109 protein-coding genes and 13 pseudogenes (2 of these 122 only partly in view) are annotated in these 115343 nt (G+C 34.4%); 25 read left to right on the top strand and 97 right to left on the bottom strand.

Going from position 1 to position 115343, the window contains the following annotated elements; translation table 11 throughout:
- The 5 genes and pseudogenes from I7822_RS05960 to I7822_RS05980 form a co-directional block, all read right to left on the bottom strand.
- On the bottom strand, nucleotides 1-948 hold the 5' portion of the coding sequence (locus I7822_RS05960) for an FAD-binding oxidoreductase (RefSeq protein ID WP_207976023.1). 522 nt of this gene lie to the left of the window's left edge; only the first 948 of its 1470 coding nucleotides appear in the window; its start codon is at nucleotides 946-948; its stop codon lies beyond the left edge, outside the window.
- Nucleotides 949-1639: 691 nt separating this feature from the next.
- Nucleotides 1640-1732 (bottom strand): annotated as a pseudogene (locus I7822_RS05965) (DUF817 domain-containing protein); the annotation flags it as partial.
- 45 nt (nucleotides 1733-1777) lie between these two features.
- Nucleotides 1778-1996 carry a helix-turn-helix domain-containing protein gene (locus I7822_RS05970; protein ID WP_207976025.1) on the bottom strand — a complete coding sequence of 73 codons (219 nt, stop codon included), beginning with the start codon at nucleotides 1994-1996 and terminating at the stop codon, nucleotides 1778-1780.
- Between the two features lie 10 nt (nucleotides 1997-2006).
- The gene (locus I7822_RS05975; RefSeq protein WP_207976027.1) at nucleotides 2007-2483 is read right to left on the bottom strand and encodes a DUF2975 domain-containing protein; all 477 of its coding nucleotides are present in this window, start codon (nucleotides 2481-2483) and stop codon (nucleotides 2007-2009) included.
- 322 nt (nucleotides 2484-2805) lie between these two features.
- Complete coding sequence (locus I7822_RS05980) at nucleotides 2806-3288, bottom strand: effector binding domain-containing protein (RefSeq protein WP_207976030.1); 483 nt, start codon at nucleotides 3286-3288, stop codon at nucleotides 2806-2808.
- Nucleotides 3289-3999: 711 nt separating this feature from the next.
- Between I7822_RS05980 and I7822_RS05985 the strand changes: the two genes are divergently transcribed.
- Genes I7822_RS05985 through I7822_RS05995 form a run of 3 tightly spaced genes read left to right on the top strand, consistent with a single transcriptional unit; the run spans nucleotide 4000 to nucleotide 7729 of the window.
- Nucleotides 4000-5514 (top strand): spore germination protein, encoded by a 1515-nt coding sequence (locus I7822_RS05985; RefSeq protein ID WP_307847687.1) that lies wholly within the window; start codon nucleotides 4000-4002, stop codon nucleotides 5512-5514.
- Complete coding sequence (locus I7822_RS05990) at nucleotides 5507-6604, top strand: Ger(x)C family spore germination protein (RefSeq protein WP_207976034.1); 1098 nt, start codon at nucleotides 5507-5509, stop codon at nucleotides 6602-6604. The genes I7822_RS05985 and I7822_RS05990 overlap by 8 nt, the downstream gene beginning before the upstream one ends.
- A gap of 18 nt (nucleotides 6605-6622) precedes the next feature.
- On the top strand, nucleotides 6623-7729 hold the full coding sequence (locus tag I7822_RS05995) for a GerAB/ArcD/ProY family transporter (RefSeq protein WP_207976036.1): 1107 nt from the start codon (nucleotides 6623-6625) through the stop codon (nucleotides 7727-7729).
- Nucleotides 7730-7999: 270 nt separating this feature from the next.
- Here I7822_RS05995 and I7822_RS06000 read toward each other — a convergent pair whose 3' ends face one another.
- The 10 genes and pseudogenes from I7822_RS06000 to I7822_RS06045 form a co-directional block, all read right to left on the bottom strand.
- A complete protein-coding gene (locus I7822_RS06000) occupies nucleotides 8000-8473 on the bottom strand; it encodes a hypothetical protein (protein ID WP_207976038.1) in 474 nt (157 codons plus the stop codon).
- Between the two features lie 39 nt (nucleotides 8474-8512).
- Nucleotides 8513-8983, bottom strand: a complete 471-nt coding sequence (locus I7822_RS06005; protein WP_207976039.1) for a CBO0543 family protein — start codon at nucleotides 8981-8983, stop codon at nucleotides 8513-8515.
- Nucleotides 8984-9127: 144 nt separating this feature from the next.
- Nucleotides 9128-9241, bottom strand: a pseudogene (locus I7822_RS06010) (NAD(P)H:quinone oxidoreductase, type IV); the annotation flags it as partial.
- Between the two features lie 526 nt (nucleotides 9242-9767).
- The gene (locus tag I7822_RS06015) at nucleotides 9768-10316 is read right to left on the bottom strand and encodes a histidine phosphatase family protein (RefSeq protein ID WP_207976041.1); all 549 of its coding nucleotides are present in this window, start codon (nucleotides 10314-10316) and stop codon (nucleotides 9768-9770) included.
- 154 nt (nucleotides 10317-10470) lie between these two features.
- A complete protein-coding gene (locus tag I7822_RS06020) occupies nucleotides 10471-11214 on the bottom strand; it encodes a GNAT family N-acetyltransferase (protein WP_207976044.1) in 744 nt (247 codons plus the stop codon).
- 237 nt (nucleotides 11215-11451) lie between these two features.
- Nucleotides 11452-12357 carry a PhzF family phenazine biosynthesis protein gene (locus I7822_RS06025; protein WP_207976046.1) on the bottom strand — a complete coding sequence of 302 codons (906 nt, stop codon included), beginning with the start codon at nucleotides 12355-12357 and terminating at the stop codon, nucleotides 11452-11454.
- Nucleotides 12358-12452: 95 nt separating this feature from the next.
- Nucleotides 12453-12719 carry a hypothetical protein gene (locus I7822_RS06030; protein WP_207976047.1) on the bottom strand — a complete coding sequence of 89 codons (267 nt, stop codon included), beginning with the start codon at nucleotides 12717-12719 and terminating at the stop codon, nucleotides 12453-12455.
- 101 nt (nucleotides 12720-12820) lie between these two features.
- Nucleotides 12821-13165, bottom strand: coding sequence for an NIPSNAP family protein (locus I7822_RS06035; RefSeq protein WP_207976049.1), 345 nt, complete (start codon nucleotides 13163-13165; stop codon nucleotides 12821-12823).
- A gap of 159 nt (nucleotides 13166-13324) precedes the next feature.
- Nucleotides 13325-13819 carry a DUF5662 family protein gene (locus I7822_RS06040; RefSeq protein ID WP_207976051.1) on the bottom strand — a complete coding sequence of 165 codons (495 nt, stop codon included), beginning with the start codon at nucleotides 13817-13819 and terminating at the stop codon, nucleotides 13325-13327.
- A 201-nt stretch (nucleotides 13820-14020) separates the two neighbouring features.
- A complete protein-coding gene (locus tag I7822_RS06045) occupies nucleotides 14021-14872 on the bottom strand; it encodes a helix-turn-helix transcriptional regulator (RefSeq protein ID WP_207976053.1) in 852 nt (283 codons plus the stop codon).
- 122 nt (nucleotides 14873-14994) lie between these two features.
- Here I7822_RS06045 and fabF point away from each other — a divergent pair, with 122 nt between their 5' ends.
- On the top strand, nucleotides 14995-16230 hold the full coding sequence (gene fabF / locus I7822_RS06050; RefSeq protein ID WP_207976055.1) for a beta-ketoacyl-ACP synthase II: 1236 nt from the start codon (nucleotides 14995-14997) through the stop codon (nucleotides 16228-16230).
- Between the two features lie 449 nt (nucleotides 16231-16679).
- Nucleotides 16680-17171, top strand: a complete 492-nt coding sequence (locus I7822_RS06055) for a hypothetical protein (RefSeq protein WP_243459288.1) — start codon at nucleotides 16680-16682, stop codon at nucleotides 17169-17171.
- 724 nt (nucleotides 17172-17895) lie between these two features.
- On the opposite strand, the gene I7822_RS06060 is transcribed toward I7822_RS06055, so the two are convergent.
- On the bottom strand, nucleotides 17896-18366 hold the full coding sequence (locus tag I7822_RS06060; protein ID WP_207976059.1) for a VOC family protein: 471 nt from the start codon (nucleotides 18364-18366) through the stop codon (nucleotides 17896-17898).
- Between the two features lie 467 nt (nucleotides 18367-18833).
- Between I7822_RS06060 and I7822_RS06065 the strand changes: the two genes are divergently transcribed.
- On the top strand, nucleotides 18834-19217 hold the full coding sequence (locus tag I7822_RS06065) for a VOC family protein (RefSeq protein ID WP_243459289.1): 384 nt from the start codon (nucleotides 18834-18836) through the stop codon (nucleotides 19215-19217).
- 507 nt (nucleotides 19218-19724) lie between these two features.
- On the opposite strand, the gene I7822_RS06070 is transcribed toward I7822_RS06065, so the two are convergent.
- The 5 genes from I7822_RS06070 to I7822_RS06090 all read right to left on the bottom strand — a co-directional run bounded on the left by I7822_RS06070 (nucleotide 19725) and on the right by I7822_RS06090 (nucleotide 22431).
- On the bottom strand, nucleotides 19725-20123 hold the full coding sequence (locus tag I7822_RS06070) for a pentapeptide repeat-containing protein (RefSeq protein ID WP_207976061.1): 399 nt from the start codon (nucleotides 20121-20123) through the stop codon (nucleotides 19725-19727).
- Between the two features lie 31 nt (nucleotides 20124-20154).
- On the bottom strand, nucleotides 20155-20547 hold the full coding sequence (locus I7822_RS06075; protein ID WP_207976062.1) for a VOC family protein: 393 nt from the start codon (nucleotides 20545-20547) through the stop codon (nucleotides 20155-20157).
- 24 nt (nucleotides 20548-20571) lie between these two features.
- A complete protein-coding gene (locus I7822_RS06080; protein ID WP_207976065.1) occupies nucleotides 20572-20922 on the bottom strand; it encodes a VOC family protein in 351 nt (116 codons plus the stop codon).
- A 146-nt stretch (nucleotides 20923-21068) separates the two neighbouring features.
- Entirely contained in the window at nucleotides 21069-21458 is a 390-nt protein-coding gene (locus I7822_RS06085) for a VOC family protein (RefSeq protein ID WP_207976067.1), read from the bottom strand.
- A 469-nt stretch (nucleotides 21459-21927) separates the two neighbouring features.
- On the bottom strand, nucleotides 21928-22431 hold the full coding sequence (locus I7822_RS06090) for an 8-oxo-dGTP diphosphatase (RefSeq protein ID WP_207976069.1): 504 nt from the start codon (nucleotides 22429-22431) through the stop codon (nucleotides 21928-21930).
- 273 nt (nucleotides 22432-22704) lie between these two features.
- Between I7822_RS06090 and I7822_RS06095 the strand changes: the two genes are divergently transcribed.
- The gene (locus tag I7822_RS06095; RefSeq protein ID WP_207976070.1) at nucleotides 22705-23148 is read left to right on the top strand and encodes a CHRD domain-containing protein; all 444 of its coding nucleotides are present in this window, start codon (nucleotides 22705-22707) and stop codon (nucleotides 23146-23148) included.
- Nucleotides 23149-23398: 250 nt separating this feature from the next.
- Here the strand turns inward: I7822_RS06095 and I7822_RS06100 are convergent, their stop codons facing one another.
- The 4 genes from I7822_RS06100 to I7822_RS06115 all read right to left on the bottom strand — a co-directional run bounded on the left by I7822_RS06100 (nucleotide 23399) and on the right by I7822_RS06115 (nucleotide 26650).
- Nucleotides 23399-23812, bottom strand: a complete 414-nt coding sequence (locus I7822_RS06100; RefSeq protein ID WP_243459290.1) for a VOC family protein — start codon at nucleotides 23810-23812, stop codon at nucleotides 23399-23401.
- A gap of 446 nt (nucleotides 23813-24258) precedes the next feature.
- Nucleotides 24259-24999, bottom strand: a complete 741-nt coding sequence (locus tag I7822_RS06105; RefSeq protein WP_243459291.1) for an alpha/beta fold hydrolase — start codon at nucleotides 24997-24999, stop codon at nucleotides 24259-24261.
- 159 nt (nucleotides 25000-25158) lie between these two features.
- Nucleotides 25159-25392, bottom strand: coding sequence for a YczI family protein (locus I7822_RS06110; RefSeq protein ID WP_207976073.1), 234 nt, complete (start codon nucleotides 25390-25392; stop codon nucleotides 25159-25161).
- A 604-nt stretch (nucleotides 25393-25996) separates the two neighbouring features.
- Nucleotides 25997-26650: a pyridoxine/pyridoxamine 5'-phosphate oxidase gene (locus I7822_RS06115; protein ID WP_207976075.1), complete on the bottom strand. Its 654-nt coding sequence runs from the start codon at nucleotides 26648-26650 to the stop codon at nucleotides 25997-25999.
- A gap of 513 nt (nucleotides 26651-27163) precedes the next feature.
- On the opposite strand from I7822_RS06115, the gene abnA reads away from it, so the two are divergent.
- The gene (gene abnA, locus I7822_RS06120) at nucleotides 27164-28123 is read left to right on the top strand and encodes an arabinan endo-1,5-alpha-L-arabinosidase AbnA (RefSeq protein WP_207976077.1); all 960 of its coding nucleotides are present in this window, start codon (nucleotides 27164-27166) and stop codon (nucleotides 28121-28123) included.
- 525 nt (nucleotides 28124-28648) lie between these two features.
- Here the strand turns inward: abnA and I7822_RS30610 are convergent.
- From I7822_RS30610 to I7822_RS06150, 6 genes and pseudogenes are all read right to left on the bottom strand, one after another.
- The gene (locus tag I7822_RS30610) at nucleotides 28649-28816 is read right to left on the bottom strand and encodes a GerAB/ArcD/ProY family transporter (RefSeq protein ID WP_207976078.1); all 168 of its coding nucleotides are present in this window, start codon (nucleotides 28814-28816) and stop codon (nucleotides 28649-28651) included.
- Between the two features lie 64 nt (nucleotides 28817-28880).
- Nucleotides 28881-30086, bottom strand: a complete 1206-nt coding sequence (locus I7822_RS06130; protein WP_207976079.1) for a Ger(x)C family spore germination protein — start codon at nucleotides 30084-30086, stop codon at nucleotides 28881-28883.
- An 84-nt stretch (nucleotides 30087-30170) separates the two neighbouring features.
- A complete protein-coding gene (locus tag I7822_RS06135; protein ID WP_207976080.1) occupies nucleotides 30171-30365 on the bottom strand; it encodes a hypothetical protein in 195 nt (64 codons plus the stop codon).
- A 132-nt stretch (nucleotides 30366-30497) separates the two neighbouring features.
- Nucleotides 30498-30932, bottom strand: a pseudogene (locus I7822_RS06140) (spore germination protein); the annotation flags it as partial.
- Nucleotides 30933-31895: 963 nt separating this feature from the next.
- A complete protein-coding gene (locus I7822_RS06145; protein ID WP_207976081.1) occupies nucleotides 31896-32732 on the bottom strand; it encodes a squalene/phytoene synthase family protein in 837 nt (278 codons plus the stop codon).
- 291 nt (nucleotides 32733-33023) lie between these two features.
- Nucleotides 33024-33689 (bottom strand): HAD family hydrolase, encoded by a 666-nt coding sequence (locus I7822_RS06150; protein ID WP_207976082.1) that lies wholly within the window; start codon nucleotides 33687-33689, stop codon nucleotides 33024-33026.
- A 587-nt stretch (nucleotides 33690-34276) separates the two neighbouring features.
- Here I7822_RS06150 and I7822_RS06155 point away from each other — a divergent pair.
- On the top strand, nucleotides 34277-34564 hold the full coding sequence (locus I7822_RS06155) for a hypothetical protein (protein WP_207976083.1): 288 nt from the start codon (nucleotides 34277-34279) through the stop codon (nucleotides 34562-34564).
- A gap of 684 nt (nucleotides 34565-35248) precedes the next feature.
- On the opposite strand, the gene I7822_RS06160 is transcribed toward I7822_RS06155, so the two are convergent.
- From I7822_RS06160 to I7822_RS29785, 6 genes and pseudogenes are all read right to left on the bottom strand, one after another.
- Nucleotides 35249-36070, bottom strand: coding sequence for a GNAT family N-acetyltransferase (locus I7822_RS06160; RefSeq protein ID WP_207976084.1), 822 nt, complete (start codon nucleotides 36068-36070; stop codon nucleotides 35249-35251).
- 182 nt (nucleotides 36071-36252) lie between these two features.
- On the bottom strand, nucleotides 36253-37116 hold the full coding sequence (locus I7822_RS29775) for a serine/threonine-protein kinase (RefSeq protein ID WP_372442116.1): 864 nt from the start codon (nucleotides 37114-37116) through the stop codon (nucleotides 36253-36255).
- Nucleotides 37117-37254: 138 nt separating this feature from the next.
- Nucleotides 37255-37971, bottom strand: a pseudogene (locus tag I7822_RS29780) (aminoglycoside phosphotransferase family protein); the annotation flags it as partial.
- Between the two features lie 411 nt (nucleotides 37972-38382).
- On the bottom strand, nucleotides 38383-38901 hold the full coding sequence (locus tag I7822_RS06170) for a DinB family protein (protein WP_207976087.1): 519 nt from the start codon (nucleotides 38899-38901) through the stop codon (nucleotides 38383-38385).
- 156 nt (nucleotides 38902-39057) lie between these two features.
- Nucleotides 39058-39621 carry a histidine phosphatase family protein gene (locus I7822_RS06175; protein WP_207976089.1) on the bottom strand — a complete coding sequence of 188 codons (564 nt, stop codon included), beginning with the start codon at nucleotides 39619-39621 and terminating at the stop codon, nucleotides 39058-39060.
- Between the two features lie 20 nt (nucleotides 39622-39641).
- Nucleotides 39642-39755, bottom strand: a pseudogene (locus I7822_RS29785) (GNAT family N-acetyltransferase); the annotation flags it as partial.
- Nucleotides 39756-40357: 602 nt separating this feature from the next.
- On the opposite strand from I7822_RS29785, the gene I7822_RS06180 reads away from it, so the two are divergent.
- Nucleotides 40358-40834: a YsnF/AvaK domain-containing protein gene (locus I7822_RS06180; RefSeq protein WP_207976091.1), complete on the top strand. Its 477-nt coding sequence runs from the start codon at nucleotides 40358-40360 to the stop codon at nucleotides 40832-40834.
- Between the two features lie 79 nt (nucleotides 40835-40913).
- Nucleotides 40914-41441, top strand: coding sequence for a YsnF/AvaK domain-containing protein (locus tag I7822_RS06185; protein ID WP_207976093.1), 528 nt, complete (start codon nucleotides 40914-40916; stop codon nucleotides 41439-41441).
- Between the two features lie 367 nt (nucleotides 41442-41808).
- Here the strand turns inward: I7822_RS06185 and I7822_RS06190 are convergent, their stop codons facing one another.
- Together I7822_RS06190 and I7822_RS29790 are read right to left on the bottom strand one after the other, a co-directional pair.
- On the bottom strand, nucleotides 41809-41985 hold the full coding sequence (locus tag I7822_RS06190) for a hypothetical protein (RefSeq protein WP_207976095.1): 177 nt from the start codon (nucleotides 41983-41985) through the stop codon (nucleotides 41809-41811).
- 418 nt (nucleotides 41986-42403) lie between these two features.
- Nucleotides 42404-42856 carry an anti-repressor SinI family protein gene (locus tag I7822_RS29790; protein ID WP_243459292.1) on the bottom strand — a complete coding sequence of 151 codons (453 nt, stop codon included), beginning with the start codon at nucleotides 42854-42856 and terminating at the stop codon, nucleotides 42404-42406.
- A gap of 220 nt (nucleotides 42857-43076) precedes the next feature.
- Here I7822_RS29790 and I7822_RS06200 point away from each other — a divergent pair.
- A pseudogene (locus I7822_RS06200) lies at nucleotides 43077-43257 on the top strand (DUF1657 domain-containing protein).
- Nucleotides 43258-43812: 555 nt separating this feature from the next.
- On the opposite strand, the gene I7822_RS06205 reads toward I7822_RS06200, so the two are convergent.
- Nucleotides 43813-44031: a hypothetical protein gene (locus I7822_RS06205; protein WP_207976097.1), complete on the bottom strand. Its 219-nt coding sequence runs from the start codon at nucleotides 44029-44031 to the stop codon at nucleotides 43813-43815.
- 661 nt (nucleotides 44032-44692) lie between these two features.
- Nucleotides 44693-45772 carry a nitric oxide synthase oxygenase gene (locus I7822_RS06210; protein ID WP_207976099.1) on the bottom strand — a complete coding sequence of 360 codons (1080 nt, stop codon included), beginning with the start codon at nucleotides 45770-45772 and terminating at the stop codon, nucleotides 44693-44695.
- A gap of 832 nt (nucleotides 45773-46604) precedes the next feature.
- On the opposite strand from I7822_RS06210, the gene I7822_RS06215 reads away from it, so the two are divergent.
- Entirely contained in the window at nucleotides 46605-47066 is a 462-nt protein-coding gene (locus I7822_RS06215; RefSeq protein ID WP_207976100.1) for a CBO0543 family protein, read from the top strand.
- 183 nt (nucleotides 47067-47249) lie between these two features.
- Here I7822_RS06215 and I7822_RS06220 read toward each other — a convergent pair whose 3' ends face one another.
- Nucleotides 47250-47699, bottom strand: coding sequence for an HIT family protein (locus I7822_RS06220; protein WP_207976101.1), 450 nt, complete (start codon nucleotides 47697-47699; stop codon nucleotides 47250-47252).
- A gap of 697 nt (nucleotides 47700-48396) precedes the next feature.
- Complete coding sequence (locus tag I7822_RS06225) at nucleotides 48397-48549, bottom strand: hypothetical protein (RefSeq protein ID WP_207976102.1); 153 nt, start codon at nucleotides 48547-48549, stop codon at nucleotides 48397-48399.
- Nucleotides 48550-48891: 342 nt separating this feature from the next.
- Here I7822_RS06225 and I7822_RS06230 point away from each other — a divergent pair, with 342 nt between their 5' ends.
- A complete protein-coding gene (locus I7822_RS06230; protein WP_207976103.1) occupies nucleotides 48892-49038 on the top strand; it encodes a BH0509 family protein in 147 nt (48 codons plus the stop codon).
- Nucleotides 49039-49561: 523 nt separating this feature from the next.
- Here the strand turns inward: I7822_RS06230 and I7822_RS06235 are convergent.
- The 7 genes from I7822_RS06235 to I7822_RS06265 form a co-directional block, all read right to left on the bottom strand.
- Entirely contained in the window at nucleotides 49562-49753 is a 192-nt protein-coding gene (locus I7822_RS06235; RefSeq protein WP_207976104.1) for a hypothetical protein, read from the bottom strand.
- An 841-nt stretch (nucleotides 49754-50594) separates the two neighbouring features.
- Entirely contained in the window at nucleotides 50595-50789 is a 195-nt protein-coding gene (locus I7822_RS06240; protein ID WP_207976105.1) for a hypothetical protein, read from the bottom strand.
- A gap of 121 nt (nucleotides 50790-50910) precedes the next feature.
- The gene (locus I7822_RS06245) at nucleotides 50911-51705 is read right to left on the bottom strand and encodes an XdhC family protein (protein WP_207976107.1); all 795 of its coding nucleotides are present in this window, start codon (nucleotides 51703-51705) and stop codon (nucleotides 50911-50913) included.
- Nucleotides 51706-51730: 25 nt separating this feature from the next.
- On the bottom strand, nucleotides 51731-52600 hold the full coding sequence (locus tag I7822_RS06250; RefSeq protein WP_243459293.1) for an FAD binding domain-containing protein: 870 nt from the start codon (nucleotides 52598-52600) through the stop codon (nucleotides 51731-51733).
- Nucleotides 52585-53061 (bottom strand): (2Fe-2S)-binding protein, encoded by a 477-nt coding sequence (locus I7822_RS06255; RefSeq protein ID WP_207976109.1) that lies wholly within the window; start codon nucleotides 53059-53061, stop codon nucleotides 52585-52587. Before I7822_RS06255 ends, I7822_RS06250 begins: the two co-directional genes overlap by 16 nt.
- Entirely contained in the window at nucleotides 53054-55216 is a 2163-nt protein-coding gene (locus tag I7822_RS06260) for a xanthine dehydrogenase family protein molybdopterin-binding subunit (RefSeq protein WP_207976110.1), read from the bottom strand. Before I7822_RS06260 ends, I7822_RS06255 begins: the two co-directional genes overlap by 8 nt.
- 467 nt (nucleotides 55217-55683) lie before the next feature.
- Nucleotides 55684-56289 (bottom strand): nucleotidyltransferase family protein, encoded by a 606-nt coding sequence (locus I7822_RS06265; protein ID WP_207976111.1) that lies wholly within the window; start codon nucleotides 56287-56289, stop codon nucleotides 55684-55686.
- Nucleotides 56290-56939: 650 nt separating this feature from the next.
- Here I7822_RS06265 and I7822_RS29795 point away from each other — a divergent pair.
- Nucleotides 56940-57023, top strand: a pseudogene (locus I7822_RS29795) (MerR family transcriptional regulator); the annotation flags it as partial.
- A 162-nt stretch (nucleotides 57024-57185) separates the two neighbouring features.
- Here the strand turns inward: I7822_RS29795 and I7822_RS06270 are convergent.
- The 10 genes and pseudogenes from I7822_RS06270 to I7822_RS29800 all read right to left on the bottom strand — a co-directional run.
- Nucleotides 57186-57485: a spore coat protein gene (locus I7822_RS06270; protein ID WP_207976113.1), complete on the bottom strand. Its 300-nt coding sequence runs from the start codon at nucleotides 57483-57485 to the stop codon at nucleotides 57186-57188.
- 13 nt (nucleotides 57486-57498) lie between these two features.
- A complete protein-coding gene (locus I7822_RS06275; protein WP_307847688.1) occupies nucleotides 57499-57696 on the bottom strand; it encodes a spore coat protein in 198 nt (65 codons plus the stop codon).
- A gap of 743 nt (nucleotides 57697-58439) precedes the next feature.
- On the bottom strand, nucleotides 58440-59024 hold the full coding sequence (locus I7822_RS06280) for an AEC family transporter (RefSeq protein ID WP_307847689.1): 585 nt from the start codon (nucleotides 59022-59024) through the stop codon (nucleotides 58440-58442).
- A 517-nt stretch (nucleotides 59025-59541) separates the two neighbouring features.
- Nucleotides 59542-60846, bottom strand: a complete 1305-nt coding sequence (locus I7822_RS06285) for an ABC transporter substrate-binding protein (protein WP_243459294.1) — start codon at nucleotides 60844-60846, stop codon at nucleotides 59542-59544.
- A gap of 262 nt (nucleotides 60847-61108) precedes the next feature.
- Nucleotides 61109-61915 carry an AraC family transcriptional regulator gene (locus I7822_RS06290; RefSeq protein WP_207976115.1) on the bottom strand — a complete coding sequence of 269 codons (807 nt, stop codon included), beginning with the start codon at nucleotides 61913-61915 and terminating at the stop codon, nucleotides 61109-61111.
- A gap of 86 nt (nucleotides 61916-62001) precedes the next feature.
- The gene (locus I7822_RS06295; RefSeq protein WP_207976117.1) at nucleotides 62002-62646 is read right to left on the bottom strand and encodes an IolE/MocC family protein; all 645 of its coding nucleotides are present in this window, start codon (nucleotides 62644-62646) and stop codon (nucleotides 62002-62004) included.
- 235 nt (nucleotides 62647-62881) lie between these two features.
- Entirely contained in the window at nucleotides 62882-63613 is a 732-nt protein-coding gene (locus tag I7822_RS06300; protein ID WP_207976120.1) for a phytanoyl-CoA dioxygenase family protein, read from the bottom strand.
- A gap of 1692 nt (nucleotides 63614-65305) precedes the next feature.
- The gene (locus I7822_RS06305; RefSeq protein ID WP_207976122.1) at nucleotides 65306-65827 is read right to left on the bottom strand and encodes a hypothetical protein; all 522 of its coding nucleotides are present in this window, start codon (nucleotides 65825-65827) and stop codon (nucleotides 65306-65308) included.
- Complete coding sequence (locus I7822_RS06310; protein ID WP_207976124.1) at nucleotides 65820-68606, bottom strand: DUF3289 family protein; 2787 nt, start codon at nucleotides 68604-68606, stop codon at nucleotides 65820-65822. The genes I7822_RS06305 and I7822_RS06310 overlap by 8 nt, the downstream gene beginning before the upstream one ends.
- A gap of 816 nt (nucleotides 68607-69422) precedes the next feature.
- Nucleotides 69423-69635 (bottom strand): annotated as a pseudogene (locus tag I7822_RS29800) (DinB family protein); the annotation flags it as partial.
- Nucleotides 69636-69958: 323 nt separating this feature from the next.
- Here I7822_RS29800 and I7822_RS06320 point away from each other — a divergent pair.
- Nucleotides 69959-70099: a hypothetical protein gene (locus I7822_RS06320; protein ID WP_207976125.1), complete on the top strand. Its 141-nt coding sequence runs from the start codon at nucleotides 69959-69961 to the stop codon at nucleotides 70097-70099.
- A gap of 900 nt (nucleotides 70100-70999) precedes the next feature.
- Here I7822_RS06320 and I7822_RS06325 read toward each other — a convergent pair.
- The 8 genes from I7822_RS06325 to I7822_RS06360 form a co-directional block, all read right to left on the bottom strand.
- Nucleotides 71000-71470, bottom strand: a complete 471-nt coding sequence (locus I7822_RS06325) for a DinB family protein (RefSeq protein WP_207976127.1) — start codon at nucleotides 71468-71470, stop codon at nucleotides 71000-71002.
- Between the two features lie 367 nt (nucleotides 71471-71837).
- Complete coding sequence (locus I7822_RS06330; RefSeq protein ID WP_207976129.1) at nucleotides 71838-73064, bottom strand: FAD-dependent monooxygenase; 1227 nt, start codon at nucleotides 73062-73064, stop codon at nucleotides 71838-71840.
- 241 nt (nucleotides 73065-73305) lie between these two features.
- Nucleotides 73306-73935 carry a DUF1349 domain-containing protein gene (locus I7822_RS06335; RefSeq protein ID WP_207976131.1) on the bottom strand — a complete coding sequence of 210 codons (630 nt, stop codon included), beginning with the start codon at nucleotides 73933-73935 and terminating at the stop codon, nucleotides 73306-73308.
- Between the two features lie 553 nt (nucleotides 73936-74488).
- Nucleotides 74489-74827 (bottom strand): VOC family protein, encoded by a 339-nt coding sequence (locus tag I7822_RS06340; RefSeq protein ID WP_207976133.1) that lies wholly within the window; start codon nucleotides 74825-74827, stop codon nucleotides 74489-74491.
- A gap of 310 nt (nucleotides 74828-75137) precedes the next feature.
- Complete coding sequence (locus tag I7822_RS06345) at nucleotides 75138-75794, bottom strand: 2OG-Fe(II) oxygenase (RefSeq protein ID WP_207976135.1); 657 nt, start codon at nucleotides 75792-75794, stop codon at nucleotides 75138-75140.
- 912 nt (nucleotides 75795-76706) lie between these two features.
- Entirely contained in the window at nucleotides 76707-77558 is an 852-nt protein-coding gene (locus tag I7822_RS06350; RefSeq protein ID WP_207976138.1) for an aldo/keto reductase, read from the bottom strand.
- Nucleotides 77559-77595: 37 nt separating this feature from the next.
- Entirely contained in the window at nucleotides 77596-78588 is a 993-nt protein-coding gene (locus I7822_RS06355; RefSeq protein ID WP_207976140.1) for an aldo/keto reductase, read from the bottom strand.
- Nucleotides 78575-78814 carry a hypothetical protein gene (locus tag I7822_RS06360; RefSeq protein ID WP_207976142.1) on the bottom strand — a complete coding sequence of 80 codons (240 nt, stop codon included), beginning with the start codon at nucleotides 78812-78814 and terminating at the stop codon, nucleotides 78575-78577. The genes I7822_RS06355 and I7822_RS06360 overlap by 14 nt, the downstream gene beginning before the upstream one ends.
- 225 nt (nucleotides 78815-79039) lie before the next feature.
- Here I7822_RS06360 and I7822_RS06365 point away from each other — a divergent pair, with 225 nt between their 5' ends.
- Nucleotides 79040-79942, top strand: coding sequence for an AraC family transcriptional regulator (locus I7822_RS06365; RefSeq protein ID WP_207976144.1), 903 nt, complete (start codon nucleotides 79040-79042; stop codon nucleotides 79940-79942).
- A gap of 38 nt (nucleotides 79943-79980) precedes the next feature.
- Here the strand turns inward: I7822_RS06365 and I7822_RS06370 are convergent, their stop codons facing one another.
- Nucleotides 79981-80217 carry a hypothetical protein gene (locus I7822_RS06370; RefSeq protein WP_207976146.1) on the bottom strand — a complete coding sequence of 79 codons (237 nt, stop codon included), beginning with the start codon at nucleotides 80215-80217 and terminating at the stop codon, nucleotides 79981-79983.
- 415 nt (nucleotides 80218-80632) lie between these two features.
- Here I7822_RS06370 and I7822_RS06375 point away from each other — a divergent pair, with 415 nt between their 5' ends.
- Nucleotides 80633-81502 (top strand): MurR/RpiR family transcriptional regulator, encoded by an 870-nt coding sequence (locus I7822_RS06375; protein ID WP_207976148.1) that lies wholly within the window; start codon nucleotides 80633-80635, stop codon nucleotides 81500-81502.
- Nucleotides 81503-81623: 121 nt separating this feature from the next.
- Here the strand turns inward: I7822_RS06375 and I7822_RS06380 are convergent.
- From I7822_RS06380 to I7822_RS06425, 10 genes and pseudogenes are all read right to left on the bottom strand, one after another.
- A pseudogene (locus I7822_RS06380) lies at nucleotides 81624-81882 on the bottom strand (biotin/lipoyl-containing protein); the annotation flags it as partial.
- Nucleotides 81883-81906: 24 nt separating this feature from the next.
- Nucleotides 81907-82827: a DMT family transporter gene (locus I7822_RS06385; protein ID WP_207976149.1), complete on the bottom strand. Its 921-nt coding sequence runs from the start codon at nucleotides 82825-82827 to the stop codon at nucleotides 81907-81909.
- A gap of 288 nt (nucleotides 82828-83115) precedes the next feature.
- A complete protein-coding gene (locus tag I7822_RS06390) occupies nucleotides 83116-84693 on the bottom strand; it encodes a BCCT family transporter (RefSeq protein WP_207976151.1) in 1578 nt (525 codons plus the stop codon).
- 516 nt (nucleotides 84694-85209) lie between these two features.
- Complete coding sequence (locus tag I7822_RS06395; protein ID WP_207976154.1) at nucleotides 85210-86601, bottom strand: flavin monoamine oxidase family protein; 1392 nt, start codon at nucleotides 86599-86601, stop codon at nucleotides 85210-85212.
- 37 nt (nucleotides 86602-86638) lie between these two features.
- Nucleotides 86639-87541, bottom strand: a complete 903-nt coding sequence (dapA, locus tag I7822_RS06400) for a 4-hydroxy-tetrahydrodipicolinate synthase (protein WP_207976156.1) — start codon at nucleotides 87539-87541, stop codon at nucleotides 86639-86641.
- 137 nt (nucleotides 87542-87678) lie between these two features.
- Nucleotides 87679-89163, bottom strand: coding sequence for an aldehyde dehydrogenase family protein (locus tag I7822_RS06405; protein ID WP_207976336.1), 1485 nt, complete (start codon nucleotides 89161-89163; stop codon nucleotides 87679-87681).
- A 630-nt stretch (nucleotides 89164-89793) separates the two neighbouring features.
- A pseudogene (locus I7822_RS06410) lies at nucleotides 89794-90071 on the bottom strand (SMI1/KNR4 family protein); the annotation flags it as partial.
- Nucleotides 90072-90171: 100 nt separating this feature from the next.
- Nucleotides 90172-92454, bottom strand: a complete 2283-nt coding sequence (locus I7822_RS06415; protein ID WP_207976158.1) for a helicase C-terminal domain-containing protein — start codon at nucleotides 92452-92454, stop codon at nucleotides 90172-90174.
- Between the two features lie 378 nt (nucleotides 92455-92832).
- A complete protein-coding gene (locus I7822_RS06420; protein WP_207976160.1) occupies nucleotides 92833-94107 on the bottom strand; it encodes an MFS transporter in 1275 nt (424 codons plus the stop codon).
- Nucleotides 94108-94387: 280 nt separating this feature from the next.
- Complete coding sequence (locus tag I7822_RS06425) at nucleotides 94388-95170, bottom strand: PhzF family phenazine biosynthesis protein (protein WP_207976162.1); 783 nt, start codon at nucleotides 95168-95170, stop codon at nucleotides 94388-94390.
- A gap of 106 nt (nucleotides 95171-95276) precedes the next feature.
- On the opposite strand from I7822_RS06425, the gene pdxR reads away from it, so the two are divergent.
- Nucleotides 95277-96755 carry a MocR-like pyridoxine biosynthesis transcription factor PdxR gene (pdxR, locus tag I7822_RS06430; protein ID WP_207976164.1) on the top strand — a complete coding sequence of 493 codons (1479 nt, stop codon included), beginning with the start codon at nucleotides 95277-95279 and terminating at the stop codon, nucleotides 96753-96755.
- Nucleotides 96756-97428: 673 nt separating this feature from the next.
- Here pdxR and I7822_RS06435 read toward each other — a convergent pair.
- The 6 genes from I7822_RS06435 to I7822_RS30615 form a co-directional block, all read right to left on the bottom strand.
- Nucleotides 97429-97764: a (2Fe-2S) ferredoxin domain-containing protein gene (locus I7822_RS06435; protein ID WP_207976166.1), complete on the bottom strand. Its 336-nt coding sequence runs from the start codon at nucleotides 97762-97764 to the stop codon at nucleotides 97429-97431.
- Nucleotides 97765-97789: 25 nt separating this feature from the next.
- Nucleotides 97790-98026, bottom strand: coding sequence for a hypothetical protein (locus I7822_RS06440; RefSeq protein ID WP_207976168.1), 237 nt, complete (start codon nucleotides 98024-98026; stop codon nucleotides 97790-97792).
- Between the two features lie 30 nt (nucleotides 98027-98056).
- Entirely contained in the window at nucleotides 98057-100477 is a 2421-nt protein-coding gene (locus I7822_RS06445) for a heavy metal translocating P-type ATPase (protein WP_207976170.1), read from the bottom strand.
- A 423-nt stretch (nucleotides 100478-100900) separates the two neighbouring features.
- Nucleotides 100901-101107, bottom strand: coding sequence for a copper chaperone CopZ (gene copZ, locus I7822_RS06450; protein ID WP_207976172.1), 207 nt, complete (start codon nucleotides 101105-101107; stop codon nucleotides 100901-100903).
- 16 nt (nucleotides 101108-101123) lie between these two features.
- Nucleotides 101124-101471 carry a metal-sensitive transcriptional regulator gene (locus I7822_RS06455; RefSeq protein WP_207976174.1) on the bottom strand — a complete coding sequence of 116 codons (348 nt, stop codon included), beginning with the start codon at nucleotides 101469-101471 and terminating at the stop codon, nucleotides 101124-101126.
- A gap of 365 nt (nucleotides 101472-101836) precedes the next feature.
- Nucleotides 101837-102205: an AbrB/MazE/SpoVT family DNA-binding domain-containing protein gene (locus tag I7822_RS30615; protein WP_207976176.1), complete on the bottom strand. Its 369-nt coding sequence runs from the start codon at nucleotides 102203-102205 to the stop codon at nucleotides 101837-101839.
- 126 nt (nucleotides 102206-102331) lie between these two features.
- Here I7822_RS30615 and I7822_RS06465 point away from each other — a divergent pair, with 126 nt between their 5' ends.
- The 6 genes from I7822_RS06465 to I7822_RS06490 all read left to right on the top strand — a co-directional run bounded on the left by I7822_RS06465 (nucleotide 102332) and on the right by I7822_RS06490 (nucleotide 106723).
- The gene (locus tag I7822_RS06465; protein ID WP_207976338.1) at nucleotides 102332-103702 is read left to right on the top strand and encodes a sensor histidine kinase; all 1371 of its coding nucleotides are present in this window, start codon (nucleotides 102332-102334) and stop codon (nucleotides 103700-103702) included.
- A gap of 1 nt (nucleotide 103703) precedes the next feature.
- The gene (locus tag I7822_RS06470; protein ID WP_207976179.1) at nucleotides 103704-104393 is read left to right on the top strand and encodes a response regulator transcription factor; all 690 of its coding nucleotides are present in this window, start codon (nucleotides 103704-103706) and stop codon (nucleotides 104391-104393) included.
- A 59-nt stretch (nucleotides 104394-104452) separates the two neighbouring features.
- A complete protein-coding gene (locus I7822_RS06475) occupies nucleotides 104453-105391 on the top strand; it encodes a F510_1955 family glycosylhydrolase (protein ID WP_207976181.1) in 939 nt (312 codons plus the stop codon).
- A 204-nt stretch (nucleotides 105392-105595) separates the two neighbouring features.
- Entirely contained in the window at nucleotides 105596-105793 is a 198-nt protein-coding gene (locus I7822_RS06480; RefSeq protein ID WP_207976183.1) for a Sec-independent protein translocase family protein, read from the top strand.
- Nucleotides 105794-105828: 35 nt separating this feature from the next.
- Nucleotides 105829-106326: a DUF2269 domain-containing protein gene (locus I7822_RS06485; protein ID WP_307847695.1), complete on the top strand. Its 498-nt coding sequence runs from the start codon at nucleotides 105829-105831 to the stop codon at nucleotides 106324-106326.
- A gap of 250 nt (nucleotides 106327-106576) precedes the next feature.
- Nucleotides 106577-106723 carry a hypothetical protein gene (locus tag I7822_RS06490; RefSeq protein WP_207976187.1) on the top strand — a complete coding sequence of 49 codons (147 nt, stop codon included), beginning with the start codon at nucleotides 106577-106579 and terminating at the stop codon, nucleotides 106721-106723.
- Between the two features lie 153 nt (nucleotides 106724-106876).
- On the opposite strand, the gene I7822_RS06495 is transcribed toward I7822_RS06490, so the two are convergent.
- From I7822_RS06495 to I7822_RS06550, 12 genes and pseudogenes are all read right to left on the bottom strand, one after another.
- Entirely contained in the window at nucleotides 106877-107461 is a 585-nt protein-coding gene (locus tag I7822_RS06495) for a YdhK family protein (protein ID WP_207976190.1), read from the bottom strand.
- Nucleotides 107462-107774: 313 nt separating this feature from the next.
- Nucleotides 107775-108506 (bottom strand): urease accessory protein UreH domain-containing protein, encoded by a 732-nt coding sequence (locus I7822_RS06500; protein WP_207976192.1) that lies wholly within the window; start codon nucleotides 108504-108506, stop codon nucleotides 107775-107777.
- A gap of 403 nt (nucleotides 108507-108909) precedes the next feature.
- A complete protein-coding gene (locus tag I7822_RS06505) occupies nucleotides 108910-109068 on the bottom strand; it encodes a hypothetical protein (RefSeq protein ID WP_207976194.1) in 159 nt (52 codons plus the stop codon).
- Entirely contained in the window at nucleotides 109061-110293 is a 1233-nt protein-coding gene (gene spoIIP / locus I7822_RS06510; RefSeq protein WP_207976196.1) for a stage II sporulation protein P, read from the bottom strand. The genes I7822_RS06505 and spoIIP (I7822_RS06510) overlap by 8 nt, the downstream gene beginning before the upstream one ends.
- 60 nt (nucleotides 110294-110353) lie before the next feature.
- Nucleotides 110354-111352, bottom strand: a complete 999-nt coding sequence (gene spoIIP, locus I7822_RS06515) for a stage II sporulation protein P (protein ID WP_207976197.1) — start codon at nucleotides 111350-111352, stop codon at nucleotides 110354-110356.
- 295 nt (nucleotides 111353-111647) lie between these two features.
- A pseudogene (locus I7822_RS06520) lies at nucleotides 111648-111818 on the bottom strand (O-methyltransferase); the annotation flags it as partial.
- A 320-nt stretch (nucleotides 111819-112138) separates the two neighbouring features.
- A pseudogene (locus tag I7822_RS06525) lies at nucleotides 112139-112347 on the bottom strand (stage V sporulation protein AD); the annotation flags it as partial.
- Nucleotides 112348-112633: 286 nt separating this feature from the next.
- A complete protein-coding gene (locus I7822_RS06530; protein ID WP_207976201.1) occupies nucleotides 112634-112840 on the bottom strand; it encodes a DUF1657 domain-containing protein in 207 nt (68 codons plus the stop codon).
- A 518-nt stretch (nucleotides 112841-113358) separates the two neighbouring features.
- Nucleotides 113359-113994 (bottom strand): TVP38/TMEM64 family protein, encoded by a 636-nt coding sequence (locus I7822_RS06535; protein WP_207976203.1) that lies wholly within the window; start codon nucleotides 113992-113994, stop codon nucleotides 113359-113361.
- 45 nt (nucleotides 113995-114039) lie between these two features.
- Nucleotides 114040-114183 (bottom strand): hypothetical protein, encoded by a 144-nt coding sequence (locus I7822_RS06540; RefSeq protein WP_207976205.1) that lies wholly within the window; start codon nucleotides 114181-114183, stop codon nucleotides 114040-114042.
- Nucleotides 114184-114332: 149 nt separating this feature from the next.
- Nucleotides 114333-114560: pseudogene (locus tag I7822_RS06545) on the bottom strand (metallophosphoesterase); the annotation flags it as partial.
- 278 nt (nucleotides 114561-114838) lie between these two features.
- Nucleotides 114839-115343, bottom strand: the 3' portion of a protein-coding gene (locus tag I7822_RS06550) for an endonuclease/exonuclease/phosphatase family protein (protein ID WP_243459299.1). The gene runs 230 nt beyond the window's last position; 505 of the gene's 735 nt are visible here — the last part of the coding sequence; its start codon lies beyond the right edge, outside the window — the gene reads right to left on this strand; its stop codon occupies nucleotides 114839-114841.

Consider the following 115343-nt stretch of genomic DNA (forward strand, 5'->3'; position numbering starts at 1 on the left):
TTTTTGAGTTTCCCAAAAAACATTCTCTAAGAATCCACCTTGTCGTCCAAGATCAAGCGCTAGCTTACTTAGACGTACACCTTGTTCTTCTTTGAGTGGAGAATTATGATCCTGTTTTCCTGTATAGTTGTAATCAATCACATACATTTCGTCCAAAAAGGTACTTGGAGCAACACTTACCCTTGCATAGTGCATTGCTGTATTTTTTTGATCTAATAAATGATTAAAATAGGATTCATACTCTTCTGTTTTTAGTTCTTCTGTATGGATGGTGTACACGTCATTTTCCGTTAATTCCAAAGTCACATCTAAAATCACACCGAATAATCCATAGCCACCAAAAACGTACTTCATCCATTCCTCTGAGTTATCTCGGATTACTTTCTTGATTTCTCCTGTAGGGGTTAATAATGTCATTTCCTTTACCGTTCCAGCCATAGGACCAAAACGAATATCTCGCCCGTGAGCGTTTACTGAAAGGGATCCCCCTATCGAAAAAATTGACTGTGATTGGGTCACTTTTAAGGCTAAACCATAAGGTGTTATCGCTTCTTGAACATCATCCCATGTTGCTCCACCTTCTACACGGATTGTTTTCTCCTGCTCATCAATTTCTAACACATCATTGAATGTCCGCATATCAAGAACGACACCATCTTTGTAGTATGTATGACCGCCTTGCGAGTGCTGTAAGCCAGCAACTGAAATTTGCTGACCTTTTTCGTTTGCTTCCATTACAATCTTTTGTAATTCAGTGCGATTTTTAGCTTTAACTACTCGTTCAACACGTTCAGGAAGAAGACCTGAATAGTCTGTTGCTAAATTACTTTGAGAGAGTCCATATTTTCTTTTCTCAATCGGTATGCTCAATAAGACCACGACAATAAAAACAAAAACTAGACTCCCAAGAAACCATGGTTTTTTAGATAATTCCGTAATCGTTTGCATATTAACTCCTGTTTTTATAAGTTGTGTTGTTATGTGAAAATTCCCTTATAATGAACATTAATGTTCTACCTTTATAATTTTACCATTAATTAGGATCATTTCCCCATTCTGCTTCGTTACTTAAAGAAAAAACGTCTAAAAATTTTGAGATTGAATTGATATAATTCTTCCACATACAATAATTGATCCCTCTAAAAATCATCTTTTAAGATATAAATCTAGTTCATTCTTAATTAGTTTAAGGCTCTTTTCATGGTTAGTTCGGTTGCACACACTTATTCCAGCATATGACCCTAACATAGAGAAAGAGCACAATTCTTTCTGCAGAATTGCGCCCAATTGCTAAAAGTCGTAATTTATAAATAATTTAATTTCATCGGGAAATATCAGAAGGTTCTTTTTCATGTCAAGCACAGAAAAGTTTGCGTAATTGGTGTGGCTAAGTCTAAACACGGAATCACATTTCAATCGGAACTATTGGATAAGGAATATGGAATCTTTCGTTCATGACTCTATTTTGATAATCTTTTAATCTACCTTCAAAAATCAATTGGGGCAAGTCACTTGATTCAACCAGAGAAAGATCTTTTTCATAGTCCAGAAAAAATTAAATTCTTTACTACGATAAGCTCCGACTTTTTTTAAGATAGTTCGTAACATAGCGTTGTAGTTCGGGAAGTGGCATGATTTATGTAAAAGCCAAAGAGGCAAAAATAACGACAGGAAACAAACATGATAGTGCCTGCTCCCAACCAAAACGAACGAGTTGTTTTAGTGCTCTCATGATTTGTGCCTCCAATGGTTTTTTCTGAATAAATGTAAGTCCTGTTTAGTTGGTGTCTTCATCACTTCGGTATTCTAAAATATCTCCGGGCTGACAATCTAAAGCCTTACAAATCGCCTCTAAAGTTGATAATCGAATCGCTTTTGCCTTGCCATTTTTCAATATAGAAAGGTTAGCCATTGTTATTCCAACCCTCTCAGAAAGTTCTGTAACGCTCATTTTCCTTTTAGCCAGCATCACATCAATATTGATTATAATTGCCATTGTTATCACCTCAGACTATTAAGTCATTTTCCGATTTTATATCAATCGCTTCTTGTAAAAGCCTTTGAAGAACAGCAGCGAATACTGCGATTACCATTGAAGCAAAGATAGGGACCATTCCGATTATTATGAGACCTGGGGCATCGTCTCGCTCTGCTACGAGATAAACAAATGGCAAAATTACCACATACAAACCACTGATTGTCATTGCACAGAATTTGATAATCTTTAGAGCTTTAACAGACAATTCAGAGAAAGCTTGGTTCTTGTCAATATAGCTTAAAAGTTTAAAAGCCTGATACAATGCAATGTAGAACGGGATCGCTGATACATACATACCTATTAAAATGGGATATAGTATATGGGCATAATCTGGACTTACTGGATTATTAGCTAACCAACACAACCCAAATATACACAAAGCAAGTACTGGAATTCCAATAAGAAAAACAGCTATCTTTAAAAAGAGTGTTGAACCATGTTTCATAAAAAGCACCTCACTTATTTATTTTCAATTTGATTTTATCACACATTTATCGTTTTGCAATAAACTTTTATTTTTTATTATTGTTTTTTTATTGTTATCTTCAGACAAAAAAGCATTCCTCATTACAAAGAAATGCTTATAACTTTAAACTATTTAATTTATAACTTGTCCACAATACGGCCCTAATATGGAAAATGAGCGCTTATCCTTGTTCGAGGATCGCGCCCAATTGAGGAAGATCATTATTAAAAGTAAACACCATTTAGTTGAAGTTGAAGTCCAATTGTTCACAATCCCTTTGGTCACGTTTTTAGTTCAATAATCAAACAATTGGCAACGAATACCGAGCAAATCCTTCACCATCATAACTGTACCTTTCACATACTATGTAATCCCTACCTTCAGAACTTACATTAAAATGGTTTTCTTTGACATATTCATCAACAGCATTACTTGCTGCGTTGAAATCCCCTGTCTCGTTAGCAACTACAACACACTTTTGAGCAGGTACAGTTAATTTCACATACCAATCGGGAATTCCGTCAAATGTGCTTACTTCTACACAAAGAATGTAAACATGCCTTTCGGGATTTTTTTGTATTTCGGAATTAACCCACATCCCGTAATGTATTCGATGATTCAGAACTTGAGGTAAGTATTTAGTTGATAAAAACAAGCTTTCCTTAGCATTATGGTATTTATTACTCATGTTTTTCAATCCAATACAAGGGATTCCTACTAATTTCATATCATTATGCTCTATAATCACTGGGTGCATATTCGGTATTTTTGATTTCGTTTCCATAATATCACTCTCTTTATAAATCTTTTAATAATTAATTAAATACTAATTCTTGATTTAACTAGTGAATAATAAAGTCGTCTAAATTACCTGCAAACTTATTAACTCCTGAGACAAGATAAAACGTTCTTGATTCAGCCGGGTTATAATATTTTCATTTTTTATGTAATTCTTTGAAGTTTTCAACTTCCATGGTAAGGATACACTGCTCGAAACCGCTGATTTCCGTGTAATTTACGTTACCTGGTTCTAATTCTATATTTTTTAAAAATAACCTGCATCTTATAGAATAGAACGTTCGACAAATAAAAGTCTTATATATTTCTTACTCTCTTCTAAAAATTTTTTTGAAAATGAGTTACTCAACATTTAGTAGTTTTTGAGGTAATCATCTTCGGTTCCATAAACGGTCGTTTATAGAACTATCATTATTTACCGAATGGACAAAATAGTCTATAACTACTTAATGCAAGGATATAATACATATCCTCTTTTTATATGCACATAATAACTATAGCCAATTAACTTAGTGCAAGGAATTATATTGCAATGGAACGGTTGATCCTTCTTATTACCTTATGTAGATAACAGTTAAGGCCTATAAGGACCTAGATGATGTTTGTTTGTCCCTGGTATATTAGTGGGAATTTTCAGCAAAAAAATTGGATTAAAAAAGGTTACCTATATGATTCATAAATAAGTGAGGATATGTCTGTGCTATTTTTAAGAGAACTTCTGAATAAAAAGAAGCTTAAGAACCATTCTGAACCAAAACCAATTAGTGTTATCTTTCAACAAGCTAGTAAGTCAAGCGATTTTCATCAATTCTCTCCTATTGAAAATCAGGATAAAATTCTAATCAGTTATTATAAAACCATGGTAGATGCAGAGAAGATCAATCGACTCCTCCTCCCGGCCATTCAAAAGAACGTTGAAATAATTAAACATTTAAATGATATTAAAAATATAATACCATTTGATGATATAAATGTTACAAGTAATACTTCAGATCTTGAAAAAAGGCTTATGAAAGGATATGTCATTATCCAGTTAAAGGAATTAGACAACAACTATCTTACTGTAAATGTTGAAAACGGTAATCTTGGCTACCGCCAGAACAATGATACAGAAAATGAATTTAGTGTTGTCGGGCCAAATATCGGATTTGTAGAAAACATTGATACCAACATACATTTATTGAGAAAGCAAATTGCCATCCCTGAATTAGTTTTTGAAGAGATAACGATGGGGTCTATGTCTAAAACAAAAGTGGTTATCGCTTATTTAGATGGAATTACCAATCCACAACACATTCAAACCTTACGCCAGCGGCTAATGAATATAGATTTCGATGTGATTTTTGATAGCTCTCAAATTGATCAAATGATTTCGGATAATTCTAATACACCTTTTCCCATTTTTTTATCTACAGAACGAATTGACCGTGTTACTTATGCCGTTATAAACGGACAAGTTGCTATTTTGACGAATGGTTCCCCCTATGTCGTTACTGGACCGTCAACGTTAATGGATTTTTTTATTTCACCAGAAGATTATTATCTCCCCTGGATAGTGGGATCTTTCTTTCGAATTATACGAATTATTGGTGTGATTTTCTCAATCTTTGCCACTCCGTTATATGTTGCCGTATTAACATATCATTATGAAGTTATACCAGGAGATTTACTTGGACCTCTTATCAGCTCCAGAGCAAATGTTCCGTTTCCACCCGTATTGGAGGTCATTTTTTTAGAAATTACGATTGAATTACTGCGTGAAGCTGGGGCACGCTTACCAACCAAGATTGGACAGACGTTAGGTATTGTAGGAGGTATTGTTATTGGACAGGCAGCCGTAGAGGCAGCGTTAACAAGTAATATATTGCTGATAATTGTTGCCTTATCGGCACTCGCCTCTTTTACAACACCTATCTTTAAAATGTCTAATACCGTCCGTCTCTTACGTTTTCCATTCATAGTAGTTTCAGCTTTTTGGGGTGGTTTTGGAATCGTTATCGGATTTATTTTTCTTTTAGGTCATCTATTAAGATTAAAATCTTTAGGAACTCCCTACTTGGTTCCTCTTTACCCATTCAGAATAAAGAATTTTCGAGACAGTTTTATTCGTTCGTCAAATCAATATACAACAACTCGAAGCAAGTTTTTAAAACCTCTTTCACTAAGACGATATACACCACATCAGGACAAGGAGGATCTTAATAATGAGTAACCAAATACGTAAAATCATTAGTATATTTTTCAGCCTTGGTTTACTCATATTTGTTTTGACGGGTTGTGATCGTGCGAAAATTGTTGATGATATACAAATGCTTTCAATATTAGGTTTCGATAAAGAAGATCACGAATATATTGGAACAGCTCTTTATTCCGACTATACAGAAGAAAAAAAGGAAGGGAAAATTTTACAAACAAAAGCAGAAAAAACCAAATTGATTCTAAAAGATATGAACAATCAATCGTCAAAGCCTATTGAAATCGGTAAATTACAACTATTAATGTTTAGTGAAAATTTAGCGAAGGATGGTATCTCGGATTTTGTCAAGACGATTTGTAGAGACCCTTTGATTGGAAGTAACATGATCATTACTGTTTCAGAAGAACCAACAGAAAAAATTTTAAACAATCTTACAGAAGAAGGAAATGACTACCTTCCTAAATTGATCGAACAAAATTTTAAATCAGGAAATGTACCCATTTCTAATCTGCAATTATTCTTGTTTGATTACTATGGAAAAGGAAGAGATGTATCAGTTCCTTTTATAAAGCTAAATGAACATGGGAAAGTTGAAGTTAAAGGATATGCTGTTTTTAAAAAAGACAATTTGTCACTCGTCTTAAATCAAAAAGAGATGTTTCTCTATAAAATATTACAAGGAAGATCGATGAATGGGGATATGGCTTTTAAGGTAAGTAAAGGAAAACAGGAGGATCAACCTGTATTAACAAGTCTATACGGAGAGAAGATTGACTCTGTCTCAAAACATGAATCTGAAACAAAGGTAACATATACCATTACATTACATGGAATGGTTAAAGATTATCCAGATTGGTTAGATTTGAGAAAAAAGGAAAACCATAAATTATTAACTAGGGAGTTGGAAAAGCAAATGAATTCCGACCTTTTAAAACTTTTGAGAAAATTCCAAGATCATGACGTTGATCCCTTAGGTGTCGGTGATTTAGTAAGGGCACATAGCAAAAAGTGGGTTGAAGAAGAATTTTATGAAACCGTATATCCAAAGGTAATATACGATATTAATCTTAGCATTCAATTACATCAATCAGGGATTGGAGAGTAGACATTTTGGTGGTTTATCATGAGTAAACAAGTAAAGGAAAGTTTAACTGTTTCTCCCTTTTTTTTATTTTTTCTTATACACGGCACTCAGACTGGTGTAGGCATGCTAAGTTTTCAAAGCAAAATAATAAAAGGTGCTGAACAAGATGCATGGGTTTCCGTATTATTAGTTGGTTTCAGTTTTCATCTCATTATTTGGTTGATGTATTTTTTGTTAAAAAAATCAAACAATGGAGATATTTTTTCCTTACATAAACAGCTGTTTGGAAAATGGATTGGGAACATTTTCAATCTTTGTTTTTATGGATATATCATTGTTACGATTTCAACAATCGTACGTTCGTATGTAGAAATTTTACAGGTTTGGGTTTTTCCATATATCCATCTATGGGAGTTATCACTAATTATTGTGTTGGCTACTACATATATTGTTTCAGGAGGATTTAGAGTGGTTACGGGCATGTGTTTTTGGGGCGTAGTGCTTCCTAGTATTTTATTTATCACCCTTTACTTTCCATTAAAATATGCAAACTGGAATAATTTACTCCCTCTTTTTAACCATAACTTTGTTGACTATATCGTTTCAGCGAAACAAACAATCTTCAATTACTTGGGACCCGAATTATTGTTAATCTATTTTCCTTTTATTAAAAATAATAATAATTCACAGAAATGGGCTCATATTTCAATCGCCTATACTACCATTCTATACTTTATTATTACAATTGTAACGTTTGTCTATTTTAATATTCAACAGTTGGAACATACAGTATGGCCTACCCTGATTTCATCAAAAATAATCCGGTTGCCTTTCATTGAGAGATTTGAATACATTTATATATTTGCATGGCTTTTAGTCATCTTACCTCCTTCTTGTGTCTTTTTGTGGGGTGGATCAAGAATTTTAAGGAAAACAATAAACCTTAAACCTAAAACCTCATTATGGATATCAAGCAGCATAGTCTTTTTTATTGTTATTAATTTAAAAAGTGAAATTAGTATTAAGAACATTAATTCATTCATATCAACTACAGGCTTAGTTTTAGTATACTGTTACATTCCAATATTGTTTTTTTTGTTGAACATCATCAACTTTTTTAAGAGGAGAAAAAGCTTAGAAAATTAAGCTTTTTCTACCGTATTTTAATACAACATTGTAAGGAGAAATTCACTAAAAAAGAGCCAATCAAACATTATCGATTGCTCTCTTGAATTTAATAATGACTTTTATACTTACTCCACAACCGTAACTTTTACACTTTAGCTTGAAGATTAACAAATAAGCCATTTACTCCTTGAATTGTTCTTGATTGTACTTTTCATTTTTTTTATTGGAAGAAAACTAGGTTTAAATGCTACAATGATACCGAACATTGAATCACGAGTAGAACTATCCTCATTGGTTTTTGAACTTTGAAATAGATTTCATCAGCAAATAACGAATAATAAATCCAATTACTAATCCGGGTATTAAAGACAACATTGGTAGCCAAATGGGACCGAATGATATACCGAAAAATAAGTTAGGCGAGTACATAAGACCTATTGTGACAAAATACGCACCAAAAGCAAATGGGAGAAACGATAACTGAGGATTTTCCCCTTCTGCAAACTTATAAGCATCATACATTGCATACATATAAACACATGGATAAAACATAAGCCATTGGTAATCAATCGCCCTACCTGCCTCCGTTATTTTCCCAAGAAAACTAAACATAATAGCTTGGTTAAATGAACTCATAACATTAATCATGAATTCTAATAGAATAAAAATAATTCCTTTTAATAATTGGCCATTTAATAATTGTCCAAAACCGGGTAGGGCAATGCTCCAAAGAACTGCTTCTAACTTCTGTGTCTTTTTCATATTATCAACCTTTATTTAACGGTTTATATTTTGGTTTAGCTACGCATTCTTAAATTTATCCAATCTCCTAATCAATGCAACAAATCCTCTTATTGTAAATAAAGTAAAACTAACACTTCCAAAAGTATGGAATGGAGACCATTTTTTCCATTTGAATAATCTGGTATTTTTTTCGAAATACCATTGGCCGACACTCATAGGGATACTCCATGTCAAACTTTTCAATAGAATTTTTCCTAATTTATCATTATAAGATTGTTTAACCCAAATAACACTTAATAGTGGGAAAAACAACATGTCATAAATAATGTTTGTTTTGAAAATTTTAGTAAAAGGACGGACTGGATATTCAACTCTTTTAGTACCAACAACATATGCATCTACTAGTGTTGCCAAGACTCCTTTTGAAAAGAAGACAACTAGATTTTCTCTCATTTTTGATCCTTTGAATAAAAATGGCAAGGAAACAATGCATAAAGTAATAAGTCCATTTAACATTTTTTTCTCCATAAAAAACATCCTTCCCTAACGATTTATATAAGATTATAATTACCTAATCAAATAACATTATCCTTAAAAGATTAAAGTTATCAATTAGAAGAGGATTATATCTAAAAAGAACTAATCGAATATTTTCGATTAGCTCTTTTTTATTTATTGATTCCCTTTCTTTACCCATTCTGCAACAGTCACTGTACGTTTAGCTTGATGTTTAACCACTGCTTGTACGTCTTCAATCATTTTTCCATCTTGACCTACTGTTACACTTGCCTCCATTGTAAAGACAGATCAATTGGCGTTACCCCTTTCCTAAAAAGTTTGTGTTTCCCCGTTATGTCTACAAACAATTATGTTCATCTATTATTTTTATGATTGTTGTATTTTTGCTTTTGTCTTAAGTGGGTTTTAATATCTAAAAGTTTAGTTTTACCTCTAAATGAAATAACTTAGCCGATATTCTTATAGCTAATAGAATATCGGCTATCTTTATGTTGAAATGTGCCTAGCTTACAAAATTGGCGTTTTTTGCTCTGGACCCCTATCTGTGCTTCACACCCTATGGACTGTCATCCATAACACATGCAGGAGTATTGACGGGATGGTTTCAGGAATCATGGTTCCATCATTCCCATCCTCAGTTGTAAAGTTGAAGTTAAACTAGTAAACTTCCTGTATTTTCACACTGTAAAGTGTTTATTACAGAACTTGTCGCGCGCACCCGATTGCTGAAGATTGAAAATAACTCTAATTTTACTAACACACCGTTTTAAATTAAACTACTTTATCATTTAACTCATATTCTATTAACTTCTTTCAGCTTAAATTTATCAAAGGTTAATTTATATATATCTGGCATATTAAGCTCTTTCCAAAATTCAAACCCGAATTTTCCATTAAAATAATTCATGATTAAAACCATAATATTACAATGAGTTCCTATAACAATGTTTTTACCCTTATACTTCTCTAAAATCTGTAAAGTTACTTTGACGCCTCTTTCCTGGGCAGAGATATTGGACTCTCCGCCTTCCCAAGAAAAGTTGAAATCTTCCCATACTTTTGTAACAGCTAGATAAAAGTCTTCAACTGGTTTTTCAGACAAGTTTCTTTCTCTAAAACCATTCTCAATCAAAGCTTCTTTACCAATAATTTTGGCTACTCCCTCAACTGTTTGAATTGCTCTTTTATAGGGACTAGAAATTACGATATCAATATTTTCTTTTTTAAGTATCTCAGTAATTTTTTCTGCATCATTAAAGCCTTTTTCGGATAAGGGTCTTCCTAATTCATCGGGTGTATATGTAGAATGAGCATGTCGTACAAAATATAAATTTGTTAACAAATTTGTTCTCTCCCAACAAAGTCATCTATTTCTAATTTTAGCTTTTTCTCAGTAATCTCCTTTTTGCTACATAAAGGCCAAAATTTGATTGTGCTAAAAAAGATAATCGTTATTCCATTCTTTCCCCTTTTAATTGAATTATTAAGTATCTCTATTAAACTTTTTCTTTAACTCTATACCAATATTTATAAATTTCGGAATATCCAATTTTTGAATATAATCTTAATGCTGGGGAGTTATTCAAAAGAACTGCTAGATAACTGTATTTAGCTCCATTTTCTTTCCCCCATTTTAATAAATTCAAGATCAACTGTTCGCCGAATCCTTTATTCCTAAAATTAATATCAGTTACAATATCATAAAGTCCTATGTACTCTCTTTCTATGACCCCAAGACCACAGGCAACCACATCCCCCTGATAATATAGCGAAATAAAGCATTTTTGGGTTACAATATTAGACAACATTTGTAACATATTATCCTTGTTATTTTCATTAACATAATTCAGTCTACAAAAATCATTAATCCACTCGACATTAATATTTGCATCTAATTTTACGGAATGGAGAGTTGGTTCTATGATTCCTTCAAGATCAATGACTTGGACACTGGTACTATCAATTAAAGAAAAAGCCTTCTCCTCTAAAATATCATCTAAATTTTCTGGTTTAACAAAGGGGGTTATTTTAAATATGGTGTGTAAATCAATATTCGAGTAGAATTTTTCGCATTCTTCAATTTTTTGGTTCAAATCATAAGTTGAATAATGGATAGGATTTACCGAATTTGCACGTTTTGTATAACCATTTGAAAATCGAAGTACCCACCCATCGTAAAGCAACGTAGATAATGGCTGCCAATTATTCATAGATAATTCCTCAATAATTTTATAATTCATTTTTATCCCACCCAACAGTTATTGAATTATGATACAACTACATGCATAAATATTCAATCATAAAAATATATTTTTAGGGATATGTTCTTTTAAATCACTGCTTACGTTAGTACGATTCTAAACATTCTCAACTGTTTTTAGTGTTCTTCTCAAGTTGTTGTTAAACATATAACACCCTTAAACAATTAAAAAGAGCACAATTCTTATTCAGGAATTGCGCCCTTTAGTTGAATAACTTTATTCAGATTCTAAACAAACAACGAATTCCTTAACATAAACTGCGTTCCCAGTTATTTCAACATCATAAGATTCACTGTTTTTCGAAATATGTACCATAACCCGACCATCTTTTTCAATTTCATGACCTTGCTCTACTATAAGATTCAGAGACTCTTCAAAATTGTTGTTTTTTATGTATTTAGCAAAAAATGCTCCCATTACCCCCGAAGCAGTTCCCGTAACCGCATCTTCAATTGTCCCAGAGAACGGAGAAGAAAAGTGTCTCGCATGCATATCAACAGTAGTATCATACGTTTCCAAACAAAAAGGATGTATAGATGATTTGGGCATTTCTTTCAAAATAGCAGGGAATACCTTATTATTAGGTTTCATTTTTTTAAAAGCTTCAAGTTGTTTTATTGGAATTAATAATGTCCAAGTACCTGTACTTCCATATAATATCGGTAAATCATCTCGAATATCCGATTCTTTTAATCCTATCGAAGTTGCTAAATCTTCCTTTGAACCTTTAAATTCTTCAAATTGAGGTGATGCCTGTTTCATTGTTATAAATATTTCACTATCAGTAGCTGAATTAATTTTTATTGGCAAAATCCCTGCTTTTGTTTCAATTGTAAATTCCGTCTTATCTCCCAATAACCCTTTTGTTTTTAGCGCATAAACAGTAGCCATTGTTGCGTGACCACATAAGTTCATTTCGTGTCCTGGTGTAAAAAAACGTATTCTAAGGTCAGCTACTTCTGATTTAACTGGAAAAGCTGTCTCATTAAACCCTACTTTGAAAGCTATTTCTTGCATTTCTTTATCGGTTAGGTCATCTCCGTTTAAAACTACACCAGCTGGATTCCCTTTATTAGGTTCTTTACTAAACGCATCATAATGATGAACCTTTATGGATTTCAAATTACATTCCCCCATTGGTCAATTTAAAATCCTTCATTATTTTACCATTAATTACTTCGTGCTTGATGGGGTTCCGGTAGCAAAACGCGGAAAACTTACGCTAAACAATATTCAACATAACAAATCTTTATTTTCGTCAAAAAAGCGTATGTCACAGATTTCTCTGTACCAATTAAATAACCAACTAGTGGAAGAATGTAGGCTCCAGCACGAATCAACTGTATTTTTTGAAGTGTTCCATAATGTAAGAAAGAACAACGTAAAGAATAACACATTCTTCCTGTAAAATATGGATTTTTTGCTTTGGAGTAATCATTTGTCCAACCTGTGTTGTCTTTGGTTATCATCAAACCATGTTGCATATTGTTTTCCTACTATACGCTTCCCACTACTGTTTTTATAATGGGGATATTCGGCAAGTTTGTTGAATAAAGAGGACTTGGAATTACTTGCTATTATGTTATTAGTCTCTTTTTACAGTTGACTGTAAAACTTCGTTTCTTACTTCTAATATATATTCCTTATACACGTGCTCTTTCCCACCATTTTTTTCGTACCAGTCTTTAATACGTTTAACGTGAGCCTCATCACTTCTAACTTTGGATTCAATTTCTACGTAATCCTCGTAACTGTCATATTCCCAGATAGCGAAAATTTCTACGGTATTATCATTATTATCCTTCATCCAACGACCTATTAAACGCGAACCGTATTTAAGTTGGTTAGGTAAGTTTGTGTTATTGAAATGGGTATTAAAAATTTCGGCAAACTCGCTTTTTACAATATAAAACTTTCTTCTATAAAACATAAATTCTCACCTTTAATGTTTTCGTGATGCTAAAAACATATTCGTAATTTAGGTAGCTATTATTAAACTAAATTGGCCAAACGGACGCGATTCTTACTACAAGAAAGCGCCTTTTACAGATAATACCTAAGATTCTATATGCTAGTTTAAGCGAAAAACCTATTTATTGTCTGATGACATTGAAGTAGTTTTGTTGAGATGCACTTCACTTTTTTTCATCATAATAATTTCAAGTTCTTTTTTTTTTGTATCAGGATGCAACACTATCTTATCTGTAAGGTCCAAGGTAGAATCTTTTACTTTTCTTCCCCATTTCCTAGAAAACGAACGCCAATCACAAACCATTTCAATGAGATATTTTCTAGGCATTGGTAATGCATGTTTACCATTAGGATCAACAACCCAATATTCCCAATGATGTTTATTTTTATGTTGATGATTAAGCCACGCATACTTCCATTTCATTTCATCATAAGCACTTATTTTTCCGTCTGAAAAAAATTTCTTAGCATACGGAAAAAATTCTTTTGGTGAAAACTTTGATAAATCGTGGGTAATCCCTTGGATATATAAACCCTCTTTCCAACATTCCACAAGAACATTCAGTTTATGGTCAAGGATATAAAGGAAATTTCTCCAACAAGCCTTCAACATAAAAACCCTCCCAATCCAATAATGGTTAGGTTAATATTCTACTTGGATACTTTATATCCCTGCCCAGTTAGACAATAAAGAAGTGCTATCGTTCCAGACATTGATCTTCAACTCTTGCGGCCTATAATGGAATAACGAAAATAGAAAAATTACTTCGTTCAGTAATCAGTATCTTTTCGCTAGTGTAATGAAATTACTTTATTAATTTTCAACGGAAACCCTCTTCATTAATCGCTTTAATTTATTTTCTGTATCTGTTTCCTCTACTGGCGTATAGATACTGCACCGTAAATCCATATCACCTTGAACTTGAAGAGAAGTTAAATTAAACAACATTTTGCCTGCTTTAGCATGTCTGAATTCAATTATCATTTCTGGAGCCTTACTCACTTGACTTTCTTTCCATAGATCTTGGAAATCTGAATGTGAATGACTCATTTCTTTAATAAATTGGCTGTACCATTCATCGCCTAAATAGTGTCCATAATAGGTACGGAAAATAGCAAGAAAACCTTTCGCAAAATGTTCCCAATTGACGGCCAATGCTTTTAATTCTTTTCTAGTAAACACTAAACGAATCAAATTTCTTTGATCATTCGGTATTTGTTCAAAATCTAAAAAAACATGAGCAGCTGCAGGATTCCAGCCCACAATATGGCAATGTCGATCCGTAATGATAGTCGGACAATATGTTAATTCAGCTAGTATTCGTTTTAAAGAAGGGCTAAGCTCTGATTGATCCTTTTTTGGATTTGTAATTTCCGATTTTGCTTCTAATGCCAGGTCATATAAGTAGTCTTTTTCATCATTATTTAATTGCAAAGCTGTAGAAATACAATCAAGTACGCTTGAAGAAACTTTTATATCTCTTCCTTGCTCTAGCCATGTATACCAAGTGGTACTTACACCTGCTAATTGTGCAACCTCTTCTCTTCGTAACCCAGGTGTCCTTCTCCGGATTCCGGCAGGCAAACCAATAGACTCTGGCTTAATTTGGGCACGCTTAGCTTTTAAGAATGTCGACAAAGCTTCAAGCCTAGTTTTATCATTCATTTTTAAAACTCCTCATCATATCAATTTAACCTATTAGTATTTATACCAGGATAAACAATCACTTGTAATAGGATAAAAGGACTGTAAAATACAAGTATATTATTGATTTGGAGGGATGAAAAGTGGAAAGAGTTGTGATTACCGGTATGGGAGTAGTTTCTCCTATAGGAAACAACATCAAAACATTTTGGAACAATCTGATTAACGGGGAATCTGGTATATCCACTATTAATTCATTTGATGTGACTAATCATAAGACAAAAATTGCAGGTATCGTCCAAGATTTTGATGCAGATGAAGTTTTAGGAAAGAAAGAAGCAAGACGTTTAGATCGTTTTTCTCAATTTGCTTTGGCTGCAGCTGAACAAGCATGGGCAGATTCTAAGTTAGACCTCAATCGTATAGATGCAGAAAGGTTAGGCGTATACGTAGGTTCAGGTATAGGAGGAATTGAAACCTTGATTGAAAATATTGATGCGCTTAGGCAGAAGGGGCCAAGAAGAGTCAGCCCAACACTAGTACCTGCCATGATTTCTAATGCTGCTGCAGCACAAATTAGTATCAATTGGAACGCGATGGGACCTTCTATGTCGCCTGTTTCTGCTTGTGCAATTGGAAATACAGCTATCGGAGAAGCCTTTAGACTAATTCGTTCTGGAGAAGTTGACGTTGTGTTTGCGGGTGGAACAGAGGCAGCTATAACAGACTTATCAATAGCAAGCTTTGGTAATGCTACAGCATTATCAACAAGAAACGATGATCCCACTAAAGCTAGTCGTCCATTTGATGAAAATCGAGATGGATTTGTCATGTCAGAAGGAGCAGGAATTCTAATCTTAGAATCTTTACCTCATGCTTTACGTAGAGAGGCAAAAATTTATGCAGAAGTCATTGGATATGGTGCAAGTTCAGACGCACACCATATCGTAGCTACACATCCGGAAGGTAAAGGTGCCTATCTTGCAATGAGATCAGCTTTAAAAAATGCCAATATATCGCCTGAAGAAATTGATGTTATTAGTGCCCATGCAACAAGTACAAAAGTGGGTGACATCTCTGAAACGATGGCTATTAAGCAGCTGTTTGGAAAACAAGCTTATCAGATTCCAGTAACAGCTAATAAATCTATGCTTGGTCATATGTTAGGAGCAGCTGGTGGAGTTGAAGCAATTGCTTTAGCAATGAGCTTAAAGGAAGGGATAGTTCCTCCAACAATTAACTTAGAAAATCCTGATCCATTATGTGATCTAGATTATATACCATCTGTTGCTCGCCAAGTGAAAATAAATACGGGTCTATCTAACTCATTTGGTTTCGGAGGTCATAATGCAGCTATTGTTTTAAAGAAATACGAGTGAGTAAACCTTCTCTCGTCAATCTGGCCGTTTCCTCTCGAGACGGTTAGATTTATTCAATTAAATGGCCCTTTAACGGAACAAAACATATAAACTTTTACTATTTTTAATCCGACTCAAAAACCATGATTTTTAGGGATTATCTATGAATATATATCAAACTGACAAACGTGAATGACATTGTTTGTCTTTTTTGATTGGCTTAAAGCCCTAAAAATTTTTATCAACCATAAGTTACAAATTTAGACAGATATCTTCTTTTAACCTTCAAAATCCTCTATATCCTTATTGGGGAGCAGTGATATATTGTTTTTATGAAGTCCTTCTTTCGAAAAAAAAGTCGACAAATGCAAAACGTTTAAAACAGGAATTTAGAACATTTTGTAGAAATCAATGGTATTAGAAGAACGGTATTACACAACTAGATACAATAAAGAAGGATGGTGATTGGTATGTTCAAATGGATCCGATATCAAGAGCAAGATATTATGTGTGAAAGAAAGCTTAAAAAGATTATGAAGCGTTTAGATATTGAAGAATTCAATTTTAATTGGGATCGAACTAGCTGTTATATTGAATTTCAATATAATGAAAATTCGTACAGGATGGAACACTCAATTCAAAAAGCAAAACGAAAAGGTCTTATCGTATTAAGAAACGGATTGGATTGTTTAATGGAGTTGGTCCAATCCCTTGAAGATCTGTGTCAAATCATTGAAAGAGGAACTTATAAACTCGAGACGTGGGTATCCGGCATGAAACAGTCATCTTCAGCAGAAGAGAAACCTGAATTTGTAGAAGAAGTTCATATAAGATATAAGTCATTAGGGAATCAAAAACATTCCGAATATAATAGGAATGAGGAGTTTATTCATGTTGCGCCTGAATCATCTCTAGAGGATTTTGACCGAAACCAGATCATCCAACGATCTCAAAGTAAATAGAGATTTATTTGAAGAAAGGTATTAACAAGTTTTAAAAACTTTTAGATTACTATGATTTTTATTTTTATTGACACTCTTCACTTACGCTCCCCTATGAAGCAGACATGTTCGATTTATCCCACGGTTACTTTTTCCGGTGGGATAAATCAGGACATGTCGGATAAATTCGTGGATAAAGTCCGGTTCTGACCTTGGATAGTATCACATACTCGCCTTCCCTAATAACCGCAGGATTAAATGTTGGTACATATATTCCCCCATCAATTATTGGTTTACTTGTATGCTAGTCAATGAACAAATAATAGCTCAGTGTCTTTGATGTTCTGACTGTCCAATTGCCCAGAGGTCCTTCACTCTATCATAGGCGTTTAACTTGATAGAAGTGTAATTTCCTTTACACTTAAGAAGGCATACCCTTCCCTCATCGCTACTACGACCTCATGAGCTAGTCCTAAATTATCCTACCATTTTCTATTAGCCTCTTATATGGTAGGTCTTTATTGATTTGTACCTTTCTAACTTGAAGTAGGACCTTCCCGTCGTTATCTCTGAGAATCTTTCCACAGATGCCAGAACCCATACCCTGGCTACTCTTACGGTGCTTTTTCGGCCGCACACGCGCCCGATTGCTGAAGATCACTAAAACTTCTATTAGCTGGTTTAGATGTAGATCAAAAAAGGAGCCCAAGATTAGAAAGGCTCCTAGTTTTTCTATTTAATGTTTTTAGGGCTGCCATATTTCTAACATATTCCCATCTGGATCGCAAAATCTAAAGTTAGGTCCAAAAGGCCTGTTTTCCGGTATTTCGGATACGATGTTTACTCCGTTTTCCTTGAAACGATTGTACATTTCTTGGATACGGGGAGTGATGAAACAAGCTATGGGGTGTCGATCACCGCTGTCAAATGTAAAACCTAAACTCCCGGTTGCTTGCTTTGCTGTAATAAGGAATATAGCCGGCACCGTTTGCCTTAGACCTGGTCCAGAGAAATTTCCATTATGATCAGGAAATCTCAAGATCGATATTTCTATCCCCGGCCTAACAGGATTATTGTTTGTAGGTTCACATCCTAGATTTTTTTGATACCATTTTATGGACTCGTAAACGTCTTTCACAGGAATGTAAATACAAGTTACGCCTGTAATGTCTTCTTCCAGTTTTCCCTCCAATTTGATTTCTTCATTAATTTGCATTTTCTTATTTCTCCCTTCTCATTTCACAATAGTACAAGAAGCATCTATGACATGACTATCTTCTCTTCCAACCAACAATTACCTGCTTTTGTATACGTTATTTTCGAACATTTGACTAATAAAAAAAATTGTCTGCTCACGACTAATAGCTAGTTATGCCTGGTGCTCATGGTGGTTAAGAGTCTTAATCAGTCATATCAGATGTACCCAAAGTTTGACTATTTTTTCTTAATCCTTAAACATGTTTGTTAACAGCCGTGGTAATGAAAGAACAAGCAGAACATCAAGGATCTGCTTGTTGCTTCGTTCTCATTTAAAATGAATAAAACGTATAAGGCCATCCTAGTTTAAAGTTGCAGTTTGATGATGGTGGTTTTAGACAAAACAAAATGTTTAATATGCTCAGGGCAGGATTATTTAATTGTTATGTGGAATTAAATGCTATTATATTTAGGAGGTTCACACACTTGTTTAAACCAATAGAAAATAGAATTGATACGATTTTTATTCATGTATCTGATTTAGAACGTTCAATTAAATGGTACAGTGATTTGCTTGGGTTAGAAGTTAGGGAGGGGAAACATACTGGACCTGTATACACCTTGAATATGGGGGACGGACGCCCTGGGATAACCCTTGATAACCATTGTTTTGAGGAAGATTATAAATTTATTCCATCAAATCAACCGCTCTTTAACCTCAGTGCATCAGACATTAACGAAGCTTTTAAACATGTCACTGAAATGGGTGCTGAGATAACATCTGAAATTATAACACATCCTGATTTGGCAGAGTTCTCTTTTAAAGATCCTGATGGCAATATCATAATGGTGTGCACTTGTTTTAGTTGATTTACAAATAATTTGCTAAATTAATGATACGATAATGGAAACAGCGGGTGCTTCGGTAACCGTTTTCTTTAGCTCCCCCTTAACGGGAAACGATTGGAAGGAGTCAGCCAATACAGCAAATTCTTTTGTTCTGCAGCAAACGAGTTTTAATAGTTCAATATTTACCGCTTATCATGGTGTTTTTTTAAAAAGGCTGTTTTCGCAAACTTTGTTGCTATTTACCAAGTAATGCGGTGTGGTTGAATACAGCGAGAGTTGCTCGCTTTCCGCGGGGCGGGCGGAGAGCCTCCTCGGCGTAAACGCCTGCATGAGTCTCACCTGTCCCGCTGCTCCCGCAGGAGTCTCGCAATCCGTTCCAATCAACCTGAATTAGTTTTTGTTTTAAAAGCAACAATCTCTTAGAAAACAGCCTTTTGAAAACATTTGTTGTTGAGATCGTATGTGGAGTCTTAAGAGGCAATGGGTGGTAAGTAAAAAAATGGGTCCTCTATATTAGGAATATTCTTATTATTTCTGTTCAATCGAAACATACTGTTTTATTAAGTTTTCAATATTAACTCCATTTATCACTAAACCAGAAATATCACAGTTCTCCAACTTTACATTCGTTAAATTGCAATCTCTAAATATCCCTTGATGAATATTGCAATTAGAAAATTGTACTGGTTTATTATTGTGTTCTAAATCTGGCTGGCTTGGGTTTCCATATCCAATGTAAAGAAAATGTGCCCCACCCCACTGGGCCCCATCAATGACGAGTTCACTCAAATTAGCATCGGAGATATTCATCCCTGTCAAATTTACATCGTTCATTTTAATTTCACTAAGATTACAACATTGAAAGCTAGAGTTTGCAAGGTCCGAACAACTTACTGTTAAGGTCTCTTTCTGATTTTCAAATTTCAATTTCAATACACCCCTTAATAAATATTTTGATTTATATTTCAATACTTTTTTTATGCCATTCTATTAGATTTATAGCGTTTCCATCAGGGTCATAAATATCAAAATCAACATGTACATTCATGTTTGATGACCAATTATTTATTTCACCTACTTTAAACCCTTGATTCGTCAGTTTCTTATGCAGATCTAATATATTTTTACAATTCAGGTTGAAGGTAGGATATTCTTGAACCTGTAAATTCTCAACAGTTTCTATTAAAGTAAGTAAAGGTGAATTTTCGCTTATTATATAATTAGCACCTCTGCCATTATCCCATTGTTCAACATCACGCAGCTTAAGACCTAGTACATCAGAATAGAACGACATTGATTTTTCTAAGTCTCTTACTCTTAAAAATACTGCCCCTAAATAGTTTACAGTCATATAATCACCACCAAATAGATTAGATTACTTCCTTTGTATTAAACCAAAACCAATTCCAACAGTATCCACTAAATAGGCAAGATAAAAATCATCAAACTCCATTTTTTCTCGTAGAATCATTGCACCATTTTCTTTAGCTTTTGAAATAGCCGCATCAATTGAATCGACTTCAATTTGAAGACGAGTACCGTGAGGGTAATCATTTGGTCCTTTTCCGATTCCTCCGTTAATCCCAGGTTTTACATCTTTTCCAGTCGAAACAGCCCAATAATCCCATTGAGGTTCGGCAACTTCCCAACCAAAAACTTTAGAATAAAATTCTGCTGCTTTTTCTGGTTCTTGACTACTTAACTCAAATCCAATTACTCGTCCCATTCCAAATTCCTTCTTTCTCATTAAATTAATAATAAATGCTTCTGAACTGAAAACCGACTAACCCTATTTCCTTTTTTCTAAAATCTCCACTTCCAACATTGTCATTCTCTTTCCACCTCTTATGATCTTGTAATCGACTATGTTTTTTAAGACAAATCCTTACAAATCATCAGCAAGTTCCCATCCGGGTCTTTAAATACAAAATAAAATTCATCCTCAATGTCAGTGATCAGTTCAACATTATTTTCCTTTAAAAATTGATAAGAAGCATAAATATCATCTGTCAAAAACTGAATGGAAGGAACTTGGTAAGTTGAAATGTTTCCGTTTTTATCTCTCCACTTTGGCATCGTATCTAAAATCAAGCCTGCCGTACCGTCCATTGGTGCTGTATAGATATGTCCAAAATATATTTCGCCACCCTCTAAACCAAGCATTTTACTATACCAATTTTTTGCTTTCTCTAGATCACGAACTGGAAGAAATACACCTCCAATACGGTTTTTAATGGGTGTTTTTTTTATAGGTGTACTCACTAAACAAACCTCCTCATTACTTAATAAGTGATTGAAAATTCTGAATTTTTTTGAGCTGTTCGATGTTTGATAAGCAAATTTTACCACATCCAAGTTTGCTAGTAAAGAACATATGTTCTTTTTTCTGACAAATAAACTTTATCTTCCCATTAAAGTTTTACTCTAGGATCTTATTTATAGCAATTCAAGTAATTCTCTGATTTTCTACAAATCCCTTGTATAAATTAGAATAATCGTTCGACAATGATTGAATTCCTTTCTCAAACCTGCAACAGTTAATCTCCTCACAATTTCAACTATAATTGAACACATCCAGTTTTCTTTGATAATGTTGTTCAATTATCTGGTCCTTAACATAAAGAAAGAGCACGCTTCCTGCTACAGAATTGCGCCCTGATTAAGGAATAAGATTTATCAGCAAAGGTTGGATACCTTTTAGATACCCAACCTTTTTTCCACGCTACCGATATTATATATTAACAGGATCTTTATATATTTTAATCATTTCTTCTAATGTTTCCTTTTTCTTTTCGTCCCATAAAAAATGCATTTCAAAGGTACCTGGTTCAAAGAAAAATGGGAATCTTCGCTCAAACCAATCCTGCATAGGTAAATTTAGTGCGTCCTTAATATTTACCCACAATAGTTCACCTTCAGGTGGTTCATCCAGTAAATTTCCTTCAAAGGATGTGACCAAGTAGTTAAACACCATATATCTTATATTTGTATTAGGTTCGCAAAATTCGTCTATACCCTTATAAATTATTTCTTTAACAATTAAACCTGTCTCCTCACGTACTTCCCGAATTGCTGCGTCTACGATACTTTCAGGGAATTCAACTTTCCCTCCTGGTGCCAAATATCCTGGGAAGCCTAAATGATCTGGACGTTTAATTAATAAAACTCTATCTTCATCTTGAATCATACACATTGTAAAAATTCGATGTTCCACGTTTTTCCAATCAACCGACATAAAATGTATCTCCTCCCCTAATCTTATTTTGTTCCTGGTGGTTTTTCATCTAATGTTTTATACCCACAGCAGGGACAGGTATATTTCACGCTAACACCTCTATTCAAGAAAATCATTCGCTTGTTTAAGAAGAAATTTTTATAAAAACGAGGAAACTATATAATTCAATTTTAATCCTTAATATTTTAAACTAATAATTCTATAGTGACCAACTATACAAATCAATATTGCCTTACATATACTATAGAAATTGCACGAAGAAAGGTGATAATCATGCTAAAATTCTTTATCGCTAGATTAAAAGGAGAAAATGAAGTCCCTCCCGTTGAAACTGACGCTTTTGGTATTGCGAAATTTGTGGCAAATAAAAGCAGAACAAAAATGAAGTTTGCGTTAGAAGTTATAAATATTGAAAATTTTGTTCAAGCGCACATTCACTTTGGTGGACGTGGGGAAAATGGACCTGTAATAGTATTTCTATTCGGGGCTAACCTAGAAACACTTGTAGAACAAAACGGTATTTCGACTCGTAAAGGGGTTGTTACAGGAACTATTACAGATAAAGACATTGAACCAAATAACGTTGGGATAGAGACTGTATCAGATTTATTAGAATTTATGGAAAAAGAACAAACGTATGTAAATGCTCATACTGAACAAAATCCATCAGGTGAGATTAGGGGTCAAATTATACCATCTAACTTCCCACACTATTAGTTATTTTTTTAAAGGAGCTTCTGTCTTAGGCGCTTTTTACCATTTCAAACGTTATCAAATTGTTTTTAATAAGTTATAACAGATAAATACAAGCGTTTATTTAATCCTAGTGCACTACCTATCTAAATATGACTTCCTTTCCTTCCTGGTAAAAGAATAACTACAAAATCAGATTCTATAACAGACTATTTTTCTAGGTGTTACTACAACAAGTAACACCTAATTAAAAAAACATAAACAAGAAAGACCATTAATTTTCCTTACTTACCCCTCCGCCAAATGCAATAATATACCCATCTACATCTTTTATCGCAAATTCATTCCAATTGGTGTCTTGATTTAAACCATACGCAATTTCTACACCATTTGATTTAAATTCTTCAAACAATAAATCAACCGTATCTGAATAGGCAAAGGCATCCCACTGTGGACCACCATGAAGGGATGACAAAGGACGAACATCTGTCGAATTACTTGCAGGATGTAAAATAAAAGTTAGATTATCTCTTGTAACGTGGACGTGTTTAATGTTTTCTAAACCAATTTCTTCGTAATCAAATCCTAATACATCCCGATAAAATTCTGAAGACTTTTTTAAATTTGAGACCAAAAAAATAATAGATGCACCTTTAATTTTTCCTAATAACTTCTGGTTAATTGTCAAATATGGACACACCTTTCGGGAAATTTACTCAAACACAAATTAATATTCTACACGATCAACCATTTCCCTTTTTATTTTTGGTTCAAAACCCTTCGAAAAATAAAAACCAATGTTAAACAATCTGGCACTTAACATGAAAAAAGAGCACAATTCATGCTGCAGAATTACGCCCTTTAATTGAATAACTAACCAATATTTTTTCTAACTACATAGGTTATAGCATTTGTCTTTAATAGTATGGGTTTTCCATTTCGAGTTATGTTGTATTCTAATGGTTTGACTATTGTTTTTAATATTTCCCAGCCTTTATAAATCCTACTTAACTACTTATTAATCATAACTTCCGTTGAAAGGTTTAACTCAATAAGTACATCTAATTTCTCATTCGTTTCTAAATCTATTTCTTATGCTAAAGTAAACTACCATTTATTTAGTAATTACGCGCTTTAATAGAGTTCCAATTGAGTAAGAAATGTATTTAGAGAATTCCTCAATTCGTTGGGTTTAATGAGCATAGGCAAATGACCTGTTTCAAGTACTTCGATTTTCTGTGGAGCAAAATTGGAGATCATTTTATCCTGTTGGGACAGACTCATTTCTTTATCTTTCGCTAACTTTATATATAGCTTAGGTACATTTGTTGGAACGATTGCTTTTGTTCGATCTGTATAAATGTGAATAGACTCCGGTACAAAACCGCGTACTACTTCGGTTGCACGCTCTGGTGAAAGATCATTACATAGTCCCTTACGAATAGCAGACTCTGGTGGTCGCGTACCAAATACACGTAAAATTACATTCATCAATAAACGTTTTGCAAATGGAAAAGTTGAGAGGAATGATCCCCCATTTTTAGGAATAGTCGCCCCGATTGCAATAAAACCAACGAGACGCTCCGACAGATCATTAGCAATTTTAAGAGCAAGGACACCACCCAAAGAATGTGCTACGATCACAAATTTTCTGACTTTCCAATCTTCAATTTGTCGCTTTATATATGCATTGTATTCTTGTAGAGTCAAACTTTGCCGTAATCCATTCTCTCCTTCTCGATCAGGAAAATTAACTAATAAATAGGGGCTTCTTATTTCTGATACAACTGGTTCCCAAATACAGCTTTCTAAGCCTGCACCTTGAATAAATACCAAACCAATCTGTTCACTTTCCTGCTCTTCAATCTCTCTCATCTTTCTTCCTCCACTTCTTTTCTATCAGAAAAAAGAATTACTATTACGTATGTAAGCCAGTCATAAGTATTTATCTTTTAATTCTTGATTATTAAGATAAAATCCTTCTTCAGATAACTACTATAAGTGCGATTACCCTTATTCAGCAAACGTAACCATTTAGTTTAAGAAAAAGCCTTGAATTGACACATATAAAGAAAATAGACAAACAATAACAAATAACCAACCATATGCTTTTCGCTCTTTTTTAAATTCTTCTAACCCCATTACCAACACCATTAGACCTAAGAAAAACATCATATAAGGCTGTAGTTCAAAATTACTCTTAATAAGTCCATAAACTGCAAATAACATAGCTACTATCGAAAAAATATAACGTAATATTTTCAGCAAAAAAACACTCCTTTTTTATTGAGTAAACCTCCCCATTAGTGGAACAAGAAAAAAGCTGCCTCAGCAGCTACAGTCGTCCAATTCTTGTCATTTTACTTACGGAGCAAAAGGATAAGTGCGAGGTAGTGAAGTCATTATTGACAAAAATAGTAGTAAAATTGTCAGCGTCAAACCAGTAAATTTATTACTCCCATTGAGATTAAGCTTTTGTAGCAGAAAAGAAATACAATATAAAACAATGATTATATAAGGCAAATTGTTACTGCCAGTCGTAATATGAAGTATCATTGAACCAATTATGATAATTCCAGCGGTGATGTTAAATAATTGTACTTTTTTTCTCATTTTCATCCCCATCTATTTATAAAGTTAATATATAATTCCATTCATTAAAATATTTTCCTCTTAAAGAAACCTGCCCTTTAGTTTAAGTATATTTCTTCACAATCTCACACCAATATAACATGAGTATCCATTTTATAAAGAATCCTTATGCAATTAAATGACCCAATTTAAAAAGACGCGTTACTCAATAAACGCGCCCTTTTATGGAATAAACTTTCGGAAGATTTATCTCCAATATTGCTTCTTTAGTTGTTGTAAACTATGGCCACAGAAGTACTTTGATCCATTCGTTATTTTCCATTCGATACAATAAGCGTATATGCTTCCTTTCTCTATCTCCTTGCCAAAATTCTACCTCACTTGCTGTTACTTTATATAAACACCAATGAGGGTCTACTGTATTAGGTTCACTTTTCATTCGCTCAATTTGCTTTATAAATGATTCCTCTAAGACTTTACTGTCGGGCAAAACTTTACTTTGTTTTCCTAGAAGAGCAATGGCTCGTGCAACTTCCCCTCTTTCTAAAAAATCCTTTGCACTTAGCTCTTTTTCTACCCTCAATGAGGTTCCTCGTATTCGAACTTGCCTGCCAATCAAAGACCAATAAAAAGTTAGAGAAACATTTGGATTCATCTTCAATTGTTGTCCCTTCATACTGTTTGAGCTAGAAGCAAAATACCATCCATCTTCATCAATATCTTTTAAAATAAGTACTCTTGCATCAGGATGCCCAAAACTATTGATGGTAGAAAGTGTCATGGAGTGAGGTTCATGAACTCCATTTTTTATAGCAATATGAAACCATTCTTGAAAGAGCTCATTTGGATTTGAAGGAACATTTGTAGGGTCAAATTTTGGAAATGGTCCTTCCAAAGATTTGAGGTTTCTTAGTAGCTTATTGGTATCCTTCATATGTATACTCCTTTTCTCTAATTTTAGCGTTCACTCCAAGAGGCTTCTATCATTTCTTTATATTCCTAAAGACTGAAGAGATCCAAGGTAAAAATACTAAACTCAAGACACATCTTATGGAAAATCGCTATGAAAAATTACAAAAATAACAATTTACAAAATACTCCAATATCATTTATAATAAAAACATTAATAATTAACATTTTTGTTTAAATGTAGTTATTTCCATAGTATAAATAAAAGTTCCATGCATTTTCTATCGATTGTAAGCGATTACAACGAAATTAGAATCAGTTCCCTTTTACATAACTTCCTCTAATATAGAGTCAATAATAGTAAAAAAAGGATTCGTTATTCTTGATAAAAGCCATCATTACACGTAATTCAATATTACACAACAAAATTTCAAAAGGGTACTACTTTTAGTAACTCAATTCTATCTTAAGGAGGTGATATGGTAGGTTTGTTTTAATACAAAAGGTAATCAAAAAAATTTATAGGGAGGTAAAAAGTATGGTTCACTTCAGAAAATTATCCTTTGTATTGGTTGTTGTTCTTCTATTAAATATATTTTCCCCTGCAAGCGCAGCTTTTTGGAATCTATCAGGTGAAAGAATGATTCACGATCCTTCTATTATTAAAGAAGGCACAACATGGTATACATTTGGGACAGGTGAAGCTGGAAAAAATGGGATACGGGTTCTAAGATCTGATGATGGGACTAACTGGTATACTACACCGACTATTTTTCCCACTGCACCCTCTTGGTGGAAAACTTATGTACCGAATCATGAACCAAACCAATGGGCACCAGATATTCATTTTTTTAACGGCCGGTATTGGTTGTATTATTCTGTTTCTTCTTTTGGATCTAATACTTCATTGATAGGACTTCTTTCAACACACAGTATATCTTCCGGGCAATGGAGAGATGATGGCTTAGTTATACGCTCAACAAGCTCAAATAATTACAATGCAATAGATGGAGATCTAGTAATTGATGCTAATGGAGAACCATGGTTATCCTTTGGTTCATTTTGGAGTGGGATTAAGTTAACAAAGTTAGACAAGGTTACAATGAAGCCAACCGGTACTATTTATTCTATAGCTTCACGACCTAATTCTCCAAATAATGCAATTGAAGCACCAAATATTACTTATAAAAACGGCTATTATTATCTATTTGTCTCTTTTGATAATTGTTGTCAGGGAGTTAATAGTACATACAAAATTGCATATGGGAGATCCAAATCTATTACCGGACCTTATCTTGATAAAAATGGTGTCAACATGATAAATGGTGGTGGAACTATTCTCGATGCAGGAAATAGTCGATGGATTGGGCCCGGACATCAAGATGTTTATAACAACAACTTAATAATTCGTCATGCATATGACGCAGAAAATAATGGAATGCCTACAATGTTAATTAATGATTTATATTGGGATTCACAAGGTTGGCCATCTTACTAGGGTTGTGCAGCAAAAAAGGCATAATAATAGCTGCCTTTTATTATGTTCACATAGGTCTACACCAATGTTTTGAGGGGTAAATAAAAGCTAAGTGTCGACTTTCGTTTAGGTTTACACTTAGCTTTTGAAACATGATATCAAATTGAATTTTTTTTCTTTTGTGACCGTTATTCCATTAAAGCGCCCTTTAACAGAAGACTCGACTTCAAGATAATCTTAAAAGACATTAATAACAGACTTCCTTTATTGTGCCTGTTTTGTGGAAGATCAAGGAGTGGAAGATGATCATTTATGTTGCCTCTTGAAGTAAAGTACCTGTTTAATTAAATGAATTATTTATTGGGTAACGTTGGGGAAATACAGATTTACAGCGAATCCACAATACACTCTAACAAGCTATCGAGAACTTATACCTTTTGTATCTATGCTTACACCACTGGAAAACTCTGCATTATACTTTCTTTACGATCTTTCATGAAATTGCTTCCCCATGAATGAAGTTCTTCAATTTTACCCCCACAAGCATTAAAAAGCTTTATATATCGCCCAATTACCTAATAGCGGTACTATCCAGGCATTCTGGTTCAACTCGGCAGCAAGAAGGGACGGCAACACCAAAATTCCTGAGCCAATTGTAAATAAGATGAATAATACCGTAAATTGGTGTACCGATATTTTACCTTTGTCTAGCATTTTATCCACACCTTCTCTGTTCCTTCTTAAGCGTTCAAACAATCACTTTACAAACAAAAAGAAATTACTCCTTTACTTTTTCATTAGGAGAATTTCCTATTTTACCGATCCTGCGAATCTGTACGTCTGCTTTTACTTCTACTGGCATGTCGGCAAATTTTTCATCCCATTCTTTTTTAACCTTCTTCCAATAGTCGGGATTCGAACGGTGTATCGCCTCACCAAAGCCAAACACATCGACTTTAAATTCTTCCTGAACCGTCTTTATCGATGATTCAATTAACTTTTTCACTTCTTTATTCGATTTCTTTTCCAAATCATCTATCGTTTTCGTTTTTGACAAATCAAGCTTCTTACATTGAACATCGCCAACATTCCCTTCCACCTTAATTTCAATCGTTCCTTTTGGTGATCCATTTTCCACTTTGGCTTTAAGATCAGTTCTCGTTCGAATCACCTCAATTGCTACTTTCCCTTTTTCTTCTGGACAAGGCACTTCACCAATCGTACTTTTTACATTGCCTAGAACGTAATTTACCGCTTTACTCTCACTTTCGTTCAACCAGCCGATTAGTTTTTCCCCTTTAAACACGGCAAGTTCTGAATACTGTAAATCAACATCTGGATCAATTTGTTGAACATTGTTTACTTTTTCTCCCTCTTGTACATCCCCTCTTATCTGAATTCCGCTTAAGTGAGGCTGTATTCCCTCGCTCACAAGTTCCGATATCAGTTCATCCAATGTCACGGCTATCGAAGGCGCCCACGCTTTCTCGGACGTTTCAAGAGATGAAAACAGTTTGTTTGCGGGAATATCTTCTAAAGCCGGCAATACTTTCAACACGTTTTCCGCTTTCATATCTTTCGCAACCACTACGTAAAAATCGGTTCGCAAATGGTGATCCCTTGATATAAAATCTAACGCTTCACCAATTCCTTCTTCGGCTAATTCTTCTCCAATTACGAGAATTCGCAAATGAGGAAAATAAAGTTTTCTAGCCGAAACCGTTGTCATTCTTCTTATCGCTTCAAAAACGGTGTTTCCTTTTTCCTGATAGGTCATAACCGGTAATTTCTGACTGCCAGCTCTTGTAGCGGCAACCGCTCCTGGAATGACGACCTGAGTGGTAATAACATATTGATCCTCCGATTTATCAATCCCCATTCCTATCGTGATAGCGAGTTCACCCAATTCCCGCCGGTTCCAACAACCGGATAAAAGGTTAAGTAAAAGGATGATAATAACAAGCACTCCGATTTTTCTTCTCACTTCCGAGCCCCCTTTCTTAAGTTCTCGAGTATTTTGTTACTTCCTCATCTATTTCAATAAACTCATTATTAAATCACTTAGTGGCTAGTAAATTATTGCGATCCATTCGAGAGGATTTGGAATATTTAAATCTAAACTCTCTGCAATACTTAACCCGACCTCAAAAAGAAGCAGCAGTGAAAACACCCATGATTCCTTTTTCTGTTTTTCCCAGAGTGGTGGTACTTCTAGAACAATGATCAAAATCGCTACGAGAAGTATCCCCGCAATAACCCACATAACGAATTGCTCCTTTAATTTTTCTAGGAAAGAATTCCGGTCTAAACGAAGTGGTGTATTCTCACATTAACCTTTACTTCTACCGGCATGACTGTAAATCGTTCATTCCCTTTATTTGATCTTCGTACAATCCTATTTTTGTTTCCGTTGCTCCGGCTTTGGTGATGGAGTATCTTCCCGTTCGACATTTTTCTGGCTAATTAAGCGAGGACGTGAAAATAATCCAAAACGCGGTAAACGGAGAATAGCATCCTTTTGATCCTCTGCAATAAACGGAGCGAACGGAGTCATATATGGCACACCAAACGACCGTAAACTGCATAAGTGAAGAATAAGAGCAATCAAGCCGACAATTATCCCGAATAAACCAAAAGATGCAGCAAGTCCCATAATGACAAAACGCAACATTCTTACCGCAATGGCAAGATTGAAAGAACTGACAATAAAGCTTGAAATTGCCGTAATCGCCACGACAATGACCATTGCTGCGGAAACAATGCCGGCTTCGACCGCCGCCGTTCCAATTACTAGTGTCCCAACAATCGAAACCGCTTGTCCAATCGTTCTATAAACTAATATAGTAGTGCCAATTGTAAATAAAATGACTATTATCATAAATTGTCTTACTGATATTTTGTTCTTCAATAATTCGTTCACCTCTGAAAGAAATAACCCCCTCTTTCCCAACTATTTTATCCATTTTTCCCCTGTTACATAATCATGGTTCACAATAAGATAAAAAACAATAATTCTAATAAGAAATCCGAGCATAATTTTTTCCTTTTTTCATTAACATATTCAATTGGAAACACTATAATTTAATAGGACTCCTTCTTAAAGTAATACACTGTTCAATAAGCCTTATTCTATTAAATGGCCCTTTTCATGAAGAAAGGCGCTTTCCTTATTTCAGAAAAGCGCCCTTTCGTATTATAAGGTCAGCCAGAAAATATTTCTGGTTGACCATTTTTTATATTGATATATGATAGCTGTAGCCGGGGTAGAACGTAAGAGCCCGTGGGACTTGATCCCGTCAATTAAACCGTTCACCCCCTACTTGTAGAAACATGTTTGTGGCTGGTTGGGACTATGATCTCGTATAACAAGCGAAGCTATGATACTACAAAGAAGGTATTAGGGGTAACCGGCAATTTAATTTTTGGGTTGAATCACCATCTAAAAACATTTGGGTGTGGTGAGTTGACAGTTTCGTTCATATCAATGGAATAACACTTTCTATTACCTCCATCAATATTAGGACCATTATTTTTAGTTTAAGTATAAACCATTTTTATCTTAGCAAATTTGGTCAACTAAATGAGCCGAACACGAAAAGACGCGTTCCTCAATAAACGCGCCCGATTGTTGCATAAGGAAAAAGTTTTCCAATTAAAAAACATAATTGTTAAAATTATTAACTCAAAATATTGCTCAAAAGTTTCATCTTAAAAGTTGCTCTCGTTCTTCCATTTGATGCGATTCTTCCATCCATCGGTTAGTTATTATGAAAAGGCCAGATAAAATTTATCACTAAATTGCGGAATCTTCTTTTCTATCTACTACTCGACTAACTATTTCAGTTACGGTAGCTCTACTCATTTTTTCCTTCCCCTCTGTTAAAGCATCAAGTGTACCATGAGCAAGAGCTATCGGGATTTTACAAAAATTAAGGATCGGACCGGGTTTAATATCCTCCATATAGACGTCAGCCAGTGCTAGGTTATGTCGTGCGTACATAAACATATCTTCTAACTCCCATCCCTCGGGAAAGAAATCCACACCTCGTTCTAAATCTTCAGCACGATTGCGAAGAATATTGACGGACTGCAAGCCGCGACCAAAGGCTATAGCTAGGTCCTTGTCCGTTTCAACATCATCGTACCACTTCCAAATATCTGAGAGCATGACTCCTACCAAACCTGCAACGTAGAATGTGTATTCATTCAAACCTTCTTCATCCTGAATCTGCCACTCTTTTAAAGCCCAGTCCGCCATTCCCTTCGCCATAGTAGATGTAGAATTCGAAATGTTTTCTACAATTGTCGGTGGACAGAGCTTTATCCAATCGCCAAATCGTAAGGTAACCTCCGGCAAAAGGGAGTTGTATGGGTGAAATAAAGCCATCAACTCCTTATTATTGAAGGGCTTTTTCAAGAGGACGCTTATTGAATGTAATAGATTATGTTTGGATTCCAATCCGAGTTGGGGGTGGTCTTCAATCTCGTCAATAGCTCTCATACATAAGTAGGCGGATGTAACTGCTTCTTGTAATCCTGACGGAAGATGACTAATCGGAATAAAGAAGGTCCGACTTGTCGCCATCAACATGTCTATCGCACTTCTATGTAAATTGATTGCTTCACTCATCTTAAATTGTCCCCTTTTTTGTTAATATGCTAATTTCTTTAATTTTTATTGTACTATCCCCACTATATCATATATCTAAGAATAAAGTTCTAACACAAAAATTAAGCCCTTGTTACTCAATAAACCTGCCTTTAGCTGGTGATGACCAAGAAAAAATGGACAGCTAAAACTGTCTATCGTTGTTCAATTCTTACGCACGATTGTTGAAGATTAATTATATTATGGAATGCAACTTATCCGGCCTACGCTTATTGAACTATAGTACCAGTTAGCTCAAGAACAATATGTTTTTTATTTGATTTGACTTCCCTGCAAAATATCCTTTAATTGGTTAACACTTTTAACAATATAAGTAGGGTTAGAATGACTTAGTTCATCAAATGAACCATATCCATAAGTTACTCCAATAGAGTCAATACCAGTATTATTTGCACCAATAATATCGTGCTCCCTGTCACCGATCATAATATAGTCATCTAGTTTATAGTCATTATACTTATCTAGTATGTATTGAATAATTTCAGTTTTTGATGTTCTTGTTCCATCAAGATTACTTCCGACAACAAGGTCAAAATACTGGTCAATATTAAAATATTTTAGTATTTGCTCAGAAAATACAGTAGGCTTTGAAGTAGCAACCACTAAAGTAAATTGTTGTTCTTTTAACGATTTTAATAATAATGGAATATCTGTATATAACTCATTCTCAAACATCCCCTTTTCCTTAAATCTTTCCCTATAAAAACCAATCGCTTTTTTTGTATTTACCTCATCAAAATCGTAATAATCAGCAAATGAAACTTGAAGTGGTGGACCAATAAAACACTCGAGTTTATCAATATCTGGCTCAAAAATGTCCATTTTATGTAATGCATATTGAACCGATTTAGTTATACCTACTTTGGGGTCTGAAAGTGTTCCGTCTAAATCAAATAAGATTATTTTGTATTTGTCCATATTAAACTCCCTTATTTATCTAATACCTCCCTAATTTTATCATAAAAATTTCAAAAAATACCAAACTCTTCTTCAACTAAACTACACCGCTAGTTCAACAAGGAATACGGCTTTAGACATTTGTTTCTTTAATTTTTTGAAATTATACTTACAAAGAAGGCAGTAATTGTTGCAATTAGAACATTAATTACGCTTTTATAATTATTCTCAGGAATAAAATAATTCGTTAAAAAGACTGATAATCCCGTCTATATGCCAATATGTGCTGCCTGTGACTTACTATATTTGTTATTCAAATTAATTCTCCTAACCAAGCTATACTGTAAATCTTAGATAAATAATCTCTCGTTTGAGTGCTTTCCTATCCTAACAGATCTTCTCCGAACCATTTCTACAATATAGGGAATGATATCTCTAAATTATCTTCTTTCCAATCAAATCTTCTAAAAGGAATATTTTAATAAGTTAGGGTGTTGTCAATTATTAAAATGTTCTGTTAGCATTTAATGTTGATTTTGTTAGAAATAGAATAGGCTACATACTTTTGAAAAACAATAAGAGGAGCAAAAACGTGCGGGGTTGTCTAAATGATACGAACCATAACCGAGCAGGACTGGGTGTCAGAGTATACAAAAGGGAAGAAAAATCCACTTCCTGTTGTATTAGGTACAAGAGGAACTTGGACTGGTAACAGGAAACCGATGATTATATTGATTGGTTTTACCATTGAAGATGTATTGGTGTTAGGTGATATATATGGAGTATCCCATCATCCTGTTAGGGAAATGAAAGACCAGAGAGTAGCGTATTATGCTATCAATATTATTGACAAGAAGAAAGTAAAAGAAATTATTGAGGAATGGAAAGAACAATGATAAAAGTCAATAGTAAGGCTTAAGAGAGCCATTAAAATAAGTGACTTTATTTCCGGAATTGGGGTTTCTTTAGCTTTTAGTGTTTTTCTTTAATAACCTTAAAGAATTATAATTGTTATTAGTTTTTTCGTTTACAGAACTTTTAATTAAAAGTTTAGATGTCCAATTATCAAAATAAAATAATTTTGGAGATTTTAACTGTGATACAGTATCAATTTAGATAAAACTATTTTCGTCAAAAACTTTGTTAACTATATTCTTACTCCGTTTATAAACTTGTTCAAGAGGTTACTCACCCTATTTCTCTACTTCGATTCAATCTATTGTCATTTCTTATCATAAATATAATTTCTTCTTATTACAGGTATGCTGCTATCTAGTCATAAGAAGAAAGGGGTGCCTTAGTAACCTCTGTTCTTCAACTCTTGCGCCCTTTAACGGAATAACACTTGTGCTTATGGACTGGTTTATGAGAATAACCCTGATTTTAACGTAAATACTATAGTAGAATTAGTTTACATAATTAGGCTTTTTTCGTTACTCAATTAAATCACCCTTTCGTTCAATAAAAAAATTCAGACTTAGCAGTAGTTTATTAGGGTGTATGACGGTGACTTTCACTTTCTAATTGATCGGGGTGAGTCCAAATTACCCCCAGAAAAAGCGTGTCAAATCGACTCTCCTTTAAAGTTGATATGTATAGTAATCTTGTGAATGTACAGCTTTGAACCCTACTGATTCATATAACCCTAGAGCATGGTCATTTTTCGTCTCAACTTCTAAGTGTACCGAATAACCATCTGAACTTTGATCTTTTATGACTCGACGCAACACTTTTCTGCCAATTCCTTTGCCTTGATGCTCTGGCAAAATGGAAAAACCATATATCCAAGCTTGCCCATCTATTCGTTTTAGACGAATTTTCCCTACCGTCTTTTCGTTCACATCAATCATTAACATGTCGGTGTCTTCCTCACTATCGAACAAACTTTCCATTGATAGGGCATCTTCTTTTGCCATACCTAACGCTTCAACAGATAAACGTATACGCATATCTAAATCATCTACATTTGCTTTTCGCAGTGTTAAACCCTCTACTGTTTCTAAGGAGCTTTCTTGCCACACCATTTGATGTTCTGAAAACGTATAAACAGCACCTTGTTTATTCAAAAAAGCTTTTGCTGCATGTGACCCTGCAGGTGCGTTCAATAAGATTTTCCTGTATCCGTTTTGTTTAGCTGTTGCTATCCCCTTTTTGAACAAAAGGCGGAATTGTCCCTTACGTCGTTCACTTGGCTTCACCATGCCGCATACTTCCACAGTAGATCCAAAAGAATACAAACCTAAAAACGCGACAAGTTCATCTTTTTCATAATGAAGAAAGTCTAGTTGATTAGTTTTGCGATTTTCTAGCATATCCCAGTTAAGTTTCAGTTGTAAATTATCTTGAGTTTCGCACTCTTTTTGTAGTTTTTTAATTGCTTGTAATTGTTTTGTCGTTAGCATAGTTGTCTCCTTTATTATGGTCGTTTTTCAATTGTATATTGCTTATCTTTCTTACAAATATGAGAATTCAATATGATTTAGTAGTTATCCTTTTCAAATGATAAAAATAAAATTAACCTGCTATTAGCTTAATAAATCTTATTCCATTATCTGGCCCTATTCACAAAGAAAGAGCGTAATTCTTATTCCTGACATGCCCTATTCCACTCGTAGCCAAACTCCGAAAGCGACTGTTGACGTTTGCTTCTGTTATCGTTGACCGCTTTTAACGCCACTTTGTATAATTCGTCGCTCAATCGCCATTTTTCGATTGACCTGTCTTTTTCTCCTCCAAACAGAGCAAATGCTGTAGCTCCCATTAAATACACATTAGTTATTTCATCTATGGATGCACCGAGTGTAAATTCCTCCGGCGACATAAAACGTGTTGATCCCCACATTCTGCCCATCGTATTTATATATGGCATTTTAGAATAGAGATCAATATCACAAATAAGGGTCTTTTTTGTGCCAAAGTTATACATAATACTGCCGTCATAAAAGTCAATGGCAACATATCCTTGCTTTATAATATGTATATGAAATACCAGTATGTCGTTAAATAATTCAAGCCTTGTGCTGTCCGGCATCTGCAAGAACCTTTCTCTGGACAATGGATACATTCTGCCCATACACTCCCCGTCTGACCATTCAAAAATAGAGGCAAACCCTTTGCCTACTTCCTCCGCTTTGATAAATCTGATCAAATTGGGGTGCGCTAAATCCTGATAAATCGGAACGGTGGATTTCAGCCTTGCTATTGCATCTTCGGGTTTGCCGGAATATTGCTCTGTGGGTGCGCCAGCAAATTTTATAAAGTATTTCTTATCACCGTTCTCTACACCGAAGCAGATATTGCCCGAATCTTGATCATCATAAATCTTGAAAATCTCACCATATTGCTCAATGAAAGAGATATCAAAGGGAGATTTTAATTTGTATGGAATATTATTTATGTACTGAATATAAAAATCTGCCAAATACCAAGTCGGCGTAGGATTATTCATGCCGTCGAACCAAGTTAGAACATCTTTTGCCTGATTTTTCATAATGGTAACTTCATCTTCACCGAAAGGGATTGCCCAATATATTGACGACAGCATATTGCTGCTTAAATAAAAAGCCAAAAGCGTGAAGAACTGCACAGGCGGTCTTCCGTTAAAATAACCGTTAATCTGCCCTGTGGCAAAGTGCGGACTGGCAGCAGCACTCCACACAATCCGGTTAAACTCTTCCCACGGGTCACCGTAGTCATTACGGTTGAAATCGATTATGCTCAGTTCTCCTTCTGGCGAAATAATCATATTCCCCACATGATAATCACCGTGCTGAAAGCATTGCGGCCTTCCTTCAAGAAGATGTCTGTTTGACTCAATATAGGCGATGATTTTATCGTCACCATCTATTTTTATGCCACAGTCATTGTATTGTTTAATTTTGCTGTCTGTTTTGTGGTTAAAACGTGTTTCCCATTCTTCTTGTTCATTTGGTGCAGGAATATTGTGGATTTTCCTCAATATTCGCCCCGATTTCACCCCGAGTTCATATTGCTCAGTTTCGGTCATCTTAGGTAACACAATCTCTGCATCTTCGCCGTCACACCATATTAAAAGCGAATATACACTTTTGCCGTTATTACAAATACCAAAATCAACAGTCTGCGACATAGGTACACCGCATTCGGCGAACAGCTTCATCATTTCAAATTCGCTTTTCTTCTTGTCATACTCTGAAATATCAGCTATGCGAAGCAGCATTTTTTCGTTCGTCACGGTTTCAATATAGTATTTTTTGTCGCTCGACCAACCTTTGTATATCGGTTTGATTTTTTCAAATGTTGCGTATTTTTTTATATCGAACACGATTTTACCTCCTTATTTTTATTCCACATAAATAATCAATCAATAGTGCACACACCGGCATTTATAATGGCATCATACACATCCAAACTGCTGAATGATTTACCAAAACCTTATTCAACTCTGCTCAATAGCTCTTTTAATGTTTAATATTGTATTGCATATTCTTACTGCTCGATTGCTGATAATCAGAAATAGATCCTATTCGCTGGTTTCTTAATAAAAAAAGAGCCGCCGTTGCAACTCGTATTGTTCAACTATCGTGCCCTTTAATGGAATAACTACATGAATTAGCGGGTTTTGCAGAGTAATAAGTTTAATGTTCTTAAACAAGCCCTCTTTTATTGAATATGATAATTAACTGAAGCCAGTTCGTTAGTTCAAGAGGGAAAAAGAATTCCTTTTTTTTATATTTTATACATTTCGTAGTTTACTAAGTAATTGGAAAATCTGACCCCTATGATTTGATTCATGTTCAATTAAATGGTATACAACCCATTCAGGTGAGACATCATAGTGTTCAAGTACTCTCAGTTTACGCCAATCCGTTAAGTCCATTGAACGAAAATGGGAAAGAAATACTTCACGTACCTTATTAAGGCGGTGAAAATGTTCCTCTAAACTTTGTCCTTCAATATGGGTTAAAGTGCCGTCTTTAGAATGGCTTTCTAACGGAAACAACGAGCGTATTTCAGGATCCCATTCAGTACAAAGAATTTCTACATATAACCAATCTGCCTCGACCAATGCAATGTGATATAACAGCGAGCCAATCGTTTGTCTTTCATCAATTTTTGTGTCTAGTGTACTTTGGCTGATTCCAGTTAATTCTGATATAAGAATTCGGCGAACATCTTCTAAACACCATAGCCATCGACCAATTTCTTTTTCATATTCTGGTAACGGAGATACCAGTAAAGATTTTCTCTTCAACGAGATCACACTCCTCTTAAAGTGCTTACATTCAATTAAAAATGGATATTTCCTTCTTTTAAATAAAAACCCCTTCCCTTATTCAACAAAATGGCCCAATAAAATGGACACGTCTTGTGGAATCGCGCCCTATAATTGAACAAGATAAATTGCTTATTAACTATTTTTTATTAGTTCTTCTCTCCATAAACGTTCCATATTTACTTCATTGTTTGTATAACTTAATAGAAACACATCAGGATTACTAAGATTTTTCCAACAATCAAAATCAAAGCTGTTATCATAATTCTTTAGCAGTAGAGACATTAGATTTCCGTGAGTAACGAATATTGTTTTTTCAGTTTCACTTTTAAAAACTTCATCTACAACGTTTACTATTCGGTTCATAGCTTCTTTACTAGACTCTCCTCCTTTAAATTTCAACTCCAAATCATCGAATGTTACTTTAAGTTTTTCAAGCCAGTCCGGTAAATCCGTTGTACTAAGTGTGCGTTCTGATAAACGTTCATCAATCTCTATTATTATGTTTGTTTCCTTACTTATTGGTTCTACTGACTGAATTGCACGTAAAAAAGGGCTTGATATGATTCGGTCAATTTTAGTATTGGAGAAAAATTCAGATAAATATTTCGCTTGTTTAAATCCCTTTATTGTTAGTTGTGACTCCGAAGGTTGCCCCTGTGCTTCACAATGCCTTACAATATAAATCTCTTTTTTCATACAAAGTTCCCCCCAATTATGTCCCTTCCTTCATAAAATTCAAGCACAGAAAGGTCTGAAAGCCATTTTACTAATAGGTAAGCATCCCTTTCTTCTAATTTGCGAACTTTTAAATTACAGTTTTGGAATAACATAATATCCCTCATTTTAAATACGTTTTAAAAGGTATAATTCACTTTTTATAGGGAAATCCCTCCAAATAAGTTGATAAACCTGCCTTTTAATAAAAAAAGCCATTCCCCATCTTGAAGAATAGCGCCGATTCTTGAATAAGCTATTACATAATTTTTGCGAAGTGCGTTATTACAGTTTCCGGATAATCTTTTCTTATTTATTAAATACTATCCTTAATTTTCACTAGTACATTTGTTATGAAAATTAAATGAGTACAAATTTTGGCTATTGTTATTTTGCTAGTCTAAATCTTATTTATTTTGTTTGAATAGTCTCTATTTGGAATGCATGGGTTAAAGAGTTAAATGCATTTTCTAAAACTACACTCATTGTTTTACAGTTAGCATTAACTTAATATATATATTTTTTTCATAATTGGTTATCTTTTATAAAAGTTTGTTCAAAATAAATCCCTAATAAAACATTGAATGTAAAATACACCAAATGACTTACAAAGCCTTTTTAGAAACAGGCACCAAAAATGCAAGCGCATATTTTCACTCACAAAGGTAACATTACTATTTGTACGACATCCAAACACATCCCTTAGGAGGTTTTCAGCATGGGCTTTTTTGATTTTTTTAATGAAGAAAAAACGAAAAAGGAAACTCGAAAAGAGGTACGTGATGTAGCTCACACTGCCGATACAGAATTTGCAGCAGAAGATGCACATCTTGATCTCCGTGAGGAAGAATTGGACATCGACAAACATCGGGTGGAGACGGGTGATGTGACGCTTCATAAGGACATTGTTGAGGAAGAACAATCAGTGAATGTCCCTGTTTCACATGATCAAGTCGTTATTAAACAAAGAGCCGTTGATCACGAACCAACAGATGAACCAATTACTGAAGAAGAAACGGTTCACATTCCAGTAACTGCTGAAAAAATTGATGTAGAAAAGCATACGGTCGTCACTGGTGAAGTCTCTGCTCATATACGTTCGGTTCAGGAAACAGAACAAGTACGTGACGTACTTCGTAAAGAAGTTGCAGATGTTGAATCACATGGTAATACAGATATTATCAATGAGGACTAATTGTTCCCACCTACTTAACTTCTTAGTTAAGTAGGTTTCTTTCCATCCTCTTAACATAAAAAAAACTTCAGGAGGTCCTATGGGGAAATATATTATTATTGGTGCAATATTTGGTAGTATAATCGGTTGGATAACAGGTTTTTCAGCCGTAATAGGATTCGTTTTAGGAGCAATCGTTGGCGGCATTTGTCATACAATGAATGCGAGAAGAAAAATCGACGAACCCTCTGCAAAAACAAATAAAAATCAAGAACAAACACTTCAATTACGAGAAGAGCAGTTGGACATAAAAAAAGAACGAGTACAAACGGGTGAGGTAAAGGTTCATAAAGAAGTCGTCGAAGAACTTAAAACGTTCACTGTTCCGATTAAGCGTGAAGAAATGGTAATAGAAGCAGGAAATGAGGAGGAACTTCGTATTCCTCTGAAAGTAGAAGAAGTTGAAATAAACAAACACCCTGTGCAAGTGAATGAAGTATCGGTTACAAAACGTCAAATAGAAGAAATAAAACAAATAAAGGAAAAGCTAAAAAAAGAAACAGTACACGTCGACGTTACAGGTGATGCGGATGTCATAAAAAAGCCGTCAAATGAAACGACGGAATAAACCATTTCCGCCATTCGGGTGGTAACAGGTGAAGGCGCTACCCGACTCCTTCTTCGTAACCTTCGAAAGTCACTTTCGTCTCACCAATAACCAACCCACGATGCTTTGATAACACCGTTGCAGCCAACTGCATCAAAAACGAATAAAGGAATGATACTGCAATACTTATTCACAAACTCAATTACCTCGGGATTTTATGGTTTTTATGTTCATTTATGGTTTACATATATGGATTTACCAGGAGCAAGTTTTTGTTTTTAGGGATACCCATATAGAGCAATTCCTTTTTTACCTTATTTTTTGCGCTAGATGTCGATTAGTACCAGATTTTTTTCCCTTCAGCAGTCTAACCTGAAAGAATTTCTAATTATTTATGGGCTTTATTTGTTAATATAATTAATTCATTGAGGTTTTTAATTACAATTTCTTTTTTCGATGGAGGTAAATCCGAAATGTTTGCAATGATTTCTTTTCTTTTTAGTTCCATTTGTTTCAAAATGTCCTTATTAATTCCATCTAAATTACAACTATTTTCTTCGCCCATCTCTAAACCCCTTTTCTTTTAACAATATATATTGTTAATCTTAAACAATTTTAAGGTTATATTGTTTTACCTTTTATATATGGATTAAACCATGGCAACTACCTTAATTTTCTTTGGATGAAAAAGCCGGCATTCCTCTATTAAAGGATTGCCGGCTAAAAGGGAAATTCCTCTGGAGTATCTACCATATCATAGATTGTTTACAGCTTAGTTAATGAAAAATAACAGTTTGATAACAGAGATTTTTAATGAATACTTTATACAAATTTAGTTAACATAGTCAGCTATTATCGGTAATCAAAACATATTGGAATAAATTCTGGTATGTTTTTTAGGATCAGAAAGAAGAATATTGAGTATTTAAAATAAAAGGCTACCATATAGGCAACATAAGGGTTTCTCATTTTTCATCAATTTACTACCCTTTATAGTCTGATACAAAATTTCTGATTTCTTGTATTGGTATTCCCAAATTAATAACCATTTGAATAAGTTCAACCCATTCTTTATCAAGTTCTTCTACTGTATCGTTTTTCTGACTTAGCATTACTGTTCCCTTATCAAAATCAGAGGGTACCTCAGCTATATTTCTCACATCAGATTCAACTTCTTCTCGATACCCCTGTGATTCTTCGTGTAATAGTTCCCACTGTTCATATAGGTTTTTTGCTGTCTGATAGTCATCGAAATCCACTTTTAAATCTGTATTTAATTTTTCTTTTAATTCGAGGTATGACATTTCCCATTCTTCTAAACTTTTTAAATCAAAGAGTTTTGAAAACCTAGGTTTTATACTTTCCCAGTGAAAATAAATGTTATTACACCATTCCAACAAATCTTCACGGTATTGTTTTTGTTCTACTATTTCCATACATCTCCCTCTCCCAGCTACATACGACTTTAGTGACTTTGATTTTTGTGATGACCACAATTTTATACTATGTTTCTACTAATGTCCTAGGACTAGACACTTGCCTAAAATGCGATCAATCATCTATAAACGTAAGATTGTTTCAATATATTTCCTAACATGATTTAAAAAATAAAGCTCAATTTAAATGATGTGGGCTACATACAATGAGGAATTTAAAATGACAGTAATCACAAACCTAAAACAAACGATACAGGTTTAACAAGTGCGCAAGCAAGCTTAGAAGGATTTGCGCTTGACACTGATAACCAGCGGCAAAACAACTGTATCAAAATACGGCTCAACAAACACAACTTGTCATTGAACAACTATCTCCACGTCTTCAGCAAGTTGAACAGTAAGAACAACAATACAATCAACAATAAAAATAAAAAATATATAAAAAATCAATTTTGGTGTGAGTAGTGGGAATAATGATAATGCCATGTTTTCTTTCTGTATTTTCTTTTTTTCTTATTATTAGAACGCCGTCCAAAAGCGTCCGATGAAAGCTCTCCTTTTCGTAATCGGGCACTTTTTATTACCTAATTGCCCAGTGACAGGGTTGCTGCTATATACCGCAAAGTAGTTTACTGTATGTGGAACACTTACTAGTGTTTAACCAATAATAGTTACCAAAAACAACAGTTATTGTAATGATACGGCAAAACTATAATATTCAATGAAACCATTTGAAATTCATCATAAAATATTGCCAAAAGTATTACCAAATATCTTTACCATAATATTATCTTTCTTTTTCTGCTGTTTACTTTGTGGTCTATTATACGAACCCTGTCTCTACCCCTTATAAAATGCATAAGCCCCTATTTTCTAAAAATAAGGGCTTATGTCGTTTTATAGGAAAATCATTTTTTTAATTCTTTCTATATCTTTGCATTCCGATTCACTTATCGCTAATAAAACATTTCATTAACTTCCCATGATTCGACCATTTGATGTGCCATCCTTGGATCATATCCTTTACCGATCAGATAGGCAATAGCTGCAATTTCCATCATTGCATGAGGGACAGATGTTGTTTGAGCTTCGTTTAAACCATACTGTACCCACGGTCCAACCTGTGACAAGGTTTCTTGTTTGAGATGGTGTGGTGTAGTGTAAGAAGGATACACAATATTACATCCTTTCAAAATATAGTTAAATATCACAATCCCATTTTATGCACCTAAACTCACCCTGTGTTAGGTATATAACCTACTTATATAATAAATAATGGATAACATCCCGTATAATAAACATTGCTATGATTTAATACTATTTTATTGAAACAAAACGTATACCCTATTCATCTTTAGTTAACACAATCAGATATTCTCGGCATTTAAAAAGGATCTTAAATTGAAGATCCTGTATCTTTGAAATAAAGTTTAAGCAAAAACACCTTGTAAACCCTTATTTTACGATAAATAAAAAGAAGCTATTTTGAAAAAAGATTAATCAAAATGGCTTCTTCTTCATTAGATTTTAGTTTGTTTTTTATAAAAAAGGTTAATCATTTTCTACCTATGTTGTTCAACAATCGCTCCCTTTAATGGAATAAATAATAAGTTTCTTCTATTAGCTTGTTTAACTATATAAGGAAATGCTGCAATAAAATTGATAGCATTTATTTTCTATTGTACTCTGGAACAATCTTTAAAAAATTTACTGTAAAAGTAATAAGCAAAAAATGTTGATAGAATACTTACTTCCATATATAGATAAGCGTATTTATTTGCCTCTTAAATGTCTACTTATTAATCTTTTATCTGAATAAGAATTATTTGATGAGGATTAATATGGTTTAGGTTGATAGAAATAGTTAGGCTTATTAATCTCATTTTTATATGATTTATGGAAGATATGTGTTGTAGCTGGTGCTAAGGGTGGAATAAGCCAAGTCCAATCGCCTGAAACTTCCCTTTCACTATTTCTTTCTTTTTCCTCAAATTTTTTAAATTGTTTAGCAGCTGTATGATGGTCTACGATACTAACCCCATCTGTCCAAAAAGAATGTAAGACTGCAGTATTCAATTCTAAGATTGCCCTATCTTTCCATAGAGATATACTATTTTTAATATCCAACCCCATTAAATTTGCTATTTGAGGGAGCATATTATAACGTAATTCATCTGCTAAGTTTCTTGCTCCGATCTCTGTCCCCATATACCAGCCGTTAAAGGGAGCCGCAGTATATGTAATGCCACCAATTTCTAACATCATATCTGAAATGATAGGTACTGCATACCATTTCAGATTTAAATCTTCAAACCATTTGTAATGAGGATGACGAATTGGAACTTCAAGAAGAAGGGTCTCTGGAATCTCAACTAATTTAGGCTGATTTTCATTAATTTGAATAACTAGAGGTAAGACATCAAATTTCCCAAACTTTGGTTCCCATCCTAGTTTTATACATGTCTCTGTAAAGGATAAGGAGTGTGGATCCCCCAAAACACCTCGTTCAGTTTTATAACCTGCATAGCGAATTAACTGGTGATTCCATATACGTACCGTTTTATTGGGAGATTTCTGTGTAAAAACTGTTATTGTAGGGCGAATATGCCCATTATTAGTTGCATATCTGATGTGCTCAAATAAGGCTGAAATAATTTCCTCTTCTGAATTTAAGTTTCTCTTATCTATAACATTTAATTGTTCCCAAAATAATCTTCCTATGCAACGATTACTATTACGCCAAGCTACCTTTGCTCCATATTCTAGTTCCTCAGCTGTATGTTCATAAAAATCATAAATTAGTATCTGTTTATTAATTTGATTCAATCTATTTTCTAATTCCTGATTAGTTTTATTCAATTCTTTATAACAAGAACGGATAAATTCCTCTGCTTCATTAAGTAAATCGTTAGTCAAAGCAAATCCTCCTATGGTGGTTTATGTTCTCCATAATATTATAGTAGATTTGAATAAAAACAAACTATATTTGTTATAAAATCAAGGTTATCGGTTTACTGGATTTTATTAATCCAATTTTGTTTAAGTTCTTATTCAATTAAATGGTCCTTTAACGGAACAACTTTATTTTCTATCAACAGTTCATTTAATCCACCTTTTAATTTAGATGTTCTTTCCTTTCACTATAAAAACACCCCTTTAGATTATCCAAAGGGGTAGAGCATCGCAACATTTTTATAGACGTCGCGACTTTATTTTAAACATCTCATCTTTTTTATAAACATCGCGACTTTATTTTAAATCCACAGATCCTTTTATGTTATTTAATTAAATCGCTCATTATTATTATGTTTGCGTATTTATTCTTAGAATTTACTATTAAAATACGTATTAGATTTTTGGAATAATCATTGACCCACGCCATAGAAAAATGAGGATTAACGATTCCTTCTGATTTCCTCTATCAATGATTGTTTAAGAGTAAGTGTGTGTGTGATGACTACAATAGCGCCAATGCGAATAATGGTTTCTAAAACCTTTGTACTGCGTTCTTTTTTGCGACTAAACAATGATGTAAGTTCACCTTTTGGGTTTTCGTGTTAATATTTGTGAATTCAGTGTTTTTATACATTACTAACACAGTAACATATCAAATTAGTCTGTAAGAGAACCTAAAAATGAATATCAAATCTATTTAACATAATAGCAATTATGGGTAATGGTAAAGGTTTGTTTTTACTTTGGGTATAATGATTGATGAGTAAATTAACGATGGAAGGATTAATTTATCTTGGTAGAGAAAATAATTTTATGGTCGCTGCTCATAATTGGAATCGCTCTATTCTTTTTTAGTTTAAGAAAACCACCAATTAAAGATTGGATTTTAATTTTTTTATTGACCTCTTTTTTCTCAATATTTCTTGGTGTTCTTGTTGTAGAAGAGAAAATGCTCGAATATCCAATAAGTTTTTTAAGTAAATATTTCAGTTCCAGCCTTCTTTATGAATATCTTTTATTGCCAGTTGTTTGTATTTACTTTTATCAAAAAACTTATTATTCAAGATATCCTGATATTATTTTGAGATGTACATTGTATACCTCTGCTTTAACGATCATTGAGGTTCTTTTGGAAAGATATACTGATTTGATTGAATACCACACATGGACATGGATACACACGTTTATCAGTATCTTTTTCCTAATGATGTTTAACCGTATCCTTATGCAATTAATTAACAGGCAAGAAAGATAAATTGAAGAATATCTATAATAAAGAAAAATAGCTTTTATATTGCATGCTTTATATATTTTTAGTTGACATAATGAAGCATTAAAAGATCGGAATTGAAAAAGGATCTTCAAACAAAGATCCTTTTGTGCTGCGGATTTAATTAATGCCCCGTTAGCTGAATAAACTTTCGTTTTTACGAAGTTTTTATATGAGTTTATCCAATTCACTTAATAACAATTTTTTTAAATCTGTTATCTCTTCGTCATTGGGTTTAACACTTTCTGAATACATTTCATCTCTTGGTGTCCACCAAACTGGATATGTAGGATTGGGTTCGTTTAAACTCCTAGGGAATATGTGCCAATGTATATGAGGATCACCATTACCCAAGAGTTCATAATTTAGTTTGATAGGTTTAAAAGTCCTAAAAACTGCTTCTGAAACTTTACTCATTTCTACAAGAAACTTTACTTTAAAATCAGAATCCAATTCGTGTAGCTCATTTCTATGTTCCTTACAAAGGAATAGTGTGTAACCTTTAAAATATTGATGGTCACCAACTACTACGTACCCTGTTTCAAGTTCTCTTACAAAATATTTATTTGTCCCTTCTTTAATCATTTTTATACGATTACAAATCATACAATCTTCCATAAAATTCCCCTCCCAAAAAGGCTAATTTATTTTAAACCACTTTAATCCTTTTTTACCTGCATAGGGAGTTGAAGAAGATCCTCAAAGGGGTATACATATAAATTTTGTCGACATAAGCGATGTTATCGGCACAGAAAAAGATCTTCGACTGGAAGATCCTTAGGCTAACTTCTATAACACATTTCGCTACAAAATAAAAAGCTTTGATTAATAAATTATGCGGATAGTATATTATGTACACCCTTTTTTATTAGTATTGTTTTAAATGAAAATAGCCGCATTTAGCACAGCGAATAGATCCGGTTACATAAATATTTACATATTGCTTTTCTTTTTCGCATTGAGGACAAAATTTTAAATTCGTATGTGCTATTTTTTCATTTGTTTTATTCAGAAAAAACACCACCTTTACACGGAATTTAATATTAATTTTATGCTGCAGAAAATAATAATTGACAGTTTTTATTAATTGTAGCCAAAACTAATATAATAAAAAATGACTACCAAGGTGGAGTAGTAGTCAAAAGGAATCTGCAAAAGGTCAAGAAGATGAATTCCAAATTATTTATATGCTGTTGATCTTGAAAAATAAATCAAATATTTTTTGTCATTTTATAATCATTTCTTATCGGTAAAAAGAGATGGGTGTGGTAGCTACTGGGATACCACAAGGTAAACTAGAGCGTAAGGAATGGTCTTAATCTTCATCATCGTTATCGTCGCTATTCTCTAATACTTTTAGAGCTTCCTCGGCTGCTTCAGCCGCTTTCAAAGCCAATTCGGCTGCTTTGCGAGTTTCTTTGATTGTTGTTTTGAGACTTTTTATTACCTTCTTATCATTTTCAGCCATCGATCGTCGCCTCCCATTAATTGGTATGCCAGTCATCACAGGTTCAATTTCAAGAAAATCCATTTGTTCCTGACCGATTACTATTTTATGTAAAAAACAACCAATTAGAATTCCTTTTTTTTCTTATCAAATCGTCTTATCGATGTTTCATCAATTTGAAGACCTGTTATTTTAACACCAGAAGCAATAAATAACTTTTCTATATGAGTTTTTGAAAAATAATCTCAAATTGATATTTGTTTCATCTCGAATTGAGATATATAATAAAAACAAGAAAATACAGCAAACGCTTACAAGATTGTAACTTCAACGTTACTTCTTATCCATAAGGAGGATTTACCTATGAGCCAATTAGCTAGAGTTTCTAAAGTGAATGATTTATTAGAAAAACAAAAATTCAATCAAAAAGAAATTTCCGAAATGACAGATCCACAGATTGAATATTATCACTGGCTCTATTTTGAAGATTCTGTTTACGATTATATGTGAGTTGAAAATAAATTGATAATAATAATGCCTAAAGCCTTTGTACCGAGTACAAAGGCTTTATTGTGCGTTTTGAATGATACTGTTGGTCGGAATCGAAATTGTAGTATATATTGAGTTTTCATGTTTGAATTTGCGATCCTCGAGAATTAGTTGGATTTGTTTGTTGGATTAATTTGCTTTGTTACGAACAAAAGCGCAAGCGCCTTGATCAGCCTCAGGCAAATAAGATGATTTAGAATAGAAGGCGTTCTTTGCCTTCAATTCTAAATTAGCTTATGACCTCGAGGGGCTAGGCGCTGGAGCTGGATGTCGTGCGCTTATCCACAGTTCAAGAATTTTATAATTTCCTAAAACGATAAAAAAGCATTTCCACTTATTGTAGAAACGCCCCTTTTCAAATACAACCCCTTATTGATTTCATTATTCATAACCCTAGCTGCCTTCGTCCACTTGTATTATCTCTTCGTCAGTGATTAAATCGTTTTTTTCACACAGCAATGTATGACTCATATACCATTTCCACTTACCATTTCCAAGGAGGATTTCTGACTTCGCCTGTTTTTAACTTTCCTCTTTTTTCAAAGTCCTTATAATGGATGATCTCAGAGAGAAACTTACATTCATCTGCTTTTTCAAACTCTACTCTGGCTTCATCCTTATTGTCATACTCAAACATTTTTATACTGTCTTGTAAAAAAAGGGTTAAAATCCACACATCAATTCCTCCCTGGATAGTAAGATTAACTGAAGAATCTTTAAGAACGAAACCAAATTCAAAATGAATTAGCTATTTCATGTATAATCTGGCTGTATGTATCAAGTATGTAAAAACAGATTCGTACCGTTCCTCTCTTTCTAGATTCTCTGTTTGTTATCTATGGGATAATTAAAACTTCCTCTAATGAAAACTTATGATAGAACTTAATTTCATTCCTTCTCCACTACGTTTTCATCTATCATCCTACCTTTTTAGCCAGCAATTGAACCTATTCACTAAACAAATTAAAAGCGATTGTAATTAGCCAGCCAAGAGCAAGAGTTCCCGATAGATATGTGCCAATATAAAGGAAAATCCCCATCATGATTCCTCCTTGTATCGTTTTAACTTGGATTTTTTAAAAATTAATCCAATCTACCTTTTCAAAAAGTGGCGAGGATGCTTGCTGCTAAATGCTGATCCAAAAAGCACTAGGCAAAAAGTGAAATCCATGGCAATAAAAGCGTTTTCAATTCTGTCTATTTAGCTGTTGTCAGCTCCTTTCCTTCTAATTCAATGTCATTATAACAAGTGATTCTTAAAAATATGTCGAACCATCGGACATTCACTTATTTGTAAATAGACTGTTAACTTCTCTTAATAAACCGTTATAAAAACTAATATTTGTCTTATAGATGAAATCCTGCTACTCCTTTGGATTTAATCAACTGCTGGATCCCTTTCTAACACCCCAAAATAAAAAAATAACTACTAAGTAGCAGGGAATTTCATCTCACTTCACCTTCTATTCAATACAGTAATTCCTTGTGTTTTAAATTCGGCCATGTCGTAAAGGATATTAGCCGCTTTTTCTAAACCGACTGTTTTTGTTATCATTTTTTTCAGGCTGTATCATGCCGCTTTCCACCATTCGCATCATATCTGGAAATTGGGAAACAGGTATATTTGAAGACCCGATTATCTCTAGTACTTTTACGATTATGAGATCAATCGGAATTTCAACTTTTCCTTTTTCATCTGTGGTATCTGACACTTCCTCGTTAAGCTATAAAAAGAATAGTAAGATGTTCATTTCTCCAAACAAAAAAAAACACTCACAAACATTGATATATCAACATTTGCAAGTGTTTTATCCCGCTGTTTCTTCTTTTTACTTATCTGTTTAATTGTTTCACTTTTATAGGCTTATTTTCCCTGCTTAGTTTGATGATTTCCCCGATAATACTGATTGCAATTTCTTCTGTTGTTTCCGAGCCAATTTCCAATCCGATTGGAGAATATACCTGCTCCAACTGTTCTTGTGTGACCCCTTCACTTTTTAATTTTTCAAAAATGTTTATGACCTTTCGCTTGCTGGCGACCATCCCAACATATGCAATCGGAAATTGCAGTGCAGTTTTTAATGCAATATCATCACGATCTTTTGTAACAATCACAACGTAAGACTGCTCATTGAGGTTGGCCTCAAGCATTGCCTCTCCAATATCCTCATTTACAAAAAGGTTGGACGCATTAGGAAAGCGTTCCTTCGTACAGTAACCAATCCGATCATCGACAACGCAATAAGGATATTCAAGAAAATCAGCAAGCTTTGCCAACGCATAGCCTAAATGACCGGCTCCAGCCAGAACGAGTTCTGGCCTGCTTTTATAGACTTCAATAAACACCCGCAACGTTCCGCCACAATTCATTTGAATTCCGTCTTTTGCATGTTTATTCAATTTGTATTCAACGATTTTCGATTGACCCTTTTGGAGCGCCTTTATACTCTCTTCGATAATATAGTGTTCAGCCAAGCCCCCTCCGACAGTTCCTTCTATCGTACCATCACGGTATACAATCATTTTTCCAACATGACTGGGAGTCGAGCCTTTTGATTCAATAATCATGGCTAAAGCAAAGGTTTCGTTTTGACGTGTCAGCATGGCCACTTTTTCCATCAACAGCATTAGTAGCTCCCCCTTTTTTTAAACATTAATTCGATTGATATTGCTTCATGCAAAGAAAATAACGTAAAAGATTTAAGGCGACTGTTTTTCTGTATAAAGCAGTGGAGCGCTGATCGTCAATTGGTTTAATGATTTTATCGAAGGCTGCCACAATCTGAGCGATGTCTGCATCTGCTAATGGTATGGTCTTTCCATACAACTTCTTCTCAATATCAATGGAACGAACCATAGTAGGTCCGACCGCCCCGAATGCAAAGCGAACATCCTCGATCCGAGCACCATTTATCCGGATATATCCCGCAAACGATACTTTTGCAATTGCATCTGCGTTGCGGTTGCCGACTTTCTCAAAAACAACATGTGAACCATCTTCTACAACGGATGGCAAGATAATTTCAACCAACATTTCATTGTGATGACGTTGAACCCTTCGTGGACCTTGAATAAAATCACTAATAGCTACTACACGATCACCATGAACGGAGCGCAGCAAAAGTTTTGCGTTGTATACATATAATAATGGCAGTGAGTCCCCAGCTGGAGAAGCATTGCAAATATTTCCTCCCAATGTCCCTCTGTTTCTAATTGCCGGTGCCGCAATCGTTTTGATTGCATTCTTTAATGGTATTGGAGTTAACGGGTCTTCAAGTAAATCGCTATAGGTACAGCAGGCACCGATGTGGAGATCCTTATGATTTTGATACACCCGCTTTAGCTCAGAAAGGTGATCAATAAAAACAATCGGTTTAGGGATTTTCGGGGGGACTCCCCTTCGACTTTTATGAAGGACCATGACATCTGTGCCTCCGGCAATGAGCGAACAGTTTTCTTTATTCAATTGGCTCAACGTTTGGTCTAAACGATCGAAGCGATACGCGGTTATTTTCTCTGCCATAAGCCGTCCCCTTTTTTAGCTGCAAGCTTAATCGCATCAACAATCATATTGTAGCCCGTACATCGGCACAGATTTCCAGAAATACCTTCACGAATTTCAGCCTCTGAAGGATGAGGGGTTTTGGATAATAAAGCTGCACTTGCCATGACCATTCCAGGAATGCAATATCCGCATTGTACTCCTCCGGCAATGGAATAGCTCTCATCTAAAATCTTAAATTGTTCCGTTTCCATGATCCCTTCTATCGTTTGAATATCGGCTCCATCAATCGAGCCAATTGGAATAAGGCAGCTGTTTTGCAGGAGGTTGTTCACAAAAACACTGCAGGCTCCGCATTCTCCTTCACCGCAGCCTTCCTTTGTTCCGATTAACTCAAACTCATCTCTTAATAAATCTAGTAATCTTTCTGTGGCTGGGGCGACAGTTTCAACCGTTCTTCCATTAAGCGTAAACTTAATCAACCTCTTCACCTTCTCTCATCCAAAGACTTTCAATAATGACTTCTGGTGTAATTGGAATTTGCTGAAAAGAAGTTTGCAGTGCATCCTCAATCGCTGCTTGGACGGCTGGAGCGCCGCCGATTAATGTCAATTCACCTGCCCCTTTCGCCCCGTATGGACCATCAGCATAGGGATTATCAAAGACCTTGCTTTCGATTGAAACAACGTCCAATGAAGTCGGAGGTCCATAATCTGATATGCTTTTTTGTTGGATTTTTCCTTGCTTTGACGTCATCTTTTCTAGATAACCGTACGCTAATCCTTGAGCTAAACCACCATCAATTTGGCCTTTCATAATCCGTTCATCGATGACCTTCCCAACTTCATAATTGCAGTATACTTTTTGCAACTTTACATTTCCTGTTAATCGATCAACTTCTACTTCAACGATATTAACGCCCCATGAATAAGCCGGGTAGGCATCTCCAGTGAAGGTTTTCTCGTCCCAAGGAATCATTTCACGGTGTACATAGTTCTCAACTATTTCCTGTTCCACCCCTATTTGCCACTTACATTTAAGTTTTTTTGCGGCACGTTCAAGCAATTTTCCCACGATCATTGTCGTCCTGGAGGCTACTGTTGGACCGGAGTCGGGAACCTCTTTTGTATCGGGATAAGGGTACAAAATTTCTTCGTACGGGAGGTCTAGTTCTTTGGCGACAATTTTACACAGCGTCGTCAAAATGCCTTGTCCTATATCAGAATTTGAGATTTTTAGCGATACTTTGTCGTCCTTTGATTTAACCAGCTTCACCGTTGCTTTAATATGATCTCTTTCGCCACTACCTGTAAATCCACAGCCGTGGAGGAACAGCGAAGTTCCTATGCCTTTTTTATAGCGCTGATTTTGCTGATTGAAACGCTGAAACTCCCCTTTTTTCTTATTGTAATCTGACACATTGAGTAGGTCCTCAATCATTTCTTCCATTAATATTGGGTCGCGGAATTTCCCTTTGGTGATGGTAGGGTCTCCTTGTTTGACGAGGTATTTTCGTTTATATTCAAGTGGTTCGATGTTTGCCAGTTTACTAAGATGTCCAATATGACTTTCGATTCCGGCAAAGCTTTGTGGAGCACCAAAGCCTCTGAAGGCACCGTTCGGAACTGTATTGGTTTTTAGACAAAAGCCTTTTGCATGAAAATGCGGAATTTTATAAACACCCGCACTGTTAATCAATGCGCGCTGCAGAACGACAGAGCTCAATCCCGTATTCGCTCCGCCATCAAGAAAAATATCAACACACATGCTCAAAATATTTCCTTCCTTATCAAGGGCTGTTCGATATTTGAGTTTGGCTGGATGCCTTTTCGTTGTAACCGCCATATCCTCAGAACGGTCGAACACGAGCATCACCGATTTTTTGACTACTTTTGCAGCAACGGCTACGTGACACGCCATCATCGAAGGATAATCTTCTTTGCCGCCAAAACCTCCGCCAGTAGGGCTTTGAACAACTCTGACTTCATCGTCACCACATGCTAAAGCGCTTAACAATGCATTTTTTATATAATAAAGACATTGCATCGATCCCTGGACAACAATTTCATCATCCTTATAAATCCCGAGCATTCCCTGTGGCTCAAGATAGACATGCTCCTGATAGCCCGTATCATATTCTTCTTCGATGATTTGATGAGCTCCCTGTTCGATCTCTGAAATGTTCTCTAAGCTTTCTCCAAATTCATAGCTTGCTAAACACGCGGTTGTTGATTTATTTTTGATTGCTTCATCCAATGTATAAATAGCCTGATGTTCTTCAAATTCAATCTTCACTTCATTTAACAAACTGTACAGGGTATCCAGATCTTTTCCAACGAGCATGAGAATCGGCTCACCAATATAATTGATCCACTCATTGGCAAAAATGGGCTGATCTTCTTTGATAATTTTGACATAATTCGGTCCGGGGATATGCTCTGCTCCAACAGCTTCATATCCATCCGGAAGGTTTGGTAATTGAATAGATATGATTTTTCCATAAGCAATTGGCGACCGATATAAAACACCATAAACCATATTCTCTACTTTCACGTCACTAATATAGGCCAACTGGCCAGATACTTTACCTTTATGGTCCTTTTTGTGCACAGAGGTGCTTATGTCTTTTAGATTCATTCAACAACACCCTTCGACTCATTTTAATAGACGACATATTATGAATAAAAACCTCTTCCTACGATTTTATAAATAAGAATGATATTTTATGATTAATTTCATTCAAGAATATCGGTGTTTTTATTTGTTTTTTAGACTTTGTTAATCTTGACTGTTGATTGCAGCAAGTGGCACTTCGCTTTCCGCGCGCATTCGGTGTGAATTCGCGCCTGTAGGTTCTCACTTAAACCTTATTTCCTTTTATATTTAATAATTTCGGTTTGATTCGCCCTTGAAAATTGCATAAAATAAACAGAAATGAATCATTCCTTACATTATTTCTAGTAAATAAAGCTTTAAATAAAAAAAGCCCGATAACGGAGCTTATTCGAAGTTGCTAATATAATACGTTTACTCTTTCATGTGATTTCAGATAATCGCAATAGTATATAATTACATAATGTATGTGTCATACATTACAGTCTTCATCAATTAATTTTACCTAGCGAAAATGAATGATAATAATCAATGGCTTTTTGGTAATCTTCCAGTGTATCAACATCAATAATTACTCCTGGGTCATCTACATTTACGTATTCCTTTTCGAACCCCCCCAGGACCACACGCAAATTACTTTCTGGATTGGTATCGAGAATTTTCAGTTTCACTTCGCTTGATAATTTGATGGGGTGACCACCTTTATAATTAAAGCTGGGAATAACTACGTTCCCTTTGTGTTCTGCTATTAGCTGAACGGTCTCTTTTTTAACAAGCGGACAATCTCCGGGTGTTATAAAGAAGGTTGGGGCATTTACTTCGTTGCAGCCCCTTTGAATGGAAGTAAACATTCCCTGGTTAAAGTTTTCATTATAAACAACCTTTATCTGAAATGAAAAGGTATTTTTATTGCAGATTTTTGAAATTTCCTCCTGAATGAGTTCCTCTTTAAACCCAGCTACGATGATGACTTTGCTGCATAATCCTTCAAATTTAGAAATCGTTTGCTCCAACAAGCTCATTTGCCCCAGTTGCAAAGTCATTTTAAATGCATTCGCTCGGCTTGAATATCCAGCAGCTAAGACGATGGCTTCCATTTTTTATCACCCTAATCTTTCGTTTAATCTTAATCATCTATTCGTTTTGTCACTTAAATCCTACATCGTTTACATCCCATCCAGAGTTATGCCAAACTTTGTTTCACTATTGGTGAAATTTTAAATTTGAACGACATAACAACCAGGTCCACACCAGACATTTCTCTCTACCACATTTCGAATTTCTTTCGGTAATGAATGCCACTTCTTATTAGTAGCAAGCGAAACCACTTTACAACGAAAATCTTGTTTTTTGCCTTCTTTTGCATTTTTAGCTTGCCTACGAGTATTTACTCATCTTTATCCATTTTTCCACCTTTCAATGACATTTTCTTTTATAATCCTTATGATCTATCATTCTTTAATAGACCATTACGCCTCAATAGCTTTTTACCTTTTCGGAGGTATCACAAAAATGGCCACTAGAAAGGTTCTAGTGGCCAACATACATCGTAGAATTCACATAACTAGAACAATAGGAGTGAACTTGTCGTCTTCCTACCTATTAGCTAATCGTTTAGGGTTCACATTCTTGAAGGCAATAAAAACTGTTTTCCTTTTTCAGCTCAGCAATTTCTAACAATGCCCCAGTTTGTTCATTCATAACACGAGCTGGAAAAGGCAGTCCATTCTTGGACCACCATCTCTTGAGAAGCGGAACACGACTGTTTAAAGAATCCGATATCGAAGCTTTACAAGTAATTAAATGTCTAAAATCCACTGGGATGCCTATATCCATTTGCGTTCGGGAGTTTCCCTCAACAATCTGGCCCTAAAAACAAGAAAACGTCAAGTTGAGGGTAAGACCGAATGATAAAAAAATGGGATGTTGATATTCAAAAAAAGAAAAAAATAGTGCCGAATGAAAGACCACTCTGCTCTATTTTTTAATATTGTTATTTTCCTATTTCCAAAGCTTCTTTCGCATTTTTGAGGTCTTGAGAAACTTGTTCTTTGATATCATATGCATGGTACATCTCTTTTTCTATCATGTATTGGGCAATTTTATCATGCAGGTCAATTGCAGTTTCAAGTTCTCTTTTTAATACTTTCTTTACTTCTGGTGTTGCTGTCTCTGTAATTGCCACCGCCAATGATCTTACACCGGATTTGGCAGACAGCAGCAAGTCAGTTGCAATTGTCTGATCATCAATAATATCTTTAAGAGTATTTAACTTTTCTGTTTTAGTAGTCATATATATCCTCCTTTTATGCTTCTTCCAAAATTTTTGATAGATCTTTGACCGCTTTAGTGGATGCTTCGACATCTTCTTCTAATATCTTCTTTAAATCTTTATCTTCAACAAGTTCTAACATAGCTGTGCCTTTCTTTACACAGGACGTTTTAAATAACAAAACTTCATGTACTTCTAATTTTTCATGCATAGCAAGGTTTTTTGTAGCCACTGATAAATCCCTCCAATTTTTATTAATCTTACTGTTTTGATAAGTACCCGATTCCCTCATAAGTAAACATATATTGAAAAAGTGACAAATGCTGATAATTAAAAAACGTTCCCTACAATGTGTAAGAAACGGGATTATTTACGCTTTTAAATCTTAATCAGATACCAGTGGTAGGAGTCAAACCGATTGATTTCAAATTTTTTAAAATATGCCCTTTAGATTCTAGTAAAATCCCTCCATTCTATTGGTAAAAGTCCTTGATAATTCTGAGTAAGAAAACGATCGTCAACTAGAATACTCACTCCTTGAATTTAACAATAATAAATAAAGTGTGGTCATAGTCAATTAGGAATCAGAGCCAATAGATAATTGCTATAGCAATCAAAATTTATTCGACACTTGACCTCAATTAAAAACCTTGAGAGACAATCAGCCAATCAAGGTTCTTAAAAATGCTTTCTATATTTTATGTATATCAACAACATTGCCTGGTGATTCACTCAAGAATTTTAATATCTTTATTTTCCAGGACATTCAAAGGGTTTTTCATGAATGTCCTACTTGAAATTTGCATGATAATCCCTATCCTCACAACAATGCTTTTTCGATTACACCCTCATGGTATAAGTTAAGCACCTTTTACTTGAATGGTTCCTTTTGTTAAATTTTAAGCTGACTTTTAAAAAAACTGAACCTTCATCAATAAGCTAATACTTTAACCACATCGAAACTCAATATTTTATTTAAAATAATATATTTGATAGATAAACAACTACCGTAACTGTAAACATACTACATAAAGTCGATAATAAAACGGTTTGTGCAGCATATTCAGGATGATTTCCATATTCCAAGGCAAAAAGGGAACTATTTCTTGAAGTAGGGAACGAGCTTGCAATAAACAATGCCTGTGCAATTGTACCTTCTAAACTAAGTATTAAAATTGTGACAAACGCAATACAAGGTGCCAATACTAGTCTGCAAAGAATACTTAGTACCAATGGAGTGGATAACCTATGAAATTTTATAAATGCACTCTGTGCCCCAAGTGTAATGAGAGCGATCGCCAGAAAAGCATCTGATGTATTTTCTATCGGTGTCCAAATAAATTCTGGAATTCTTATAGATGGTGCTTGGAGAAAAATCCCTAATAAAAAGGCATAGAATACAGGGTTTTTTAAGAATATCTTCCTTGCTTGAGATCCTTTACTATCAACAGATACAGAATTAAATAATCCATAGGTATAAGTAAGAAGATTTTGAAAAATCATAACAACAACTTGGATAGATAAACCTAACGGATTATGCTGAAAAACAAGTTGACTCACAGGTAATCCAAAATTGCCAGAGAAAAAAATTATATAATTCAGACCCTTTCATTGTTACTTCAAAAAAATACATATTGCAATCAAAATGATAGAAAACGAATAATCCAGAATATAAGTAATCTTTTTTCTTTTCCCATATAATACTTCCCACTTAACTTTTTAGATTATTTTAACATAAATGTATATAATTATATAATTCTGAATATTGTTTCATTATGTTATAGTAAAGAGGTCAATATTTCGTCATTTATTTGACAAAAGCACTTACCGGGCTCTTGCCCGGTCTTTTTCTTTTTTTATAATCGCTTCCCTATAAATAAAATTTTATTAAGAACCCTTCCTCCGTTGCTTAGCCCTATTATGCTAACATCTAGTTTTTTTTTTGACTAAACGATTTCTTTTTTCTTCACTACGACTGATTCCCTGACACATAAAGATATTGCTTGGTGAGCCATTATAAATCCTCTTTTCACCCTTGAAAAAAATGTAGGGAGAAGATATTCTCCCTAGAGATAGTTTATTTATACTTTTCAAGTGCTTTGTTAACTGTATCTGTAACTTTATCTAAATTAACTTTTGGTGTACCATTTCCTCGTATAGAATTTTGTACTGCATCTACGAGTTCGTTCCATAATAGTTGCCCTTCAGGTATAGCCGGCCTATGATGAGAATTTTCCAAAGCATCTATAAACTCTTTTTGAATAGGATCTTTAGTGTAATCAGAAGTTTTGTTGACAGAAGGCATTGAAGAATATAGTTCATTTTCATTCAATAAACGCTGTCCCTCTTCTTTACCGGTAAACTCTAAGAATCTCCATGCTTCATCAACACGTTTGGAACCTTTAGGAATAATAAATGCATATCCACCGGGCCAAGTATTGAAATCTTTCCCTGTTGGCGTAGGAATAGGTGTGACACCATAATTTAAGTCTGGCTTAAATTTTTCAATATTTGAGACTGACCAATTCCCATCGACTTTCATACTAAGCTGACCTGTAATGAATGGGTCCATCCCCCCTTCACCTTGAGAATTTGTAAATCCATCAATGTCCTCTACATTATATTTATTCGCAAAATCTGTCATCCATTTTAATGATTCAACAATTTTAGGATCATTCGCGGTTACTTTACCTGTTTCCTCTTCATAAAAATCACCGCCGAAAGCCCATCCCCAAGTATAAAGCCACCCTTGTGCATACCAAGGTATAAAACCAATCCTTTTAAAGCGATTTCCGTCTTTAAGGGTTAATTTTTCAGCTGCTACTTCTAATTCACTGATGGTTTTCGGAGGATTTTCCGGATCTAAACCCACTTCTTTAAAATGATCTTTATTATAGAAAAGTAAACGTGAACCTACATTAATCGGGATTCCAAATAATTTTCCTTTATAATGTGATTGTTCCCATGCAGATGGGTAATACATGTCCTCTGTAATTCCGGATTCAGCAGCCATATCTGTTAAATCTGTTAATGAACCTTGTGCAGCCCAGGAAGCAATTTTAAATCTATCAAAATAGGCAACATCAGGGGAATTACCACCAGCGATCGCTGTTAGAAGCTTTTCGTCTGAACTTTCATTTGATGCTGTATAAACCATTTTAAATTTAATATCAGGGTTCTTTTCTTCAAAAGCTTGTACAGTTTTTTCTAGATTCTTTAATTCACTGTCTACTAAATTATGCCACAATGTAACAGTTGTATGATCATCACTATTTCCTCCATCTGAACCTGATGAATCAGAAGAACAACCTGTTAAAAACAACGAACTTATCATTACAGCTATAATATTTAAAATAGTTAATTTTTTAAGTTTTAATATCATAAAAACTCCAACCTCTCTTTATTAAAATATTAATAAAAGACATGAAGCAGCATATAAATTTCTGCAAACAAAAATCCTGGTCAAAAGAGAAAAATATCCTTATTCCTACTAACTGATAATTCGTCAATCTACTTCAACATTGTAAAGAAAGTTATAAATAAGGAATTTTTAACTACCTTCCAGGATTTTAAGTAATCCTATTGTATGAGAAGAATATTGTCATTTAGTCTCTATTCTTTCGATAAGTTCTTGGAGATTTTCCCTACTTTTGTTTAAAACTTCTATTAAAATGGGTTAACGTATTGAATCCACAAGCATAACAAATTTCAGTAATTGGCAATTCAGAACTCTTTATTAGGGATTTTGCAAACTGAAGTCTTAATTCTTGTAAATAACTTTGAAATGATATTCCAGTTGCCTTACTAAAATATTTGCTAAAATAAGTTGGGGAAAGCTGTGCTTCCTTTGCAACCTGTTCCAAAGTTAGTCTCTCACGAAAATGATGCTGAATATATGAAAGTGTTTTGGTGATATGTTTGTTTTCAAAATTAATAGACTTTTGTTTGATGAAACCTTTTTTTTCACCAGATCGTCGAATAAATTCTATTATTATACGTTCCAAAATATTTTTGTTCATCAATTGGTTCCCTATATTCAAGCTGTGTTCCTCAGCCCATAACCTTTGAAACTCACTCTCAATATAGAGTATATCTTCTAATTTTATTACAGCAACATTCTCTACCATTCTACTGAATAACATCTCTTGTAAGCCGTCTCTTAACATTTCTTCAGAAAATATCACATTATACAATTCCACTTTTGACCCATTTTCAACATATATTTCATGAAAATCAGCAGGAGATAACAAAAATAAATCACCTCGTTTCATTGTGTAGGAAATACCATTTAAAATTTGCTTTCCCTCGCCTGAAACAACAAAACTGAGCTCATAAAATTCATGCCAATGTAATTCTATATGTTCTTGAATTGTATGATAAAATATACGAAATGGGGAAGAAGGTACCATATAATGTTGGTTAGTAAGACGTTCTGGTTGTTTATAGTTCAATTTACTCTTCCCCTTTTATCCAATTATTCACAAAAAGAATAGAAGCTATTTGTTTAAACAAAAGGCTGTTCCTAAAACATTTTTAATCAAATATTTTGGGAATACCTGTATACACAATTACATTTAACCTGGTTTATTGCCTTGGCACTAAGCTTTTCAATTTCTTCTTTAAATCTGCTTGCCATCCAAAGATTAATAGTCCACAAATCACTTAAAGGTTGATTAGTGTAAGGTAATGTGTGCATATAAAATGGAGGAGGACCAAATTCAGGAACAACAGTTAAAAAAGAATGACCATCTTCTTTACGTTTTAAATAGATTTGTTTCCACCAATTTTCATGTGTTATCAATTCATTTATATACTCAGGAGCCCTAGGATCAGGCACTTGAGGACCACCAGGGTATCCTACACGAAGATGAATTTGATACGCCCTTTTTATTACAATTTCTAAATTTTCGGATTGATCTTCTAATAATGATTCACATACAGAACACCAGTGGCTAAAGTCCGCATTTATTTTTAGATCATTAATATCATTTAGAAGTCTCGCCGTGTTCCATGGAGTGAACATAGATCTCCCTCGATGTGTTTCATGAACAATTGTAACATTTGCTTCTTTTTCAATTTTGACAGCACTTTCAAAAAAATGTAATTGATCATCATAAAACATGTCATCTTTTGCACTATGAGAATTAATAAGGAGTGGACTGAATCCTAGTGCACGTTCCACTTGTGATTCAAACGAGGCTAAATAGTCTCCTCTAGTTACTACTTGTGGTACGTAATCTAATTCATATTTCTCAAGAAGCTCTTTAAATTGATTTTCAACATCTTGATCTGGTAGAGGAGATTCTACTCCTTAATATCCTGCCTCTTTTATCTTTTTAAAGCATGTTTCCAAAGGCTCTGTCATTCCCCATAATGCTTTAACTAATTTTAATTCCAAATTATTCCCTCCCGAGTGTTTACACATTTACAAATGGATTTCCAGCAATATCTTTTCCCCGTGCTAACCAAATTTTATGACTTTTATTTTTCTCAAGATCGACCTTAGTTTCTGTCGAAAAATAACGCATTGTATACCCACAGCGACGATAAGGACTTTTATTTTCTGAAGCGCCATGAATAATGCGTGAATCATGAAGAGAACATTCACCAGGTTCTAATTCAAAACATACAGCATTTGTTGTATCTACGTTTTTAATTTGGGTATCAAATAAGTTTGTTGACTTATCGACTTCTTCGTATTCAGAAAAACCATTAACATGTGTACCCGGAATTACGTACATAGCTCCATTTTCTTTTGTACTCCGGTCAAGAGCAAGCCAAACTGTAACAATTTTATCATAGCGATCGACTCTTCCTTTCCAATATGCAGAGTCTTCATGCCAAGGTGTTGCACGTCCAACATAAGGATCTTTACAAATAAAGTGACTCGACCACAGCCCAATATTTGGTCCAAGAATCGGTTCAACAAGATCTAGCACTTCATCACTTAATAAAAAATCCAACAATCTTTCATCACGAAAATGCGGTGTATCTAATTCATCGGAAAGTTTGCTTCCTTTTACTTCAAGTTGATCTTCAAAAATATTTCTCAACGTATTCATTTTGTCTTCCGAAAACAATTGCTTTTTCTGCAACCAGTAACCATTTTCTTGATAGTACTTAACACTTTCTTGAGTTAAGGTAGTCATTTTCATCACGCCTTCTTTAACATTTATTTGAATTAACTGATTTCATTGTATTTGAAAGCGCTTATAAATACTTATCTTATTTTAAGATATACTTTGTATTTTCTGCTCAAGATGATTAATATCACACAAAATGTACTTTAACATAAAGAAAAAAGCGCAATTCTCCCTGCCAATTGCGCCCTTTAACGAAATATCATTCGACGATATTAAGACCTTTTTAAATATTTAAGATATTGCCGAAAAACCCCGATTACGGTAAAGCCGTCCAAATACTTCGTGATTGTTCCTTGGTGGAAAAACAAATGCCATCTTCCATTTATTAATTTCCAAATAAAACTATGCTGTGAATGCTGATTTCTAGTATTATCATTTACACGATATGTAGATAGGACCACATCTTCTGATTAGGTATGTAGCTTAAATTCATAAAGGTATTTTTCCCTACTACTAACCACGCAATCTTTCAGACAATCCTCTCTTCACCACACATACCCTGAACTCCCATATTCAAAAAAAACTTCCGCTAATATGCTTTCAAGTTCGTTAGTATCTTGGCGAACTACTGTCTTCAATTAACTTTCCTCTAAGGCAATAAATGCTCTTTTTGAGTTGAAACACTTTACATCCTTTAACCCCCAAAAATAGTGGTTTTGGTGAGTCTTATCAATACATTCATACAAAATTCGCTCGTAGTGGTAACTTTGTATCATTGTGGTCTGCAACATCCCCCCTGTGATTAGGTCATTTCAAAAATATTGATCAACATTCAAAAAATATCTCTTAATCAATTCATCTCTTGGACTTATTAATTGTTTCACTATCCGCAAGAGCTTTCTTATTTTTGTTAGTATAGATTCACAAATTAATACATAACTTGAAGCTTGTTTCCCAATATTCCCAAGTCTCTCTACTTCATAACTTTTCACTACCTATTTTCCCCTGCATTCTCATCCCTCATTTCCGAATTTTTTTTAGGACAATGTCCTCGTGTCCTAGATGCATCTCCATGTATATAGTGGATGGGGAAAAGGTATTTATTACTGATGGCATACCAAAACCTTTTGTCGCCTTCAACCTCAATGATTTTTGCTGGTTTTTCACCACATATAACTTAAGAAATAGAATTATTGTTAATAGTTCCTGAATATATGTATGGTACCTTGTGCTGCTGCTTATTCCACTCCAACTCTATTTCAAGAATCTCTTCTTGTTTTATACCATTCTTGTCAACATTACGGTATTCAATCCACTTTATTCTTTCAGGAAGTTCATCTGGAATCTTAGGATTGTAGCAAGATCACTATACTAATCACCGACTAAACGTCTATCGTCCGCATAAAGGACAAATCTTGCAAATATCCCATTTGCTAAGTCTTCATCTATAAATGCTTCTACAGGAAATTGCTAATAAACGAATTAATAAAGAAAAAAAAGCGCCTTCTACCGAAGTAGAAAACGCTTGATATTATCGCATATTCTCGTGTTATTGTACGTCCCATATAACGTAAAGTCGGTGTGAAAGCACCAAATCACTATTTATTTTGATTTTAACATTCGAAAATCATTCAACTAAATTCCGAATTTCTTTTAGTCACCTTGATAAGGTTACAATTTAATATTTCAGTCGGCCATCACGATATAAAATATAACCTGCTGCATATCTGTTTTATATTTTAGTGTTTGGACAGTGTATCACTCAACAAGCTGATCCTCAATAAAATGCATTCTCTTAATTACCTTCCCTTCCTTACTTTTGTCATAACTATAGTATTCTTTTTGTGGGTCGGCATCTGACCAAATTATTGATGCAATCAGATCATGCTTATGATGCTCTATCCGATCTGTATTCATGTAACTTTCATCAGGCTGCCAGTCTTTTGGCAAATCGTCACTTTCCCTATAGAAGTACATATAAAAAATCCTGTTTTTACCTTCTATTACTTTAATTTCGCCTTCAACTGGATGATCCTTACTGTATTTTCCAACTAATTCTTTCAATTGTATTAAATCTTTCGGTGGATTTAGAATCAAATAGTGCTTTCTAACAGTCACTACTTCTTCATCCTTTTTACCAAAGACCTCTTCTGTATTGTCAATTTCGAAAATCTTTGTTTCCCCACTTGATTCCTCATTCTTTGTACATCCAATTAAGTATAATGGAATTAAGAATATACCAATCATCAAAACTAGAATTTTCAAATTAACTTTAATCACTCAATTCCCCCTCGAATGGTATATCCATTTCCATTAAAGTAACAAAGGGCTTATATTCCCCATCATATTCATCATAATGCTGTAAGACAAACCAGGCACGAAATCCTGCTAAGTTGACGTACACCTTCTCAACATCTGGCTGATCCAACCCAAAATGATCATATAAACGAACATGCATGACTCCTTTAAAGTGATTCTGTTCTACTGAAAAATCTTTTACGGATACCGTATTCCCCCAAGTATCATTTACAGTAATTGTAAGTCCACCTATTCTATCACTCCAAGTGCTAAACGTCGGGTAAGAAGCTTCCTGCTGTATATAGTTATAAAATTCATTTGTTTCCTTTGTATTTTCATCAAACTTAAGTGCTGCCAAATTACCTCCATTTTTCTCTAGCTCATCAACTAATGCATTTTTGACTAATTCAACATAGGCTTTCGTTGTCTCATGCTCACTCGCTTCTTTAGTTAAAGTCTGGTTACTATACTCTTTACCAGTTCCCTCTTCAAAATGATCAATCATATCTAAAACAACATCTTCCATATCTCCCGTAGAATATAAGCTTGTTGACATTATCTCGAACTCATCAAAGAGAATACTTGGGAAATAAGATTCAAGTAATTGGAATCTGAACATCCAGTTAATGTCTTTTATTTCATCTTCTGTATAATCATTAGTTTTCATATCATTAGCTACATTTCCATATTCATCATGGCCTTCTGGTCTATCTGATTGATGAATTACTAAATTGGATAAATCAGAGTACAACGGTCTCAAATCCTCATTATCAAACTTTCCATCTCCATCACTATCTTTTCGGTCAGGAAAACTGGTTGGAAAGAAACCTTCAAAATGAATAGTAATTCCGAAAATCTCTCTCGTGAAAGTTTTAAATTGACCCATTTCTTGCCCATCGGTTAATCCATCTCCGTCAGTATCTTTCTTGTCGGGATTTGAGTAGATTATACCGTATGGTGTTTTCATTCCTACAATTTCATAAGTATCGTATAAGCCATCCCCATCTGAATCTGTTATATCAATTCCTACATCACCTAATGTATCTTCTTCGATATCAATTGAAGCTTGATCGTACTCTCCACCTGTTCTTATTGCAATATTGTGAAGCTCATTTACACCATGCGTCCTTGAGTAGTCTATTTCCCTACTCCAAAGCTCCAACCATTTTGTCTTATCAACAACAAGATATTCACCAAAGTGAGTAGTTTCTACACTTATTGTATTCTTACTAGTATCTAACACAGCGTTAAAGCCTTCAAACATTTCCTCATCTTCATTATACCAAATGATGGCTAGATCATCTTCCAACGTGTCTCCTAGCTTCGATTCATCATAAGTAAACTTAATGCTTGCTTTCTCAAATTCTGATTGCGTATTGATACTTACAGGAGAACCAATAATACCGTGTAAATTAGTTGTTTTAATATTTACTTTGTTTGTGCTGCTAATTCTAGTCGATTTATTAATATTATCCTTTGCACTAAACTTAACTTCTACACTTTTAATTTCTAATTTATCAGGCAGAATCAATGATTTACTAATAGATTGTTTATAGAGTTCTTGTGAATCCTTGATCTCGTCATCATCGCTGTCTGCAGCATTCGGATTTGTCTTTAAAGCATATTCATCTCCATCACTTAACCCATCGCTATCCGTATCATACTTATTAGGTAATGAATCAAACTGATGTACTTCAAATCCATCAATTAAACTATCTTGGTCTGAATCTTTCTTAATTAAATTTGTTTGATATGCCTGCTCGTCTTTATTATTCAGGCTGTCTTCATCGCTATCTTCATCTGCATCACTTATGCCGTTATGATCTGTATCATATTTTGTCGGTGAAATAAATGAATTTATCTCATATTCAATATTGTCCTGCAATCCATCACCATCTGTATCCGTTTTAAATGGATTCATTCCCTCTAGGAATTCTATTCCATCTGTTATAGTGTCACCATCCGTGTCAGAGGTAGATTCAAAGAGTTCTGTGTTAAATGTATAGCCTGATTTTTCAATTCCGAATAATACTTGTTTATATGCATTTTGATAGGATTTTGATGCAGGGATAGCTAGATCTTTTTCTAGAAACTCATTAGCTTTTTCAGACATTTTCACAGCGTTATTCAAATGAGCTTTTAGTTGATTTCCTTTGTTATCCGTTTGATCAGAGATATCCGTTAAGATGCCGATAGCATTTTTATTGACAATTTTATCCGATAAATAAAAATTAAAGAGTATATCTGCAATTAATACTTCAGTTGGTTCATTAAAATCGTTTTTTGATACATACCCCCACAGACATATTGTTAACTTATGTTTGATTTCCAAGAGCAGATCACTTTTTAGAACCACTCCTTTTATATACTCCTCTTGAACTGCTTGTTCATATTGGTTAATCAATTGTTCAAACATATCAAGTTCATTCATATCTTTTTGCTTAAAGTTTCCGATTTTATCAAATTCTACAATCAGATTATCTAGTGCATTAGAATCAAACTTAGCATTCGTATCTTTTATGACGGTTGCGAAACGCTTTAATTCATTTATTGCAACCTTCTCATAGATTATTCCATCTCTGGTATCCTCATAGAATTCATATTCACTTAACCACTGTTTTACATTTTGCTCACTAGAATTCTTTTGTTGTCCTTGATTAGCTTGGTTATTACCCTTGGCAACCACTGCTTGCCCAGATCCGCCGAAAACTATTGCAAAGGTCAATAAAAAACTCAACATACTTTTCACTTTATTTTTCATAATGAAAATCTCCTCTATAAAAATATTAATTTAACCTATAAAAATATAACTATATAGAGTGAAGTGACATGTATTTACTCTGGTAGATACTTATAAAACTGTTGTTGACTTTTATAACGCAATTTTATTTGGTTTAATGATCGAAGCATACGATATCTTGGTTCCCATCCAAAGAGATTTTGTCAAAATCCTTGAGATATTGTCATTGAATCAACTCCTTTATAAATGTAATTTTTAAACATAAACTTGTCGGTCGGTACTTATTAATAAGTTATATACTGGTATTGTGAGTTCCTAAAGAAAACCCTCCTTCAAAACTAAGAACCAGTATCAAATGCTGGATAATATTTTTTTCAAATAAATACCTCTTTGTTTTTTTGGTGAAATAAATCTTTTTTTTACAAATAAAGTATAATTTGTAAAAAAATATAATCATCAGACTTATGGTTTATTTTGTAAGCGGTTAAAAGTCGTGTTTCTATCATATACAAGATTAAAAACTTTTTTGTGTATAGTTATAGGAGAAAATGCAACTTAGCTACTCTATTATTTGTATACTCTATACAAATCTAGTTAACATAATGAAGCACTATCAGAAGTATGCCAAAAAGCCAAACCCTTATGGTTCAAAGGTTTGGCCTATATTAAAGAAGCTAGGAGCTAGATCTACCCATTTTTGGTCTGTGAAAAGTCCATTTGGGGTATCGTCATAACAAACAATAAAGTCGTTTGAAAATCTAAGTTTAATTCCATAATAGCGCCCGTTTGCTAAAAAATATTTTGTTTATCATCTTCAGACTGAATTTAAACAAAAAACTATTTTGTTGAGCTGATTTCATAAAGATAGAAAACATAATCAGTAGGTACACTTGGGTAACCCTGTTGACATATCATCGCAGTAAGATTTCCTCGATGATACGTTCCGTAGTTGACTACATGATGAACCAATTCGGAAAGATGAGTATCTAAACGTTCGAATTTAGGATGTTCAGGGAAAACTTCTTTATCCAAATCACTTTCATTGTTAAGAAATTCTTGATACTCTTATGACAAATGATGAAACAACATTTCCATTTCCTCAAAACCCTTATTCTTTGTTTACTCTCGTGCCTGAGCGATGAAAGCTTCATTTATACTTTTTTCATGCATCACACCAAGCCATAGTGTATATAACGGAACAACTCTATTGTCACTTAACAGTTCCTTAATCTACCTTTCAATTCAAATGTTCTGTTCCTTTTCACTATAATAAAACGTAATCGACAGAAGAAAATTAAGTTTAACCCACCATGGAAAAATTACCTGTCATTGGAGCTTAATTTTTACCAATCCTATTAATGGAGGTGGTAATCATGACAAATCAAAATCCTATTAAGTATACTGGGAAGGTTCTAGATCAACGAAATGACCTTACTGGACCTGACGATTCAGGCAAGGCATTATATCCAAAACGGCCCAAGCATGTATCGATCCAGGATCCTAAACGAAAATAGATCAGACTCTGACCCCCAAGCAGTGATGCATTTTCCAAATGGGGGTCAGCTTACTAGACATAAGAACATACCTTAGTCTACGAAGAGAAAACGAAAATACCCAAAAAAATAAATAAAGAGCAATTAATAGTACAGATACATTACACCTGATTTAATTTCTATAGCTCTCAACCATTGTAATTATCAATAAAAATAAAGATATTATAATTAATTTCCCTGTAATTAGTTGCATAATAATGCTCCTAGACGATTATTGTAGATATAAACTTAACTATATTTTTTGGAATAATTTAGAAGGAGAGTTTTTTCATTTATTTTGAAAATGAGTTACTCAACAATCTAGTCCTTAAATGAAAAGAAGCACTAATTCTTGTTACAGAAAAGCGCCCGATTGTTAAAGATCTTAATATTAAAGAATCAATATTTCAGTAATATTTCTTCTTGAACTAAAGCCCCTGTTTAGCTAAAGCAATGATTAATTCTTAACCTCAACAATACTTGTGAACGAGCATGTCCTTGAATTTCTTTATCTCGAAGGGGTAACTTTCATCTTTAAATTGTTTCTTATTAAACATACATCGTCGTTAGCACCATAAAAAAAGGAGTTGCCGCAGCAACCTCCATTCTTAAACTCAAGCAACCCATTAGCGAAACATGCCCTCTGATGCTGAGAAATATAATCTTAAGTTTATCGCCACTCAACAATCTCATCGAGATTTTGTCTTGTTTTTGGACGTTTAGGATCCTCTTGCCGATATCCAAAAGCGACCATACAAGCTACACAGAAATCATTGGCGTTAATGATACCCTCATTTTGTAAAATCAAGAATATGGCACTTAAATGAAAAATGAGCGCTTATCCTTGTTCTAGGAAAGCGCCCTTTTGTTGAAGAAGCATATTTAATTCTTTACTCCTGTATTTTCAATGACGCGCTTCATCGTTTGAATTCGTCCCAAATGATTTGCTTCGTGCAGTAATGCCATACCGGCTAATTCTCCAAAGGTTTCAAGTCCCATAAATGGTTTTTCCAGCGTTTCATTTAACCGTTCAGCAGGAATTTGTTGAAGACGAACTAATTGATCTTTCAACTGTATAACTAGCTCACCTACGGTAGGTACATCGCCTTTCCAATCAGCCGGCTTTGTGCCGTTCCCAAATAATTCGATATAGTTTACCGGAAGATGGGTCGTTTTGTGGGGGAAGCCGAACATAAACTGTTCAGTAACCGTTAATACATGGCCGACATGCCATTGAATCGTGTTGTTAAAACAGTCTGGTTGTACATTTACTATTTCCTTCGAAACTGATTCTACATTTTTAATAAAATAACCTCTTGTCATCCCAAATTGTTTAAACACTAAGTTAGTCATACCTTTCTCCCCTTTCGAAATATCGACACTTCCATAATATACCATGAATATAGATGGATTAGGTAACATTAAGTGTAACCTTGAAATATAATTTGATTAAATTCACTCTATAAACCTTGATAAAAGAGCAAAAAGAAAAAGCATGTTTTGAAATAATAGATTCAATTGAATCATTCTTTTATAAAAAAGCTTCATCATTTCTGAGATCTTTCTTCAAATAAAGCGCCCGATTGTGGAACAAGAAAAACTTATTTCTTTTTCTGCCTTATTAACATAAGTCAGTCCATGTATTTCTAATACTTTATTTTAATAAGACAGTAAGAACAAAAAGCCATTTTTACAATAAACAAAGATGATCGTCATCTTGTTATTTATCGAATACAAATTCAGGATTAATGGTTACAGGATTTTTCATGACAAATAGCTTCTTCTGGATCATCGAAAAAAGGGGAGTCTTGAAAGCAACAGATACGATGTATGGTCGGATCCCTTTCACAAATTTTGACGAAGTAAAAAACAAATTTCCCATTCGCTCTTGAATTTGGTGAATTTCCTCAATCTCCTCACTTCGAATTTCTTGGACTCTACATAGAACTTTAGCTGAGACATCACGTTTTTGCAGTGCATCCCAAATAACATCAGCCGCCACAACTGCTGTCGTTACTGCTAATGAAACTCCTATTGCTCCTACAGGAGATGAACAATGAGCAGCATCACCGATCAGCAAGCAGCCATTCTTTGCCCACGTTTTAACCATATGATTTTTAGCTTGAAGTGGTACGAATGGTTTAAAGTCAACCAAAGATTCAGCAAATTCATAAAATCCTTTGTTAGCATGCATAATTTCTTGACGAAAATTTTCTATCCCTTGACGCTGTGATTCTTTCCATTCACCCCGTGGTAAAGCAATGCCTACTTGAAGTAAATCAGGGTATTTCGGCAATGTTATATAGCTGTGTCCCTCTGTAATTTTAAATCGTAATTCTTCTTCCCAATCAGAAGGCCGTTTTACACTGAACCAGATTAGATCACCAGGATAATGTTGATATTCTAATTCAAAACCACCTAAACGACGAATCGTGGAAAACCGTCCATCAGCTCCGACTACTATTTTCGCCTGAATTTCAAGCAGCTCTTTATTTTCCCGCTCAACAACCACTCCTGTCACAGTTCCATCCTTCTCGAGCAGTTTTTTTACCGGGGCATGAAACATCATATCAAACGTTGGATATTCCTTTGCTTTTTTGTACAGTGCTTGAAGTAAAATAGGCTGAGGAATCCAGAGAGCATAAGGGGCTTCTGCAATCATGGAAGTAAATTCAAAGTCACCTTTCTTTTTATCATAATGATAAAAAGCACCTTTCTTTAGCTTAGAATGAGGCAATTGTTCGATATACTCACGTAATTTCAATTGATTAAGCAATTGAATAAAACGGGGCTGAAGCACTTCTCCACGGTATTCACGATCAAAATTATCGTGGCTCTCCAACACGATTACTTGAACACCAACCTTAGCTAGTAATAAGCCCAGCATCATGCCCGCTGGTCCTCCACCAACAACAATGACTTCATTTTGTATTTGTTTACAAATCATTCTACATATTTCCTCCCCATATTCAAATACCAACATGGAATTATATGTAAAAAATTCGATATAATGCTTGCTTTTGTTATTCAAGAATATGGCCCTAAAATGAAAATAAGCGCTGATCCTTGTTTCAGGAAAGAGCCCTTTAATTGAACAACTAAAATCTAACCTTAATCATAATATCAATTAATTCTTCTTTAACTAACGCACCAATAGTTTAAGAAGAATTAAAGCTAATCCTAAATTATTAATAAACTTTTGTATCATTATTTATATTTTCAATTTTAATAAAATCGAACGCTGCTTCGTAGCCTTCTCCTTGCGGACTGCAAGCATAGATGCCAACTTTAATATTATCTATCTCTTCAACTAAGTGAGTCATTCTTATTTGACTCCACGAAATACCATCTAATGAGTAATCAACATAGTAATTGTTTTCTCTTCTAGTTATTCGATAAAAAAGTGAAGTCTGGTCTTCTGAAAATTCCTGACTAGACCAATCAGAATAACCTTGATTTGTTACAACAACACCTAATTTACTAATGCCATCTGGTATATATTCAACAGAAGTCTTTAACCAAGTATCACTTGAAAATCGTACCATTAAACCAGCTTGGTCGTATCTATTCTCTGGTTTAGATTTTACCTTAGTAGTTAATCTAAAGTCTCCGTTTACTTCATAGTACAAAAAATGTCCATTATCAGCTTGAAAACCATAATGTGTTTTTTGCCAAAAATCTGTTTGCTTGTCAGTTTTAATAATTAGGTTCGAGCCTTTGTAATTAAGTTTCCACTCTTTAGGTGGGGATAACCATTCTAAATTTTTATCTATTTCTGCATTGTTGAACTCCTCTATCAGTATGATGCTATCACTCATAATCGTCGCCACCTTTACTTGTAATTCAATCTTTCGGCATGAATATCATTGTGCGCTCCAATAATTTTTTATAAAGAATATAGTTATATTCTTTAAACTTAAATACAATCCCTTCAGTTAACTATTTCTTTATTAACCGAACAGAAAATCTTGTTAGGCTAAACTATCAGTTTTTGTTTAAGTGAAAATTTTCACTGTCTTTATTATAAAACTTTTAATCATGCGTTCTTCAACAATCTGGCCCTTTAATGGAATAACGTTACTTTTTAAATAGCTTTATTATAATGTTAAAAAAGGAAGCTAAAAATGCTGCATTTTAACATATTCACATAAGTCTACACCAATGTTTTGAAGGATAAATAAAAGCTAAGTTTCAACTTTCAATTAGGTTGTAACTTAGCTTTTAAAACATGTCTCATGTCTATGTTGTTTAAGAATTAAATTTTATCAAATTCTAATAACCTCATATAAACAAACAAATTGAATTTTTTTGTTTGATCATTTCTGTGGCCCTTATTCCATTAAATCACCCGAGATTGAATGTTTGCCTTACTCAACTGAGTACCTCTACAGTAAATCCGCCTGGGGCTTTAACATAGAATGTCCATCGATGAGCCATTTTGGGCGGTTTCACATCAAATCCATCATCCTTCAATCGTTGATTGATCTCGTTTACTCGTTCTTTACTCTCTTGAAAGAAGCCAATATGAAAGGACTTGGGGTAGTTGGCCCGGGTATCTTTCATCAAAGCTAGTAATAATCCGTCATCATCAGTCATTACAGCAAATGAATTGCTATTTATACTCTTGGTTTGCAATTCGAAATATTTCTCCAAGAACTCTCGAGCAGCATTAACGTCAGTGACCGTAAGATTGATATGGTTTAGTTTCATAAGGTACACTTCCTTTTCTTAGCAATAACTTTTCAAAACAGCTTTACAAAGCTAGATGTAGACTTCTTGCTTTGTCTCTCTATTGTAACGATTAAAATAGATTCAGAAATCGATAATTGGAATGAAGTTCCCTGCAACTTTAGATTGAAGTTAAGACTTCGGTTTATTGATTGAATTGTCCATTAAAGATAAAGTAATTTATTGTCAGGCTGCCCTTATATGCAAAACGGGCACTTATCCTTATTCAGGAATAGCGCCCGATCGTAATATAAGCTTAGCAAAATAAAAAATCACGCTCTGCGTGATTTTTTTATCGAACTTTTTGTTTACGCATCCACTGAGTAGCGACCCATTTTTCTCCTTTAACAACTGGAGCTCCACCGTGAAGGGTAAGGTCGTTAAGTTCGGTATTATTATAAAAATATTCAAAGTACACGGCCATTCCTTTTTTGGGAGATACGGAAAAACCTAACTTAGGAAAATAAGTTTCTCCACCTTCTTCGACATCATTTAAGTACATAATTAATGTACTAATGCGATTATTTTTAGATGCTTTGCTGGTAGAAGCAAAATAATCGTGATGTGCTTTATATTCTTGGCCAGGTAAGTATTTTAAAATTTGAAGTCCTTCAGCATATTCAATGGATGGACCCATTATATCAGATATTCTTATTTCAATTTGATGTACAAGTTCGTTTTCGCTTTCTTCAAAAAACATGCCGCTGCTCGTTCTAATGTTGTTTTCTTCACGTACAGCGCCGATTTTTGAGCGTTGCATTTTATCTTTTGATAGTTGTATGAGTTCGTCACATTCTTCGTTACTTAAGACATTCCCTAAAACTAGAACGAGAGGATTTTCTAAACGGATGACAATATCAATCTCTCTATCTTCTAATTTAATTTTGCTCCCCGAATGTTTAAAAATCGTTTGTTCTTTGGTCATTAAAGATGTATTATCTAGAATCATCTTTTATCTGCTCCTCAAAAGACTTATTTTTCTGAATATTCACCTTATCATATGAAAGCGGTTACCTATAAAGATTATATCATGTATGATAAGCAAATTCTGCTAGTAAAGTAAATAATAAAGAGGGATTTGGTGAAGAGATCAACTAGAAAAAACAAACATAAAGTTAGCTTTTTATATATTTATAAAATAATATAGTTTTAATGCAGTAGATAATGCGGGTTTAAAAGTTATTCAGCGTTTTCCAGCAGGAAGGTTACATACATTCCACCTGGGCGGATGCCACCGTTAATTGGAATGGACCTGATTTTGTTTTTAAAAATATATACAATCAACCAATTTCAAGCAAAAACCTTAGAGAACAAGTTAACCATTGATATATATTCTTCAGATGTCATAACTATATTCCTAAAAAAGTACCACGTCTTCCTTATGATCAAAAGCACCCACCCAAGTGAGGTTACTTGGGTCTATTTTCGTTTTAGGGTAATAATTTGCATTAGCTTGATGGGTATGTGGTAGTTCCCCTAAATGAGTACCGTCAGAAAAATGCGTATTTACTAAGATATAACTAGCCCAAATATTAAAAAATCCTAATTTCTCAATGTTTTAAAGGAGAAATTAGGATTTTATTACTTCACAATCGCGCCCTATTGTTGAAGATCTTATGTACTGTGTCTTGTTGAACGCACCAATTACTTTAATAAAAAATGTATCTACAAATACACTTAAAAGAATGTTACCAACTGCTATTCCAAGAGCACAATATAATTAGGAGTCCAATTCGCATATGAATTGGGCTTTACTAATTTTATTTTGGAAGCTTGGTCCTACCACTAGATGCACCGGTAATAATCTTGAATATTAGATATACTGTAAAACATTCCTCTCTTGAAATTTTTTATAAGAGCGTTAAATATCTAGTTTACGTGTACCCAGCGCTTTCACCATTTCAGGATCCCTATGTGAAAAGAACAGGCTTTCTTTCGTGTCTAACGATGCAATTCTTTCCATATCCTCTTGATATAATTCAAAGTCAAAGATATTGAAGTTTTCAATCATTCTTTCTTTGCGAACAGACTTTGGAATCACAACGACTCCTCTTTGCGTTAACCAACGTAAAACCACCTGGGCAACGGATTTATTATATTTCTCGGCTATTGATACTAAAGTTTCGTTCTGGAACATGTTGTTTCTTCCTTCGGCAAATGGACCCCAGGATTCGATCTGAACATTGTTTTCTTTCATGAAATTAGCACTTTCAATTTGCTGGCAGAAAGGATGTGTTTCAACTTGGTTTACGGCAGGAGTTACTTCATTGTGAATAATTAAATCAATCAGACGATCGTTCTGGAAGTTACTCACTCCGATTGCCCTAATTTTTCCCTCACGATACAATTCCTCCATCGCACGCCAAGAACCATACACATCGCCAAATGGCTGATGTATTAAATACAAATCTAAATAATCCAGTTGCAGTCTTTCCAGAGATTTTTCATATGCTTTCTTTGTTCGTTCATAGCCTGTATCCTGAACCCATAATTTCGTCGTAATAAACAATTCCTCTCTGGGCACTCCGCTTCGTTTGATGGCTCTTCCGACCGCTTCTTCATTTAGATAAGAGGCGGCGGTATCAATTAATCGATAGCCTGACATAATCGCATCGTAAACGGCTTGTTCACATTCATTGTCATCTCGGATTTGAAAAACTCCAAAACCGAGTATCGGCATTTCAACACCATTGTTCAAAATAACCTTTTGCATAAAAAATCCCTCCTAATTTTTGAAAATAAAGTGTATGTTATTTGCTCACTCTTTTTGCGTAATCAGAACCTGAAGGATATCGATCTCCTAAAACGTTTATCTCCTTGAGCGCATTGTTCAAATCACTCAGTTCCTCGGTCGTTAGGTCAACGTCTACAGCGCCAATATTTTCTTCCAGTCTCTCCAATTTACGAGTACCAGGAATCGGAACAATCCATGAATTCTTGGCAAGTACCCATGCAAGCGCAATTTGAGCCGGTGTTGCGTCCTTCTCTGCAGCAACATTTTTAATAAGGTCAACTAAAACCTGATTCGCCTCAAGATTCTCCGATTGGAAGCGAGGCTGCTTGCTGCGAAAGTCGTCGCTTCCGAATGTTGTATTTTTATCAATGGTTCCAGTTAGGAAACCTTTGCCCAATGGAGCAAATGGAACAAAGCCAATTCCTAGTTCTTCAAGAGTAGGGAGCAATTCAACTTCAGGGCTTCTCCACATCATTGAGTATTCACTTTCAACTGCAGTAAGTGGTTGAACCGCATGTGCACGGCGAATCGATTCCACCCCTGCTTCAGAAAGTCCCCAATGTCTGATTTTACCTTCCTTGATTAGGTCTTGTACGACTCCAGCCACTTCTTCTATTGGCACATTTGGGTCAACGCGATGCTGATAATAGAGGTCAATCGTTTCGATTTTTAGCCGTTTGAGCGAGCCTTCAACCGATTTTCTTATAACCTCTGGTTTGCTATCAAGCACCTGCTTACCATCCACCATCTTTATTCCAAATTTAGTAGCGATGAGTACTTTCCCTTTGAATGGAGCAAGTGCTTCACCTACCAATTCCTCATTGTGATGATTCTTCCCATAAACTTCAGCAGTGTCGAAGAAATTAACACCGCGTTCAACCGCAGCATGGATTAAAGAAATCGCATCTTTCTTTTCTGGTAGCGGACCAAAACTCTGGCTCATTCCCATACAACCTAGCCCAATTGCAGAAACTTCTAGACCACTTTTCCCAAATTTACGCTTTTTCATTTTTTTCTTCCTCCCTTTTTTTAACTATTAGATGGTGCAACTTAGTTGCTTCACTAGAATTAGTAGCTAATCCCATATATTTCATTTGGAATCGACGACAAAGACGGCGTATTACATTTGTAATATAAGGAATCGCATGTTCAGATTTCGTGCCTTGAATTAATAAATAAACACGTTTTCCTGCTAATGGGGCAAGCTGATGAGAGTTAGCATGTAAATTTTCCATGTGTTATTCATGGTGATTTATCAACTCCCTTATCTATAATTTGATAGTTCTATGTTGAAAGCAAAGATGTGCAAAGGCTTGCTTCCTTATTATGCAACAATTGAAATCACTACTGGTATAACAATAGTGCCAGATGATTGCCTAATCCTCTCACAACCATTTACTCAAAAAGTGACTCGCATTATAATGAGACCATCAATGATAAAGAAACCAAAGGAGGATAATATGTTTGAACAATTATATAAACAAAGACTTGAGCTCACCAAAATCATAGAGCGTAACATAGGAAAGGACGGCACTCATGTCACTGATATTCCGTCTTTATTTTTCTCTCGTTATTCGAATGATACTGGACCAAAATACGGAGTTTACAAGCCTTCCTTATGTATTGTCGTGCAAGGGATGAAGGAGATATTTTTGTCACAGGAGCGTTTTCAGTATGGTCCTGCCGATTACCTTGTTGCATCGGTTAACTTGCCAATTACCGGACAAGTCACTGAAGCCTCTTCCGAAGTTCCTTATCTGGCTCTAAAACTTGAACTTACACCAAGTCAAATTTTAGAGGTGTTACGTGAATTTGAAATGGACGAGGACAAGAAGAAAAATCCCAAACGAGGAATGTATGTTAGCAAAATAGAACCGCCTCTGCTTGACGCAGTGACAAGGTTAGCGCGACTCCAAGATTATCCGAAGGATATCCCGGTACTTGCTCCTCTCATTATGAAAGAAATCATCTACAGGGTTCTGCAAGGAGATCATGGAGAGATGCTAAAACAAATCGCAATAAAGGGAAGCTCTGCCAATCAAATCAGTGACGTGATCGAACATATTATAAATAACTATGCTCAGTCACTTCGAATTGAGGAGCTTGCGGAAATTGCAAATATGAGTGTTTCCTCGCTTCATCGGCACTTTAAAGAGGTAACAGCAATGAGCCCAATTCAGTTTCAAAAACAACTGAGGCTGCAGGAAGCTAGAAAACTGTTATTATCCGAGTCAATGGATGCCACTGAAGCAGCATTCCGGATAGGCTACGAAAGCCCCTCGCAATTCAGCCGTGAATATTCCCGTATGTTTGGTTTACCACCAAAAGAAGATATTAACCGCCTGAAAGCGATATATGTATAAAAAAATGCATTAATCCAGAATCGGATTAATGCATTTTTTTACTGTTCTTTAAATGTCCTAGCAGCTCTATCATGCTTTTGAACAAATTTCAAGACATAATATGCCCCACTGATATATATTCCCATGATGGATAGATGATCTATTAAAAATCCTATGGAAGACTCTTCATAGTTCCAACCAAATGGATTATATACGGTTAACTTGTAATGCATATCTCTCTCGAATGAAGCCAGCACGCCATAGACAACTATCAACACCGCTATGACTACCCCCAAATAAAAAAATCCCCTACTCAGCAGCAGGGAATTTCATCACTTTCACCATCTATTCAACACAGTAAAATTCCTGGTGTTTTAAACTCGGCCATGTCGAAAAGGATATTAGCTGCTTCTTCTAATCCGTCTAGATGAGGTTTGCTATAATAATAGGAATTAGCGTGGACAAATTTTAACGTGTGCAAAAAATTCAATATTTATTTAAAATAGATAGAGGGAAAGATTCAATTTTTTATAGGACCCTTCTGTATGTATACAATTTTCTTAACATTAATATAACATTTTAAATGGAAGAATGGTCACGTATTCATTAGTAACTGAAATTATTACAAAATGAGAGATTGACTCTTGTTTAAAAAATAGGTAAATATCAGTACAAAAGGTAAATCATTTAAAGGTGATAAGGGGGATTTAATTGAGTTTATATAATGAAACAACAACAATTGATAAAATAGTTGCTATTAAAGATTCTTTACCGAAAAAACAAAGACAGTTATGCGATTATATTCTAAAAAATCATCAGTCAATAGGATTGATCACAATTAAAGAGCTTTCCAGTAATGCCAAAGTTGGAATTTCAACTGTGATGCGTACGATAAATGCCTTAGGGTATGAAAATTTTAATGACTTACGAAAAGATATCTATGATGAATCGGTTCCTTCCGTCTCAAAATGGACATTAAAGAATTCTTTAACTGACATTCAAAATGAAGGAGGGAAAAGTTCAACTTTAGTGCAAACTTGGAAAGAATCAGTTAATTTATTAAACAAATCATTAGATTCTAATTTAATGGAAAATTTTGAAGAAGCGATTGATGTCATTTTAAAATCAAGTTATATCAATGTTTTGGGTACTAGACCGTATAAAGCAACCGCCTTATATTTTGAACAGTTGCTTGGAGAATTCTATCCTAGGATAAGGCAACTAAGTCATGATACGGAAGTGATTTATGACAGGATTTTGCAACTTGAAAAGGATGAAATTTTAGTTGTTTTTGCATTTGAACCATACACTAATCGAATTATCGAAGCAGTTAAGGTGACCTATGAACTTGGCAATAGCATTATCTTAATAACAGACCATATCTCATGTCCAATTATTTCATATGCGTCTGTAACGTTGAAAGTAGAAGTTAGTAAAAAACAATTTTCAGTAATTCCAATTATTGCATTGATAGACTCATTAGTAATTGAAATTGGTAAACGGACATCAGAAGAATCGATTAAAAAGTTGAAGAGACTTGAAAAAACACTTAAAGAAAAGAATATAACGTTCTCCTATTAAAACTAGAAAAACACATTTTTTTATCCAAGTTGAAGAAGGAGTTTAAGCTATGAAAAAAAAGCTGACTCGAAATCGTTGTCATTCAACGACCTGATGAGTCAGCCTTTTGTGCTGTAATCTTCTATCCATTTACTAATACTATTAACAAATCTCCTGTTTGGATGCTTTCTCCATTAGAAACATGGATTTCCTTCACGGCACCGCTAAATGGTACTTGAACAGTTGTTTCCATTTTAGGTGGTCACCTTTATTTACCTTTTCCCCTTTCTCTACAAGGACCTTAATAACAGTTCCAGGCATTGTTGCGCAATTTGCTCCTCATTTCCTTTATCAGCTTTCACCTTTGTCACAATAGTTGATTTAATACTTTCATCCTGTATAAATCCTGTTGATTTATACAAATATCATCCTTTGATTTCAATGGACAATTCATCAGGAACCAATGTTTTCTTTGTAGACTTTTTGGATGTAATAATGACAGCTGCAATAACAAGAATGATCCCCATGTATTGCCACAAATTTAACTTTTCCTGAAAAATCATAAATCCAATTAGGGATGCAACTACAGGTTCTATCGTGGCAATTATTGATGCTGTACTTGATTCTATTTTGTTTAGACCTTTTGTATACAAAAGGAAGGGTAGCATTGTTGAGAGAAAACCAAGACCTATTACATAGAACCAGACTTTGATATCTGAAAACAAAGGTATTACGTTCCAGATTCCACTAAAAGGAGTTACTGCAATTGCTGCGAACAAAAAAGTATAGACAGTAATAGTTAAAGAGTGATATTTTTTTAGTGCAAATTTGCCAAATATACTGTAAAGCGCATAAAAGAGACCTGATCCAAGTCCGAGAATTAATCCATATAATGAAATTGTTTCATTATTATTTGGCAGTATGCCAATAACAAATGAACAACCGATAAATGTTGTAACTAAAGCTATGACCTTTTGTGATGACAGAGATTCTTTAAAAATTAGTCTCGAGAAAATCGTTACAAATGCAGGTGCTGTGTAAAGTAGAATTGATGCAATGGAAATAGATGTTTCTTCAATTGCACTAAACAAACACCAATTAAATAGAACAATACTAAAAATCCCAGTTCCGATAAAATATTTACTATCAGATACTTTAATTCTAAATAGCTGTCGATTCTTTATTATTACATAAAACACCAAAAATATAGATGCAGACAAAGCACGAATGGCTACAACCTGTGTTGGTGTAAAACCTAGTTCATAAAAATATGTGACAAAAATACTAATAATCCCCCATAAAGCTGCCCCTGCGCCTATATATAGTATCGCAAATTTGTTTTCCAACGGTCTATTCCTCCCCGCTTAAATACCAACAGATAGTTGGTATTTAGATTATAGCGTACTACACTGCGGATAGTCATGAACATGCCGGCCACAGCATTCATTGTATACAGAAAAATAAAACGTATTCCCCATTAAAATCCTCCTACTTATTCAGTCGAATATATGACCGGTATGTTAAAACACCGAAATATTGAATAACATAACGTAGCTAACTGAGAGCAGGCCTCCTTAAAAACAGAAGAAACTATTATTCCGCCACTTCCTTTTCTAAGGCAGCATTAATTTCTATCACGCCTCCTTTTTTAGAGCAGTATTTTTTCCTTTATCAGAACTCAAAAGGTAATTCTTTTTCTTCAGCAGATTGCCACCAATGCGAAAGTTTTCAAGGAACAACCACAGCATTGGAATCGACATCAGCAATCCTCCCAGATTCAACAGACCCTTAACGGAATCAGAACCTCCAGAAACCACTAGAAGGTAAGAGACTGTAGTCACAATAATTCCCATTAAAATTTTAATCTTTGTAGGTGGTTCATCATCAATCTGCTGGTCACGAACACATAGAGTAGCGAGTACAGAGCTCATGGGATCGGCCAGAGTTACAAAGGAAAAGATAACGGTTACAAGGAAAACTATTTGAATGAAAGTACCGCCGGGCATATTACCAAGAACCTGGTAAATTGTAGTCTGCATTCCGAACTCCTGTACAGCAGCCCAGACATCTACTAGACCAGAAGACTGCACCTTCATAATCATACCGGCAAAAATCCCAATCCAGATGATACAAAAGATAGATGGCACAAGTATGTTAAACAACAAAAATTGGCGAACAGTTCGCCCTTTTCCCAGGCGAGCCAAAAACATTCCTATAACAGGAGCATAGATTATAAAGGCATTCCAGTAAGTAATCGTCCACTCATTCGGCCACTGATCCTCGGGCACCATCGTATTATTATAAGTAATCTTGCTCCAGAAATTATCCATGATATTACCAAAAGCTTCAGTGCTGATTTTACCGATAAACTGGGCGTCTCCAAAAATCAACACATATCCTAATAAGAAAAAGAACAGCATCATGGTGATGGATGAAATTTTCGTCAGTCCCTTAGAGATACCAGTAACACAGGAGATGATAAAAAATGCACCAACAAATATCGAGATGAGCAACCAGACCATATTCCCTTGTGTTATATGAAATACACTTTGAATACCGGCACCTATCTGAAGAAGACCAGCACCCATGGAGTTAGAAACTCCACTGGCAAGAGCATAAACAGCAAATACCTGTACCACGGTGGTCAGCCAAAAAATCTTACGATTAAAACTATGCTCTACAAGTGAACCAAAGGAAAGACTTTTCTTATAATTATAAGTCAGCAGAGCGAATGCGAGACCGCATAAAGCATACATGGCGTACTGAACGAAGGACCAATTAAACATTGCCTGACTGACTGCGAAAATTGCAGCCTCCCGGGAACCGGCCTCTACACCGGCAGCTACAGGCGGTGTCATAAAGTGGTAGATTGGCTCTCCCATGGCCCAGAACAGCAGGCCAACACCAACGCCTCCACAGATGGTGATGGAAATCCATTGCCAGGTAGTGTACTCCGGCTTTGCATCCTCACCTCCGATACGAACGTCCCCATACTTAAATATCACGAAACAAATTGCAAAAATAATGGACAACACAGATAAAATATTAATCCACCAACCAAAATTATCTCCTACCCAATAAATAGTATTATTAAGGACCGTACCAAGCTTTTCTGTAAAAAACATACCGAAAAGAATTTCTACCGTAAGAATAATTATAGCTGGGATAAATACTGCCTTATAAAGTCTATATGTTTTTGCATTTTCTCTCATATATTTCTTCTCCCTCCCTATATTCAATATATTCTTGTAGATAAAGTTTCTCCCCCCTTACCTTCTTATTTCTATTAGAAAAAACATTAAGGTTCAGGCGAAATATTAAACATTGACGTCCTAGTATAATTAGATCATAAACGTTTTCAATAACTCCCACCAGCATAGGAAAACATTTCCCAGTTTACAAAATGAGGAAATTGGTAGAACTGATAATCACTGTTTTCGAGTAAGCGTTTGCATTATTTTGCAGTTGAAGAATTTCTCCCTCACTTTCGCCTGTATTATATTTATTAAAGTTGTAGATAAGATTATTGATTGAATAGTATAAGACTGTATTATAAATAGACTGAGGACTTTTCATATACTATCACCTAAAAAGTTTTTGGAATTCCCTCATAAACTCACACCATTGATTGTTAATGATTGGGTTTAATGAGGGTTATTCTATCTATATAAGTCTTAGGATAATTTCAAAATGAGTTTAACTGATTCTCTAAGGCAAAATCATGGTAATTAATTAGAAACTACAGTCTTGAATTTCTTCTCTTTTTGAGATTCAAGAAGCCCGAATTCCAGGAAGCTATTTATATTTTGTGCTGCAGTGAATCCTGTTTGAATAGCTGTTTCCGTATAATAGGAGCCTAAATAATCACCTGCTAAGAACAATCGACCCGCAGATTTTGTTAACATTGGTTGTATCTCTGCCCGACCTGGGAAAACATAAGCTGATCCTAATGGGAATTTGTTTACGTGAGCCTCAACTACATGGTCACTAAAACCAGGAAATATTTCATTTAAATCTTTCAAATATATTTGAATAATTTCCTCATCAGATTTATCAAGTAACCGACGACCACTTTCCCCCGGTGAAAATGTCATAAAACTACTACCTGGCTGCCTCTTAGTTTCCATTGAACGGACTAGATTAGATTGATGAAGAATAATGTCAAATGACCTTTTAGGCGTAGCAAAAGAATATACATTATCCCAAACTTGAGGTCCTGTTTCATTTGTTAAAAATGCTGCACTAACATGTGGACCATAGGTAACCTGATCAAGAGCGTTGGCGATTTCTGGGTCAATGTTTACCGCTATTTTTTTTGTAATTGGGGCAGGAGTTGCAAGGACTGCATAACGTGCTTCCACCACATGCTTCACGCCATCTTGAATATAGCTTACGACAACAGAGTCTTCTTTCTGAAGAACTTCTGAAACTTTCGCATTTAGGTGAACCCGTTCACCTAATGTTGTTGCAATCGTGTTCGTAAGCGTTGATGCTCCTCCAAAAATATTTCTCCCTAACCCATCATCTTTGTTCCATACAGTGTGGAAATATCCTACACCTGATCCTGCAGTCATTGTCTCAGGACTGCCAGTCGAACGGCTAACTGTAGGTCTAAAAATTGCATCTGCATCTGGTGGTAATTTACCAGTAAAGTCAGCAAAAGTTCGATCATCCATAAATTCTAAAATTCGTTGTTGTTGAATTCTATAGTCCTCTCCCGGACGTTTTTTTGCTACTTTGCCATATTTGATAACAGCTGCACGCACTTTAGCACCTGCACGTATCATAGCAAATCTAGATTTCCATGACATAGGGACCCTAAATGGGTATAGTTCAACTGGACCATCTAAAAGCAACTTCCCATTCAAAGACATTGCAGTTAAAATGCCAGGTACAGGTAATGCAGTTACTCCTACAGATTTAAATAATTCATCTGTAGCTGAACCAGCTCCAGCATATAGATGTCCGCCCCAATTTAACCAATAATCTCCTCGGCGTTCAGATCGTACACGCCCACCAATACGATCATCAGATTCTAAAAGTAAAATATCATGGTGTTTAAGGCGCCAGGCAGCAGACAAACCAGCAAGTCCACCGCCTATGATAATAACATCTTTCATTGGATTTCCTCCCATCCCTTCTGTGTTTATCATTCTATTAATGTTGTTTCAATCTTAGTTCCCCTAATTCATTTAATATTGTTTCAATCTTTGATTTGAACTGTTCGGAAGCAGGAACTAGTGGTAATCTACTTGGTCCTCCTGATAATCCTAGTGCTTCCAAGCCTGCCTTTACTGTTCCTGGAATCGTTTCTTCTTCAATAACATTATATAAATCTAGCAATTCTTGATTTAATTTCGTTGCTTCTTTTACATTGTTTTCATTTACGATTAAATCATATAGTTTTGCTATTTTTTTCGGAGCCAAGTTGTGGGCTACTCCAACAGCACCATGTCCCCCTAATGCTAATGTAGGTAAGATTAAATGTTCAAATCCAGTAAGTACCGCGAAGTTTGGATTGTCTTTTGTCAATGCAATAAGTTTAGAAGTATGCTGTCCATCAGCAGTATTTTTAATACCAACAATTCCATCTATTTGACTAATTTCATTAATTAATTCTGGATCAAGTTCAACACCTGTAGCATCTGGATAATGATAGATTACAATTCCAATGCTAGAGTTTTCGGCTACTGCCTTATAATGATCAATAATTCCTTGTCTACTAGTTGTCATATAATAAGGATTAATGACCAAGGCACAATCTGCACCAACTTCAGCTGCGTATTTAGTAAGTTCAATTGTATCTTCTGTCCGATGACATCCTGTACCAGCCATAACAGGTAATCTACCGTTTGATGTTTCACACACAAATTTAATGACTTCTTTTCGTTCTTCCATACTCATTAGTGAGTATTCTCCAGTACTTCCTCCCACTAAAAGACAGTTCATTCCTCCATCTATCAAATGTTCTATTAGTTGTTCAAGCCCCTTATAGTCAATACTGTTATCCACTTTCATAGGTGTAGGTAAAGCTGGGATCATTCCAAAAGGTTTATACATAGTTATCCTCCTCATAAATGTAAAATTAAACAGATTTTCTACCGTATATATTTAATCAACTAAACAAAAGGTAATTTTCAGCTTGTTAAAAAATAATTATCAAAATATATTTTAATTCTTTATTAGATTTGATGTTATCAGAAATTTCCAGTCTTTATTTGTTTAATATTCACATATACACTTTTCACTTCAGTGTAATTTTCTAAGCCATACTCTCCGCCCATTTCACGTCCAATACCAGATTGTTTGTATCCGCCGAATGGCATTGTCTCCCACTCAAGACCAACATCATTAATCCAGACTGTCCCTGCTTGTAGTTTACGGGCAATATAATGACCAGATTTTATATTTTCTGTCCAAATACTAGCTGCCAAACCATAATCGCTGTCATTTGCCCTTTTAATTACTTCTTCAACAGTATCAAAAACGAAAACTGACATTACTGGACCAAAGATTTCTTCACGTGCAATCGTCATATCATCTGTTACATCCGCAAAAATCGTTGGTTGTACAAAATAGCCTTCATTAAATACTTGTTCCCCTCCCGCAATAAGACGTGCACCTTCTCTTTTTCCTTGTTCGATATAGTCAAGAACAGTATGTTTCTGTTTTGCTGAGACGAGTGGACCCATATCTGTTTCCGGATCCAATCCTGGGCCTAGTTTCAACGTATTCACACGTTCTGCCATAGCTTGTAATACCTGTTCATAATGTTTTCGATGAACGTAGACTCGTGTACAAGCACTGCAGTTTTGTCCATGGTTGTACATCGTACCGTTAAATGCCCCTTCAATTGCTTCTTCTAGGTTGGCGTCCTCTAGGATGATTGAGGGTGATTTACCACCTAATTCGAGTGTTACTCCTTTGATTTGCTCTGCAGATTTCTTCATGACCTCTTTTCCAACAGCTGTTGATCCAGTGAACGACACTCTATCCACCATTTTATGGGTAACTATTGCTTCTCCAGCACTTCGACCGGAGCCAGGCGTTATATTAACAACGCCGTCTGGAAAACCAGCTTCCTTGAACAGTTTTGCTACATAAAGTAGAGAAAGCGGCGTTTCAGTTGCAGGTTTAATGACAACTGTACAGCCAACAGCTAGAGCCGATCCAAGCTTCCAAGCAGCCATCAATAGTGGAAAATTCCATGGAATAATTTGACCTACAACCCCGACAGGTTCATGTACTGTATAATTCACATAATCTGGTGATACTTGTGTTGTTTTACCTTGTATTTTAGTTGCGAAACCTGAATAATATCTGAAATGTTGGATTGACCCATCAACATCATCTGTTAATGCGATTTTATATGGTTTACCGTTATCCAAGGACTCTAGCTGCGCAAGCTCTTCACGATTTTCTTCCATAAGATTTGCAAACTTATAAATAAGATGTGATCGTGTAGCCGCTTCCATTTCTGACCATTCACCTTCATCAAATGCTTTTCTTGCAGCTCTTACGGCAATATCGATATCTTCAGGTTGTGCTTCGCTAACTTTTGCAATTACTTCTTCATTAGAAGGGTTAATGACATCGAATGTTTTTCCGCTAACCGCTGGTACATATTCTCCATTAATATAAAGACCTATAGATTCTTCCAAAAATTCTTTTACTTTAGGCATTAATTTGTAATCGCTTACTTTCAATTCATACACCTCTCCTTTAAATATTTAAAATAGCAACTAACTAAATTTTTTGAATCATTTGTTAAGTTAAATACTACCATCGAAATGAATCGTTGTAAACCATTTTTTAAAAAAAGGGAACAATATTAATCATTTTTTAAGATCAAAAAATAGAATAGAGATTATCTTATTATCAGACAAAATAACTTTTATCACTGTTAACTACCTAAAAATAATAGCTAAAAGTATTAAAATTTGAGTTATACAAGACATTGACAAGAGAATACTTTTAGGTCAATTCGAAAGACCATGGTTGTTAAGGTTATCCAAATTAAATAGGATAAAATTTTATATAATTGGGTTTACAATAGTTAGTACTGACGATCTTCTTTTGATGTACAATTAGATGCAATAAATAAATTTGTTTGTAATGAAATCTTTAAAGAAAAGTAAAGAGGGAGACCATAGGTTAATCAACAAAGTAACTTAAAAAAAGACTTCTACTTAATGACACAAAAAAGACAGATAATCAATCATCTGCCAATTTAAAAGCTATTTAGTTTCCTTCATATATTTTATATATATTTTATAGATTTCCTTATAATTAAGGATTTTCATCTTAATTTTTTAGGTTGGATTACTTAATTTTTGAATAAATTCACTAAAACTATTAGAGATTTTATATGTATTATCATCTTCATTTGATTGTGGAATGGTCCCAATAATAAACACCATAATTTTCCTTATCAGTTATTAAAACAATTAAACCTGAACCGGGATCATCTCCGATTATCAAACTTTTTGGTAACAAATCTTCTTCGAATTCTTCATGGTATTTCTCTAAATCAAAAGTTTTATTTACACCTATCCCGTATAACATCTAAAGGAATATTCTGATTTTGCTCCTATGCTTAGCTGTCTCTTTAGGTGATAATTTTTCAAATTTATTATTTCTCAAAGCTTCTTTTATAAAATTAATCTTAAAAATTCACTAAAATAGGCTCTTTAGATCCTCTTAAAGTCCCTCCATTCCCTCGGTAAAAGTCCTTGATATTTCTGAGTAAGAAAACGATCGTCAACTAGTACAATCACTCCTGTATCTGTCTCAGACCTGATTAATCGGCCTCCTGCCTGTAGCACCTTGTTCATGCCAGGGAAGGTATAGGCGTAATCATATCCGTTTTTTCCTGTTGTTTGAAAATAGTTTTTTATAATATTTCGCTCTAGACAAAGCTGTGGTAAGCCTACTCCAACAACGATGACACCATTCAGCCTATTCCCTTTTAAGTCAACACCTTCAGAGAAAATACCACCTAATACAGCAAAGCCAATAAGTGTATCAGTACTTTCTTCTTTAAACTCTTGTAAAAATTGTTCCCGTTCATCCTCATCTTGCCTGTTAGTTTGTATGATGATGCGGATTTCAGGATAGCTTGCGGAAAAGTCTTCATATACACTTTTCATATACTGATAGGATGGAAAGAAAATCAGATAGTTTCCACTTCGTTCTATCAAAAGCTTTGAGAGCATATCAATGATCTGCTTTTTTGTATGGTCTCTGTCATGGTATCTAGTCGATAATGGTTTAAGGAAGACCTCTGTTTGTTCTTTTGCAAATGGTGAAGGAATCGAAATGGTATAATCCTCTGACGTACCCCCTAGCATATCCAAAAAATACTGAAGTGGCATTAGTGTGGCAGAAAAATAGACAGTTGTTCGAAACTTTTTACTAATCTGTTGCAAGTTATGTGAAGGATCCAAACAAAACATTTTAATTTGTACCTCATTTTTCTCCGTTTCCACATAGGTAACATACCGTTCATCATAGAGCTTTGAGATTCGAACAAATCCCGTTGCAGCAAAATATGTATCTAATAGCGATGTTTGGTCGACTGATTTTGTTGGTTGCAATAATTCGATCTCAGCGGTACGTACAAATTCTTCAAGCATGTTGATTAGGTCGGCATGTAATTCCTTCAACACAAGATGCCCTTTCTCGGAACACTTTTTCTTCATTTCAATAATATATTTATTTATTTTATTAACAGATTCATACAAATTGGACCCTTTATATGCACGTTTTAAAGTAAGAAAATCTGACTTTTGTAATTCAGCTGAAAACATCTCTCGAGCCCGGTCAACTAGATTATGAGCTTCATCGATTAATAATGCAGACTGTCTTTTATGTTCATCAAAAAATCGCTTTAGTGACACTTTCGGATCAAAGATATAGTTGTAATCACAAATAATGGCATCTGCCACAAATGCTAAGTCTAAGGAAAATTCAAATGGACAAAGCGTATGCTTTCTCGCATATTCCTCGATTTTCGGTCGATTAATAAAGGTTTCATGAGAGAAAATATCTAAAACAGCCTCATTTATACGATCGTAATATCCATTCGCAAACTCGCAATACTCCTTCTGACAAAGGGTTTCTTCTTTAAAACATACTTTATCCTTTGCAGTAATTGTAACAGCACTCATACACAAACCTTTATTTTTCATAAGTGTAAAAGCCTCTTCGGCGGTTTGTCTTGTAATTGTTTTTGCCGTTAAATAAAACATTCGTTCAAGCTTACCTTCGCCAATCGCCTTCACTGTTGGGAATATTGTAGAAATGGTTTTTCCAATACCAGTGGGTGCATTTGCAAAAATATTTTTTTCCTCTGATATGGTTTTATAAATGGCACCTGCGAATTTACGTTGACCCTCTCGAAATGTTTCAAACGGAAATGTTAATTTATTAATGCTATGATCTCTTCTTATTTGATGCTTCTGCATGAGAGATGCATAGGGAAAATACTCCTTCACTAGCTTGTTTACAAACTGTTCGAGGTCCTCAAAAATAAAAAGTCTTTGAAATTTCTTTTGCTCTTCTGTAACAGAATGAATGTAAGTTAATTGAACAATCATTTCTTTCTGTTCATGATCTTTTGCATACATATACGCATACACCTTCGCCTGTGCCCAATGTACAGGGTATGTTTCCTCTTCTATTCCACTCAAGTCTTTTGAGGTTGACTTAATTTCATCAATAAGTATTTCATCATCACGAAAAAGCACCCCATCACATCGACCTTCAATCATGAACATCATCTTTTTATATTCAATTTCCGATTTAAGAAAAACTTCCTTTTGATCTGTTTCTTGATACTTATTTTGTATGGCCTTATGGGCTTTTGTCCCTTCTGTAAGGGTTGTCGAAGTTCGAAATCGATTATCAATACTTCCACTTCGAAACAAATATTCAACTAATGAACGTACAGAGAGCTTTATTTCGGGTAGCATGTGATCACCTATTTAAAATTGATTAGTTATATAGTATAAGGTATATCAGAAATTCACAAAGATAAAGTGATGATTAGTACTCTGTGCTTGCTTTTGGAATTTGAATTAGATATTTATGTTTAGATAGGGAAGAGATAGTGTAGAAGTGTTAATTAACGAAAAATAAGTTGGTTGAACCCTAGAAGGGATACATCTTATTTATTAATGATTTCAACCTTAAAGTAGAAAATCTAATAAATCATTGATGTTATCCCTTATTTCCTTACAACTCATGAGACCAAATTTTCAGCATGGTTTCTTAGCAAAGAAATCATACTATTCATAGACATTATAGTTGCTACCTTCCATCATCAATCTACAGCTTTCTTAATACTTACCTCATTTAGCTATATAAGTTTCATTTTCCTTAACTACAAAACTTTGCTTTTTTATCACTATTACGAATAGACTTGCTAATAAACAAAACATTCCTGCTAAAGAAAATGCCCATGAATAGGAGTCGAACAACTTGTATATCATTCCAGCTCCCCCTGCTGCCACGGCTGCGCCTAATTGGTGGGCTGCAAAGATCCATCCATACACAACAACACTTTTCTCTATTCCAAAGATCTGTCTTGATATGTTAACCGTTGGAGGTACGGTAGCTATCCAATCTAACCCGTAAAACACAGAGAATATAATTAGAAAAGTAATAGAACCTTCAGAAAGCGCAAATGGGAGAAACAAAAGTGAGGCTCCTCTTAAACTGTAATACCAAAACAATAACCACCGATTATCAAATCGATCAGATAACCAACCAGAAAGAGTTGTTCCTATTAAATCAAACACCCCCATTAATGAAATCATGGATGCAGCTGTAACAGCTGCAAAACCCAATCCTATACAGTAGGAAATAAAATGAGTACCGATTAATCCACTAGTCGAAAGTCCGCAGATAAAAAAGCTACCTGCTAATAACCAAAATTCCTTCATTTTTACGGCTTCAAATAAGGCGTTAAAAGCTATACTTATAGGGTTTTTCTTTTGAGCTTTTTGCACTAAGGGTGATTCTTCTTCAAGTCCATACGGAAGGAGCCCAAGTTCTTTTGGCGAGTTTTTCATAAATAATAGTATAATAGCCAGCATAATGACACTAAGGATAAGAATTAGGCCCATCGCCCAGTTCCAGGAATGTGTCTCTACAATCATCGCTAGCAATGGTAGGAGAATTAACTGTCCTGTAGCTGTGCTCGCAGTTAAAATACCAAGCGCAAGTCCTCTCCTTTTTTCAAACCATTTATTTGCAATATATGGGCTTAGTACCGTTAAGAACAAACCAGAACCCAAACCTATTATAATCCCCCAAATCAAAACTAATTGCCAAGGTTTCACCATAAAAAAGGTGAGCAAAACCCCGACCAATAGCGTTGTCATTGCTAAAATCATCATTTTCTTTAAGCCTATTACCTCTATTAGAGCAGCCATAAAAGGACCAGAGAGTCCGTAAAGAAGAAGGCTAATCGCAAAGGCAAACGAGATTGTTGAGCGTTCCCATCCGAAGTCATTTTCAAAAGGGACAATTAACACTCCTGATGATGATCGTACAATCCCTGCTATTATAATAGAAAAAAACGCAATAAATAAAATAACCCAACTATAATGAATGCGTTTCAAGCCTTCACCCCTCATTTATTAAAATCAAAATATATTGTAGTTGTACAAATCCTATGGTTAATAATGGGATAATTGCATACTCCCTCAAAAAGCAATAGCACAATAAAAGTTGACCAAAAAACCCTATACCCATTGGATTACACAAGAACTCCATAGATCATGCCAAAGATAGTAATACTGGTCAGCATTGAAATAGTGTATGGGAAAGCGAAAAAAAATGCTGATTTATTCCTTTACTTTGGGTATTTCATTTATTGAGCTATATTTAATGTTTTCCATATTAAACCTCAATATTTAATTCGGCTACTGAATATAAAACCGCTCTTCCAGCCATCTTTACTCGTGTATCCTCATGTTTACAATAAAGCGTTCCACCTCTACTTGATAATTGTCTAGCCACCATTTCCTTTTTTCCTAGTCTATTTGCCCAAAACGGAATTAAGCTACAGTGTAAGGAACCTGTTACGGGATCTTCATTTACTTTTAGTTTAGGGAAAAACCCTCGGGAGACAAAATCATATTCGCTTCCTTGGGCCGTCACACAAACACCCAGTCCTTCTGGCAATGTTTCTAATTTGGCAAAGTCAGGGCTTACGTTTCTCACATCTTCCTCGGACTCTAGTACAAAAACAAGATCTCTATTTATGTACGTTTCTTTTGGCACAATTCCCAAAGCTTTGATCATTTGATCAGTAACAGAAATTTCTTCTGAAGGAACAGAAGGGAACTCCAGTTCATACAAGTCATCTTGTTTATTTACAGTTAACTCTCCACTATTTGAATTAAACTTGACGGTATCCAATTGCTTTTCATAATAATTTAGAATGATAAATGCCGCTGCTAACGTTCCGTGCCCACAAAGATTAATCTCTCCTCCAGGTGTAAACCATCTCAGTCGATAATGACCTGCTTCTTTTACTGCAAAAGATGTTTCCGATAAATTATTTTCAATGGCTATTTTCTGCATGAGTTCATCTGAAATCCAATCTTTCATGATACATACTCCCCCTGGATTTCCTTCAAAAACCTTTTCTGCAAAAGCATCAACTACAAAATATTTCATCTCATTTCCTCCAGTGTTATAATGTGTTAAACAATTTATTGGTAGTTTACATCTGTTTGTGTATAACACTCAATACCTATGTATAACACTTAAAGGAGATAAGGTCATGCACATAGAGATTCAACGTAATGCTGACATTTCAATAATTAAGCAAATATACCATTCCATTCTCGATCATATCCGTTCCGATCTCTTAGAAGAAGAATTACAATTACCTTCTGTACGCGAGCTCTCAAAACAGCTTGGGGTAAGTTTAGTTACTGTAGTAAAGGCCTATCAAAAGCTAGAACAAGAGGGATTTATCACGTCTGTTCAAGGGAAAGGAACGTTTATAAGAAAGACAAAAATGGAAGAAACAGAAAGGAAAGAAGGAACCAGTTCATACGATTGGCAACTTTCCGTTCAAGATTATTTACCGAGGTCTCAATTTGCTCGTTTTCATCAAGTTCCTGAAAAAATTCATCTTTCATCTTCTATGATAGATCCTGGACTTCTACCTAATCGATACTTAGAGCAAGAAATTCACAGGATGCTTTCTGAAAACCCAAAAGTTCTCTCACAGTATGGAGAGATCCAAGGAGATAAAGCGCTTAGGCAGGCAATGATTGAGTATTTACAAAGAATGGACCTGACAACTTCTCCTGATAATATTTTAGTTACAAGTGGTTCACAACAAGGAATTGATCTAATTGCTCGTACTTTTGTTGGACCAGGTGATGTAGTAGTCATGGAAGCTCCCACTTATCCAGGAGCTATTGATGTGTTTCGTGGGAGAGGTGCTACCATTCTTACCGTTCCTGTTGACTGCGATGGAATGAGAGTAGATTTACTTCAGAATTTATGTGATAAGTATAAACCGAAAATCATATATACCGTTCCTACGTTTCACAATCCAACCGGCTCTGTGATGCCGATAAAACGACGAAGACAAATTCTTGAGATTGCAAAAAGTACGCAGTGTTTAGTAATTGAGGATGATCCATGTAGTGAAATCTATTTTGAAAGAAAACCTCCTGCATCAATGAAAAGTCTTGACCAAGACGGTCATGTCATATACCTGAAAGGTTTAAGCAAAATATTAGCACCAGGATGTAGAATAGGCATATTAGCTGCTTCTGGTTCTATATTCAAACGTCTATTAGCAGCAAAAGCCAACACCGACTTAGGGACTCCTTTACTTACACAGAAAGCCATCCTTCCATTTATTACTTCAAAAAGAATGATGGATCATCTAAAAAAATTAAGAACAGCTCTAAAGATAAGACGCGACCTTGTTCTGGAGATTCTGTCAGAACATTCACCTGAAGAAGTTTCTTGGTTCATACCAAAAGGAGGATTAAACGTATGGCTTACTCTTCCTTCCTGGATTAATACTGACCACCTCTTAATTGAAGCTAAGAAAGAACAAATCACATTTTTACCTGGATCAGCTTGTTACCCGACAGAACAAGAAAATCATCATTTACGATTAAGCTTTTCTTATATGAATGAACAACAATTAACACAAGGTGTGACAACCATTTGTAACCTCCTTCAATCCGCAATTGAGTTAAAAATAAAACAGGATAGCTCGCCACATTTTTGATTAAAGTCCAAGTTGATTGGTTGTGGAGCTAAAAAAATAAAACCCCATTTTCTTTAAAATGGGGTTTGGTATTTCTCATCAATATTGCTGTGTTTATTCAACTAAACTATAAAAGTAAAATCTATCGTTACCGGTTCTTCGAGTTTATTCCATTCAAATTTCTGATGACGGAAAAACTTGGAAGGATATTATAAAGGACTATGACACTAGTGAAGTAAAAAATAGATTATTTACTTCAGAGAAATTACCAACAACTTCATATCAAGGTAAGATTTTAGCACAACGTGGTGAGTCAGGTCATATTGTAGATGCATTTGAACAAACTCCTAAAACAGTTACGCTATATACAGGAAAGAAAGCAAATTCTTCTTATGAAGGCGGAGAAATAGAAGTCGCTCGTTATTATGATGGAGAAAATCCATTTGATGGAGGTATTACCCTTTCAAAAGGACAAACTATGGTTGTTAATATGGGCTAAAATTTAGCTGCCATTCCTGATATTGAATTTCAATCCAAACCTGATGCCGTTTTATCTATGCTCCAAATAAATGTTCCGCCATTTTCGTTAACTTCGCCAATGTATAGGATACTGCATAAACGTTATTGTTAGCGGGGTTTCACTGTAAAATACATATACAATTATTCGACACCTTTTTGATATAGAGATAAGATGTTATAGTTCACTATCATGGTTCTTAAATGTTTTCCCATCATGGTAATAAAGTTCGGAGCCTAAATGTACGTTTTCGTTTTCTTTCAGTTGACGAATAAGTTCTTTACTTTTTGTTTTATTCATTTTTTTATACCAAGTTCCATTTGGATATAGAACAGCGATCGGACCATGCTTGCATTGGCCATTACATAATGTTTTTGTTGTGTGAATCTCCTTTTGCAGCTCTAAGTTCTTCAATTCTCCCCGAATGGTCTCTGTTACTGTTTCTGCTCCATTTTTCGTGCATGTTTTTCCGTTGCAAATTAATAAATGTTTGCTAATCCCATCTAATTTCATAAAAATCCCCCTATGTTCTTCCTTTTTATTTAACCTCTGAATGCGCTGAATCCTTACCATCATTTCGTTGGCTAGTATGATTATAGTTATGTGTTTGCTCATTAATAGATTCTTTTTCCTCGTTAACATTTGTTGTTGCTGTATGGGTATTAATGTGATCATCATTACTGTCCAAGCTTGCATATACGGTATATCCGCCAATTACTAACCCGAGATAAATAACGGCTGAAATCGCCCAGGTCAAAGTGTTTTTTTGTTTCATAAAAACACTCCTCTCTTATTAATAGATAGATTATCCTTTTAATTTAATCCTTTGTAATCTGAGTGCGTTTAAAACAACTGAAACTGAACTAAATGCCATTGCTACTCCTGCAAGCCATGGTGCCAGAAATCCTAGTGCTGCAATTGGAACTCCTATAACATTATAAGCAAAGGCCCAAAATAGATTTTGCTTGATATTTCGAATCGTCATTTTACTCATAAAGATTGCATCGGCAATACTATTTAAGTCTCCTCTGATTAAGGTAATATCAGCTGCTTCCATTGCTACATCTGTACCAGTACCGATTGCCATGCCAATATCTGCAGTAGCTAAAGCTGGTGCATCGTTAATACCGTCACCGACCATTGCTACTTTCTTTCCAGCTTTTTGTAGCTTTTTTACTTCCTCTGCTTTTCCTTCAGGAAGTACTTCTGCTAAAATATGGTCAATTCCAACTTGATTTGCAATTGCTTGAGCTGTCTGCTTGTTATCTCCTGTAATCATAACGACCTCAAGACCCATATTTTTTAACCTTTCAATCGCTTTCTGAGAGGTTTCTTTAATTGTATCTGCGACAGCAATCACTCCAGCAAATTGAAGATCAATTGCGACTAGCATCACCGTTTTACCTTGCTTTTCTAAGTTTTCCATCTTAGGTAATATGTCTCCAACATCAATGTTATTTTTCTCCATAAGTCGTCTCGTACCAATAAACAATGATTTGCTTTCAACTTTAGATTCGATTCCAAAACCAGGAATGGCTTCGAAATGTTCAGAGCTGCCGAGATCAATCCCCTTTTCTTTAATGCCCTCAACAATTGCCTCAGCTAACGGATGTTCAGAGTTTCTTTCTGCAGAACCGACTAACTTTAAAAATTCCCTTTCTTCAAATCCATTTGAGAGAATAACATCTGTAAGTGTTGGTTTTCCATTTGTTACAGTTCCCGTTTTATCAAGGATAACTGTATCCAATCGATGAGTCGTTTCAAGATGCTCCCCGCCTTTAAACAAAATTCCATATTCCGCAGCTCGCCCTGACCCTGCCATAATGGACGTAGGAGTAGCTAGACCTAGTGCACATGGACATGCGATAACTAATACGGCAATTAACTTTTCAAGAGCTACTGCAAACTCTCCAGGACTTACAACAAAGTACCAAACTAGAAATGTTACAATAGCTATTCCAACTACTATTGGGACAAAAATTCCTGAGATAACATCTGCTAAACGTTGGATTGGTGCTTTTGATCCTTGAGCTTCTTCGACTACTTTGATGATCTGAGCTAAGGCAGTATCCTTTCCTACCTTTGTTGCTTTTACCTTTAAAAATCCGTTCTTGTTAATGGTTGATCCTATTACTACATCTCCAACTGTTTTATCAACAGGAATACTTTCACCTGTAATCATAGACTCATCAAGAGCAGATCTTCCTTCAAAAATCTCTCCATCTACAGGTACCTTTTCACCTGGTTTCACATATACGATATCACCAGTGATTACCTCTTCAATTGGTAAATTCATTTCTTGCCCGTCTCTTAATACTGTGGCCGTTTTAGCCTGTAATCCCATAAGCTTCTTAATGGCTTCAGATGAACGTCCCTTTGCTTTTGCTTCAAACAGTTTACCTAATATAATTAGCGTAATTAACACAGCACTTGTTTCAAAATATAATTCCACCATATGTGAATTAGAGCCTATTGATAAAATGCTCAGGTAGATACTGTAGAAATAAGCTGCAGAGGTGCCAAGCGCAACCAAAACATCCATGTTTGCACTTTTATTCCTTAATGCTTTATAGGCACCTACGTAAAATTGACCGCCAACTAAAAATTGAACTGGAGTCGCAAGTGCTAGTTGAACCCAAGGGTTCATGAACATCTCTGGTAGCCAAATAAAAGAAGTAAATTCAAAATGACTGACCATCGCCCAAAGTAAAGGGATAGATAAAATAGAAGAGAAAATAAATTTTCCTTTTTGTTTTTCAATTTCCTTCTGTCTATGATCAACCTTTTCACCTTTAGCTTCTTGTTTTTGATCTAAACGATAGCCTAATTTTTTGATGACTTCCTTCATATCTACGATCGAAACTTCATCAGGATTGTATTCTACTAGGGCTGATTCTAGGGCGAAGTTTACAGTTGCGGTTTGGACACCATTTAACTTATTTAAACGTTTTTCAATTTTATTAGCACACGCTGCACACGTCATGCCGGTTATATCAAATTCAACTTTTTCACTTACTACTTTATATCCTAAAGACTGTACTTTTTCTTTCAATTGATTTACATTTGCTTTAGAAGGGTCAAATGTTACTTTTGATTTTTCTAATGCGAAATTTACGTTCGCATCCTCTACTCCATCTATTTTTTTGAGACCTTTTTCTATTCTCACTGCACAAGCAGCACAAGTCATGCCAGCTATTTGAAGTGTTGTTTCTTTTTTATCGCTCATAGCCTTACACTCCTATCACCACATACTATAGTGGTGTATATTTTGATGGGAATAAAACGTGCCGTCGGGACAGCACGTTTTTCAACTCCTTAATGACAATTTTGATCTTTAGACGTTTTACAAAAGCGCTACATTGTAACCTTGATTTTCTATTACGTCTGTAATTTCTTTAAAGGAAAACACTGCTGTATCAAATGAAACATCTACTTTTTCTTCATTTAAGTAAATCTTTACAGACTGAACACAATTTAATTTCCTATGTTTCCTTCAATTAAATTAATACAATGTCCACATGACATTTCTTTAATCTTTAAATTTACATTATCCATTATTTACTCCCTTTATTGTATATACTATACGTAGGTATAGTATATATAATATTAAAAAGAAATCGTGCTTTATTTGCACGTTCTTTACTCGAATTTATTGAACATCATAACCTTGATCGTCAATTGTTTCTTTGATCTTATCAAGAGTAACTTCATTTGGGTTAAATTCCACATTAACCGTTCCTGAATCCAAGTTTACTTTAACATTGGTAACTCCAGTTAATTCTCCTACATTTCCTTCAATTGAATTAATACAATGCCCACAAGACATCCCTTTTACGTTTAGAGTCATTTTTTCCATATCGTATAGTCTCCTTTTATTTTTTCATTAATTTTTGAAAGGTTACCATTACCTCATCTAAAATCTCCGTATTTCCTTCTTGAATTTTCTCTAGAACACAAGTCTTCATATGCCCTTCAAGTAAAATTCGAGCAACACTATTTAAAGCAGATTGAGTTGCAGATATTTGAGTAATAACATCATCACAGTACGTATCTTTTTCAATTAATCCTTTTATTCCTCGAATTTGTCCCTCAATTCGATTTAATCTTGTTACTAAATTATTTTTCACTTTATCTGAGTGGTGGCTTTTTCTTTCATCATCTGATGAGCAGCATTGTTCGATTTCAACAATATTATCAAGACTTTCTGAATTTATCGACATTGACTGCCTCACCTCCTTAATAAAATGATACTATACCCCCATATGGTATGTAAAGTGTTTTGAAAAGAAATTTTAGAAATAGGTATTTACTATGAGAAAATAGATTTATATCTAAACTTTTACCCTGCAATAGGGATTTTTTTGGGCGGATTTTCTTTCCACAATAAATAGGCAGTTTAATTTAAATAACACTTTTCAAAAAACACCTGTGTATTTTTGAATACAGATATAATATATCACTAACTCAACTTAGTTAATCTTGTTGCTATAATGAATTCTAAATTAATCAAGACAAAAGTTCCTATTTTTTGCCATTATTTTTAGATAAAGTAGGTTTTAACCTTTCTTTTTACTCAATATTATCTTTAACAATATCCTTTACTGTCATAAATTAAGCTGATTTTCTGTTCTTCTTTATTTAAGGTGAATCTAAAAATAGCTTCTGAGTCGATATTACATAATCTTCTAATCTCTATAGGTATATGAACAGTGCCGTTTTGACTGAATACACATTGATTTTCAATAATATACTCCTCCCTATTTGTCATGACAATTTCTTTATCCTCTAAAAAAATATTAATAATATCACCAGGTTCGAGATTTATTTCATTTCTTATACAACTTGGTATATATACCTGTCCAGTCTTGGTTAATGTTAGCTTATTCAGTTCAATCACCTCTTGATTAATGGTTATTTGAATAGAATAATTAAAAAGTGTGAAGAAAATATGCATTTTTCAAGCAATAAGAATTTGAATGATATTATGTTAATACTGAAAAGAAGCGATAAATAATATTCAATCTGCATAATTTCTCAACATTTTCGCAGTAAAATATCTCTATACTCGTAAAGGTGAATGATTATGAAAATCTCAATTAAATTAGGCTTATGGTTTTTTATTTGCATTTTCATCATTGAAACTTGTTCAATGATATATTTACATCGTAATGTCGTGCATTCTCTTGTCAATGAAGAACTATCATCATTAAAGGCAAGAGGAAATAGCCATCGTGATGTTCTAGAAATGTCATCTGATAATGCTACTCTTCATCACATTGGATTGATGGAATCCCAAACAGATACAGAAGTCGTGATCACAAATACAGACGGTGATGTATTAGAAACATCTAAGGTGATCGATGATGGTATGGAAAAAATATTAAGTAAAACGATTAATGATATACCAAGAAATGGACTGATATTACAATCAGACTTGCAAAATGAAAAGTACATTGCAACGGTTTCATCTTTTGATGGAGGAAAAGAAAATCAAGGATATGTTTACATGTTCAAAAGCAAAGATCATATTCATAATTTTATTTCACAATTAAATAACCATTTCTTACTTGCCGCGTTACTGATTCTATTTTTTATGTTGATAACGATTTTCTTTTTATCTAGAGCTTTAACAAAACCCCTTGTTTCGATGAAAGAAGCAACTAGAAAACTAAGTAATGGAGATTTTTCTGTTTCCCTTCCTGTTACTTCAAATGATGAGATTGGTGAATTATCAAAATCTATTCAAACATTGGCTAATGACTTGAATTATTTAAAAAAGGAGAGAAATGAATTTTTAGCAAGTATCTCTCACGAACTTCGCACTCCTTTAACCTATATAAAAGGTTATGCCGATATTGGAAGAAGAAAAGCTTTAGATGAAACAGAAAGAATTAATTACTTAAACATCATTCATGAAGAAGCAGATCATGTAAGTGATTTATTAAAAGAATTATTTGAACTTGCAAAGATGGACCAAAATGCCTTTTCCATTTCTAAAGAACGGACCCACATTTGTTTATTCCTTCAATCTATTTTTGGAAAGGTACTACCTGCATTTAAAAGTAAAGGAATTCATTTGGAGTTAAATTGTAAGGAAGATTTTTTCGTTAAAATTGATCCTATACGCTTTGAACAAGTCTTTTTAAACCTATTAGACAACGCTCTAAAATACTCTAAAGAAAATTCAACTACTACGATTGAAGTATTGCAGGAAAACAAAAATATAATTATTTTTATCAAGGACCAAGGAAAAGGAATTCCTTATGATGATTTACCTTATATCTTTGACCGCTTATACCGTGTTGACAAATCTCGATCCAGATTGACTGGTGGTTATGGATTGGGCTTGGCTATTGTAAAAGAAATAGTGGAAGCTCATAGTGGTGAAATTTCAGCTGATAGTCAAGATGGTAAAGGAACATGCTTTAAAATCGTATTAAAGGAGCAATAAAATGAAAACCGTTTTACTGATCGATGATGAACAAAGAATGCTTGATTTATTATCTTTATACTTATCTCCTTATGGTTACAAGTGTATAAAGAAAGTCTCAGGAAATGATGGCATACAGTTTTTGGAGAAGGAAGATGTCGATATTGTCATTCTTGATGTCATGATGCCCGATATGGATGGTTGGACAACCTGTAAAAAAATAAGAGATTTTTCGAATGTTCCCATCATTATGTTAACGGCTAGAAGTGCTAAAGAAGATATCGTTAAGGGATTGAAAACTGGTGCAGACGATTATTTATCAAAACCTTTTAACGAACAGGAATTGCTAGCAAGAATCGAAGCTGTGATTCGTCGGATTAGTGGGCATAAAAATGAAGAAAGGCACATTACTTTTAAAGGTTTAACTTTAAATAAATCAACCTTTGAATTGAGATATCTTAATGAAGGAATTACATTGACACCAAAAGAATTTGCCCTATTAGAATTATTTTTGAACTACCCTAATAAGGTTTTCTCTCGGGAGCATCTCCTTACAACTTTATGGGGACTAAGAGCCGAAACAGAAGACAGAACAATTGATTCTCATATTAGAAACATCAGAGAAAAACTACGTCATGCACGATTTCCAGTTGATAAACATTTGAAAACCGTTTGGGGTGTCGGATATAAATGGAGTTCAGATGCATACTAGTGACTCCGACAATTAATAAAAAATTAAAATGATCTAATAAATAGCCTGGAGGTAACAAAGTGAAGTTTAAAAAAGGGATTATCTCTCTACTTTTCATAAGTATTTTTCTAACAGCATGTACAGAAGAAGAGACAAAAAACGCAACTAACAGTTCAGACATTTTTAAAGAAATTAAAGATGTAAAAATAGAACATATTCACGGGATGGGGTATGCAGGAAACAACAATAATTTGTATCTCGCAACTCATGATGGATTAGTACGATTTTCAAATAATAAATGGTATAAAATCAGCGAAAACAATCATGATTATATGGGATTCCAAGCTATCGATGAGGGATTTTACTCTAGTGGACATCCTGAGAAAGGATCTAATTTAAAAAACCCACTTGGATTAATTAAAAGTACAGATGCTGGAAGTTCTTTTAAAAAACTTGCTTTTTATGGTGAAATAGATATTCATTATTTAGCAGCAGGTTACTCTAGCCATACGATCTACGTCATTAATGAAATGCAAAATTCAGAGATAGGTACTGGTTTATATTACTCAGAAGACGAAGGCAAGAATTGGACAAAAAGTCACATGCAAGGAGTATCTTTTAACTCGATTGGTAATATCGCAACACATCCGACAAAGTCAAATATGATTGGGATTTCAACTGATAATGGCTTATTTATTTCAGATGATTATGGTGGTCAATTCAATGTATTTTCAAAATCTACTCCAGTTACTACTTTACAGTTCCAAGAGAACTCAATACTCTATTTTAGTTTGAATGGAAATAATTCTGCTCTTATTAAGCAAGAACTTACGACTCAAGAAGAGGTCAACCTTCCCATACCAGCAAAGGTTAATCAAGAAAATCCAGTTATGTTTATCGCTTCAAATCCAAAAAATAGAAACGAGATTACATTGGTTACCTTTAAAAGTGACATATATCAAACCAAAGATAACGGCACCACTTGGCAAGCATTAATGACCCATGGGGAAATTAAATAAGTTATTATGGAGATATAGGACAAACAGGTTCTGTTTTACAGTGGATTATAGTATATAAGGAGTTAGTTTAAAAAACTAATAAGTGTGATACACTTTTCAAAAAACAGAATCTAACTAAGAGAATTTGAATTTAAGAGGAGAATAAATCGATGAGAAAATATGAGAAAAGTATTAGTACCTTACACGATAGAGGAGGACAGGAAAATGTCTGATCGGGAATTGCCTCCTGGCACACCACGCTGGGTGAAAGTCTTTATTATAATTGCTACTGTACTGATTCTGTTGTTTGTTATCATAAAAATTACTGGCATTGGTGGTGATCACGGTCCTAGTCGTCACTTTTCGTCTGAGCGGTTTACTACCTTCACTCCAACCGCAGAAAACGAGGTACAACTAACATGATCATGAAACCCAGTCTCAGAAGGTTCGCATTATTGGTGCATATTACTTCCACAGTCGGCTGGATAGGTGCCGTTGCTGTCTTCCTAGCTCTTGCTATTGCTGGTCTAACCAGCCAAGATGATCAGATGGTGCGTGCCTCCTATCTCTCGATGGAGCTGACAGCCAAGTTTGTCATCGTTCCGTTAAGTCTGGTCTCATTGCTAAGTGGACTTGTCCAATCATTTGGAACTAAATGGGGCTTATTCCGTCATTATTGGGTTTTAGTAAAATTCCTGCTAACTCTCCTTTCCACCATCGTCTTGCTTTTACAACTGGAGCCAATAAGTTATATTTCGGGTATAGCTGCAGAGACGACATTATCCAATGTCAATTTACGAGACACAAGACTTTCCCTCGTTCTCCACGCTAGTGGTGGTCTCCTGGTGTTACTTGTGGTTACAACTCTTTCTGTGTACAAACCTAGAGGCATGACACGCTATGGGTGGCGTAAGCAAAATAAACAAAAAACTGAGTTACAGCCGCAGAGACAGTAACTCAGTTTTTTGTAATATATAAATATTTTACTATCAATGCTTTACTTCTTAAGGAGTAGAGCATTTTTCTTAATGTATTAAAAGGGTAAGTTAATGGAAAGTGTATTTCTCATATTTTTAATATATTACCATACTTACTTGTATTAGGTAGTTCAGTCGAATGGATATAGCCTTATATTTTTACCTAAAAAGAAACATACTTAATGGTAAAGTGGAAAATGATAATGGTAATTTATAAGGAGGTTAAATAATGAAAGTTAATGGTGATCAAATTAGTGAAGGGTTAAATCAAATATTAGAAATACTTAATGCAAAAGGAGACACAGGGGAATTAAATAATATAGTAGAAAGGTCCAACAACGATTTCAATAAGTCCAAAAGTGATACTAAATCTTAAATCAATGAACAACGTGAAATTCGACGATGGAGAATGTGTCAATGTAGTCAAAACTTTGTTTGAATACTTTTTTTTTGAGGTACTTTAATTTAAAAGGGAAAAGAGCTTATCTATTTTTGATAAGCCCTTTTTAGATTTTCTATTAATTTACATTTATTTAGTTGACAGTTCACTTTCTGTTACCCATTTGTGATTTTTAACTTCTTCTCCTCCGTTTGTCGGAGTGTAATCGACCATATACACAGTTGTTGCTTCAGCTGAATCAATTTCAGCTGTTGCACCTTTCATCCCTTCCATATGATCTGCATTTATAATAGCTTCTGTTCCTGGCTTGAATGTTTCATCCCCAGCATCTTCAATTTCCTCGTGAATAACCCATTTATGATTTTCTACTCTTTCTCCACCAGTTGTTGGGGTATAGGAAACAACATATGCTGTAGTTTCATAGGCTCCTACAATTGTTGCTTCAGCACCCTTCATCCCTTCCATATGGTCTGTTTCAAGGATAGCTTGACTTCCGACTTTATAGGTAGGATTTTCTGCCTCTTTCAAACTTTCTGGAACTTCGTCTGAGCCAGAATGGTTCATTTTAGAATGGTCTATTTCCATACTTTCTTCAGAATTTGAATTCATGTCATTGTTTTTATCAGGTTCATTTTCCTCACTATCACTTGCACACGCTGATAACGCTAATGCTAAAATCATTGAAACAATTCCCATTCCAATTTTTTTAATCATTTTATCCTCCTATCTACTTATAAAAAAACATTTTTAACTAATTAGTTACTCTTTTACATGCTTCTTTAAAGTTAACATACCCTTTTCTATCGCTTCTAATGGGTATAACAAAAGATTAACAAAAGAATTTGCAGAAAATATGCATATTATCTTTTTTAAGTTTCTAAATTTTACAAGTTCCTAATACAAAAAGATTCACTGTTCCTTATTTAATAACAATAAGCCCCTCTTAGTATAGAGATTTTGTTGTTAATACTCTTTACAACTTAATTTTTTGAAGGTGTAGCATTTAAAGGATAAAAAATTATTTAATTTATAACCAATAGGTTATTGAATCAAGTATTCCTACAAGGATCATGAAGACACCTGCAATTCTTTGAATAACTAAACCTAGCTTTCTACCTTTTTTCATTAAGACCCCACTTCCTCCTAGGTACCAAATAAGAAAAATCGTTACGAGTAATGGAAGAACTGTTCCTAAAGCAAACAAGGTTGGTAGAATAAATCCATATGTGCTGGATAAAACGACTGGCATTAAGGATACAAAATATAAAACAAACATTGTTGGGCAGAAAGCGAGAGAAAAACTAAGCCCAAGTAGAAAAGAACCAATAGGATTTTCTGGCTTATCATTCTTTGTCAGATTAAATAATTTGAAAGACCATTTTGGTTTGATTAATCCAAGCATAACTGAGCCCACTACAATTAATATGAGACCCATCAATTTACGCATCCACGGAAAATAGATAGTGAAATATCCTTCAATTTCTCTTCCCAACACCCATATTAATAATCCTAATAAAGTAAAAGCAACGACCTTACCAAAAATAAAACTAAATACATCTTTCCAAACAATTTCCCTTTGGAGTGAACGATTACCATACAGTGTTATTGCACTAATATTCCCTACAAATTGACAAGGTGCAAGAGCCCCTACTATTCCCAAAACAAACGCAAATGCGATTGGAAATCCTTCTAAGGTATTTGCCATATTAAAAAATGGTTGACTTAACCATGAGCTTAATTTACTAAAGAAAATATACACATTGGACCTCCCTAATTGTGTTTATTGACTATAGATTATTATATAATTGTGCAGAAATTATGTAGGATCAATGGCTATATAAACTCTTCGGTTATTAATATATGGTTGTCTTTATTGTATAAACATAAAGGGACTTCCGAAATAGAAAGTCCCTTATACTTATAAAAGTCTAATTTAATAAATGTTCTTTATAAAAGGCTGTTTTCGCAAACTTTGTTGCTATTTACCAAGTAATGCGGTGTGGTTGATTGCAGCGAGAGTTGCTCGCTTTCCGCGAGGCGGACGGTGAGCCTCCTCGGCGTAAAACGCCTGCATGAGTCTCACCTGTCCGCTGCTCCCGCAGGAGTCTCGCAATCCGTTCCAATCAACCTGAAATAATTTTTGTTTTAAAAGCAACAATCTCTTAGAAAAGAGCCTTATAAAAATATCCGATTGTAAATATTAAACCTGTAACAAACAAAGATAAAGTAAATATCGGAATACCTGTTAGATAACTTGATGTTAAGGTTGTAATGAAAGTGAATAATAACCATTTTAATGATGTTGGTAAGTTACTAACCATTTCCGTTTACCTCTTTTGCTTCGCTTGAATTCCAATAATAATCTGCAAAAACATCTGTAAATGCATCAACTGTTCTGTAAAGTTCATCCAGATTATTATCAACACCACCTATTTCAACTAACATCGCCTTATTTGAAATATCCTGATTATAGACACCATTTCCTTCACTTTTCGTTTTAAGAAATACTCCCCTGCTAATGCCAGGGTACTTTTTCTCTAATTCATTATGCAATTGTTTTGCTGTTTCAAGATTTTCTAAATAGTTTTTGTGTTCTTTTCCTACTACAAAGTATAGTCTCGCATAGTCTTTTCCGTTAATTTTTTTGGTTGTAATGCTTCTTCGAGCAGAATCACGATGTATATCAATAAAATAAGTTAAATCATTCTTTTTATTAGAAATAGCTTCTTGAACTATATCCCCAGAAACTGTATACGCTTTAGTAGACCTTAAACCTTTTTCGTGTAAGGTTTGAGTCATATTTGTTGTGTCATGAACTACGCCAATTCCTTTATTTATTAAATTTTCACTCATCTTTTGTCCCAGACCTATTACATTTGCCCTTGCGTCATTACTTGTTGCTTCATCTGGAATGTTAGCGTCTTTTAGCAAAGGGAGAAAAGATTCCCAACTGTGTGTTTGATATATATATACTGTTTTGTTCTTTGGAGGGTTTACTTGAACAACTTCATTATCTGTTGAATTATCTTCTCTTTCTTTTAATTTCTCCTCAGCTACTTTTCGTTCTTGTAACAAGACCTCAGTTGGTGGTGCAGATTCATGAGGAAGAGTCGTTAAGTCTGTACCCTCTCCAGCAACTACAATTTCAGTATCATAATTCCTTAAACCTGGTAATTCGTTACCCAAAAATGTTCGAGCATCTGTCGGTTTAACATTTGTCGCTATTTGAATAGCTAATTTAGATGTATCAGATAAAGTGATTATTTCTTCCTCATCTTTTTGATAAAAATAATGATTTTCTGCTCTAAGGAAATGGGCAAAAACATCTTTACTACTTAAGTTAACAATAGTGTTTTGTATAAAATTGGAATTCACCTTCAGATTAGTGATGAGTATAGTACCAATTAATAAGTAAATGATAACAATTCCTAATAACGTGAAGAATAGAAATCTTGGTGGATCTTTTTGTCTTTTCAGTTTTGGACAACCCCCTTTTTCACATACTATGAAAAAGTAAGAGGGGGTATGGCTATAAAAATATTTCATTTATTACAAAAAAACTTACAGTAATGATTAATATATATACTGTAAGTTTTCTTATTCAAGTTAATGTTTATTTTCCCAATAATATTGACTTATGACATTTCCCAAAACGTCAGCAGAACGATAAAGTTCTTCTAAATTGTTTTCTACCCCACCAATTTCAATGATTACACTACTAGGTAATAAATCCTGATTATAAACACCATTACCTTGTTTATTATCTTTAATTATGATCCCTCTAGAAAGTCCCGGATAATTTTTTTCAATTATCTCATTAATACCATTAGTGAAATTTAAGTTATCCTTATAATTTTCATGTGCACTTCCGATGACAAAAGATATCTTTGCAAATGATTCTCCGTTAATATTTATTGTTGTTAAACTTCTTGGTAATGCATCGCGATGAATATCAAATGTCATTTCTAGATCTGGATTTATTCGTTTTTCATTTATTACAACTTCTCTAGACATTTGATAAGAACTGCCAAATTTTAAATTTCGTTCATTAAGCATTGTTACTATATCCACGTTACTTACTCTATTCCAGATGCCATTACTCTTTAAGGTATTTCCTAAGCGTTCACCTATTAATGCTACATTTAGCTCTGAATGGTATGCTTTCTCAGGAGTTGTTCCATTTTTAAAATAAGGTAAGAAGGATTCGCGATTATGAGAAAAGTAAATAAAAGCTACTTTACGACCAAACGTGCTATGAAACTTTTCTTTACCTATATTAGGCACTTTTATTTTATTTCTATCAAATGCATCAATTTTTCTTCGGTCAAGTACCGCGTCCTTTTGCAGTGCTGCTTTATCTGGATTTATTTCCTTTGTAGCTATCTCTTCTGAAGCAATTTCTGCTTTTGAGGTCTTATTATCTGAAATGGATTTCGTTAAACCTTTAATGTCCTTTTCGTGATTGTTATAATATATAACCTGTTTATTTGTTATTTCATTAGGCATTTTTTCTTGGAGATAAATAATAAGCATTATTAGACTAATAAACAATGTAATTGAAGTTACTAATAATATTCTTAAAGTTTTTCTGCTAAAAGATTTCACTCTATTCCCTCATGTAATATTATTTTCTTGTCATTATAATTATCGGATTCTTTTGAAATTTATTAATAACTGTTCCTGCATTCTTTTATTTATATTATAAAAATAGGCTGTTTTCGCAAACTTTGTTGCTATTAAACAAGTAAAGCGGTGTGGATGATTTCCGCTCCAATCAACCTGAATTAGTTTTTGTTTTAAAAGCAACAATCTCTTAGAAAAAGAGCCTAAAATAAAAAAGGATACCATCGCGATAAACCAATAGGTAACCCTTCCCATATTGTACTGATTCCTTTACACGTCAAATAGATAAACCCTGCCCAACTGGTAAAATGATAGATTCCAAATTAGGATCATTCGCAATACGTTGATTAAAAAACAGCATTTTTTCAGACTGGAAATCAATATAGGAATTGTCATAAACCCTCCCACCTTGTAAAATATTTTCCCCAACAATCATTGCACCTGGATTGGCTAAACGTAATGAAAAATCTAGTTAGTTCGGATAATTTTCCTTATCGTGATTTATTGGTATAATAAAAAAACGCCTAAACCCAATAATATCAAGGATTTAAGACGTTTCATTTATTACCATTTAGTTTGGATAAATTGTATTTCACACGGAGTTTCGACAGTATTCGATTAATTTCTTAATTAAGAAGATGTATCGATTGCTAAATTTGTTATAGCGCACCCCTCCACCTCCTCAAAGAAAAAGGCATCCTTCAGGGTGTCTTTTTTGAGCTATTCCTTAACCAAATGAAGCGCCAATGACAAATGCCCATAAAAAGATCATACTTCTTGGCCTTCAAATTTAATTGAAACTGCATATGCAATACAAGGGATTGTGTCATTCTGTTTAAAAGTAAGAGGTGATAGTAATACACCTGTAGCTAGCTACAACTAACAACCTTTTTAAATTCTCCATTTTTCATTCGATTGAGCAAATGGCCATAAACAGCTGAGGCAGAACATCCCGCACCACTTGTACCTGCAAGAACTTGCCTTCACGATGAATCATCTACAGTCCTTTTCTATTGCTTAGTTAGCAATAAATTGATCAATTGACTTGCTTGTATGTACCTTTACAACATTTGTATGATCGTTAGTATTCGCAAACTAATTCGGATTTCCGCACATCCTTGAGCTAAATCCGATAATCACCATTAAAAAAAGACTAATGTTACTATCCTTCCCTTATTTTTTTAAAATCAACTAACCGTTTCTATCGAAAAAACGAAGTATAAAAAGGTTAATTTAAGTAACCAACCTTTTGCCTTTGACTAATTATTGTTGTTTGTATTGGGGTTCTTCTTGTTCGATTTGTTGAACACGTGGTTCAATGCTGTTTACAACGGATTGTGTTTGTTTAGCAGCATCTTGGTAAAGCTGCTTTGCTTGTTGATTCTCTGTACCAAGAGCAAATGTTTCAAAACTTGCCTGTGCACTTTTCAATCCTGCTAGAGCTGTCTTAACGTCATTTATTACTGTCATTTAATTTCCTTCTTTCTTTTAATTGAATAGCTTACGATTGTATTGTTTCTTTTTAGATGGTGTTTATGTAAAATTCAATATTGTGAATTACTGGGTATTAACTTTTAATACAAAATGATAATAGAAATTCTGTTCAAACAGTGGTTCAACCACTCTTCGCACTTTTTTGGACGCTCCTACCTAAATTGAGTACCTACAAGCACACCAAAAACAAGGGGTGAAATCACCCTTGTTTCAATAGTTAATTATTTGTCTATTCCTGTTACATTTAAAGATTTAATGATTTTATTCTATATTGTTTTGCTTTTGTTTTACATTCGTTCGTATCACAACCTTTATTTAAATCGTAAATTATAGCCATATAATTATCACAAGCTAAATCTTTAGATTTTTTGGCGATATCCTCAGAAAATAACAATCAGATGTAAATATATTCACACTAATCATAAAAATGTGTTCGAAAAGAATTTTAAGAAAGCATTATCATTCGATCATGTAACAACTACGTAATGAATTAATTAATCATGAGCAATCCTTGACTTTTCTTTAAGCCATCTTCGATAAATGAACAAAACTATAAGAATAAATCCTATGTAAATTACAAGAACTTGCAAAAATGTTTGAACTGAAGTAAATAATTGATTTCCTAAAAATGCGTAAACAATCATTGCAGGAACTTGACCAATGGCAGTTGCAAAAAAATATATTTTAAATGACATAGAACTTAGCCCAGAATAAACATTGATTACCGGAGGAGGGATGATATAAATAGCCCGAGCCAATAATACAGTAGTAAAAGGACTTTGATTAATAGTATTATTCAAATTTTTAAAACCTTTAAAGCGACTCACATAGTTTTTTAATTCACAAACAAAAAAACGACGTGCAAGAAAAAAAAAGATTATTGCTGCTCCTACCGAGCCAAACCAGTTAATTATACTACCAATCCAGATCCCATATTTTGCACCCATCATTCCAGCAAATACTGAAAATGGAATAATAGGAAACACACTAATAACTATCGAAAGAAAAAATAAAAAAGGAATTTGTTCTAAATCACTGTCATTTAGCCAATTTAATAAAAAATCTCTATAATTAAATGCAATAAGGAGGGTAATTCCATATATTATTGCAAAAATTAATCCTTTTCTCATCGCTGTCAACCTCCATCATCTGTCGGAAAGTTACAATTAAAGTATTTACTCAATTAAGAGAAATATTACTGAATGATTTTCCCAAGAGTGATTATGTAATTGAGGATCTATGTTTTTACCATCTAAATTTTGTTCTTCTTCATCCATTCCTGGTGTCTGTGCTTCTGGTGAAAGTGGTGCCATATCCATTTAGAAATTATAGGCTACTCTCTTTTACTTGGACTGCTATCATGTAGCTTCAATATTTGTTATCCTTGTCGATATTTGAAGATAACGATTAAGAACCAACTAATTATACTAAGTACCCCACTCTTACCTAGTGTAAAGTGGGGTTAAATTCACGATATTTGATGTAAGGTAATTTCAGGACGACTACCAATTCGAATATTTACACCTGTCTGACCTAAGCCTTCAATAATGAATGGTTTACCATTGTGATAGTGTAACCCTTTTACTATCTTCATTTGAACCAATTTTCCCATTTTGATTAAATGATATGGTTTAGGCCAATGAATTTGTCCACCATGGAAATGTCCTGATAAAAGATAATCAAACTGGAAATCTTCCGGAAAACGCTTGAGTGACGATCAATGTATTCCAATCTTGTTAATAAGTAATATAAAGGATCGAGAACATTCCAAAATGAAAGAAAATAACTACGCATTTTGCTTACCTCCTTAATTTCCAATTATATTTTGTCAATTTTATTTAGATATATATCTGGGAAAATAGAGGTAAGTGAATTGTTTTTTTGTAATGATATTTTATAGAGGAATGTTTAGGGGAGATTTAAAAAAATCACATCACATATTTAGCAAAACTCTAAAAGAGGGTATTATTATCTTTATTTATGGCAAGTTATTGTTACTTTTAAAGGCAAATGATCAGAAGCTTTTGCTGATTTTATGATCACTTCTGCTTTAACAGCCTGTAATTCGGGACTGACAAATATATAATCTAGCCTTGCCCTAGGGCGAATGGATGGATAAGTCTGGCCTGTTCCTATACCAACAGTCTGCCAAGTATCTTGAACCTTTTCAGTTAATTTTCTCCATTGCCTTGATCCAGGCTTCATATTCCAATCACCCATGATAATCGTGGGATGCGGATACTTATGAAGTTGATTTAAAATATATTCTGTTTGCTTCCTATGAAGATAAGGACTTAGACTTAAATGAGTGACCATGATTTGATATAACTGTTCATTTATTTGAATTGTTGCGTCAAGTAACGACCTTCCTTCAACTAATCCGGTTATATAATTAAAAGAATGGCTCTTTTTTGTTACGATTGGGTATCGAGACAAAAGTGCATTCCCATATTGCCGCATGAAGTTGCCAGAATTTTTA

Source organism: Metabacillus bambusae, assembly GCF_017497975.1.
In the GTDB taxonomy this organism is placed as follows: Bacteria; Bacillota; Bacilli; order Bacillales; family Bacillaceae; genus Metabacillus; species Metabacillus bambusae.

What these genes read in the sequence shown, in the direction of transcription:
- I7822_RS06000 (WP_207976038.1), bottom strand. Translation starts at nt 8,473, where the DNA reads ATGAAAAAGACACAGAAGTTAGAAGCAGTTCTTTGGAGCATTGCCCTA.
- I7822_RS06360 (WP_207976142.1), bottom strand. Translation starts at nt 78,814, where the DNA reads ATGGAAAATTTACATGCTAACTCTCATCAGCTTGCCCCATTAGCAGGA.
- I7822_RS05975 (WP_207976027.1), bottom strand. Translation starts at nt 2,483, where the DNA reads ATGAAACATGGTTCAACACTCTTTTTAAAGATAGCTGTTTTTCTTATT.
- I7822_RS06260 (WP_207976110.1), bottom strand. Translation starts at nt 55,216, where the DNA reads ATGAATCTAAAAGACATAAGCACCTCTGTGCACAAAAAGGACCATAAA.
- I7822_RS06285 (WP_243459294.1), bottom strand. Translation starts at nt 60,846, where the DNA reads ATGATATTAAAACTTAAAAAATTAACTATTTTAAATATTATAGCTGTA.
- I7822_RS06365 (WP_207976144.1), top strand. Translation starts at nt 79,040, where the DNA reads ATGTTTGAACAATTATATAAACAAAGACTTGAGCTCACCAAAATCATA.
- I7822_RS06325 (WP_207976127.1), bottom strand. Translation starts at nt 71,470, where the DNA reads ATGACTAACTTAGTGTTTAAACAATTTGGGATGACAAGAGGTTATTTT.
- I7822_RS06270 (WP_207976113.1), bottom strand. Translation starts at nt 57,485, where the DNA reads ATGACTACTAAAACAGAAAAGTTAAATACTCTTAAAGATATTATTGAT.
- I7822_RS06300 (WP_207976120.1), bottom strand. Translation starts at nt 63,613, where the DNA reads ATGACTACCTTAACTCAAGAAAGTGTTAAGTACTATCAAGAAAATGGT.
- I7822_RS06455 (WP_207976174.1), bottom strand. Translation starts at nt 101,471, where the DNA reads ATGTCGATAAATTCAGAAAGTCTTGATAATATTGTTGAAATCGAACAA.
- I7822_RS06415 (WP_207976158.1), bottom strand. Translation starts at nt 92,454, where the DNA reads ATGCTACCCGAAATAAAGCTCTCTGTACGTTCATTAGTTGAATATTTG.
- I7822_RS06115 (WP_207976075.1), bottom strand. Translation starts at nt 26,650, where the DNA reads ATGAAGGATACCAATAAGCTACTAAGAAACCTCAAATCTTTGGAAGGA.
- I7822_RS06405 (WP_207976336.1), bottom strand. Translation starts at nt 89,163, where the DNA reads ATGCCTAAAGTAAAAGAATTTTTGGAAGAATCTATAGGTCTTTATATT.
- I7822_RS06395 (WP_207976154.1), bottom strand. Translation starts at nt 86,601, where the DNA reads ATGAAAGATGTTATTATCATAGGCGGTGGACTTGCTGGTTTGTCTGCT.
- I7822_RS06185 (WP_207976093.1), top strand. Translation starts at nt 40,914, where the DNA reads ATGGGGAAATATATTATTATTGGTGCAATATTTGGTAGTATAATCGGT.
- I7822_RS06075 (WP_207976062.1), bottom strand. Translation starts at nt 20,547, where the DNA reads ATGACTGTAAACTATTTAGGGGCAGTATTTTTAAGAGTAAGAGACTTA.
- I7822_RS06340 (WP_207976133.1), bottom strand. Translation starts at nt 74,827, where the DNA reads ATGAAACTAAACCATATCAATCTTACGGTCACTGACGTTAATGCTGCT.
- I7822_RS06190 (WP_207976095.1), bottom strand. Translation starts at nt 41,985, where the DNA reads ATGGGCGAAGAAAATAGTTGTAATTTAGATGGAATTAATAAGGACATT.
- I7822_RS06020 (WP_207976044.1), bottom strand. Translation starts at nt 11,214, where the DNA reads ATGAATTATAAAATTATTGAGGAATTATCTATGAATAATTGGCAGCCA.
- I7822_RS30610 (WP_207976078.1), bottom strand. Translation starts at nt 28,816, where the DNA reads ATGCTAGACAAAGGTAAAATATCGGTACACCAATTTACGGTATTATTC.
- I7822_RS06155 (WP_207976083.1), top strand. Translation starts at nt 34,277, where the DNA reads ATGATACGAACCATAACCGAGCAGGACTGGGTGTCAGAGTATACAAAA.
- I7822_RS06490 (WP_207976187.1), top strand. Translation starts at nt 106,577, where the DNA reads ATGAAAGTTAATGGTGATCAAATTAGTGAAGGGTTAAATCAAATATTA.
- I7822_RS06320 (WP_207976125.1), top strand. Translation starts at nt 69,959, where the DNA reads ATGACAAATCAAAATCCTATTAAGTATACTGGGAAGGTTCTAGATCAA.
- I7822_RS05990 (WP_207976034.1), top strand. Translation starts at nt 5,507, where the DNA reads ATGAGTAACCAAATACGTAAAATCATTAGTATATTTTTCAGCCTTGGT.
- I7822_RS30615 (WP_207976176.1), bottom strand. Translation starts at nt 102,205, where the DNA reads ATGCATATTTTCTTCACACTTTTTAATTATTCTATTCAAATAACCATT.
- I7822_RS06090 (WP_207976069.1), bottom strand. Translation starts at nt 22,431, where the DNA reads ATGTCGGTTGATTGGAAAAACGTGGAACATCGAATTTTTACAATGTGT.
- I7822_RS06540 (WP_207976205.1), bottom strand. Translation starts at nt 114,183, where the DNA reads ATGGATATGGCACCACTTTCACCAGAAGCACAGACACCAGGAATGGAT.
- I7822_RS05970 (WP_207976025.1), bottom strand. Translation starts at nt 1,996, where the DNA reads ATGGCAATTATAATCAATATTGATGTGATGCTGGCTAAAAGGAAAATG.
- I7822_RS06310 (WP_207976124.1), bottom strand. Translation starts at nt 68,606, where the DNA reads ATGAAAAATAAAGTGAAAAGTATGTTGAGTTTTTTATTGACCTTTGCA.
- I7822_RS06060 (WP_207976059.1), bottom strand. Translation starts at nt 18,366, where the DNA reads ATGCAAATTAATGAAGAAATCAAATTGGAGGGAAAACTGGAAGAAGAC.
- I7822_RS06180 (WP_207976091.1), top strand. Translation starts at nt 40,358, where the DNA reads ATGGGCTTTTTTGATTTTTTTAATGAAGAAAAAACGAAAAAGGAAACT.
- I7822_RS06440 (WP_207976168.1), bottom strand. Translation starts at nt 98,026, where the DNA reads ATGAAACAAAAAAACACTTTGACCTGGGCGATTTCAGCCGTTATTTAT.
- I7822_RS06535 (WP_207976203.1), bottom strand. Translation starts at nt 113,994, where the DNA reads ATGAGAAAAGGATTAATTTTTGCAATAATATATGGAATTACCCTCCTT.
- I7822_RS06220 (WP_207976101.1), bottom strand. Translation starts at nt 47,699, where the DNA reads ATGGAAGATTGTATGATTTGTAATCGTATAAAAATGATTAAAGAAGGG.
- I7822_RS06265 (WP_207976111.1), bottom strand. Translation starts at nt 56,289, where the DNA reads ATGGAAGCCATCGTCTTAGCTGCTGGATATTCAAGCCGAGCGAATGCA.
- I7822_RS06250 (WP_243459293.1), bottom strand. Translation starts at nt 52,600, where the DNA reads ATGGCAGAGAAAATAACCGCGTATCGCTTCGATCGTTTAGACCAAACG.
- dapA (WP_207976156.1), bottom strand. Translation starts at nt 87,541, where the DNA reads ATGTATAAACCTTTTGGAATGATCCCAGCTTTACCTACACCTATGAAA.
- I7822_RS06175 (WP_207976089.1), bottom strand. Translation starts at nt 39,621, where the DNA reads ATGAAAAAAGAGATTTATATTGTAAGGCATTGTGAAGCACAGGGGCAA.
- I7822_RS06425 (WP_207976162.1), bottom strand. Translation starts at nt 95,170, where the DNA reads ATGAAATATTTTGTAGTTGATGCTTTTGCAGAAAAGGTTTTTGAAGGA.
- I7822_RS06005 (WP_207976039.1), bottom strand. Translation starts at nt 8,983, where the DNA reads ATGGAGAAAAAAATGTTAAATGGACTTATTACTTTATGCATTGTTTCC.
- I7822_RS29775 (WP_372442116.1), bottom strand. Translation starts at nt 37,116, where the DNA reads ATGAATAATCCTACGCCGACTTGGTATTTGGCAGATTTTTATATTCAG.
- I7822_RS06480 (WP_207976183.1), top strand. Translation starts at nt 105,596, where the DNA reads ATGTCTGATCGGGAATTGCCTCCTGGCACACCACGCTGGGTGAAAGTC.
- I7822_RS06160 (WP_207976084.1), bottom strand. Translation starts at nt 36,070, where the DNA reads ATGCTAACGACAAAACAATTACAAGCAATTAAAAAACTACAAAAAGAG.
- I7822_RS29790 (WP_243459292.1), bottom strand. Translation starts at nt 42,856, where the DNA reads ATGGAAATAGTAGAACAAAAACAATACCGTGAAGATTTGTTGGAATGG.
- spoIIP (WP_207976196.1), bottom strand. Translation starts at nt 110,293, where the DNA reads ATGAAATATTTTTATAGCCATACCCCCTCTTACTTTTTCATAGTATGT.
- I7822_RS06225 (WP_207976102.1), bottom strand. Translation starts at nt 48,549, where the DNA reads ATGGCTGAAAATGATAAGAAGGTAATAAAAAGTCTCAAAACAACAATC.
- I7822_RS06390 (WP_207976151.1), bottom strand. Translation starts at nt 84,693, where the DNA reads ATGAGAGAAAATGCAAAAACATATAGACTTTATAAGGCAGTATTTATC.
- I7822_RS06470 (WP_207976179.1), top strand. Translation starts at nt 103,704, where the DNA reads ATGAAAACCGTTTTACTGATCGATGATGAACAAAGAATGCTTGATTTA.
- I7822_RS06095 (WP_207976070.1), top strand. Translation starts at nt 22,705, where the DNA reads ATGCTAAAATTCTTTATCGCTAGATTAAAAGGAGAAAATGAAGTCCCT.
- I7822_RS05980 (WP_207976030.1), bottom strand. Translation starts at nt 3,288, where the DNA reads ATGGAAACGAAATCAAAAATACCGAATATGCACCCAGTGATTATAGAG.
- I7822_RS06355 (WP_207976140.1), bottom strand. Translation starts at nt 78,588, where the DNA reads ATGAAAAAGCGTAAATTTGGGAAAAGTGGTCTAGAAGTTTCTGCAATT.
- I7822_RS06445 (WP_207976170.1), bottom strand. Translation starts at nt 100,477, where the DNA reads ATGAGCGATAAAAAAGAAACAACACTTCAAATAGCTGGCATGACTTGT.
- I7822_RS06335 (WP_207976131.1), bottom strand. Translation starts at nt 73,935, where the DNA reads ATGAGTGATAGCATCATACTGATAGAGGAGTTCAACAATGCAGAAATA.
- I7822_RS06495 (WP_207976190.1), bottom strand. Translation starts at nt 107,461, where the DNA reads ATGATTAAAAAAATTGGAATGGGAATTGTTTCAATGATTTTAGCATTA.
- I7822_RS05995 (WP_207976036.1), top strand. Translation starts at nt 6,623, where the DNA reads ATGAGTAAACAAGTAAAGGAAAGTTTAACTGTTTCTCCCTTTTTTTTA.
- I7822_RS06145 (WP_207976081.1), bottom strand. Translation starts at nt 32,732, where the DNA reads ATGAGTGAAGCAATCAATTTACATAGAAGTGCGATAGACATGTTGATG.
- copZ (WP_207976172.1), bottom strand. Translation starts at nt 101,107, where the DNA reads ATGGAAAAAATGACTCTAAACGTAAAAGGGATGTCTTGTGGGCATTGT.
- I7822_RS06080 (WP_207976065.1), bottom strand. Translation starts at nt 20,922, where the DNA reads ATGGGACGAGTAATTGGATTTGAGTTAAGTAGTCAAGAACCAGAAAAA.
- I7822_RS06330 (WP_207976129.1), bottom strand. Translation starts at nt 73,064, where the DNA reads ATGATTTGTAAACAAATACAAAATGAAGTCATTGTTGTTGGTGGAGGA.
- I7822_RS06135 (WP_207976080.1), bottom strand. Translation starts at nt 30,365, where the DNA reads ATGTGGGTTATTGCGGGGATACTTCTCGTAGCGATTTTGATCATTGTT.
- I7822_RS06105 (WP_243459291.1), bottom strand. Translation starts at nt 24,999, where the DNA reads ATGAGAGAGATTGAAGAGCAGGAAAGTGAACAGATTGGTTTGGTATTT.
- I7822_RS06030 (WP_207976047.1), bottom strand. Translation starts at nt 12,719, where the DNA reads ATGCAACATGGTTTGATGATAACCAAAGACAACACAGGTTGGACAAAT.
- I7822_RS06530 (WP_207976201.1), bottom strand. Translation starts at nt 112,840, where the DNA reads ATGACAGTAATAAATGACGTTAAGACAGCTCTAGCAGGATTGAAAAGT.
- I7822_RS06245 (WP_207976107.1), bottom strand. Translation starts at nt 51,705, where the DNA reads ATGCTGTTGATGGAAAAAGTGGCCATGCTGACACGTCAAAACGAAACC.
- I7822_RS06055 (WP_243459288.1), top strand. Translation starts at nt 16,680, where the DNA reads ATGTTCAAATGGATCCGATATCAAGAGCAAGATATTATGTGTGAAAGA.
- I7822_RS06435 (WP_207976166.1), bottom strand. Translation starts at nt 97,764, where the DNA reads ATGAAATTAGATGGGATTAGCAAACATTTATTAATTTGCAACGGAAAA.
- I7822_RS06040 (WP_207976051.1), bottom strand. Translation starts at nt 13,819, where the DNA reads ATGTTGAAGGCTTGTTGGAGAAATTTCCTTTATATCCTTGACCATAAA.
- abnA (WP_207976077.1), top strand. Translation starts at nt 27,164, where the DNA reads ATGGTTCACTTCAGAAAATTATCCTTTGTATTGGTTGTTGTTCTTCTA.
- I7822_RS06505 (WP_207976194.1), bottom strand. Translation starts at nt 109,068, where the DNA reads ATGGTTAGTAACTTACCAACATCATTAAAATGGTTATTATTCACTTTC.
- I7822_RS06045 (WP_207976053.1), bottom strand. Translation starts at nt 14,872, where the DNA reads ATGAATGATAAAACTAGGCTTGAAGCTTTGTCGACATTCTTAAAAGCT.
- pdxR (WP_207976164.1), top strand. Translation starts at nt 95,277, where the DNA reads ATGCACATAGAGATTCAACGTAATGCTGACATTTCAATAATTAAGCAA.
- I7822_RS06350 (WP_207976138.1), bottom strand. Translation starts at nt 77,558, where the DNA reads ATGCAAAAGGTTATTTTGAACAATGGTGTTGAAATGCCGATACTCGGT.
- I7822_RS06345 (WP_207976135.1), bottom strand. Translation starts at nt 75,794, where the DNA reads ATGATTCTAGATAATACATCTTTAATGACCAAAGAACAAACGATTTTT.
- I7822_RS06150 (WP_207976082.1), bottom strand. Translation starts at nt 33,689, where the DNA reads ATGGACAAATACAAAATAATCTTATTTGATTTAGACGGAACACTTTCA.
- I7822_RS06230 (WP_207976103.1), top strand. Translation starts at nt 48,892, where the DNA reads ATGAGCCAATTAGCTAGAGTTTCTAAAGTGAATGATTTATTAGAAAAA.
- I7822_RS06035 (WP_207976049.1), bottom strand. Translation starts at nt 13,165, where the DNA reads ATGTTTTATAGAAGAAAGTTTTATATTGTAAAAAGCGAGTTTGCCGAA.